The following is a 115,343-nucleotide window of genomic DNA, read 5'->3' as shown; positions in this document are numbered from 1 at the left end:
CGCCGTGCCGGTCCCGGCGAAAGCGTTCTCCGGGCGCCTGCTGGCGCTGGCCCTGGTGCTGGTATCAATCACCGTGCTGCTGGCCCCGTCGGTGCGGATCTTCATTGAACAGCGGGCGGAACTCTCCGCGCTGCAGGCGGACATCGCCGCCAAGAAAGACTCCAATGAACAGTTGACCAAGGAACTGGCCCGCTGGGACGATCCCGCCTACATCAAGCAGCAGGCCCGGGATCGCATATTCTATGTAATGCCGGGGGAGAAGCGGTACATGGTCACCGGCGCGGAGGGACTGCGCGAGTCCAACAAACATGCCTCCGCCACCGCACCCGAGGACCTGCCGTGGGTCGACGCCCTGTGGAACTCGGTGACCCGCGCGGCCACAGACTCGCCCGCAGCAGACTGACCTCCCGGCAGAGCCTGCCGAATCACACGGCCCTGCCCCACGGGCCGCAGCGCCAGGAAAGGACTGAGCCATGAACGACGCTCAGCGCACCCCCACCCCCGACGATCTCGACACCCTGAGCCGCCAGCTCGGCAGGCCCGTGCGCGACGTCGTGGAGATCGGCGCACGATGCGTCTGCGGAAACCCGCTGGTCGCCACGACGGCGCCGCGGCTAGGGAACGGAATCCCTTTCCCGACCACGTACTACCTGACCCACCCGGTCATCACGTCGGCGGTATCCCGGCTGGAGGCCGCAGGGGTCATGACGGAGATGACCGAACGGCTGGAGCAGGATCCGGAATTGGCCGCGGCCTACCGCCGCGCGCACGAGGAGTACCTGGCGGCCCGCGACGAGGTCGGCCGCCGGGCCGGCATCGGCGACGTGCCCGAAATCGCGGGAGTCTCCGCCGGCGGCATGCCCACGCGGGTCAAATGCCTGCACGTCCTGGTGGGTCATTCGCTGGCCGCAGGTCCCGGGGTGAATCCGCTGGGCGACGAAGCGATCGAACGTATCGCGGAATGGTGGACCGCGGACCGCTGCTACTGCCCCGGAGCCTGGGACGTGGACGGCATCGCTCCGGCCCGGGATCTAAGCCGGCACACCCGGACGCAGGGACTGACGGCCGAAGAGCTGGCCGCGAAGAAGGCGCAGCGAGCCGGCGGCAGGGAGGCGGCGGACGGCGACGGCGGCACCGTCGATGGTTCCATGTCCGGCCAGGCTGACGGAGGCGAGTCCTAGTGGCACGCGTCGGAGCCATCGATTGCGGAACCAACTCGATCCGCCTGCTGATCGCCGATGTCCAGGACGGCGGGCTCGCCGACGTGGTCCGCGAGATGAGAGTCGTGCGGCTGGGGCAGGGCGTCGACGCCACCGGGGCGCTCGCGCCGGAAGCGTTGGAGCGGACCTTCGCGGCGGCGGAGGACTATGCCGGCCAGCTGCGCAGCCACGGTGCCGAAACCCTGCGCTTTGTCGCCACCTCCGCCACGCGCGACGCCGCCAACCGCCAGGTCTTCGTCGACGGCATCCGCCAGCGCCTCGGCGTGGAACCAGAAGTGATCAGTGGCCGGGAAGAGGCTGAGCTGTCCTTCACGGGCGCCGCCAACGTCCTGGCGCCGCAACCGGGGGAGAAGGTGCTGGTGGTGGACCTGGGCGGCGGCAGCACCGAGTTCGTGCTGGGAACCGCCGACGGGGTGCTGGCCGCGGTCAGCACCGACATGGGCTGCGTCCGCTTTACCGAGCGGCACCTGCTCTCGGATCCGCCAACCGCCGCCGAGATCGCCCACGCCGTGGCGGGCGCCGAAGAACACCTGGCGCGCGTGCTCGACGAGGTGCCGCTGGCCGACGTCGACCGCTTGGTCGGAGTGGCGGGGTCCGTCACCACGGTCACCGCCCACGCCTTGCAGCTGGCCGAGTATCGTCCGGAAACCATCCACGGGGCGCATCTGGACGGTGCCCGGCTGGATGCTGCGTGCACCTCCCTCCTGGAGATGACGCGGCAACAGCGGGCCGCGTTGCCCTACATGCATCCTGGACGGGTCGATGTCATCGGCGCCGGCGCGCTCATCTGGCGGACCGTTTCCCGACGGCTGGCCGCACTGACCGGCGGCCGCGTGGACGGTGCGACCGCCAGCGAACACGATATTCTTGACGGAATCGCCCTGAGTGCGGCCACCCGGCTGCCGCACTGAGCTTCCCGGGTTCCGGGGACCAAACCGCTTTGCCAACGAAGGGACATCCATGCGCCAGCGCGACAGTGAACGGCCGGCCAGACGCGCGGCCGCGTCGAAGGCCTTCTCGCTGGGAACGGCGATCGCGGTGCTCGCCTCGTTGGTGCTTGCCGGCCCGGCCCAGGCGGACGACACCCGCGACAAGGAATACTGGCTGGACGCCTATGGGATTCGCGCCGCCTGGGACGAATCGCAGGGCGAAGGCGTCAAGGTAGCAGTGATCGACAGCGGCGTTGACGCGACGCACCCGGACCTCAAGGGTGCCGTGGTGGGCGGTACCGACGTATCCGGCTCCGGTGATCCCGATGGCCAGCGGGGCATCGGGCAAACGCCGGAGCACGGCACCTTGGTTGCCACCCTGCTGGCCGGACGCGGCCATGCACCGGAAAAAGACAAGAAGGACGACAAAAAGAAGAACGACAAAGAGTCCAAGTCCAAGTCCAAGCACAAGGACGAGGGGATCGGCGCCGGCACGGACGGCGTGATCGGGGTGGCACCGAAGGCACAGATCCTGACGGCGTCGACCTGGCTCGGCACGCCCAACCCCTCGGGCATCGGCGTCGACGAGCAGATCCCGGCGGCCGTCCGCTGGGCCGTGGACAATGGCGCGCAGGTCATCAACATGTCACTGACCAGCTCCAGCACCTCCTGGCCGGAGAGCTGGGACGCGGCGTTCCTCTACGCCGAACAGCATGACGTGGTGGTCGTCGCCGCCGCGGGCAACCGCGCGGGCGGCACGGAACAGTCCGGCGCCCCGGCTACCATCCCCGGCGTGCTGACCGTGGCCGGATTGAACCGCGACGGCGAGGCGAGCCAGGAGGCCTCGGCCCAGAGCATCGTCATCGGTGTTGCGGCACCGGCCGAAAACCTGGTCGGCGGACTGCCCGGCGGCCTCTATGCCGACTGGTCCGGCACCTCCGGTGCCACGCCGCTGGTCTCGGGTGTGGCCGCACTGATCCGCTCCAAATACCCGGACATGAGCGCGGCCCAGGTGATCAACCGCATCGTCAGCACGGCCAAGGACGCAGGTGTTCCGGGCCATGATCCGATCTACGGCTACGGCGTACTCGACGCGGAGGCAGCCCTGAACGCGGACGTGCCGGAGGTCGCCGGCAACCCGCTCGGCTCCATCGCACATTGGATTACGGTGCACCGCCGCGGCGAAGCCGCCGCCCCCCAGTCGGAGGCTCCGGTGCAGTCCAAGGCCGAGGCGCCGGATATTCCGGAACCGCCTACGCCCGTGGCGGTTCCCCCGAACAGCGAAGACTCGGTGCTGCCGGCCGTCCTCGTGTTTTCGTTCGGCGGACTGATCGCCGCCGTCCTGGTATTGGGCGCCGTCCAGACCCTGCGCACGCGCAAGGCCGTGCGGCAGGGCACGTCGGCGGTCGAGGAAGCAAACACGGACTTCATCCCGCCGATCCGGGAAGAGATCCGGAAGCCGGCCAAGCGCTGATTCTGCCGGGCCCCAGTGCTGTCATGCCCGCCGTCCGTACTTCGTGAAAAGTTTCACAAAAGCGGCTATACTGAGGGCATGGCACTCACTCCTGCTCTGTCCGATCGTCCGCGCGTCCTGGTGGTCGGCGGCGGTTACGTTGGTCTTTACGTCGCGCTGAACCTCCAGAAGAAGGTCAAGCGGCACGGCGGCATCGTTACCCTGGTGGACCCGCTGCCGTACATGACCTACCAGCCGTTCCTGCCCGAGGTCGCCTCCGGCAGCATCGAAGCCCGCCATGTGGTGGTCAACCACCGGCAGCACCTGCGGGACACCGAACTCATCACCGGCAAGGTGACGTCGATCGACCATGCCGCGAAGAAGGCCGTGATCACCCCCGCCGTCGGCGAGGCCTTCGAACTGGACTACCGCGACGTCGTCGTTGCCGCCGGTGCCATTACCCGCACCTTCCCGATCCCGGGACTGGCCGAAGCCGGCATCGGCCTGAAGACGGTCGAAGAAGCCGTGGAACTGCGCAACAAGGTCCTCGAGCGGATCGAAACCGGTTCGTTGCTCCCGGAGGGGCCGGAGCGGACCCGCGCGCTGACCTTCGTCGGGGTCGGCGGAGGCTTCGCCGGCATTGAAGCCATGACCGAGATCGAGGACCTGGCCCGCGCCGCCGTCAAGAAGAACGGGCGGCTGCGCCAGGAAGACCTGCGCTTCGTCCTGGTCGAGGCGATGGGCCGGATCATGCCCGAGGTCACCGAAGACCAGGCCGAATGGGTCGTGGAGCACATGCGCTCGCGCGGCATCGAGGTCATGCTCAACACCTCACTGGCCAAGGCAGAAGGCGGCGTGCTGGAGCTGATCAACATGCCGGACAAGACTCCCGCCGAAACCTTCGAGGCCGATACCCTGCTGTGGACCGCCGGAGTCCAGGCGAACCCGGTGGCGCGCAACTTCGGCTTCCCGCAGGACGAGCGCGGCCGGATCAAGGCCGACGCCACGCTCCAGATCATCGACGAGAACGGCCCGATCGACGGAGCCTGGACCGCCGGCGACGTCGCCGCCGTGCCGGACCTGACCGGCGGCGGAGTGGGAGGGTTCTGCGTTCCCAACGCCCAGCACGCCATCCGCCAGGCGAAGCGTCTCGCCAAGAACATCTACGCCGCCCGCTGGGGCGTGGGCACCATCACCGAGTACAAGCACAAGAATCTGGGCGCAGTCGCCGGCTTCGGCTTGAACAAGGGCGTCGCCAAGATTATGGGCATCAAGCTCAAGGGCTGGCCGGCATGGATGGCCCACCGCGGCTATCACGGGATGGCCATGCCGACGGTGGAGCGCAAGATCCGCGTGGTCTCGAACTGGTTCTGGACGATCTTCCTGGGCCGCGACACCACGCGCCTTGCCGACCTGCAGACTCCGTACCGCCAGTTCCGCGAGGCGGCTTCCCCCAAACCGCGCCCGCAGGCCGCCGACGCCCCCAAGCCGGCAGGGGCTGCCAAGGGCACCGAGGCGGACAAGGAACTCGCCTCCACCGGCCGCTAGGCGCACCAGCATCAGGCCCGGGTACCGCTGTGGCGGTGCCCGGGCCTCACTGCATTTAAGGAGCTCCCGGCGGGGCGGGGCCGCATAGAATGCTGCGGTGAGGATCAGGACGGAACAGCGGGACGACCGGTCGGCCGTGCTCCGGCTGGTGGCACGCGCCTTCGCCACCGACGACGGCGATGAACCGGTGGAAGCCCGGCTGCTGGCCGAGTTGTACGGCTGCGACGGCTTCCTGCCGGAGTTTTCGCTCGTCGCCGAAGAAGGGGGCGCCGTCGTTGGCCATGTCATCAGCACCCGCGGCTGGATTGGCGATGAGCCCGCGCTGGGGTTGGGGCCCCTTGCCGTGGAGCCGAACCATCAGCGTGCAGGGATCGGGGCGGCCCTGCTGCAGGAAACGCGGCATCGCGCCGAGGCGGCCGGGGAGAGCGTGATCGTGCTGCTGGGAAGCACCGGCTACTATCCGCGGTTTGGTTATCGGCCAGCCAGCGAACTGGGCATCGGTGCCCCGGATCCATCGTGGGGCGCCAACTTCATGGCCCTCCCGCTGGCCGGCCGGCCGGTGCCGGCGGGTGTTTTCCGCTACGCCGAACCCTTCGGGAGATTGTGAACCGGGTACAGGCCCATCAAGTACCCTAGGTAGGTGCCGGAGTGCTGGCCCCCGTAGTCCAATGGCAGAGACAACCGACTTAAAATCGGTCCAGTGTGGGTTCGAGTCCCACCGGGGGTACGGATTAAGTGTGACGAGCGTTACAAGGATGTAACCCAAAACGCTTATTTTCAACAACGAATTGGACTAGTTTTCTCTGTAATCAGGAATACCTGGTGATCGCATCAAAGGTTCGCGGACCTTTCGATCGAGGAGAAAACATACATGACTGCAACACGCAATGCAGTGCTTTTCGGCACCGGCGGCAACTCCGCACGCGCGGGAAGGGTGGCCGCGCTCGGTTTGGGGATCGCTTTGTTTGCCTCGGCTTGCGGCGGGGGCACGTCAACGCCCTCGGAGACCGGCGGGGGAGCCGGGACATCGGCACCGGCGGGGGCATCCGGTTTGGTGTGTCCCGACGCGGGGGAGGGGGGGGGTCCCACGGCAGGCGCGACGGGTGACCCCTCCGCCGTTCCGGAGACGAAGGGCTCCACTGATACCCCGCTGAAAATCGGTACGCTGCTGCCCGCCACCGGCTCGCTGGCCTTCCTGGGCCCGCCGGAAGTTGCGGGCGTCGAGCTGGCCGTTGAGCGGATCAACGAGGCCGGCGGCGTACTGGGCAAGGACGTGGAAACCATCCAGCGAGACTCCGGCGATACCACCACCGACATCGCTACCCAGTCCGTGACCGAACTGCTGAGCGAGGATGTCAGCGCCGTCGTTGGCGCAGCGTCCTCGGGCGTATCCAAGACCGTGATCAACCAGATTACGGGCGCAGGGGTGGTGCAGATTTCCCCTGCGAACACCTCGCCGGATTTCACCACCTGGGACGACAACAACCTCTACTGGCGCACCGCGCCGTCGGATGTGCTGCAGGGCCGCACGCTGGGCAGCTACATGGTGTCCTGCGGCGCCCAGACGCTAGGCATGATCGTGCTGAACGACGCCTATGGCACCGGCCTGGCGGAGAACGTCAAGCAGGCGTTTGAAGGCGCCGGCGGCCAAGTTGTGGCCACCGAGATGTTCAACGAGGGCGACTCCCAGTTCAGCTCGCAGGTGGACGCCGTGGTCAACGCCAAGCCCGACGCGATCGCGCTGATCACCTTCGACCAGATCAAGTCGATCGCGCCGCTGCTGCTGTCCAAGGGAGTCACCCCCGACCAGATGTTCCTGGTGGACGGCAACACCTCGGACCTGAGCGCGGACCTCGATCCGGGTGCCATGGCCGGAGCCCAGGGCACGATCCCCGGAACGTTCGCCAAGGAAGATTTCCAGGCGGCGCTGGCGAAAATGGACGACAACCTCAATTCCTACTCCTACGCAGGTGAGTCCTACGATGCGGTGAACCTGGTGGCCCTGGCAGCCGAGGCTGCCGGAAGCACCAAGGGCGAGGACATCGCCAAGGAAATGCAGGGCGTGTCCGCGGACGGCGAAAAGTGCTTCGACTTCGCCGGCTGTGTCACGCTGCTGCGCGACGGCAAGGACATCGATTACGACGGCATCTCCGGCCCGATCTCGTTCGACGAGAACGGTGATCCGACCGAGGCCTACATCGGCATCTACGAGTACGACGACACCAACGTACCGCAGCCGAAGCGCGAGGAGTTCGGCCAGCTGTAAGGCTGATCCAGCACCACGGGTAGCACTGCAGAGGGTCCCGGCCGCCGGTCGGGGCCCTCTGCCGTGCTCCCGGGCCGGACGTTCCGGAGCGGGATGCGAAGGCGGTGCCGGCATGAGAGGTCCGCTGGGACCGGGCCGGGCGGGGCGTTGGGGGACGAGCATGCCGCCTGGGCCCGCCAGGGGGCAGCACACGCGGCGCGGACACCCGGCTTGGGCGCAGCGGGCGGCGCCCTGAGGGGAGTGGGCAAACACGAAGGCGGCGCCCGCCCCTGGGGTCAGGCGCCGCCGTCGCGGTGAGGCTGGGTCTCAGGCGGTGTCCGCCAGCGTGCCAAGGTAGAGCTGGATGACCTTCGGATCCTTCAGCAGTTCGCGGCCGGTTCCGGTGTAGGCGTCCTTGCCCTGGTCCAGGACGTAACCGCGGTCGCAGATCTGCAGGCAGCGGCGCGCGTTCTGTTCCACCATGATCACGGAAACACCGGCCCGGTTGATTTCGTGCACCCGCAGGAACGTCTCGTCCTGCTTGACCGGAGAGAGGCCGGCGGAAGGCTCGTCCAGGAGCAGCACCGCCGGGTCCATCATCAGGGCCCGTCCCATCGCCACCATTTGGCGTTCACCGCCGGAGAGCGAGCCCGCCCGCTGCGCACGGCGCTTGGCCAGTTCCGGGAAGATACCCGCCACGAAATCGAAGCGTTTCCTGAAGTCTTTGGGCCGTTGGAACATGCCCATTTCCATGTTTTCTTCGATGGTCAGCGTCGAGAAGACGTTGTTGTTCTGCGGGACGAACCCGATGCCGCGGCTGACGAGCTTGTTCGCTTTCAGCCCGGTCAGGTCCTGGCCGCGCACCACTACGGTGCCGGAATGGACCTTGACCAGGCCGAACATCGCCTTGAGCAGGGTTGACTTGCCGGCACCGTTCGGGCCGATGATGCCGATCAATTCGCCCTGGCGGGCCTCGATGCTGCAGCCGTTGAGGATATTGACGCCGGGCAGATAGCCGGCCACCAAATCCGTCACGGTGACCACCGGTTCCCCCGGCGCCACGGCTTTCGGGGTCGTTTCCATGCGGCGCGCATTCATGGCCGGTCCTTCCTTCTGGTTCCGCGGTCGGCGTTGCCTGCTTCTTCCGCGCTGGAATCCTGCTCGCTGATGTGGCGGCCCAGGACGCCCTCGGCATCCGTGCCTACGACCGACTCCGCGTCCTGCGCCAGCTCTTCCTCCAGCGCTTCGACGCCTTCGGCGTCGCCCAGATCGACGTCGTGATGGGCGCCCAGGTACGCGTCGATCACAGCGGGATCCTTCATGACGACGCCGGGCGGACCTTCCGCCACAATCCGGCCTTCGGCCATGACCACCACCCAGTCGGCAATGTGGCGGACCATGTGCATGTCGTGTTCGACGAACAGCACGGTCATGCCCTCGGCCTTCAGGTTTCTGACATGCTCCAGCAGCGACTGCGTCAGGGCGGGATTGACGCCGGCCATCGGCTCATCGAGCATGACCAGCTTGGGCCGGACCATCAGGGCGCGGGCCATTTCCAGCAGCTTGCGCTGGCCACCCGAGAGCGATGCTGCGTAGTCGTCCCGTTTGGTGTCGAGCTTGAACTTGGCCAGCAAGACGTCGGCCTGATCCGTGATCTCCCGTTCCTTGGGCCCCCAGATGTTCTTGAAGAGGGCCTTGAAGAGGTTCTCGCCGGACTGCCCGGTGGCACCCAAGCGCATGTTCTCCATGACGGAGAGCTTTCCCATAACCTTGGTCAACTGGAATGTGCGCACCATGCCCATGCGGGCCACCTTGTAGGACGGCACACCGGCGAGGGAATGCCCCTCGAAGGACCACTCGCCGCTCTGGGGGATATCGAACCCGGTGAGCAAATTGAACAGGGTGGTCTTGCCCGCCCCGTTGGGTCCGATCAGCGCCGTAATTTGGTGCCGCGGGATCTCGAGATATTCCACGTCCACGGCGTTGACGCCGCCGAATTGCCGGGTCACGTTTTTGGCGACGAGGATGGGATCCCGTTTCCGGCAGCCCGGGCCCGGTTCGTCGGCAGCAATGGGACGCGTGTCCGTCATGTAGTCCGTGACCGGCTGGTCTGCCTGTTCCGGGACGGCGGTGGCCCCGGCAGCGGTGGTGCGGTCTTGTTCGCTCATGTGAATGCCAGTTCTTTCTTATTGCCCAGCACGCCTTGGGGCCTGAAGATCATCAGCAGCATCAAGGCGATGCCAACAAGGATGTAGCGGAGCTGTCCTGCCTGCGTGGTTGTCAGGAAGGTGATGTAGTCCGCCTCGATGGCACCGTAGAGCAGTCCCTGGGTCAGCGAGAGGACTACCCAAAAGAGCATGGCGCCGATAACCGGGCCGAGGACGGTGGCCATGCCGCCCAGCAGCACGCAGGTCCAGAGGAAAAACGTCAGCTCCGTCTGGTAGTTGGCTGGTTGCACCGCTCCGCGGGGAAGCGTGAACACCATGCCGGCCATTGTTCCGAACAGGCCTCCGATGATGAGGGCCTGCATCTTGTACGAGTACACGTTCTTGCCCAACGCCCGCACCGCGTTCTCGTCCTCGCGGATGCCTTTCAGGATCCGGCCCCACGGGCTGCGCATCAGCAGGAACACCAGCAGGCAGCAGATGACCACCAGGCCCCAGCCGACGACGCGGATCCAGAGGCCGCGTTCGTTCAGGGTCACCAGGCCGAAATTGTAGGCGCCCTGCGGGAACGGGTTCAGGGCGAAGAACCCGCCTTCGAAGGCAGCCAGGCCGTTGGCCGAACCGGTGATGTCCGTCAGGTCGTTGGTGGTGACCACGTACCGGATGATCTCCGCCGCGGCGATCGTGACGATGGCCAGATAATCCGCCCGGAGCCGAAGCGTGGGGATGCCCAGCAGGAGCGCAAAAATCACCGAGCCGATCAGGGCTATCAAGACGCCGACAAAGAACGGCACGCCCCATTCGAGCGTGGGGATGGCGAAGCCGTAGGCACCGATAGCCATGAAACCGGCTTGGCCGAAGTTCAGCAGGCCGGAATAGCCGAAGTGGACGGCCAGCCCGAGTGCCGCCAGGGCGTAGGCGGCCGTCGTCGGGCTGATGATTTCGCCCAGGGCGTTGGTGAATATATTCAGGAAATCCATGGTGTTGCCTCCTAACCCACGCGCTCTCGACGGCCCAGGATGCCCTGTGGCCGGAACAGCAGGACGACGATCATGATCAGCAGGGCGCCCACGTATTTCAGGTCCGCTTCCAGCCAGAGCGTCGACAGTTCGACGAACATGCCGACGATCACCGAGCCGACCAGGGCGCCGAACACGGTGCCCAGGCCGCCGAGGATGACGCCGGCAAAGACGAGCAGCAGGATCTGCTGGCCCATGTTGAACGTGACGCCGGGGCGGTAATACGCCCAGAGGATGCCGCCCAGCGCGGCCAGCACCCCGCCGACCGTCCAGACGATGCGGATGACGCCGTCAACATCGATACCGGAGGCCGCCGCCAGCGCGGGGTTGTCCGCGACCGCCCGGGTGGCCTTGCCCAGCCGGGTCTTCAGCAGCAGCATGGCAATCAGGATGATCACTATCAGGCTGACGATCAACGAGAGCAGCGTGTTGCGGCTGATCGAAATCTCGCCAAATTCCAGGATGGGGCTTCGGGCCTGCGGCAGCTGCTGCGTGGCGCCGCCGAAGTTGAACTGGATGACATAGCGGGCAGCCAGGGCCAGGCCGATGCTGATGATCATCATGGGGATCAGCCCGGTACCCCGATGACGCAGCGGCTTCCACAGCCAGGCGTCCTGTGCCCAGCCGAACGCGCCGCCCAGGACAATGGCCAACAGCATGGCCAGCCACACCGGAAGGCCGACAAGCGCGAAGCCGAACATCAGCACCGCGCCGGCGGTGACCATCTCGCCGTGCGCGAAGTTGGTGAGGCCGGTGGTGCCGTAGATAAGGGACAACCCCACCGAGGCCAGGGCAAGCAGCAGGCCGAAGCTCAGGCCCGCAATGAGACGCTCGACGAAGATCTCCCCGAAACCGGCGCCCTGGAGCACAATGCCTTCACCGAGCGGAAAGATGGCCGCGGCATTGGAAGTGTTCGTGAAGGTGACTTTCCGCGGATTCGGCGTGCCTTCGGCGAGCTCCACTCCCTCCGGGAAGGTCGAGACGTCCACTTCGACTTGGTAAGTTCCACGTTTCGGAACACCGATCGACCAAGACCCGTTTTCGCCGGTGGTCGCCTCGCCGGTGAATCCTTCGCCCGTCGCCGTGATCCGCACCCCCACGACGGGGCCGTCGGCATTGCGCAGGACGCCGCTGATCGTGTCGCGGAAGGGTTCCGCCGGCGCGGTCCCCGTCGTCGTCGCGCCGGGGGTGGGCTCAGGTGAGGTGGTCGAAGCCAGTGAGGGTGGCGCGGACAAGATAATGCCCGCGATGATCGCCAGTAAGGCGAGCAATGTCCCCAATGGCCGAACGAGCTTCGGCATCGCGATCAAGATATGAACCTCCACAGTGGGGGGTGTGGTCCGCCGGATCACCGGCAGGCGCTGACAGCGTCTGTGACGAAAATCACGGACGTGTCGTTTATGTTACCTGCGTCACGGGCGGCGGGAAGGTGCGTTCTGTCGCGATCAGGTAACAACTGTGAAGCCGTCGTTTAGCATCGATGAAACGTATCGGCCTCTGGGAACAGGCGGGCTACCGTATGCCGGCAACCCCGCGGAAAACCAGAGGGGTCCCTGCGGGAAGCTTCAGGCAGGGCGCCCGGGAACGGCAGGAAGGGCCCCGAATTTACAGGTAGAGATCTACAGGTAGAGCCCCGTGCCGCTGTCCGCTTCCTCGGGCTGTGAGACGGCATGGACGTCGCGCTCGCGGAGCAGGGTGTAGTCGGCGGCGTTGACTTCGACTTCCGCGCGGTCCTCGGGGTCGAAGAGCACGCGATCGCCGACCGCTACCTGGCGCACGTGCGGGCCGGCGGCGACTACCTCGGCCCACGCGAGGCGCTTGCCCATGACGGCGGTGGCCGGAATGACGATTCCCGAGGACGAACGGCGCTCGCTGCTGTCCTGGTCCGGAGCCACGAGGATGCGGTCATGGAGCATGCGCAGGGGCAGCTTGGCGCGGGCGGAGGAGCGGGGTGCGTTGGAAGGACTGCGGGACGTCACTCCAGCATTCTACCCGGGCAGGCGGGCCCGGCCGCGGGGCTGCAGGCGCGTCGGCCGCGATGCTGCCGCAGGGCGGCGCTGCTGCCGACGCAGGTTTACTGCCCAGGAAGGCCGCCGGAGGGCGGCGCCGGGGCCCGACCCGGGTTCACCTGCCGGTCAAGGAATTTTCTGCCGTGTTGTTCGTTGGGATTGGTAGTCTAAGCAATAGCTCGCCCCCTGACGATGGAGGACAACAAGATGGCAATCGGAGGAAATCCGGTTTTCAACAACCCGAAGGCGTTCCGCGGCTCGCCCGCGGGCCCTGCCGGAGCCGGCTCCGCCGTGCTCGCCGGCCAGACCCAGCTTTCCAGCCAGCAGCTGCAGGATCTGTACAACCAGCCGTCGGCGGGCCCCGCCCAGACCGGCCGGATGACCTATGACGACGTCATCCTCAAGACCCTGGCATGCCTGTCCCTGGTAGTCGTTGGCGGTGCGATCGGCTGGATGTTCCCGATCCTGCTGATTCCGGGCATGATCGCCGGCCTGGTGCTCGGGCTGGTCAACGCCTTCAAGCGGGAACCGTCCAAGGGCCTTATCCTGGCCTACGCCGCCGCCGAGGGCCTGTTCGTCGGCGCCCTGTCCATGGTCATCGACTCGATGTACCCCGGCGTGGCCCCGCAGGCCGTGCTGGGCACCGTGTGCGTCTTCGCCGTCACGCTGGCCCTGTTCAAGAGCGGCAAGGTGCGCGCCACCCCCAAGGCCATGCGCTTCTTCATGATCGCGCTGATCGGCTACGCGCTCTTCTCCTTGGTCAACCTGGGCCTGATGTGGTTCGGCGTGCTGGACAACCAGTGGGGCATGCGCGGCGTTGAGATCATGGGCATCCCGCTGGGTGTCATCATCGGCCTGCTGGCCATCGGCCTGGCCGCGTTCTCCCTGATCGTGGACTTCACCTCGATCGAGCAGGGCGTCCGGCAGGGCGTGGACCGCAAGTACTCCTGGACGGCCGCCTTCGGCCTGACCGTGACCCTGGTCTGGCTCTATGTGGAGATCCTCCGCCTGCTCGCCATCCTCCGCGGCGACGAGTAACCAGTGGTTCTCCTGACCAACCAACCGACCCCGGCCCCTGCGCCGGGGTCGGCTGTTTAAGCGGCGACCCGCTACGGTTGAACCATGACGGGCCATCGCAGCCGGGCAGCGACCGGCGAGCAGTTTGAACTGCGGCGCGCCGGGTCGCGGGCCGTGGTCACCGAACTGGCGGGCTGCCTGCGGCTCTTCGAAAAACAGGGCGTGCAGCTGACCGAGACCTTCGGCGACGACCGCATCCCACCCTCGGCCTCGGGCATCCTGCTGGCGCCCTGGCCCAACCGGGTGGACGGAGGCCGTTGGGAACTCGACGGCGCCGTCCAGCAACTGGACATCACCGAACCGGGCCGCGGCCATGCCATCCACGGGCTGCTGCGCAACACCGGCTACCGGTTGGTCGACCGCAACGGGTCAGCGGTGGTGCTTCAGGCAGAGATCTTTCCCCAGCACGGCTACCCCTTCCGGCTCACCCATGTTGTCGAATACTCCCTGGACCAGGCCGGCGACCTGACCGTCCGGCAGGAACTGCAAAACCTGTCCGCGGCCGCCGCACCGGTCGCACTGGGCGCGCATCCCTTCATCCGGCTCGGAGACGAACCCGCCGACCGGCTGACCTTGACCGTGCCGGCGGCGCGGTACTTTCCGACGGACCGGCAGACCATGATTCCGACGGCGGATGTGCCGGTCACCGGCCAGTGCGACCTGCGCGGCGGAAGCCGGCTGGCGGAGCTGGACCTCGATCACGGCTACACCGCCCTGTCCGCCGGCCCGGGTGGCCGCGCGGTGACCACGCTCGCCTCGGAGAGCGGGTCGGCGGTCGCGCTGTGGCAGGACGAAACCTTCCCCTACGTCCATGTCCTCGTGACCACAAAATATCCGGGCCGGGACCGCGCCGTCGCGGTGGAACCGATGACGGCACCCGCCAACAGCTTCAATTCCGGCTTAGGGCTTCAATGGCTGGAGCCCGGTGCAACGTTCGGCGGGAGCTGGGGCATTACGGCGCAGCTTCACTGAACGCACGGCTGGGTCACAGTATGAAACTATTGGGTGTATGAACCGGTCCTTCCCCGAAAACCGTCCGCTGCCGGCCGGACGTTTGGCCGGAGTTGACGGCCAACACCACGTCCGCGAGGACGTTCCCTATGCGCTGCGGATCAGTGCGGCCTGGGCGTGGCGGGTGGGATTGATCCTGGTAGTGGGCGGACTGTTGGTCTGGCTGCTCAGTTTCGTCTCGCTGCTGATCATCCCGTTGATGGTCGCGGCCCTGATCGCCGCCTTGATTTCCCCCGTCGTCCGGTTCCTGCTCAAGGCCAAGGTTCCCAAGAGCCTGGCCGTCGTCATCACCATCCTGGGCTTCCTGGGGCTGATTGGCGGGGCGCTCTCCCTGGTCGGCCGGCAGCTCTACATCGGCTTCAGCGAGCTGTGGGACCAGGTGATGCAAGGCATCGGCCAGGTCCAGGGCTGGCTGACGGACGGGCCGCTCCGCCTGACCAACGAACAACTCAACGACTACCTGAACGAAGGCCTGGACCAGCTGCAGAACAACAGCAGCGCGATCTTCTCCAGCGCCCTGAGCGTCGGGTCCACCGCCGGGCACCTGGTCACCGGACTGCTGCTGACCATCTTCGCGCTGATTTTCTTCCTTTACGACGGCGACCGGATCTGGCGTTTCATGGTCGGCCTGCTGCCCAAAAAGGCGAGGGCGGCCGGCTACGGCGCCGGCCGCCAGGGGTGGACCTCCATGGTCCACTACATCCGGGTCCAGATGTTCGTCGCTTTCGTTGACGCCGTCGGCATCGGCGCGGGCGCGGCCATCATCGGCGTGCCACTGGCACTTCCGCTGGGCGTCCTGGTATTCCTTGGTTCCTTCGTCCCGATCGTCGGCGCCCTGCTCACCGGGTTCGTCGCCGTCCTCCTGGCACTGGTGGCCAACGGCTGGGTCAACGCGCTGATCATGCTCGCCATCGTGCTGGGTGTCCAGCAGCTGGAGGGCCATGTGCTCCAGCCGCTGATCATGGGCAAGGCAGTCTCGCTGCACCCCCTGGCCGTCGTGCTGGCCGTGGCCGGCGGCTCGATGGTCGCGGGCGTCGCCGGCGCACTCTTTGCCGTCCCCCTGCTGGCGATCCTCAACGCGGTCGTGAAGTACATCGCCGCCCGCGGGTGGGAAACAGACCCGGCCCTGGGCGCGCCGCCACCGGCGGAAGAGCCCTACCGGGCGCCGGAACCGGCACTGGCTTCGCCGGGTCCCGGAAATCCGCCCGAGCCCTCAGACCGGGAACCCTCCCGCCGACGCCGCGTCCTGCTGCACAGAAAAGAGACCGACAAGTGACAGTCACCGCCCAGCTTCCCGTCACGCTCGACGATATCCAGGCCGCCCGGAAAACCCTCGACGGCATCATCGCCAAGACGCCGATCGAACAGTCCCGCGCCCTGGGCCGGATGGTCGGCTCCGACGTGTTCTTCAAATGCGAGAACCTGCAGCGGGCCGGGTCGTTCAAGGTCCGGGGTGCCTACGTCCGGATGGCCGGGCTGTCCGATGCGGAGAAGGCACGCGGCGTCGTGGCTGCCTCCGCCGGCAACCACGCGCAAGGCGTGGCGGTGGCGGCGGCCCGCCTGGGCATCAAGGCCCGCATTTTCATGCCGCTCGGTGTCGCCCTGCCGAAGCTGGCGGCCACCCGGGGCCACGGCGCCGAAGTCGTGTTGCACGGCCACAATGTGGACGAGGCACTCGCCGAGGCGCAGCGCTACGCGGACGAGACCGGAGCGGTCTTCGTGCATCCGTTCGACAACCCGGACATCATCGCCGGGCAGGGCACGCTGGGGCTCGAGATCCTGGAGCAGGTCCCCAACGTCGAGACCATCGTCATGGGCGTCGGCGGCGGGGGACTGCTGGCCGGCGTCGCCACGGCCGTCAAGGCCAGGGCGAAGGAGCTGGGCCGCGAAATCAGGGTAATCGGCGTGCAGGCGGAGAATGCGGCCGCCTACCCTCCCTCCCTGGCCGCCGATGCGCTGGTGCCGCTGCAGAAGGTCTCCACCATGGCCGACGGCATCGCCGTCGGCCGTCCCGGGCAGTTGCCGTTCTCCATCATCCGGGAACTGGTCGACGACGTGGTCACGGTTAGCGAGGACGCCCTGGCCCGCGCACTGATCTTCCTGGTGGAACGGTCCAAGCTGGTGGTCGAACCCGCCGGTGCCGTCGGCGTCGCCGCGCTCATGGAGGGTGTCATCCCGGACCCTGGCACTACGGCGGTGATCCTCTCCGGCGGAAACATAGATCCCATGCTGATGCTGAAGGTGATCCAGCGGGGACTATACGCTTCCGGCCGGTTCATGTCCGTGCGGATCATGCTCGACGACCGACCCGGCTCGCTGGCCACGATCTCGCGCATCATCGCCGAATCGGACGCCAACGTCACGCGCGTGGACCATACCCGCATCGGCGGGTCCATCAGCATGGGCGATGTTGCCATCACCATCGACATCGAGACAAAGGGCCACGAGCATTGCGAACTGGTGCTCGGCAGCCTCCGCGCCGCTGGCTTCCAGCCCATCGTCGTCCACTGACCGTGGCCGCCGGAAGCCGTGGACTGCGCCCCGCCCCGGCGCTGGCCGGTGCCGGGGCACTGGCGGCATTGCTCTGGGTGGTCTTCCTGGTCAACATCCTCGCCGGCGGGTACTTCAGCCTGCTGCTGGGCATCGCGCCACGGCGGCTCGACGGGCTTGACGGTGTGGTGTTCGCGCCGCTGCTGCACGCCGACACCGGCCACCTGTTGAGCAACACGGTCCCGCTGCTGGTACTCGCGTTCCTGACGCTGCTGGAGGGAATCCGGCGGTTTTGCGTGGTGCTCGCCTGCAGTTGGCTGGCCTCCGGGCTGGGGGTCTGGCTGACCGGTGCGGGCCTGACCATCGGCGCCTCGGGTCTGGTCTTCGGGCTGTTGGCCTACTTGTTGGTGCGTGGCTTCTACAATCACAGCTGGCGCCAGATCCTGCTGGCCGCGGTCATCTTTCTTTTCTACGGTTCGGTGTTGTGGGGAGTGCTGCCGACGGCGCTGCCCGGGATTTCCTGGCAGGCGCACCTGTTCGGGGCGGCCGGGGGAGTCGCCGCCGCTGTGCTGCTGCGCCGCCGGCGGGGCCTGCGCTGAACCCGTTTCCGGGCGTACGCGGGCCGACGCCTGCTGCCGCATACGCCGAAGGCGGGCTCCCGCAGGAGCCCGCCTTCGACGATGATGGTGCGTAATCAGCCGGCGTACGGCTTGGCGGAAATGATCTCCACGCTGATCTGCTTGCCGTTAGGCGCAGCATAGGTGGTGGATTCTCCCGCCCGCAGGCCGTGGATGGCCGCGCCCAGCGGAGACTTTTCGCTGTACACGTCCAGTTCGGATTCGCCGGCGACCTCGCGGCTGCCCAGCAGGAAGCGCTCGGTGTCGCCTGCGATCTTCGCTTCGATGACCATGCCCGGCTCCACGATGCCGTCGTCGGCGGGTGCCTCGCCCACGTGGGCGTTGCGCAGCAAGTCGGTGAGCTGACGGATCCGGGCTTCGGCCTTGCCCTGTTCTTCCTTGGCGGCGTGGTAACCGCCGTTTTCCTTGAGATCCCCCTCCGAGCGGGCCTGTTCGATGCGGTCGACAATCTCTGCCCGGCCGGGGCCCGAAAGGTGATCCAGTTCAGCCTTCAGGCGGTCGTAGGCTTCCTGAGTGAGCCAGGCGACGGGTGCGCTGGAAGTGGACACGTAGTTCTCCTTAATTGCTGCCGGCACCGCTGGAGGCGGGCCGGCACGGTGGCTCCTTGCACAAAAGGCCGCCAAGGTGGCGGCCACTCCATGCAAAGACCCCGCCGTGAAGGTGAATCATTCGTTCTGGGAGTTCCCAGTTCACCGGGGGGCGGGGCGATGTATTTGCTCAATTGTAGTCAGCCGCCGCCGGTTTTCCCAATAACCCGGTGGCAAAAGAACCGCGGCAGCCTGGAAAGGAACGCCGCGGGCGCGCCCGGCGGGAGGGTCAGCCGCCGGTGCCGGCGGGCCAGCAGCTGTCCACGCCGCCGGAAACGGCCAGGGACTCGGTCCTGAGCTGGACGCGGTGGGCCGTGGTCCGGGGGGCAGCCCCTTCGGCGGCGGGCCCGATGGTGGCGACCTTCCAGCCGACGACGGCGTAGTTCTCACTGAGGGCCTGAACGGCGCACTGGACGGTGGCCTCGGGATCCTTGGTGACTTGGAAGTCCACGGTGATGTGGCCGGCGTCGGCCACGGCAAAGCCGACGTCCTTGCTCTCGATCTGCGGCCCGTCCTGGCCCAGGGCAAAGAAACCGGCTCCGATGATGGCCACGCCCAAAGCCCCGCCGGCCAGTGCCAGTTTGCTGCGGCGGGACAGCGTCCGCCGCGGTGTGCCGTAACGTTCGGAAACAGTTAAGCTGGGGGGAGTCTGAGGAGTTCGGGGGCCGGAGGTGCTCACGCCCTCAAGTTTAGCTTCCCACCCACCCACGCAAGATTTCCCAGGAGCAGCCACGTGAGCTTCGATGCAGCCCAGCCGGCGCAGAGTGAGGGACTGCGCCTGCTGGCGGTCCACGCCCATCCGGACGACGAATCCAGCAAGGGCGCCGCGTCCATGGCGCGTTATGCCGCCGAAGGCGTCCAAGTGCTCGTCGCGACCTGCACCGGCGGCGAACGCGGAGACATCCTCAACGCGGAGGCCGCGTCCGATCCGCAGGCGCACCGGGACCTGGCCGGTTTGCGGCGGGTGGAGATGGCCCGGGCGGCGGCGGAGCTGGGCGTGCAGCATCGCTGGCTGGGGTTCGCAGATTCGGGACTGCCGGAAGGGGATCCGCTGCCGCCGCTGCCGTTCGGCAGCTTCGCCACCCTGCCCCTCGAGCGGGCGGCGGCTCCGCTGGTGAGGCTGGTCCGCGAGTTCCGCCCGCATGTGGTGATCAGCTACGACGAGAACGGCGGCTACCCGCACCCGGACCACATCATGGCCCACAAGGTGGCGGTGGAGGCCTACCACGCTGCCGGTGATCCGGAGCGCTACCCGGACGCGGGCAGTCCCTGGGAGCCGCTCAAGCTTTACTATGACCGCGCGTTCAACCCGGAACGGTTCCGGGCACTGCACTACGCCCTGGAGGAAGCCGGGCTGCAGTCGCCCTACGCCGCACGCCTCGCGGCGTGGCTGGAGGCCGACGCCGAGGGGCATCAGCCGCCGATGCCGAACCACCGCACCACCACGCAGATCGACTGCGGCGACTTTTTCCGCCATCGCGACCGCGCGCTGCTGGCGCATCGAACCCAGGTGGAGCCCACCGGGTTCTTCTTCGCGGTCTCCGAGGAGATGCAGCGGACCGTCTGGCCGTGGGAGGATTTCTCGCTGATCCACGCGCGGGTGGAGACCAGCGTGCCGGAAACGGATTTTTTTGCGGGCATAAGATAGACCTTGCAGCCAACCAGCACCGGAGCCGAATTTTCCGGGACGCAGCCAGAAAGAGACTGAAACTTGCCCCTGATCCAGATCCTTGCCGCCGTCGCCGCCGGTGCCGGCGAACCCAGTCTCCGGCCCGGCCTTGACGCTGACCAGGTTTCGCCCGGCCCCTGGGGCTTCTTCTTCACCTTTGGCCTCGCGGCCGTGGTGGTTTTCCTGATCTGGGACATGAGCCGGCGCATCCGGCGGGTGCGCTACCGGGCCCAGGTGGAGGAGAGCGGCGGCCAGGATTCGCCCGCGGCCGGGCCTGAAGCGTCCGGGCAGGCGGGCCCCGCCGGCGGGGGCGCGGGCGGGTACGCCGACGGCGGCGGCACCGAAACGGGGAGCACGAACGAACGCACCGGCCGCTCGGGCCGCCCGGACCGCCGGGAGTAACCATGGCCGGCAGACTGCGCTCGGAGGCTTCGGCCTACTTGCGCCAGCATGCCGGGAACCCGGTGGACTGGTGGCCGTTCGGTGACCAGGCCTTTGAACAGGCACGTCTGCGCGACGTGCCTGTTTTCATTTCGGTCGGCTATGCGGCGTGCCACTGGTGCCATGTGATGGCCGGTGAGTCCTTCGAGGACGAGGCTACGGCCCGGTACCTGAACGAGCATTTCATTCCGGTCAAGGTGGACCGGGAGGAACGCCCGGACGTGGACAACGTCTACATGGCGGCCACGCAGCTGATGACCGGCCAGGGCGGCTGGCCGATGAGCGTCTTTACCCTGCCCGACGGCCGGGCCTTCTACGCCGGCACCTACTTCCCCCCGCGGCCGCTGCCGAACCAGCCATCCTTCCGCCAGGTGCTCCAGGCGGTCCATGAAGCCTGGGAGCAGCGCCGGGACGCCGTTGAAACCACTGCCGCCTCGCTGGCCGAGGCCCTCGCGCAGGCGGGGGAAGCCAACCGTGAGCTCCTCGGGGACCTCACTCAGGGGCCCGACGACGCCGCCGATCGGTCGCGCGATCCGGGGCAGGGACCCGTGCAGGTGTCCACCGGCGGCTGGGGTGCGGGCCGCCCGGTCCTCGAGCAGGCCGTCGAGGTCCTGGCGCGGCAGGAGGACACCGTCTTCGGCGGGTTTGGCGCGGCACCCAAATTTCCGCCGTCGGCCGTGCTGCACTTCCTGCTCCGGCATGCCGCGGCCTCGCGGTCCGACACTGCGGGCCAGGCCGCCGCGCTATCGTCCCGGACGCTGCAGGCCATGGCCGGGTCCGCGTTGTACGACCAGGTGGAGGGCGGCTTTGCCCGCTACGCGGTGGACCGTCAGTGGTCCGTGCCGCACTTCGAAAAAATGCTCTACGACAATGTCCAGCTGCTGCGCGTGTACGCGCAATGGGCCTTCCAGTCTTCGGTCGGGGCCGAGAGGGACCTGGGGCGCGCGGTCACGGCCGGCACGGCGGACTGGATGGTGGGCCGGCTGCGGTTGGCGCACGGCGGGTTTGCGTCCTCGCTCGACGCCGACACCGTCGTCGACGGTGTCCACCACGAAGGCGCAACCTACCTGTGGTCCCCGGCAGAGCTAAGGGAGCTGCTCGGCGCCGACGACGGCGGCTGGGTTGCCTCCGTGATGGGCGTGCGCGAGCGGGGCAACGTCACCGCCACCGGCTCGACCTTGCACTCGGGACGACTGCTGGAACCGGACGAGCGGCAGCGGTGGGAAGGGCTGCGTCCGGTGCTGCTGGCCGCCCGGCAGGAACGGCCGCAGCCGGAGCGGGATGAAAAAGTCGTCGCCGGCTGGAACGGCCTGGCCGTGGCCGGGCTGGCCGAAGCCGGCGAGCTGCTGGGGCGGCCCGAGCTGACCGCCGCCGCGGTGGCCGCCGCGGACTACCTGCTGGCCGTGCACCTGGACGGCTCCGGCCGGCTTGCCCGGGTGTCGCACAACGGCACTGCCCAGCACTTCGAAGGCTTGCTGGAGGACTACGCCGGCTGCGCGGAGGGGCTGTTCTCGCTGTATGCGGCCACCGGGGAGCCCCGCTGGTATGCCGCCGCGGAAGCGCTGGTGCTGCGCGCGGAGGAGCTGTTCCTGGAGGCGGGACAGCTGAGCGACCAGGCGGCCCCCGCCGCCCAGGTGGCTGCAGCCGCCGGATCCGTTCCGCCCGCGGATCCGCTGGAGAGCGCCACTCCCAGCGGCACCGGCCTGTGGGCCGGCGCGTTGGCCACCTATGCCGCCTACAGCGGCTCCGCCCGGCACCGGGAGTTGGCGGGCCGGCTGCTGGGTTACCTGGAGCGGATTGCCGTGCGCGCACCGCGTGCCGCCGGGTGGGGCCTGGCCGCTGCGCAGGCACTGGCGGCGGGGCCGGTAGAGCTGGCGGTCACGGGGGCTCCGGGCGCGGCCGCCGAACTCATAGCCGCGGCGCGCGCAACCGGCAGCCCGGGCCTGGTTGTCGCGCGTACCGGAGAGGCCCGGCCGCCGGAGGGGACGCCGCCGCTGCTGGCTGATAAGCCCGCCCCGGCTGAAGGTGCGCTGGCTTACGTGTGCCGCGGGATGGTGTGCCGGCGGCCGGTGGCAACCGTCGACGGCCTGCTCGCCGAGCTGGGCGCGGGAGCAGGCTGAGTCCGGCACTTATTCCGGACGCCCGTGGTGAGAGTCAAGCGGAGTTGCCGAGCACCGCGATCATGATGGCGAGGTAATGGCAGGCGAAAGCCACCACGGTGCAGGCATGGAACAGCTCGTGGAAGCCGAACCAGGTGGGAGAGAAATCCGGCCGCTTGATCCCGTACACCACTGCACCGCCGATGTAGAGGACCCCTCCCGCGCAGATCAGGACCGCCGCGGGCACGCTGGCAGCGAAAAAGTCGGGCAGGTAGAACAGCGCGGCCAGCCCGAGTGCGCAATAAACCGGGACGTAGAGCCAGCGCGGGGCGTGGGGCCACAACACCCGGAACCCGACGCCGGCGATGGCGCCGGCCCAGATCAGCCACAGCAGCAACGTGGCCTTCGCCGGTTCCAACAGTGACCAGGCCAGCGGCGTGTACGTTCCGGCGATGACCAGCATGATGTTGGTGTGGTCCAGGCGCTTGAGCACCAGCTTGACGTGCGGGCTCCAGTTGCCGCGGTGGTAGACGGCGCTGACCCCGAAGAGCAGCAGGCCCGTGACGGCGTAGACCGCGCAGGCCCATTTGGCCGCTGCCGTTGGTGCCAGCGCCACGAGGACAATCCCGGCCACCAGGGCCAGAGGGGTGGCTCCTGCATGCAGCCAGCCGCGGAACTTCGGCTTGATGTTGAGCGCGTCGGCTACCTGCTCCACGGCCCGCTCGATGGGGCCGTCAGTCGCCTCCCGCCGGGCGGCGGAATCCTCGTAGCCGCCCCGGTAACCGGATGGCCCGGAGGCGGCGCGGTGTTCACTCATGCGGTTATTCTAGCGGCCGCGCCACCCCTTGTTACTGGCCGGTAACAAGGGTGGCGCGGAACGGGCCGGGCGGGGGGATAGAATTCTAAGTCGTGAACGGGCGATCAGGAAGGCGGGGTGCGGTGTCTCTTCCCGGCGTCCTGTACCGCCTGTATGAGCGGCGGCTGCAGCGTTCGCTGGCGCCCGACCGTATTCCGGGCCACATCGGCGTGGTGGTCGACGGTAATCGGCGCTGGGCCAGGCTGGCCGGGGCGCCCACCCGGGAAGGACACCAGGCCGGAGCCGACAAGATCCTGGAGTTCCTGGGCTGGTGCGGCGACCTGGGCATCAAGGTGGTCACGCTCTACATGCTGTCCACGGACAACATGGGCCGTTCGGAAGACGAGTTGCGCGAACTGCTGGGTGTCATCGGCAACACCTTGGACCGGTTGGGCGAAGGCAAGAACGTGCGCGTCCATCCCGTCGGCGCGCTGGAGACGCTCCCGGCCGACCTGGCGGCCAAACTCAGCGATCTGGGGGAGCAGACCGCGGGGGTTAACGGCGTCCACGTGAACGTGGCCGTGGGCTACGGCGGCCGCCGGGAAATCGTTGACGCGGTCAAAGGCCTGCTCCGCCATGCCGACGCCGAAGGCAAGAGCCTGGCAGACGTCGCGGATACGCTGGCGGTCGAGGACATCTCCGGCTATCTCTACACCAGCGGCCAGCCGGACCCGGACCTGGTCATCAGGACCTCGGGTGAACAGCGGCTCTCCGGCTTCCTGATGTGGCAAAGCGCCTACAGCGAATACTACTTCTGCGAGGCCCTGTGGCCGGATTTCCGGCGTTTGGACTTCCTGCGCGCGCTACGCGACTACGCCAGCCGGCAGCGCCGTTTCGGCGCCTGACGCGGCCGGCGGAGCGGGCGGCGGGCCGGCGTCGTTGCTGTTACGCAAAATTCATTGAAACGATTTCTTCCGCGCCCTTGTCTTAGTGAATTACATCCGCGTAATTTAGGACTATCAGTCGGCAAAACCGCAGATTGATCGGGAGGCCACCAGTTTGATGCGCACAGCGAAAGCCGCATCGGGGGAGGCCGGTTCCGGCCTGGTGGCCCTACCGTCCACGCCCCGCTTCACACAGTCGGAGCCGTCGCGCTCCGGACGGGAGCAAGCATGACCGCCACCAAAAATCCGCACCCAGCCGCCACGACCGGACCCGGGAAGCAGCCCGCCGCTGCCACCTCGTCCGGTCGTTCTGTTTCCGCCGGGGAAGCGGAAACAACCCGGGCGTCGTATGTCCTGGACACTTCCGTGCTGCTGTCCGATCCGCGGGCACTGCTGCGCTTCGCCGAGCACGAGGTGATCCTGCCGGTGGTGGTGATCACCGAGTTGGAAGGCAAGCGGCACGACCCGGAGCTGGGCTACTTCGCCCGCCAGGCACTGCGCCTGCTGGACGACCTGCGCGTACAGCACGGCGGTCTGGACCAGGCCATCCCGCTGGGGGCGGAGGGCGGCACCCTGCGGGTGGAGCTCAACCATGTTTCGTCCGACGTGCTGCCGGCCGGATTCCGCGGCGGCGACAACGACAGCAGAATCCTGGCCGTGGCCAAGAACCTGGCCGTCGAGGGCCGCAACGTCACCGTGGTCTCCAAGGACCTGCCCCTGCGGGTGAAAGCGTCGGCGCTGGGGCTTCGCGCGGACGAGTACCGCAACGAACTGGTCAAAGACTCCGGCTGGACCGGCGTGGCCGAGCTGGACGTGGCCGACGACGACGTGACCGCGCTGTATGGACACGAGCCGGTGTTCATCCCGGAGGCGGCGGAATTGCCCGCCAACACGGGACTGGTGCTGCTGTCCACCCGCGGGTCGGCCCTCGGCCGGGTGGGGGCCGACAAACAGGTGCGCCTGGTCAAGGGCGACCGCGACGTGTTCGGTTTGCACGGACGCTCCGCGGAACAGCGGCTGGCCATCGACCTGCTGATGGACCCGGAGGTAGGGATAGTCTCCCTCGGCGGACGGGCCGGTACCGGCAAGTCCGCCCTGGCGCTGTGCGCCGGGCTGGAGGCGGTGCTGGAGCGGCGCGAGCACCGGAAGGTGGTGGTGTTCCGGCCGCTGTACGCCGTCGGCGGCCAGGAACTCGGGTACCTGCCGGGCTCGGAAGCCGAAAAAATGAATCCGTGGGCCCAAGCGGTGTTCGACACGCTCGGCGCCCTGGTTTCGACCGAGGTGGTCGAGGAAGTCATGGACCGCGGCATGCTGGAAGTGCTGCCGCTGACCCACATCCGCGGACGCTCGCTGCACGACTCGTTCGTGGTGGTGGATGAGGCGCAATCGCTGGAGAAGAACGTGCTGCTGACGGTGATGAGCCGGATCGGCCAGAACTCCAAGATCGTCCTCACCCACGACGTGGCGCAGCGCGACAACCTGCGGGTCGGGCGCCACGATGGCATCGCCGCCGTCGTGGAAACGCTCAAGGGACACCCGCTCTTCGGTCACGTGACGCTGACACGGTCCGAGCGCTCGCCCATCGCGGCCCTTGTCACGGAGCTGCTGGAGGGCGCCGAGATCTAGCCTGCGGCCTTCGCGTCCAGGGGCGGGAAGCGGGCTGCCGCAGCGTGGCCCGCTTTCCGCCGAAGGCAGCCGGCCGATCGTCGCCTCACCGCACCGGGGGTTGCCGCTGGCCGCGCCCCGGCAGGCGCCATGCAACTACTGCCCGGCAGGAAAGGTCATGACGATCCGGGTGCCGGCGCCGGGGGCGGATTCAACCTGCAGCGTACCGTCGGCCTCGCGGACGGTGTCGCGCATGATCCGGAGGCCGAAGTGTTCGGCCCGCCGGGCGGCCTCAGGAGTAAAGCCGACGCCGTCGTCGACGACCTCCAGCACCACTGCAGCGTTGGACTGCCTCAGTGAAACCTTGACCAGCCGGGCGGAAGCATGCTTGGAAGCATTGGTCACGGCTTCACGTGCCGCCCGGTAGAGCAAATCAGGGCAGGCGAGAGCGGCAGGCTCGGGGAAGTCAATTTCCAGTTGCCAGTCCGCTCCCCGTTGGCGGACCAGCACACCCAATCCGTCGAGCGCAGCCGGCAGGCCCTCGGCCGACAGGTCCGGCGGGTACAGCGTCAGCGTGATCCGGCGCAAGTTGTCGATGCTGACCTTCACAATATTCCGTGCCAGCGCATGAAAGTCGCTGTCCGTGGCGGTCTGCTGCTGTTCGCGCGCTTCCAGGCTGTAGGCCAGCCCCGCCAGCTCCTGGATGACGCCGTCGTGGAGGGTCCGGGCCAAACGCCGGCGTTCCTCCTCGGAGGCGGCGATCGATTTCTGCAGCAGTCCACGCCGGATTTCACTGGCCTTCCGCATGCGGCGCGCCATTCGAAGTGCCGGTCCAAGCTGGAGCAACTGCAGCACGGCCAACGCGACGAGGATGACGGGCAGGATGCCCAGCATCTCGTCCTGCATGCGGTTGATTTCGTTCGCCGGGTGAGACAGTTCGAAGATGTAGTCATTTCCATCTCCGGCCTGTGCCCGAACATACACGTTGACCAGCTCGGCGCGGCCCAGCCCGAAGATGTTGCCGCCGGGGGGACCTTCGACGACGCTGACGGGTGCATCCTCCTGCAACCGGGCCAGGAGCTGGGCCGGGAGGTCGATCTGCTGTCCGATCAGTTCATCGACGTCGGAATAGACAATCGAGCCGCCGAGATCCCGGACGGTGACCCGCAAAATGTGGCCGTCGTCGATCATGGGGTCCACTTCGCTGTCCAATTCGGCCACGGCCTCCGGAACCCCGGCCAGCGCATCCGCCGTAAGGTCCTGGGCGAATTGGTGGTCGACGATTTGTGTGGTGCGTTCCGCGGCGTGGAGGAGGGCATGGTCGGCAGCCAGCGAGCGGGCGACCATGATCACCGGCACCGTGACGATGATCAGTGCCGCAAGCCCCGACAGTGCGAAGCGGCGCAGGGCCGCCTGCATTTCCGAGGGCTTCCGGCGGCGGGACCCAGAGGGTGTTTCAGCGAGGATGCTGCGCCGGTCCTGCGCAGCCACGTCAACGACCATGCCCGCCGTCCAGCAGTTCCAGCCGCTGGGCGGTGGCGACGGCTTCCAGCTGTGAATGTGCGCCTAGCTTGGACAGGATCGACTTCACGTAGCCCCGGCACGTGTGCGGGGATATCCCCAGCCTCCGGGAATTCGTGCGGACGTCGTTGCCTGCTGCCATGAGGGCCAATACCTGGTGCTCGCGTTTGGTCAGGGCAGGCCTGTCCACTGCCGTGGCCGGTGGAGCGGTGACGTATCGAGTGAGCGCGGACGGGTTGACCGACATGCTGCCGCTCCTGGCGTTCCGGACCGCCTCAAGCAGCGTTGACAGGGAACCGTCTTTGGGCAGGAAGCCGCAAAGACCCGAGGCGGCGGCGCGCGCCAGTACATTCAGCGACGGGTTACCGGTCAACAAGATGATTCGGGTCTCCGGGGCAGCCTGCAGGATTTGCTCGGCCGCGCCGACCCCGTCACCGTCGGGCAGGTGGTAGTCCATGATGACCACGTCGGGCCGGGCCCGGCGGCACAAGGCAACCGCCTCGCTCATACCGGCGGCGCTGCCCACATTGACCAGATCCGCTTCCCGGTCCAGCGCATCAGACAGCAACTCCGCGAAGGTCGTGTGATCATCCACGACGGCGATGCGTAGTTTTTGCTCCCCCAAAGAGCTCACTCCAGTTCCCCAACTCAAGACACAAAGGACTTGACCCCACCTCGAGTATGCACGGCGCGCGCCGGGAAGTACATATCGGGGCCGGCGGGGTCACCCGGCCTCAGCTGGCTGCGAGCGCCTTGCGCAGGAACGAGCTGACGATGTCTCCCGCCGCCATGTACTGGGGTCCGGCCGTGGCGTCGACTGTTAAGTGTTCCTTCCGGTGCTTTGCTGCGGGCGGGGTCAGCCGTTCGTTGAGCAGCAGCAGCGCCGCCAGGACTTCCGAAAGGCCCGACTGGGCGTCAGCGGTGGCCTTCAGCAGCCGCACGTGGATCTCCTGAAGGGCCGGGCCGGGGGCACAACCGAGGTCGCGGCCGAACAACCGCCGGCACCGTTCGTAGGCCTGCAACCCGTCGGCATGCCGTCCGCAAAGCTCCAGGCCACGGATCAGGACTGTCCACGCCGCTTCATTCAGCGGAGAAGCAGCAACGCACCGCTGGGCCCAGAGCACGGCGTCGTCGGGCCGATGCAAGGCCAGCGCGGCCTCCGCAGCCAATTGTTGGGCGTGCTGCACCGTTTCCGCATGGCCCGAACGGGCCTCTTCCGCCCAATCAGGAGTCAGCTCGTCGCCCAGCAGCGGCTCCGACGCGAGTGACAACGCCTCGGCCAACAAGGGGTAGGCCCTCGGCGGTTCGGCAAACTCGGCGGCCCGCACCAGGGCCTGGAAGCGGTGCAGGTCGACGTCGACCATGTCCCGGTCGATCATGTAACCGCCGTTGGCTGTGCGCAGCGGCCCCGTCTTTGCGCAGCCAGGCTGCAGGTTGCGCCGCAGGATGCTGACATAGCTTTCCAACGTGGCCAGCGCTTCACCCGGGGCGCGGCCGCCCCACAACAGGTGCACCAGTCGGTCCTTCGACATCGGCGAACCGACGTGCAACAGCAAGATTTCCAGCACCTGACGCGGCTTCGGGCCGCCCAGTTTGTCGGCGGTCAACACCGTCCCGCCGCGACGGATCCGTAAGTTTCCGATCATTTGCACGGCCATGGGCATGGCCCATCCACTCAATTGCTCCACGATTCCCCCTCGCAGCACGCACCCCCCAATGAGTGCACTACCATCGTGCGCTGACTCCCCGACGGCGGGACAGCCTCGCCTGAGGGGTGCCGATACCCCTAATGTGAGGGGGACCGGGACGGCACCGGCTTTTTCCAAGGATGAATGGGGATTCTGGACTCGTGACCCCGGTGGCTTCGGCGCTGCACCTCACGGCCGGCCGGGCGCACGCCGCCGGGCCCTGGCCCCACCCCTCAACGCCAGGGCCCGGCCGCGCGCCCTGCACCGTCCGGACGACCGGAGAGCCACCGGGCGCGCTCCGCCGCGCCCTCAGGCGGGATGCGGGCGCACCGGCCAGGGAATGTGCTCCCGCACGTCGGTGAGGTTCATGCTGACCTCGAGGAACAGGTCGTCGAGCATGTATTCGTCCACTCCGAGGATGGTCAACGAATGACCGCCGCCCTGTTGAGGCCCGTCCATGGCCACCGCGGAAACACAGACGCCGGTCCGCCAGTCGACCCGCACCTCGGTGCGGCCCTCGGGAAGCAGCGGATGGCCGGCGTCGTACGGTACATACGTCTGGTTGGGCGAGACGACCGCCTCCAGCGCCTTCCGGCCCTGGTGCTCGACCTCCCGCAGTTCATGGATCTCCACGGGATTGGCGAAGGGCGCCTCATAGGCCACCGGCGCGCTGCCGGCCAGCTCAACCGGATCCAGCATCGCGGACCAGCGCCCGTTGCCGAAGACCGGCTCACCGTAGGCGGCCTCGGGCCGGCGGCGCACCAGATGGATGTCGTTGAATACCGGAGTGACCAGATGCGGAGGCAACAGCCACGACTTGCGTGTCGCGCTGACGTAGAAACCGTCCCGGGAGTCGTTAATGCCGGTGGTGCTGTACAGCAGCCTGCCGTCGGCCGACTCGACCCGAAGCGCTCCGGGGCGCCGGGTCCACGCACGCAGCATGCCGCCAGAAGCGTCCGGCTCCGGCGCATCCGGGTGGACGGCCCGGAGCTCAAACCGCAGCGATTCCCACTTCCACGGGGAAGAACGGCAGAGGCACCTGAAGGTCTCCGCGTTGCCGGCGGCGTCGCCGGCCTTGAGCACGCTCCCGCCGTTCATATGCACAGTGTAGCCGCCGGCTCCTCCGGATCAGGCGAGTGCAGTAGGTTGGGTCCATGGTCGAGCAACTGGCGCTGCTGTGGCCCGGCCATGCATTCGCGTTTTGGATGCTGTTGGCCGCCGGCGGCTATCTGCTGGTAATCGGAACCCGGCTCAGCTGGATCGACCTGAGGACGCACCGGCTGCCGAACCGCATCATTTTCCCGGCCTACGCGGTGTCCGGAGTGCTGCTGCTCGCGGCCTCCCTCGCAGGCTACGAAGCCGGCATGTTCTGGCGGGTGCCGGCCGGCGGCGCACTGCTCTGGGTCTTCTATTTCGCCGTCCGGCTTATTTATCCGGCCGGCATGGGATTCGGCGACGTCAAACTGGCCGGGGTGCTGGGGATGTACCTGGGCTACCTGGGGTTTGAACACCTGCTGCTGGGCACGTTCGCGGCCTTCCTGCTGGGCGGCGCGTACGGGGTGTTGCTGGTAGTACTGCGGCGCGGAACGCTGCACAGCGACATTCCATTCGGGCCGTTCATGATCGCCGGCACGTGGGCGGCGCTGCTGCTGCCGACGTAGCCGCGAAGCGCGGGCCAACGACGCGCGGCGTCCCGGAATTTGTCCGCCGAGCCTATTGGATATCGGAGTCGGGAGGGGGCAGGACGAACTGCCGGTCTTCGTCCACGGACTCGACGCCCTCGATTCCGGCAACAGCGGCACGCTGTCCCTCCGGCAATGAACCCGTAATCATGCCCAGGGATGACAACACGTTTTCCACCCGCATGCCGCCGGCTGCCAACTGCTCGGCAATCCGCCCGGTATCGGAGAGGTAGTCGTGGCGCACCGTCACGGTGATCTGCATACCCCCATGATAGGTCCGGCGGCCCCTCCCGGGGGAAGCGGGTCACTGCGGGGCAAGAACCAGCCCTGCCCCGACGTCGACGGAGGGCACGGGCAGCCGCTCCGCTTCCTGCACCAGCGTGGCCCACAGTTCCAGGCCGCGCCGGCCGGTAGCCTCTGACCACAGGGCCGCCACGCCGGCGGCGTGGGGCGTCGCCATGCTGGTGCCGCTGATGGTGTTGTAACGCTTCGGCATGGGCCAGGACGAATACACCTGGAACCCGGGACCGGCGCAGTCCACCTGCCCGCCGCGCAGGGGGAGGCTGCGGGCGGAAAAGAACGCGACCTCCAGGGCCTGGTCCAGCGCGGCCACCCCCATGATGAACGGGCTGTTCGCAGGGGCGCCGACGAACCCGAACTCGCCCCTCCGGCGGTCGGCATTGTTTCCCGCGGCGGCGATGATCAGGGAACCCTGCTCCAGCGCCCGGCTCCCGGCGGCCGTGTAGGGCGGGTGGATTTGTGCGACGTCGGCTCCCAGGGACATGGAGATGACGGCACAGCCGTTGCCCACGGCCCAGTCGATCCCGGCGAGGATGCCGGCGTCGGTCCCCGAACCGGCGTTGCTGAGGACCTTGCCGGCGAAGATCTCCGCTTCGTGGGCCACGCCGTAGCGCGGGCCGGTGCCGGGGGACTTGGGGCCGCACGCGGTCCCGATGCAGTGCGTGCCGTGGCCGTGTCCGTCCTGCGGCGGCTCGCCCGGGATGAAGGAGGCGCTGGTGATGCTGCGTCCGGCGAAATCCGGATGCGTCTCGTCGAACCCGGTGTCCAGCACGGCTACGCGCACGCCTTGCCCGGAATAGGGCGACGAGACGGCCCTGGTGGCCTGCTGTCCCCAGGTGAAATTGTTGTTGTCGGCGAAGCCCGCCGGTGCGGGGCCCGCTTCGTAGCGTTCGTGCCGTCGCGCAGCGAGCCTGCCGGACAGGTCGGTCACGCCGTCGCGGTAGCCGGCGGCGTAGTCATCGGCCGGACCGAGCACGTCGTGGATGAGTTCCGGCGAGACCGAAAGGACACGGTGCCGGGCAGCGGTACTGACTTGGAGCGAGCTGATTTGGTCCGGGCCGGCGGCGACGACGGCGATGCCCAGGTTTGCGAAGACCGTTGCGTCGGCGCCGGAGGCCGCGTCCGGGTCCACCCCGCGGGTGCCGAAATCGCGGCTGTCCGCGACATTCGACAGGCCGGCGGCGTCGGCCAGGAGGCCGGCACACTCGTCGGATGGGCCGTAAAAGACGACGATAAAGCGTCCGGTGGTCTTCGGCTGCCCGGGCACGGAATAGTCGGCCGTCGCCAGGGACGGGGGCTGCGAATCGCCAATCACGGAGACCTCCTGGACACTCTTCCACCGTGTCCCCGACGGGCCGGCCGGCGGCCCTGGATGGCCGTTCACCCGCCGCCCACGGGGACGTGTGCGCCTCATCCTAGTCCCGGAGGCCGACGGTTCAAGGTTCAGGCAATCGTTTCAGCCGGTCGGGGCCAAAAAAGGCTGCAGGGCCCCGTCCCGACGCCGATCCGGCCCGGGTGAGCGGCGGCCGGCGGCGCCGTGCACGCTGAAGGGCGCCCCCGCCGAAGCAAGAGCGCCCTTCAGGATCCGCGATGGACCCGCCTGCTACTTGGCCTGCGGCGGGACGGTCATCGAGAGCACGTCCAGGGCAGAATCCAGCTGCTCTTCGGTCAGTTCGCCGCGCTCCAGGAAGCCGAGCGCGATGACGGACTCGCGCACGGTCAGGCCTTCCTGCACCGAGTGCTTGGCGATCTTGGCGGCGTTTTCGTAGCCGATGAACTTGTTCAGCGGGGTCACGATCGAGGGTGAGGCCTCGGCCAGGAAGCGGGCGCGCTCCACGTTGGCGGTCAGCCCGTCGATCATCTTGTCCGCCATGACGCGCGAGGTGTTCGCCAGCAGGCGGATGGACTCGAGCAGGTTGGCGGCCATCACGGGGATGCCCACGTTCAGCTCAAAGGCGCCGTTGGTGGAGGACAGGGCGATGGTGGTGTCGTTGCCCACGACCTGGGCGGCAACCATGATCGCCGCCTCGCAGATCACCGGGTTGACCTTGCCGGGCATGATCGAAGAACCCGGCTGCAGGTCGGGGATGGCGATCTCGCCCAGGCCGGTGTTCGGGCCCGAACCCATCCAGCGCAGGTCGTTGTTGATCTTCATGAACGCGTAGGCAATGTTGCGCAGCTGCCCGGAGGCCTCGATCAGGCCGTCGCGGTTGGCCTGGGCCTCGAAGTGGTTGCGGGCCTCCGTCAGCGGCAGGCCGGTGTCGGCGGCCAGCAGTTCGATCACGCGCTGCGGGAAGCCGGCCGGGGTGTTGATGCCGGTGCCGACGGCGGTGCCGCCCAGCGGAACCTCGGCCACGCGCGGCAGTGATGCCTCGATGCGTTCGATGCCGTAGCGCACCTGGGCGGCGTAGCCGCCGAATTCCTGCCCGAGGGTGACCGGCGTCGCGTCCATCAGGTGGGTGCGGCCGGACTTCACCACATCCTTGAACTCCTCGGCCTTGCGCTCCAGGGACGCGGCCAGGTAGTCCAGCGCGGGGATCAGCTCGTTGATCAGGGCGGAGGTGGCGGCCACGTGCACCGAGGTCGGGAAGACGTCATTGGAGGACTGCGAGGCGTTGACGTGGTCGTTCGGGTGAACCGTCTTGTCGCTGCCGGCGTCGCGCAGCGCACGGGTGGCCAGTTCGGCCAGGACCTCGTTCGTGTTCATGTTCGACGAGGTGCCGGAACCGGTCTGGAAAACGTCGATCGGGAAGTCGCCGTCGTACTTGCCCGTGGCTACTTCGTCCGCCGCCGCGGCGATGGCCTTGGCCAGCTCGCCGTCCAGCACGCCCAGTTCGGCGTTCGCGGTGGCCGCAGCCTTCTTGATCCGGGCCAGGGCCTCGATGTGGGCGCGCTCCAGCGTCTTGCCGGAGATCGGGAAGTTCTCGACGGCGCGCTGGGTCTGCGCACGGTAGAGGGCGTTGACCGGAACGCGGACCTCGCCCATGGTGTCGTGTTCGATGCGGTATTCAGCAGAATCAGCAGAAGTCATGGCTCCAAGCTTATGCCTGCGGCGCACCGGTTCCGAATTGTGTTGCGGCACGGCGGCGGCTTGGTTGAGGCGGCGCCGAGCGGGCCTGCGGCCCCCGGGGCGGGGCGTCCCCGCCCCCGGTGCGCGGCTAGAGGGCCCCGTGCCCTGCGACGAGCTCGGCGCGGCCGTCCGCGAGCCGGTAGGCCACGCCGACGACGGCCGTGCGGCCGGCCTCGACCGCCTCGGAGATGGCCCGCGAACTGTCCAGCAGGCGTTCGGAGGACTGCCGGACGTTTTCGATCACCATGTCGTTGAGGTCCTCGAGGCCGGCACGCCGGGCGGCCAGCACCGACGGGGTGATCCGTTCCACGAGGTCCCGCAGGCCGCCGCGCGGCATTTCGCCGGTGTCAATCGTGTTCTTTGCCGCCGTCACGGCGCCGCAGCTGTCATGGCCCAGGATGACAATCAACGGAACGTTGAGCACATCCACGCCGTACTCAAGCGATCCGATCACCGCGTCACCGAGGACGTGGCCGGCGGTGCGGACCACGAAGGCATCGCCGAGTCCCAGGTCGAAAATGATTTCGGCGGCCAGCCGGGAGTCGGAACAGCCGAAGATGATGGCGAACGGATGCTGCTCGTTGACCAGCGAACTGCGCCGGGCGGCGTCCTGGTTCGGGTGGACTGACGTGCCTGCCACAAAGCGGGCGTTGCCGTCGATGAGTTTTTGCCAGGCCTGGGCGGGAGTCAATGAGGTGGGCACGAAGCAACCTTACTGCTTCGTGCGTCCCTGCCCGTGCACCGGTTTCCGTGTCGGGGCGGGATTACTTGCTGTCCAGGTCTTCCGCGATCGCGGTGGCCAGGACATCGAATTCGTCCAGCTCCGCGGTGCCGGTCAGGATGACGGTGAATCCGCCGTGCTCCAGCACGAGGCTGCGCTCGCCCGCGCCTGCGTCGCGCAGTTCCCAGGTGGCACCCGCTTCGCGGTCGCCGGTGACCGGCGCGTTGTCGGTTGCCTGGCCGACCCAGGTGGGGTTGGCTTTGTCGGTCTGGATCAGTCCGATGTACTCCTCGCCCGGCGTGATGTAGCCGACCTCCCACGCCGCCACCTGCGCGGTTCCCCCGGTATTCCACCGGGCGTAGTTGGATGTCCAGCCCGCCGGGAGGTCGACGGCGAGCGGCAGGTAACCGGCCGTGGACTCCGCCTGCAGGGCGACCCCCGGGACGTCAATATTACGTTCGTAGACTCCGGGCTTGCTGCCCGGATTCAGGAACATCACCGGCAGCAGCACGGCGAGGGAGAGCCCCACGGCCATCAGCATGCCGACCACCGGAGCCTTCGCGCGGTTGGCCTGCTTGGCCGTCAGCACTGGCTTGACGGGCAACTCGGTCGATTCTTCGGGACGCGCTTCACTCACGGTTCCATGATCTCAGATGCCCGCCCCTGCGCGCACACGCCCGCGACGCCGGAACGAAGGGCGGGTCGGCCGGTCCGCGCGCTGGCCCCCGGGGCGGCGACGACTATGATCGAAAGCAATGGAAGATGTCCGCACCGCAGATGCATCCATCACGGCACCGCAGCCGGTGCTGTCTGAAGAGCTACTCGAAGATGAGGTCGAAGTGTCCCACGAAGCCCAGGCTGACCCCTTTTCCAACTTTCCGCCATCCATGCGCGTCGGCGACAACGAGCCGGACCGAAACCTGGCGCTGGAACTGGTGCGCGTCACCGAAGCCGCGGCGATCGCCGGCGGCCACTGGGTCGGCTACGGGGACAAGAACGGTGCCGACGGCGCCGCCGTGGACGCCATGCGCGCGTTCCTGTCCACCGTCAGCTTCAACGGGGTGGTCGTCATCGGTGAGGGCGAAAAGGACGAGGCCCCGATGCTGTTCAACGGCGAAAAGGTCGGCGACGGCACCGGCGCCGAGTGCGACGTCGCCGTGGATCCGATCGACGGCACCCGGCTGACGGCGCTGGGCATCAACAACGCGCTCTCCGTGCTCGCGGTCTCCGAGCGCGGCACCATGTTCGACCCCTCGGCCGTGTTCTACATGGAGAAGCTGGTCACCGGCCCCGAAGCGGCGGATTTGGTGGACCTGCGGCTGCCCATCAAGCAGAACCTGCACCTGATCGCGAAGGCCAAGAACAAGAAGATCAACCAGATCAACGTGATGATCCTGGACCGCGACCGGCACAAGCCGTATGTCGAGGAGATCCGCGCCGCCGGCGCACGCACCAAGTTCATCATGGACGGCGACGTCGCCGGCGGCATCGCGGCCGCCCGCGAGGGCACCGACGTCGACGTCCTGATGGGCATCGGCGGCACCCCGGAGGGCATCGTGACGGCCTGCGCCATCAAGTCCTTGGGCGGCGTGATCCAGGGCCGGCTCTGGCCCACCACCGACGATGAAAAGCAGAAGGCCATCGACGCCGGCCACGACCTGGACCGGGTGCTGACCACCGATGACCTGGTCACCAGCGACAACTGCTTCTTCGTGGCCACCGGCATCACCGACGGTGACCTGCTGCGCGGCGTCCGCTACAAGAACCACAAGGTCCTCACGCAGTCGATCGTGATGCGCTCCAAGTCCGGCACCATCCGCTTCGTCGAGGGCGAGCACCAGGAATACAAGTGGGACCGCTTCGAGCGCAAGCTCTAGCCAGCCGCAGCGAAAGAAAACCCCGCACCGGCCCGAGCCGGTGCGGGGTTTTCCTCTGGTCGTTCCGGGACGGACCCGGGGGCGGTCAGCGGGGGAGCGTGCCGCGCAGCTTGCGCACGGCCGGCACGACGGCGGCGCGCGCCTTGCGGGCGGCCGGCAGCACCGCGGCGCGGACCTTGTGCACGGCGGGGGTTACGGCCTCGCGGCCCGTGCGCGAGAGCAGGTAGGCCCGGTACATGAGCTGGTTGACGGGCAGGTCCCAGCTGCCCGGATAGCTGACCTCGTAGCCGCCGAAGGAACGCTTGAACCGGGAGAAACCGGCCCACGGGTGGTCGGGCTCGTCCTCGGGACTGACGCCCCACATATCGAAGTGGCGGATGCCGGCGGCGCGGGCGTCCATCATCATGGTCACCACCAGCGGAATCCCGGCGTTGAGCTTGCGGTGGGCGTCGTCCGCCGCGGCGTGCGCGTACACCCGGGTGGCCTCCGTGTCGTAGGACAGCGCGGCCGCGATCGGCTGCCCGTCCAACCGGGCGATGAACAGTTTGGCCGCGCCGGCCGGGACCAGGGTCCGGGCTGCGTTCCGCAGGTAATCGTCGGACTGGGCCTTGAACTCCGCGCGCTCGGAGACGTCGTGCAGGAAACCCAGCAGGATTTCGATGTCCGCCGGGTCGGTGGAGACATCGAAGGTGACGCCCTTCTTGTGGATATTGCGGTACAGGTTGCGGCTGGTGCTGCGCATGGCGGCCAGCAGGTCCTCTTCCGGCTGGCTCAGGTCCAGCATCCAGGTCAGTTTCGGCTGGACGTCCACCGGTGCCTTGACCAGGCCCAGCGACTGCAGCGCCGCCTGCGGCCGCTGGCCGAGGTCGGTGCCGACGGGTTCGATCCGCACGTAATGGGCGCGTTGTTCCGCGGCCAGGGACTGCAGGGCGGCCAGCGCGCGGATCAGGGCGGCGTTGTCTGCCGCGGCCGGGCCGTACGGGACGTACAGGAACCGGCCCAGGGGCGTCTTTTCCGCGATGGCCAGGAAGTTCCAGCCGTCGCCGCTGCGTTCGAAGACCTGTTTGCCCAGGCTGCGTTGAAAGTCGGCCCAAGGCGCAGACTGCAGGATCGAAGCGGTCAAAGTGTTGCTCCCGTTCGTTGTTGATCGAATTCATGTGTGCCGCCCGAGGTGGTCACCGCGAACAGCACCGCGCCGGTTCCGGTGTCTCCGGCCGGGTGCACGTTCACCGGTTGTTCCGTGTCGGGGATGAACGCGGCATCGCCGCGGCCAAGCATCAGGTCGGACTTCGGGGAGTCCAGCAGCACGCTGCCGGACACGGCCAGCACGATCGCGGGGCCGTGCTGGGCCAGCGGCACCGGGCTGCCGCCGTCGGCCAGTTCGATGCGCTGGAGCTGGAACTCGGCAAAGGGCGGGCAGTACAGTTCCTGGCCGGCATCGGTGATGGTCGGTTTCACCATGGGCGGGGCGATAGGCCGGAAGTTCGTAATCTTCAGCAGTTCGGGCATGTTGACGAACTTCGGGGTGAGGCCGCCGCGCAGCACGTTGTCCGAGGCCGCCATGACCTCCACCCCGAGGCCCTGCAGGTAGGCGTGGATGTTTCCGGCGGGCAGGCACAGTGCCTGGCCGGGGGAGAGTTCGACCAGGTTCAGCAGCAGCGAGATTAACGCGCCGGGGTCGCCCGGATACAGTTCGCCCAGGCGGGCGACCGCTGCATATTCGGTGCCCAGGCTGCCGGCCGGTGTGGCCGCCAGCAGGCGGGCCGTGTCCGCCGCGAGCCGGGTGGAGCGCTCCCCGCCGTCCAGCAGCGCCACGAAGGCACCGCGGAGGGCCGCTTCCTCGTCGCCGCCACCCAACAGTTCCAGCACCTCGTCCAGGAGATCCAGGGCCGCGCCGGCGTCCGCCAGCCGTGGTTTCAGCCCGGCCAGCAGCCGCGCCGCGTCGCGCGGGGGGCGGAAACCGCACAGCGCCTGGAAGTCGCTGAGCGCGAAGATCATCTCCGGCTTGTGGTTGTCGTCCCGGTAGCTGCGCTGCGGGTCGTTGAAGGAGATGCCGGCCGCATTCTCCGCGGCGAACCCTGCGCGGGCCTGCTCGAGCGTGGGATGGACCTGGAGCGACAACGCGGAGTCGGCGGCCAGGACCTTGGTCAGGAACGGCAGCGTGGCGCCGAACAGGCCCAGGACCGTCTCGCCCAGGGCGGCGCCGGGGTTCTCCTTGATGAACTCATCGAGCGGCCGTTCGCCTCCGGCCAGCTGCACCCGTGACGGGGAGTCGGGGTGCGCGCCGATCCAGAGTTCGGCTTCCGGCCCGCCGGACGGTTCCCGCCCGAACAGCTCGGCAATCGCCGTCGTCGAGCCCCAGGCATAGGGACGCACTACATTCGTCAACCGATACATGTAAAGCCTCTTCCTCGTCCTTGTTCCCACGATCCTCTCAGACCCCGCGCCGTTGCAGCATTCCGGCAGCATCCGCCGCGCACCGGGGGGACGCCGCCGGACCGGCGTGGCAGCGGGCCGGGATCAGGGGACCGAGCACTTGCCGTTGTTGGCCACCAGGGCGCCGAGCGTGGCGGTATCGCCGATCTCGGCCAGCTGCTGGAGATACTCCGCGGTGACCTGGGGCTCCGCCGGCGCCTCCGGGGCGTCGGCCGCATCCGGTGCCGCCTCGTCCGCGGGGCCCGCCCCGCCCTCGCCGGCGGTGGTCTCTCCGCCACCGGAGCCGGGGTCGCCACCGGCGCCGCCGCCGTCGTCCTTGGGATCTTTCTGCCGAGTCTGCTCTTCCTGGGTGAACATCTCCTGAACGCGGGGATGAATCGCCGAGAAGTCGGGGTAGGTGACAAAATTCTCCGCGGCGGTGCCGAAGTCCGGCGGTCCGATGGTCAGGCGCTTCACCTTCTGGTCTTTGGCCTTCAGCGCCAGCGAGACGAAGCTGCCCAGCTGCGAACTGGGAATGTCCGTCTCGACGACCTGTTCGCCGGCCTCGGCCAACTGCTGGAAGCGGGTCAGCACCGTTGCCGGGTCCAGCTGCTTGACCATCGCCGACATCACGCACTGCTGGCGCTGGACGCGATCATAGTCGGTGGCGAATTCGCGGGAGCGGGCGTACCAGAGGGCGTGGTAGCCGTCGAGCTCCTGGACGCCCGGGGCGATCCAGCCCTTCGGCGGGTAATGCTGATTGGTGCCGGGGATGGTCCTGTTGGAAATAGGCACCCAGCCGCCGGCCTTGACCGTGATGCCGCCCATCGCGTCCACCAGGGCTTCGAAGCCGTCCATGTCCACGAGGGCATACGCCTGGATCTCGATGCCCAGGATCCCGCTCACGGCGTCCTTCATGGCCTCCGCGCCAGGGTTCTTGGCATCAGGGTAGCGGTCGGCGTGGTTTTGCTCCACGTCGACGTAGAGGGCGTTGATGATGCACTCGTCACCGCAGCTGAAGCCTTCCGGATACACCTCGTGCATCGGGGAGTCCGCCGGGAACGGGGCGTTTTGGAAGTTGCGCGGGATGCCGAACATGACGGTCTGGCCGGTCTTCGCGTCGACGCTGACCACCTGGATGCTGTCCGGGCGCAGCCCCACCCGCCCGGCACCGGCGTCGCCGCCCATGAGCAGAAAATTGTAGCGGCCGTCCACCGGGTCGAACGCGGGCCGGGTTTCGAAGATGGAGCTGAAGGCGTTGCGGCTCACGTTGAGCAGGTAGGCGGCGTAGCCCAGGCTGCCGCTGGTGAGTACCATCAGGGCAACCAGCGTCACCGCCACCGCCGGCTTGGCGCCCGGGGCCAGCAGGTTGGGCCTGATGATGCGCAGCGTGTTCAGGAACAGGAACGCCCAGAACAGCGCCAGCGCCGCCAACACCACAACGAGGGCCAGCGAACCCCAGCGGTCGGTGGCCAGGTTCACCAGCAGCGGCCAGTTCACCAGGGCCATGACGGCCGCGGCCACAACGGCCGCCCAGGCCAGCAGCGTCACGGCCAGGCCGCGCCGGCCCAGCCGGCGGTCCCCTGCCACGATCTGGGCGCTGCCCGGGACGAGCAGGGTCAGCAGCAGCAGGACGAAGGCGCGCTTGGTGCGCACCGGCGCCGGAGCGTGCTGGGGGTAGCGGACCGGATCGGTCACCCCGCGCGCCGAAGACCCCGACGGCTTCCTCGGCGGCTGGGGACCCACCGTCCTAGGCCTCGCCGGAGCCTGCGGCGCGTTCACGCAGCGCGGCTCCCTTGTCGTAGGCGGACCGGCGCAGGCCGGACGCGAACTCGAGCAGGGCCGGCTGCAGCCGCCCGGCCAATTCGTCGCCACCGGCTGCCAGCATCCGCACGGCCAGCAGCCCGGCATTGCGGGCTCCGCCGATGGACACTGTGGCCACCGGCACCCCGGCGGGCATCTGCACGATGGAGAGCAGGGAGTCCATGCCGTCCAGGTACTTCAGGGGCACCGGCACCCCGATCACCGGCAGCGGGGTTACGGAGGCGAGCATGCCGGGCAGGTGCGCGGCACCGCCGGCGCCGGCGATAATGATCCGCAGTCCCCGGGAGTGAGCGTCGCGGCCATAACCGATCATGTCCTCGGGCATGCGGTGCGCGGAGACGACGTCGGCCTCGTAGGGGACGCCGAACTCCTCCAGCGCCCGGGCGGCGGCCTCCATGACGGGCCAGTCGGAATCCGAGCCCATCACCACGCCGACTATCGGCTTGTTGCTCATGGTTTGCCTTCCTGGGGGTCCACGCCGTCGCGGACGATCGCCGCAACGCGGTCCGCGCGCCGGCGCAGTTCCTCCACCTGGGACGCGTCGCGGCCCACCACATTGACGTGGCCGATCTTCCGGCCGGGACGGACAGACTTGCCGTAGCCATGCAGCTTGACGGACGGTTCGGCGGCCAGCGCGCGCGGATAGGCCGAGAACAGGTCGGTATTTGCGCCGCCCAGGTAGTTCTTCATGACGACGGCGCCGCCGAGCAGGGACGTATCGCCCAGCGGCAGATCCAGGATGGCCCGCAGGTGCTGCTCGAACTGGCTGGTGACCGACCCGTCCTGGGTCCAGTGGCCGGTGTTGTGCGGGCGCATGGCCAGTTCGTTGATCACGAAGCCTGCTCCGCGTCCCGGGGTGGCGAACAACTCGGCGGCCATCACGCCGGTGACGCCCAGCTCGTCGGCCAGCCGGAGCGCCGCCTGCTGGGCCGCCTCGGCGACGTCCGCCGGCAGGTCCTGTGCCGGCGCGATCACTTCGTCACAGACGCCGTCCACCTGGATGGTGTGCACCACCGGCCAGGCCCGTGCTTCGCCGGACGGAGTCCTGGCTACCAGCGCGGAGAGCTCCCGGCTGAAATCGACTTTTTCTTCGACCAGCAGCGCGCCGCCGGTGAACCAGTCGGCCGCCTCGGCGGCAGCGTCCGCATCGCGGATGATCCGCACTCCCTTGCCGTCGTAGCCTCCCCGCGGCGTCTTCAGCACCACCGGCCAGCCAATCCTGCCGCCGAAGGCCACCAGCTCGTCGACGCCCGAGACGGGTGCCCACACCGGGTTTGGCAGCCCCAGCCTGTCCACCACCGCGCGCATGACCAGCTTGTCCTGCGCATGGATCAACGCGTCAGGATGCGGCTGCACGTTGACGCCCTCGGCAATCAGGGCCTGCAGATGTTCGGTAGGGACGTGCTCGTGATCGAAGGTCATCACGTCCAGGCCCTTCGCGAACCCCCGCAGCGCCTCCAGGTCGCGGTAGTCGCCCACGGGAGCCGTGGCCACGGCGGGGACCGCGGAAACATCGGCGGCCTCGGCCAGAACACGCAGTTCAAAGCCGAGCTCTACCGCACAGGGTGCCATCATTCGGGCAAGCTGGCCGCCGCCCACTACGCCGATCACTGGAAAACTCACCTAGTCAGGGTACCGAACAGGCTCCGGACGAGTCGCATTGCACTTCGCGCGGCGGGTACGTCCTAGGTAACGCCCAGACTGGCGCAATACAATAGTGCGTCGGCCGGCTCTGCTCCGGCATCCGAGCGAAAGGGATCCACCTTCGATCATGAACCGAACTATTTCCGAGCGCCTGCGCGCCATTGTTTCCCTTTTTTGGCGGGAAGTGGCGAAGTTCGGCACGGTCGGCGGGATCGCCTTCATCGTGGACAACGGCGTGTACTGGTGGCTGATCAACGGGCCCATGGACGACAGCGTGGTGAAGGCGCGGTTCGTTTCCGCCTCCGTGGCAACACTGTTCTCCTGGGTAGCCAACCGCTATTGGACGTTCCGTCATCGCCGCCAGGCGAACGTGTTGCGCGAACTGGTGCTGTTCATCGTCATCAACGTCATCGGCATGGTGGTCTCCGCAGGCTGCGTCTGGATAGCCCGCTACCCGCTGGAGGTGACGGACCGGACCATGCTGCTGTTCGCGGGCATCGTCGGCACGGTGCTGGCCACCGTCATGCGCTTCTTCGCCTACCGGTTCCTGGTGTTCAACGTTGAGCTGGACGCCGAGCCGGAGTTTGCCGAGGACCGCAAGATCTTCGAGCGCCACCCCGAGGACAATGCCGACCAGCCTCCCGCGGACGCCGCGCCGGAGGTCGACGGCCCCCAGGCATCGGGCACGGCGCGCGGCTAGGCGGGGTCCGGGCCGGATCACCGGTTCACAGTTGTACGGTGACCCGTTCGCTGTCCAGCAACCGCTGGGTCACCCCTACCTCCGGGTGCACCAGCACTACCGTGCCGCCGCCCTGCCAGGTTGCCAGGGCTTCGCGAAGCACGTCCGGCCAGGGGGTGTGCGCCGGCACCAGCAGGTTCCTGGCCGCTGTCGGCCGGTCCAAAAGCCGGGCGAAGGTCAGCGCTCCGCCGTCGTCCTCCAGGGCCAAGCCGTTTGCCGCCAGGGAATCGATTCCCAGGTACTCATCCGCGTAGGAGCGGACCTCGGCCGCGTAGTCGAGTACGCCGTCGGGCAGTTCCCCGGGCCAGCGCAACTGGAGCGCGCCCAGGGCGACCAGGACCTGGTGTCCGCTGCCTGCCCGCACCAAAAGGGCCGGATCCGCGGCCACCACCACGTCGGCGCTCCGGGCGGCCTCGCCCAGCCGGACGGTGGCGCCGGCCTGCCACGCGGCCAGCGCCCAGACCAACGACCGCCAGTGCGGGTCCATCAGAAGACCCACGCTCGTACCCTCGGCGGCGTCCAGTTCCTCGGCCAGCAGGTTCGCCGTCTTGGCCACCCAGTTGTCCAGCACGCGCCCGGACAGCTCGATGCGTTCGCCCTCCGGGCCGTACCAGACCAGGCAGGGGGACGAGCCCGGGCGCATCCGGGCCAGCAGGTCGGTGATCGTGGCGGGGGTGCTCACGGTGCTCCTCAATGTCGGGTTCGTGGCCCAGCCGGAGGCCGGCTGACGCCTGCACGCGGTATTTGTGACGCACATCACGGGGGCGGGCCCTCGCGTGGCGTACGCGGATTTCGCTGCCGGGTCTCTAAGATTCCCGCCGGCGCTTGACTTGAACGTATTACACCCATGTAATTAGTTATTAAACGTGTAACAGCATGCTTGTGTCCGGCGCTGAGATCCAGCGCTGCACATGAATCTAGCACCATGCTGGTACAGGAACTCCGGGAGGGCTGATGGGGCAGGCAGAACGTAGTGCGCACCGGCGGGAGCTCGAAGCGCAGGCTTCGGCATCGCACGGATCGCGCGGCGTACCGGCAGACTGGTATGTGGATCCGGCAGATCCGACGGCGGCAGAACGCTTCCGCGAATCCAGCCAACAGACACTCGAGGACGCGGCCACCGCCTTCCTCGCCGCGCACGAAGCGTTGGCGGAGGGACCCGGGGCCGAGGTATTGGAGCTGACTGCTCCGCGCCTGCTCCGGGAACCGGCCGAGGCCGACCCGGCGCCGAAACCGCAGTGGATCGGGCTGCCGGGCTTCGGCGCCGGCTATGAGGACGAGGGAGAACTCGGCTGGCAGGCCGATGCCCTGTGCGCCCAGACGGACCCGGAAGCGTTCTTCCCCGAGAAGGGCGGATCCACCCGCGACGCGAAGAAGGTGTGCGGCGCGTGCACGGTGCGCTCGCAGTGCCTGGAGTACGCGCTGGCCAATGACGAGCGTTTCGGCATTTGGGGAGGCCTGTCGGAGCGCGAGCGCCGCCGGCTGCGGAAAAGAGCGCTCTGATTCAGCAGCAAGTTCGCGTCACCGCCGTTGTGGTAGCCCACGACGGCGCTTCCTGCCTGCCCGAAACCCTGGCAGCCCTGGCCCGGCAGACGAGACCCGCCGATGCCCACGTCGGGGTGGACACCGGATCGTCCGACGGGTCCGCTGACCTGCTGCGCGCGCAGCTGCCCGCCGGCAGCCCGGTGGCCGCGGCTTCCCACCGCGCCGGGTTCGGCGCCGCGGTCCGGGTGGGGCTGGCCGAGCTGCCCAAGCACGCCCCGGACGACGGTCCGGCCCAGGAATGGCTGTGGCTGCTCCACGATGATTCCGCCCCGGAGCCTGATGCGCTCGAGGAACTGCTGCTCGCCGTGGAAACGGCACCGTCGGTAACCATCGCCGGCTGCAAACAGGTGGACTGGGACGACCCGCGCCGACTGGTCGACGTGGGCCTGACCGTGAGCCGCTGGGCCGAACGGCTGACCATGATCGACGTCGACGAGATGGACCAGGGCCAGTACAACGGCCGCAGCGACTTCTTTGCCGTCAACTCCGCCGGCATGCTGGTGCGCCGCGATGTCTTCGACCAGCTGGGCGGGTTCGATCCGGCCCTGCCCGGGACCGGTGACGACGTGGACCTGTGCTGGCGGAACCGGCTGGCCGGCCACCGCGTGGTGGTTGTCCCCACCGCGAGGGTTCGCCACGCCGCCCGGACCGGCGACCACGGCACCGCAAGGGCAGCCCGCAAGGCTCAGATCCACCTCCGGCTCAAGCATGCGGCCTGGTGGCAGGTGCCGTTCCTGTGGATCGGGGCCCTGCTCGGCGGGCTGTACAGCTTCCTGGCCTCGGTGGTGGCCAAGGACCCCATGCACGGGCTGCGGCAGCTGGGCGCCACCCTTGCCGCCTTGTTCCGACCCGCGGGCCTTTTCGCGTCCCGGCGGCAGGCCGCCAAGACGCGCAGGACCTCGCGGGCCATAGTGCGCCCGCTGATGGTCCCGCGGCGCGAGGTCTGGGCCTACCGGCGGTCACTGGCCGAGTCGCTGCGGCCCGAGCTCGCCGTCGGCGTCGTGGGCGACGGCTCCGGATCGGATGCCGGCGGCAGCGACCAGCCCACCGGCGGATCCGACGACTTCGCGGCCCTCGCCGCGCCCGCCCGGACCTGGGTGGGTACGGGACTGGTGGCCGCCGCCGTCGTGCTGGCCCTCGTCTCCACGGTGGGCATGTTTGACTTCTTCGGGGCGCCGGCGCTGGTGGGCGGCGGACTGCTGCCGGTCTCGGCCACCGTCGCCGAAATCTGGCACAACGCTTCGAGTTGGTGGATCTCGCTTGGCTCCGGCGTCCCCGGGCACGGCGACCCCTTTGGCTACGTGCTGGCGGTCCTGGCCGTGCTGGGTCTGGGGAACGGTTCCGCCGCCGTCCTGACGCTGGTGCTGCTGGCCATGCCGTTGGCCGCCGCCGGCGCATGGTTCGCTGCCGGGGCCTTCACACAGCGGCGCGGCCTGCGCTTCTGGGCCGCGATGTTCTGGGCGAGCGTTCCCGCGTTCCAGGTCGCGTTGGGCACGGGCCGCCTGGGCGCGCTGATCGCCCACCTGCTGATCCCGTGGGCCGTGCTCGGCCTGCTGCGCGCCACCGGCTCCGCCGTCCAACGCGCCGACGCCAACCGGCCCCTGCTGCCGCACGAAGCCGTGCACAAGCCCGGGATCAACGGGAATCCCTCCTGGACGGCGGCGGCAGCGGCGGGACTCTGCCTGGCCGGCATCACGGCGTCGGCACCGGCGCTGCTGCCGGTGGTCGTCGTCTTCATCGCCGTCCTGATGCTGGCCTTGCGCCGCCGGGCCAAGACCGTCTGGTGGGCGCTTATCCCGCCGCTGGCACTCGCCCTGCCGATGCTCGTCGCCGGGCTGGACCAGCCGCGCGCGCTGCTGGGCGATCCCGGCCTGCCGCTGGCCTTCCACGCCGCCCCGCTGTGGCAGCAGCTGATGGGCTTCCCGCTCGCCTTCGGCCCCGCCGACGGGCTGGCCGGGGCCGGGATGCTGGAGAAACTGGCCCAGGGTCCGTGGGCGCTCGCCTACGCGCTCGTCGTCGCCGTGCCGGTGCTGGCGCTGGCCGTGGCCGGGGCGGTCACGGGCAAGGGTGCCGGCCGCGCACGGTTGCTCTGGCTCGGCGTGTTCCTGACCCTCGCGGCCTCCTTTGGTTCATCGCTGCTGGCCACCGCCGTCGCACCGGGAGCGGTGGTGACACCGTTCACGGGTCCCTTTGTCTCGCTGGCCCTGTTCCTGCTTTTGGGCGCGGCACTGATCGCCGGGGACCGGCTGCGGCACGACCTTGCCGCAGCCGGGCGCCCGGCCTCGGGCCTGCGGCGCACCGTGGCCGTGGCCGCCGCCGTCCTGATGGCGCTGGGCCCGGCGGCGAGCCTGGCGCACTGGCTGGTGCCCCAGTTCACCGGCTACACACCGTCCAGCGAGGCGCGGACCCTGACGGACTTCGGTACGCAGCTGAAGGTAACGCCCGGGGCCGGCCGCACCCTGCCGGCCACCTCTGCGGACAGCGGGACCGGGCCGGAACAGGCCCGCGCGCTCGTGTTGACGGCGGGAACCGGCGGCGCGGTGACCGCTGCCGTGATGCATGGCAGCGGCACCACCCTGGACCAACTCTCGGCCATTTACTCGGCGCGGGCCCTGGCCGGTCCGCTCACCGAAGCCCAGGTGCGCTCCGACGACGACGCCGACGCAGAATTGCGGAACACCGTGGCGGTCATCGTTGCGGGCACCGGCGTGGATCCGCGGCCGTCCCTGGTGAGGCTCGGCGTGGACTTCGTGGTGCTGCAGGAGTCCGATACGGCGGCCGAACTGCTTGCCGGCCGGATCGACGCCGTGCCCGGACTGACCTCCGTGGGACGCACCGACTCCGGATGGCTCTGGCGGGTGGTCGGAGCGACCGGTAAGGACGGCACCGCGGCAGGCCAACTGACCGCCCGGGTGCGCCTGGTCGATGCCAACGGCGACCTGCTGCAAACCGTGCCGTCCGGCTGGACCGCGGCGGCCGGGGAGATTCCCGCCGGCGAGCCCGGACGTCGGCTGATCCTGGCCGAGCGGACGGACCCGGGCTGGACCGCCACCCTGAACGGCCGGCCGCTGGAATCCTCGCAGGACGGCTGGGCCCAGGCGTTTGAAGTGCCGGCAGCAGCGGGTACCGTAAAGATCGGTTATTCGAGCCCGTGGTCGCCGTGGATCGGCATCCTCCAGGTGCTCGCCATCGGACTGACCGTCCTGCTCGCCATACCGATCCCGGCCCGGCGGCGGTTCGTGCCGCGCCGCATCGACCACATCAAGACCACCGGGGCGGATGCCGGCCCCGCGGAACTGCGCGGGGCGGCAATCGAAGACCCGGCCGACGGCGGCGCAGTTGCCCTGGCCGGAAAAGGACAGCAACTATGACCGAGACGGGTGGCCGCGGCGAGGAGCCGCGGGCGACAGAGGCGGCGATTGGGCCAACGGCCGCTGCCGCATCCGCACCTGATGGCGTGCAGCCGGACCGGGACAGCGCGGCCGAGCCCGTGCAGCCGGACCGGGACAGCGCGGCCGAGCCCGTGCAGCCGGAGCGGGACAGCGCGGCCGGGCCCGTGCAGCCGATCGACCGCAAGGCCGCCAAGCGTGCTGCGCGGCGGGACCGCGCACGCGATGCCGCCGCGGGCAAGCCTGCCGCACGCTCCGGCAGTTCCACCGCCGGCGGCACGCCGAAGCGCGGCGGCCGGCGGATGCTGGGCGCCGTCTCCGGGGCGGGCCTCCTGCTGCTGACCGGAGCCGCGGTAGCCGCCGGCAGCCTGGCGGACGTGCCGGGCGCGGCCGCCGAGCGACCGCCCGTGTCCGCTGCCGTTCCGGCCGGAGACTACACCGCTGTCTGCCCGGAGCCTCTGCGGCTGCTGGACAGCGCCGCCGAAGACACCGATCCGCAGTTCAGCCCGGTCTCCACTACGGCGCAGACCAGGGCGCGGGCCCTGGTGTTCAGCGACCTCGGCGGCAATGTCCCCGGCAGCGAGCTGACGGAACTGGGCGCGGGCACTCCGCTCGCGCGCATCGCGGAACCGACGGAAAAGTCATCCGGCGAGACCAAGATGGTGGCGTCCGTGGTGTCCGGACAGGACCTGTCCGCTCCCACCGTGCTGCGGGCCGCCCCGATGGGGGAGACCACCGCGCTGGCCGGCGCGGCGATGACTTACCGGGCCTCCGACGGCGACCTGCGCGGACTGGCCGCTGCCAACTGCATGGCACCGGCCAATGACTTCTGGCTGCTCGGGGCGTCCACCACCGTGGGAACCACGTCCGTGCTGAAACTGCACAACAGTTCCCAGACACCCTCCTCGGTCGACCTCGAACTGGTCTCGTCCGAGGGGCAGGTCCAGGCTGCCGGCACCCGCGGGCTGCTGGTCGCTCCCGGGGAGTCACGCTCCATCGTGCTGGCGGGAGTGGCCGCAAACCAGGAATCCCTGGCCGTGCGCGTACAGTCCTCCGGCGGCCCGGTGACCGGCTTCATCCAGCAAAGCGTCCTGCGCCAGCTGACCCCCGGCGGCGTCGAGTTGCTGCAGGCGTCGGCCCCGGCCGGCACGCGGCAGGTGGTCACGGGAATTACCGTCCAGGACCAGAAACCGGCACGGGCCATCCGGGACCAGGACGGTTATGAGGACGCGGCGCCGGCGCTGGACGTGGCGGTGCCCGGCGTGACCGACGCGGTCTTGGAAGTGCGCGTCTTCGGTTCCGACGGCCCGGTCAGCCTCCCGGGCGGCGGCGTCGTCACCGCGGCGGCCGGGAGCGTCACCAGGGTGCCGCTGGAGTCGTTGCCGGCCGGCACGTATTCCGTCGAAATCAGCGCCGACGTGTCCATCGCTGCCGCCGCGCGGGTCAGCAGGGGAACCGAGGCGGGCGAACCGGTGGACTTCGGATGGTCACCCGCGACCGGCCGCCTCGGCAGCAATCATCTGGCGGTCGTGCCGGGCGGTGTCAGCTCCCGCATGGCCTTCAGCGCGCCGTCGGGGGACGCCCGGGTGGAAATCACGCCGGTGGATCCGAAGGGCAGACTGGGGGAGAAGCAGGCGGTGACCGTGCCCGCCGGAACCACCGTGACCCTTGATCCCCGGGCAGACGGCGCCGACGCTGCGGCCCTGTTGATCAGCGCGTCCGGCGAAGCCGTCTACGGCGCCCAGGTCCTGACCGACGGCGGTGCTCCCGACGTTGCGGTCCTGCCGGTGCCCGCGGGCACCCAGGCGCAGACCGCGGTGCCGGTCGATATCGGGTACTAGGGAAGAAGCGGCGTCGGGACCGGAACGCCGGTCAGGGGCGGGTCCGGCCGTAGCCGGGGTCAACCGCTTCCGGGGCCATGTTCAGCAGCTGCGCGGTCTGCTCCACTACCACATCGTGGATGAGCTCCGGCAGTTCGGCCCGCAGCCGGGCGGCCGCCTGGACCGGCTGCCGGAAGACGGTCACCACGGCCGGGCGGCCCGGCGCGGCCGGCGTGAAGCTGCCCAGGGGCGCGGCCTGACCGCGGGCAAGCAACTCTTCGAGTCGGGGCGGAATGTCCTCGACCACGAATTGGGCTGCTTCGACCCGCTCCCCCCAGAAGTACGCCAGCCGCTCGGCGGACTCCGCGACCCACGCCTCGAACTGTTCGGACCTGGTCAGATGCCCGGGCAGGTTGGCGGGCAGCAGGTCGCCGCGCAGCCCGCGGCCGCGGCGGTTCCGGCGTCGTGCGGCAAACGGACGGCGCCAGCCACCGCCGTCGCTGTCCAGCGAGAGGGTCAGTGATGGTCCGTTTTCCATATACCGACTTTAAGCCCGGGGACCGGAATAAGGCACCCGGGCCCCGCGGCGGTGCGCCGAAGCGTCCCGCGGCGACCCACCCGGCCCCGGCAGCGTCGCTCCGGAGCACCCGGCAGCGGTGCGCCGTCCGGCGGGCCGCGTCTGCGCGACCCGATTGTGACCTAATCTTCGACCACCGGCCCGCGCCGGTGGTCGGGAAGGAGGGAGGCCCGGAGTAGGATGCATTCTCGTGGGATCCATTCGTCAATGTTCACGCTCGGCCTGTCAGCGGTCGGCCATCGCTACTTTGACGTACGTATATGCCGATTCCACCGCCGTGCTGGGCCCGCTGGCAACCTATGCCGAGCCCCACTGCTACGACCTGTGTGCCGAGCACGCCGAACGGCTGACCGTGCCCCGCGGCTGGGAAGTCATGCGGCTGGCCCTGCCCGAGCAGGCGCCGGTCCCCAACCCCGACGACCTGTTGGCCCTGGCCGACGCCGTGCGGGAGGCGGCCCGCACTCCCGAGGTGCCCGACGAGGCGCCCCAGCCGCGCGGCCAGCGCGAGCCGTTGGAACCGCCCGCGGGCGCCGCGGGCACCCGGCGCGGGCACCTGCGCATTCTGCGCGGACAACCCTAGGGCGATACGCTGGGAGACGGGCAGCGCGCCGTGCCGGCAACCTGCCGTCCGCGGCGAAGCCCCGCGCCGCCGGCCGCCGGAAGCGGACGCAGCCGAAGCTGCTGGAGATCAAAGGACACCATCGCATGGCACATCTGACCCCCGAACTGCTGGCGGTTTTGCGCTGCCCGGCTACCGGTTCATCACTGGTCCAGGAGGGCGACGAACTGCTCTCGACCGGCCGCACCGCCGCCGGAGACCGGCTGCACTACCGGATCGAAGACGGCATCCCGGTGCTGCTGCCGCAGACCGCCCCCGCGGGCGGCGCCCTTGATTCAACCAACGACGGCGCCGCTGCCTCCCCCAACGACGGCCCCGCTGACCACGCTTAGGAGCATTACTGTGACGTTCGATTACAAGGTCAAGGACCTCTCGCTGGCAGCCGCCGGCCGCCACCAGATCCGCCTGGCGGAGCACGAGATGCCGGGCCTGATGGCCCTGCGCGCAGAATTCGGCGAGGCCCAGCCCCTGGCCGGTGCCAGGATTGCCGGTTCCCTGCACATGACGGTGCAGACCGCGGTCCTGATCGAAACGCTGACCGCGCTCGGAGCGGAGGTCCGCTGGGCCTCCTGCAACATCTTCTCCACCCAGGACGAGGCCGCCGCAGCCGTCGTGGTGGGCAACGGCACGCCGGAGGACCCGCAGGGCGTTCCGGTCTTCGCCTGGAAGGGGGAAACGCTCGAAGAGTACTGGTGGACGGCCGAGCAGATCCTGACCTGGCCCGGCGCCGACGAAAATCCCGAGCTGGGACCGAACATGATCCTGGACGACGGCGGCGACGCCACGCTGCTGCTGCACAAGGGCGTGGAATTCGAGGCCGCCGGCGCCGTCCCCTCGGCCACCGCGGAGGACCCGCACGAGTACACGATCATCCTGGACGTGCTGCGCGCCTCGCTGGCCAAGGACCCGCAGAAGTTCACCCGGGTCGCCGCCGGCATCCGCGGCGTCACCGAGGAAACCACCACCGGCGTGCACCGGCTCTACCAGCTGGCGGAGCAGGGCCAGTTGCTGTTCCCGGCGATCAACGTTAACGACGCAGTGACCAAGTCCAAGTTCGACAACAAGTACGGCATCCGCCATTCGCTGCCCGACGGCATCAACCGGGCCACCGACGTTCTGATGGGCGGCAAGACGGCGGTTGTGTGCGGCTACGGCGACGTCGGCAAGGGCGCGGCCGAGGCGCTGCGCGGCCAGGGCGCCCGCGTCGTCGTCACCGAGATCGACCCGATCTGCGCCCTGCAGGCCGCGATGGACGGCTACCAGGTCACCACCCTGGACAAAGTGGTGGGCGAGGGCCACATCTTCATCACCACCACCGGGAACAAGGACGTCATCATGGCGTCCGACATGGTGAAGATGCGCGACAAGGCCATCGTGGGCAACATCGGCCACTTCGACAACGAAATCGACATGGCGGGCCTGGCCGCCGTCGAGGGCGTACAGAAGGTGGAGATCAAGCCGCAGGTGCACGAATGGGTCTTCGATGCCGGGCTGGCGACCGAGCGCTCCATCATCGTGCTCTCCGAGGGACGGCTGCTGAACCTGGGCAACGCCACCGGGCACCCTTCGTTCGTCATGAGCAACTCGTTCGCCAACCAGACCATCGCGCAGATCGAGCTGTTCGCCAAGCACGGCAAGCCGGCCGAGGGTTCGGCCACCGGCGAGCCCGAGTACGCCAACCAGGTCTACGTGCTGCCGAAGGTGCTCGACGAGAAGGTCGCCCGGCTGCACCTGGACGCGCTCGGCGTCGAACTCACCGAACTGACCAAGGAACAGGCCGAGTACCTGGGCGTGGACGCCGCCGGCCCGTACAAGCCGGACCACTACCGCTACTGATCCAGACCGGGAGGGCCGACGGCGGGCGTACGTCCCGCCGTTAGCCGTCCGGTTGAATGGTTACCGGATTGTTGGGCGGGCTCGCCCGCAATAACCCGTCCCTTCGGCGCCGCCCGCCCTACGATGGAGGCAGGGTGCTGTTGTGCCCTGCAGCGGCGGTTACCCGCCGCGGGGGTCTCGTGAGTTGGGTTGGGATGACTGAGGAAAAAAAGAAGCGCAAGGGCCTTAAGATCGCCCTGCTGTGCATCGTCGGAGTGCTGGTGGCAGCCGCCGCGGCCGTCACTGCGGCAACCATGGCGTCGCCCACGTTCGCTGCCCAGTTGGGACGGGTGTTCGCCGCCGCCCCGGCCGAGCGGCAGGGTTTCTCCGAGCCGGTCGTCAAGGCGATGTCGGTCGGTGTCACCCCGGCAGACAAAGCCGTGGAGGTCAATCCCGCCACCGTGGCCACCATCACCGCCAAGAACGCCTCCATCAAGGATGTGGCGTTGGCGCCGGCACAGGGCGGCGAACCGATCGCCGGGGAGCTGTCCGCAGACGGCAGCGTCTGGAAGGCAACGGAACGCCTGGACTTCCTGACCGAATACGAGTTCAGCTACACCCTGGTGGACCGCGCCGGCACCGAGACCGTGAAGCAGCAGACCTTCACCACCGTGCTCGCTCCCAACCAGGCCGACGGCTGGATGTACCCGCTGGACGGGCAAAGCGTGGGCATCGCCCAGCCGCTGGAGTTCAACTTCAGCGAACCCGTGCTCAACAAGGAAGCGGTGGAGGAGGCCATCTCCATCACCACCTCCGCCGGGCAGAAGGGCGAGTTCTACTGGTACTCGGACACGAAGGCCCGCTTCCGCGCGGAAAGATACTGGGAGCCGAACAGCACCGTGACCGTGGACATGAAACTGTTCGGCGTGGAGTTCGGCAACGACATGATCGGCATGAACGACGAGAAGATCACCGTCAACATCCTTGATGACCGCCGGGCGATCGTGGACAACAAGACCAAGACCATGAAGATCTACGTGGGCGGCGACCTGGCCAAGACCTTCCCGGTGACGCTGGGCGACCCGAACTGGCCGTCCAGCAAGGGCATCCACCCGATCATGGACATGCATGAATCGCTGCCGTTCAACCCGCGCAGCATCGGGCTCAAACCGGGAGACCCGGACTGGTACGAGCCGTTCGACGCCAAGTACGCCAGCCGGCTGAGCAACAGCGGCGAGTTCGTCCACACCACCCTGGACCCCTCCGCCCTGGGCGTGCGCAACATTTCCCACGGTTGCGTGGGCATGTCCGAAGCCGGCGCCCGGTACTTCTACGAGACCATGCGGACCGGGGACATCGTGGATATCCGCAATACCGACGGCGGGTTCCTGGACCCGACGGACGGTTTCGGGGACTGGAACGTGGACTGGAAGACCTGGACGTCGCAGGACAAGGGGTAGCTGTCCCGCGGCCGGCGGCTCGGTGGCCACCGGGCGGACCGCGCGGCCGCGCCTAGTCCCGGAAGGGCAGGGAATGCAGCCGGGCGCCACGCCGGGCGGCGCGCTCCTGCTGTCGGGACAGTCGGACGAAGTCGCGTTCGCGCCGTTCGGCCATCACGGCCAGCAGGTACATTTCCGGCGGCGTGCCGGCCGGCGGCGGGGGAGAGACATAGCCGGACGCCTCGTTGGCCAGGGCCGTGGCCAACCGGGCACGGGAGGCCGGAATCATCTTGGGCGCCTGCGAGAGGAACTGGATAATCCGCCGGGCCAGCGGCTCCGGCAGCCGCCCCATGTCGGCGAGCTTCACCCAGGGGGCCAGTTGCGGGGGGATTTCCGGCAGGATCTTCGGTGCGACCGCGACGCGTTCCCGCATGCTGTAGGTGCCCGCCAGCAGGTCGCCGAGCCGCTTGGACCTGTCATTGAACAGGGCCACTATGAAGGCCACCGAACCGAGCAGGATGTACAGTTCGAAGACCGCCACGAGGCCGCGGATGAGCGCATGCCGGAACCGGATGGCACCGCCGTCGTCGCGCACGATCCGCAGGCCCATGACCCAGCGGCCCAGCGACTTGCCGCGGGTAAGGGTCTCGACGGCTATGGGCACCCCGACCAGGAAGAACAGCACCACGGCGATGACCAGCGCGCGGGCGGCCGCGGCGTCGAACCCGACCTCGAGGGTCTCCGCCAGCAGCACGAAGGCGGCGATCAGCAGGATCACGTTGGCCACCACATCGATGATCGAGCTCAGCGCCCGGACGCCGAACGACGCCGGCCGCAGTTCCAGCACTACCGCCTCGCCGGTGATGACGTTGCTCATCGGATCCCTTTCCCGGGCGGTCTGTGCCGCCCGGTTCCACTCTATCGATCCGGGGCGGCGGGCCGGGCGGCGCCCCGGATCTTCCGCGCGCGGCGGCTAGGCTAGGAGCGTGGATATCGATGCCTTCGCCGCGGTGCATGAGCACGATTGGCAGCGGCTGGACGAACTGAGCGCCAAACGCAGGCTCACCGGCCCCGAGGCGGATGAACTGCTCGTGCTCTACCGGCGCACCTCAACCCACCTGTCGATGATCCGGTCGGTGGCCGCCGAGGGCCAACTGTCGGCGGCCCTGTCCACCCGCCTGTCGCGCGCCAGGACGCGGTTCACGGGGGCCCGCTCCAACTTCGCCCGGGACGTGGCGGAGTTCTTCGTGTTGTCGCTGCCGGCCGCGTTCTACCGCCTGCGCTGGCCGACCGTGGTCATCGGTGCCCTCTTCGTCCTGGTCGCCTGGCTGTTCGGCGCCTGGGTGGCGGGAACCCCCGAGGTCATCAAAGCGATGGGCTCCGACGAGGACATCCGGCAGTACGTGGAAGAGGACTTCGTCAATTACTACTCGGAGAATCCCAACGCCTCCTTCGCCGGCATGGTGTGGACCAACAACGCCTGGATTGCGGCGCAGGCGGTGGCCTTCGGAGTGACCGGACTGTGGGTGCCGTACATCCTGTTCATGAACGCCCAGGGGGTGGGCATGGCCGGCGGGATGATGGCCGCCTACGACCGGCTGGACGTCTTCTTCCTCTACATCCTGCCGCACGGGTTGATGGAGATGACCGCCATCTTCATTGCCGGGGCGGCCGGACTGCGGATCTTCTGGTCCTGGGTCTCGCCCGGCCGGCTCACCCGCACCGCCTCGCTGGCCCGGGAAGGCAGGTCGCTGATTACCGTCGCCCTGGGGCTGGTCCTCGTCCTCCTGATCTCCGGCCTGGTCGAGGGCTTCGTGACCCCCAGCCAGTTGCCGGACTGGCTGCGCCTGGGCATCGGTGTGCTGGTGCTGGCCGCCTACTGGATGTACACCCTCGTCGTGGGCCGGCGGGCCTACCTGGCGGGGGAGCGGGGCGACCTGGACCGGTTCGATGCCGGCGAGGCCGCCGCCACCGGGTAGCTGCCGTCCGGGCAGGCGACGGGGTAGGCAGCCGGCGGGGCAGGCAGGCGACGGCCGGGCGGGCCGCCCCCGGGGTGGCAACCGTGAAGCGCCGCCGGCCGGCGGTAGTCTCATAGGCAGAGAGGCCAGCGGCACAGAAAGAGGCGACGGACGTGGCAGTCGAAGACGTGAAATCCGGCGGAGACGAACGCAGGGCACGGACAGCGCCGGGAGAAGCCCCTGGCGCTGAACCGGAGCGCGCCCCCGCGCCTCCGGTCCCTGCCGTCAACGGCCGGTTCCGGGACGGCGCCAACCCGCTGCCCATGCGCCGGCCCAGCCGGCTGCCGGATTTGAGCGCCGTGGCGACCGGCCTCGGCACCGAGCGCGACGGCGGTGCCCCGGACAGCGCCGGAACGCGGCCCCGCAGCGACGGGTCCACGCAGCCCGACGCCGGGGCGCGGGCCGCCGGCGGAGCGGGCGCTGCCGCCGAAGCCGCCCGGGTCGGAGCCCCCGTGCCTGCCGGCCGAGCCGCCGGTGGCCCCGCGGCCGGACTGCCGGATCCGGCCGGAGCAGCAGACGCCGCACCGGGCGACGGCCGCCGGGGGACCGGCACGGCCGCCGCTGCCGACCAGGGCCCGGCGGCCCCGAAGCCGCTGCCGGCGCGCCCGCCCATGCCGCCCGGTGGGACGGCCGCAGCCGCCGCCGGCAGCGACGCCAACCCGGCGACCGGTGCGCTCTCGGTACGCCCGCCGCGCTCCGAGGTGGTCCGGCGCACGACCGAGCGCGACGAGGCAATGAACGCCAAGCCGCTGGCCGGACGGATCCTGCAGGTGGTCCTGGCGGTGCTGTTCCCGCCGCTGCTGATCATCGGTGCCATCCGGCTGGTGGCCACGCCGTTGTTCCTCTGGGCGGAATACCACCGCCCCGGGTTCCCGGCCGACAGCTTCGGCTTCAGCACGGAGGAACGGATGACCTACGGCTCCTATGCGGTGGACTACCTGCTGAATTTCGCCGGCCCGCGATACCTGGGAGACCTCTCCGGACCCCACGGCGGCAGCCTGTTTTTGGACTCCGAGGTCAGCCACATGGCCGACGTGAAGGGCGTGTTCCTCGCGACCATGCTTGCCGGGGCGGTCATGCTGCTGCTGGCCGTCGTCGCAGTGGTCTACCTGGCCCGCCGCTACCACGGGGGGATCCGGCGCGGCCTGTTCGCCGGTTCCGCCGCGACGCTGATCCTGGTCCTGCTGCTGGGCGTCCTGGGGGCGCTCAACTGGCAGCAGTTCTTCACCGAGTTCCACCGGATCTTCTTCGCCGACGGCACCTGGACCTTCTTCGTGGACGACACCCTGATCCGCCTGTTCCCGGCCCAGTTCTGGATGGACGCCGGAATCGTCATTGCCCTGCTGGTGCTGATGGTCTCCTCGCTGGTGCTGGCGCTGACCTGGCCGACCCGCGCCCGGCGGAACCGGAGCGCCGCCGCCGCCGAAGAACAGCGCCGCCGGCACGAACTGCTGCTCGCCCGCGAGCAGGACTAGGCGGGCGGCTGCCGGCCAGGGCCTAGCGGTACAGGGAATCGATCTCGCCGGCGAAGTCTTCCAGCACGGTGACGCGCTTGAGCTTCAGTGACGGCGTCAGGTGCCCGGAGGCCTCGGTGAGGTCCTGTCCCAGGACCGCGAACTTCCGGATCTGCTCGGCCCGCGAAACCAGCTGGTTGGCCTGGTCCACGGCCTGCTGCAGCTCGGCCAGGACCGCCGGGTCTTCGGCGGCCTCGGCCAGGCCGACCGGCCCGCGGCCGGCCGAGGAAAGCCAGCCGGCCAGGCCCTCTTCGTCCAGGGACACCAACGCCCCGACGAACGGGCGTCCCTCGCCGACCACCACCGCCTGGGACACCAGCCGGTGTTCGCGCAGCGCGTCCTCCAGCGGACCCGGAGCGACATTCTTGCCGCCCGCCGTTACCAGCAGCTCCTTTTTCCTGCCGGTGATGGTGAGGTAGCCGTCGTCGTCCAACGTCCCGACGTCCCCCGTGCACAAGAAGCCGTCCCGAAAGTACTCGGCATTGGCGTCGTCGTTATTGTGGTAGCCGCGGGTGATGCCGATGCCCTTGATCAGGACCTCGCCGTCGTCGGCGATTCTGATGGTGGTGCCGGGCAACGGCAGTCCCACGGTGCCGATCCGGTTGGCGCCGGGCAGGTTTACCGCCGCAGGGGCAGTGGATTCGGTGAGCCCGTAGCCTTCCAAGACCGGCACGCCGATGCCGGTGAAGAAGTGCGCGAGCTTTGGATTCAATGCGGAAGCGCCGGAGACGGTGTACTCCACGTGCCCGCCGAACGCCGCGCGCAGCTTTCCGTAGACGAGCCTGTCGAACACGGCATGCCGGGCCTTGAGGGCCAGCCCGGGCCCGGCGCCGGTGCCGCGTGCCTGCGCATCCCGTGCCCGGGAGTAGGCGACCGCTGTCTGCGCCGCGGCGTCGAAGATCCTGCCCTTGCCGCCGTCGTGCGCTTTCTGCCGGGCAGAGGCGTAGACCTTTTCGAACACGCGCGGAACCACCAGCAGGAAGGTGGGCTGGTAGGTGCGCAGGTCCTCGATCAACTCCGCCATGCTCGATGTGTGGCCCATCTTCACTCCGGCGGTCAGGCAGATCACCTGCACGGCCCGGGCCAGCACGTGCGCCAGCGGCAGGAACATCAGCGACTTCGCGTCCGGGCGCTTGAGGATGTCCGCCAGGAACTCCACGGTGTTGACCGCCAGTTCCGCGAAGTTGCCATGCGTGATGATGCAGCCGCGCGGCCGGCCGGTGGTGCCCGAGGTGTAGACCAGCGAGGCCGCGTCCTGCATGCCCCGGGAGGTCCGGCGCAGTTCAAGTTCCTCGTCGGTGACCACGGTTCCGCGGGCCTCCAGCTCAGCCAGCCCCTCGGCCTTCCCATCCAGCTGCCAGACCGGAAGCGCGGCCGGCAGCCCGGACATGGCCTGGCGCACCACGGCGGCCTTGGCGGCGTCCTCGGCGAACACCAGCTTCGCCGCCGAGTCCTGCAGGATCCACTGCACCTGGTGCGGGGACGAGGTTTCGTAGATAGGAACCACCACCGCGCCGGCGAACCAGCCGGCCAAGTCCACCACCGTCCACTCGAACCGGGTCTTGGACATCACGGCAATGGTGTCTCCGGCTTCGATGCCGGAGGCCATCAGGCCCTTCGCCACGGCGCTGACCTGGGCCAGGAGTTCGGCGGCCGGAACATCGGACCAGGCGCCGTTGCGCTTGACCGCATAGAGCGCCCGCTGCGGGTCGCGCTGATGCTGGGCCACCAGGATGTCCGTCAGGTTGGAGCCGGCCGGCATCGCTGCCAGCACTTCGGTTACTGCTTCGCGCACGTCGTGCCCACTTTCTGAATCCGGTAAAAGTCGTGTTGTCCGGCCTGCATCAAATCCAACTTGGCATCCACATCCGCCAGCGCCACTGGTCGTAGCCGATCATCTCTGCGGTCCACACCGGCAGGAAGAATGCCGACACCGCGAGTGCGGCCGCCACGAAGAGCCCGACCACCAGCACGCCTTGGCGCCGGCGCCACGGCGGATCCGTCGCCCGGCCCAGCGCCAGCCCGAGCACGTAGGTCAGGGCCAGGACCAGGAACGGCTGGAAGGCGATCGCGTAGAAGAAGAACGTGGTCCGGTCGGGGTAGAGGAACCAGGGCAGGTAACCGGCCGCGACTCCCGCCAGAATCGCCCCTGCCCGCCAGTCCCGCCGCCCGGCCCAATAGAAGAGCAGCACCAGCAGCGAGGCGGCCGCGGCCCACCAGATGAGCGGGTTGCCGACCACCGTGACCGCCTCGGAACAGCGGGTGGCCGCCTCGCACCCGCCCTGGCCGGCTTCTTCGGCATGGTAGTAGAACGACGTCGGGCGGCCCATGAACAACCAGGTCCAGGCATTGGATTCGTACGGGTGCTCGGAATCCAGTCCGTTGTGAAAGGTGTAGGCGCTGCGGTGATACTCGGCCAGCGAGCGCAGCCAGTCCGGCAGCCACCCCAAGGCCGCGGACGGGTTCGACGCCGCCCAGTTGCGGTCGTAGGCATCATCGGAGCGCAGCCAGCCGGTCCAGGACGCCAGATAGGTCACCGCCGCGGCCGGAATCATGGTGAAGAACGCCGGCACCCCGTCCCTGATCACGCCGGCGGAAAACCACTCCCTGATCCCCGCGGCACGCCGGGCGCCAAGGTCCCAAAACACGCACATCAGGCCAAACACCGCGACGAACGCCAGCGCCGACCACTTGGTGCCCACGGCCAGCCCGAGGCAGACCCCCGCAGCCAGCCGCCACGGCCGCCAGAGCACCCAGGGACCATACAGCAGCCGCGAAGGGGGCGGCACCCCGGAGGGACCAGCCTGCCGGGCGATTTTCGCGGCCAGCCGCCGTCGCCCGTCGAAGCGGTCCAGCAGCAGCGCGCCGAAGGCGGCGACCACCCAGAACATGAGGAAGACGTCCAGCAAAGCCGTCCGGGAGTGGACCAGATGGTGCCCGTCGATGGCCGTCAGCAAACCGGCGACCCCGCCCAGCGCCGGCGACTTGAACAACGACTGCGCGATCAGGGCGATCATCAGGATGGACAGCGTGCCGGTAAGTGCGGCGCCGAAACGCCAGCCAAAACCGTTGTCGGAACCAAAAAGCCACATGCCGGCGGCGATCATCCACTTGCCCACCGGCGGGTGCACCACATATTCGGGGGTATCGAGGAGGACGTCCGGACTGCCCGCGTTGAAGGAGTCGTTGGCGTCCTTGGGCCATTCGCGTTCGTAGCCGGATTGCAGGTAGGAGTAGGCGTCCTTGACGTAGTAGGTTTCGTCGAACACCAGCGAACCCGGTTCACCCAGGCGGTAGAAACGCAAAACCCCGCCGAGGACGGCCGTGAGCACGGGGAGCAGCCACGCCCAGGGCCCGAACCGGGCCGGAAGACCGAGCAGTCGGCGGCGCAGCACTGCCTCGCTGAAGGCCCGTCCCGGCGATTCCAGCCAGCCGTGGCGGGGGACAACCGCCGCCGGCGGAGGTGTGGTTCGGGTCACGGCCATCATGTTACCGGCCGGTAGGTGCAGGGGTGTGCGGCGCCACAGGCCGGGACGTCGGCTGCCGGACGGCGGTCCTCGCTGCAGTGGGGCACATACCGACTCTATATAAGGCGCCGGTGAAAGAGGGCAACGCCGCAGGTAGGGTTGTCCATGTGAATGAGCAGGAACGGGGCGTCCCGGCAGGGGGGCAGCCAGGACAGATCGTGTTGGCCGGAACGCCGATCGGCAACGTCGGGGACGCCTCCCCGCGGCTGGTCGAGCTGCTCCAAACGGCCGATGTAGTCGCTGCCGAAGACACCCGCCGCCTGCACAAACTCCTGCAGCGGCTGGGTATCACGGCCGCCGGCCGGATCATCAGCTACCACGAACACAACGAGGCGACCCGTACCGCAGACCTGCTGGAGCTGGTCCGTGCCGGCAGCACCCTGGTGATGGTGACCGACGCCGGCATGCCGGCCGTCTCGGATCCCGGTTTCCGGCTGGTGGAGGCGGCCGTGGCGGAGGGCCTGCTGGTCACTGCCGTGCCCGGGCCGTCGGCCGTGCTCACGGCGCTGGCGCTGTCCGGCTTGCCCACCGACCGCTTCACCTTCGAGGGCTTCCTGCCCCGCAAGCAGGGGGAGCGCGCCGGGCGGCTGGCGGAGCTCGCCGCCGAGCGCCGGACCATGGTCTTCTTCGAGGCGCCGCATCGGCTGGCGGCCATGCTGCGGGCCCTCGACGCCGGATTCGGCCCGGGCCGGCGGGCGTCGGTCTGCCGGGAGCTGACCAAGCTGCATGAAGAAGTGCTGCGCGGTACGGTCCGGGAACTGCTGGAGTGGGCCGAAAGCCATGAGGTCCGGGGCGAAATCGCCGTGGTGGTTGCCGGCGCGACGGAAACAGCGCCCGAACAGCCCGAAGACCACGTGGACGGCGTCAACGCGCTGGTGACGCAGGGTGCCCGGCTCAAGGACGCCGTCGCCGCCGTCGCGGCCGATGCCCGGGTGAGCAAACGCGAGCTCTACGCCGCGGTCCTGGCCGCCCGTGCTCCCGGCGGGCGCTGACTCTCAGCGAAGCGGGTGCCGCCGGATGTCCTGGATGTCGTCATCTGCACGCTCTGTGACCCTCACCCGGCCGCCGGATTGGTATTGTCGATCTGCACAGTAGGTGCCGTGGAACGTAGTGCACCCTCGCATTTACACCCGTGAAGCGGAGCACCTACCGTGAAGGAAAACGGGCAACTGCGCCCACGGACACAATCCCGAACACTTGGAGGCACCGCCATGGCTGAAACCGCAGCCCGCGAAGCAGAACTGCTCGCCAAAGTACCCACCGGCCTGCTGATCAACGGCGAATGGCGCGACGCATCCGACGGCGGGACCTTTGACGTCCATGACCCCGCCACCGGCAAGGTGCTGGCCACCCTGGCCTCGGCCACCAGCGAGGACGCGCTCGCCGCCCTCGACGCCGCCGACAGCGCGCAGGCCGCCTGGGCCCGCACGGCTCCGCGCCAGCGCGCCGAGATCCTGCGCCGCGCCTTCGAGCTGGTGACCGAGCGCTCGGAGGATTTCGCCCTCCTGATGACCATGGAGATGGGCAAGCCGCTGGCCGAATCCCGCGGCGAAGTGGCCTACGGTGCCGAATTCCTGCGCTGGTTCTCGGAGGAGGCCGTCCGCGACTACGGCCGCTACCTGACCACGCCGGAGGGCAAGAACAAGATCCTGGTCCAGCGCAAGCCGGTCGGCCCCTGCCTGTTGATCACCCCGTGGAACTTCCCGCTCGCCATGGCCACCCGCAAGGTCGGTCCCGCGGTAGCGGCCGGCTGCACCATGGTGCTCAAGCCTGCCAAGCTCACCCCGCTGACCAGCCAGCTCTTCGCCCAGACCATGATCGAGGCCGGCCTCCCGGCAGGCGTGCTGAACGTGGTCTCCTCCAAGAGCGCTTCCGGCATCTCCGGGCCGCTGATGCAGGACTCCCGCCTGCGCAAGGTTTCCTTCACCGGCTCCACGCCGGTGGGCAAGCAGCTGCTCAAGGATGCGGCGGACAACGTCCTGCGGACCTCGATGGAGCTCGGCGGGAACGCCCCGTTCATCGTCTTCGAAGACGCCGACCTGGATAAGGCCGTCGAAGGTGCCATGGCGGCCAAGATGCGCAACATGGGCGAGGCCTGCACGGCCGCCAACCGCTTCCTGGTCCAGGCCTCCGTGGCCGAGGAATTCACCACCAAGTTTGCGAACGCCATGAAGACCCTCAAGCCGGGCCGCGGCACCGAAGCGGACACCACGGTGGGCCCGCTGATCGACGGCGGCGCCCGCGACGACGTGCATGCCCTGGTGACCGCGGCAGTGGAAGCCGGAGCGTCCGTCAGCACCGGCGGCGGGCCCGTGGAAGGCGACGGCTACTTCTACCAGCCGACCGTGCTGTCCAACGTTCCGAACGACGCCGATATCCTGCAGAGCGAGATCTTCGGCCCGGTTGCCCCGGTGACCACGTTCGAAACCGAAGAGCAGGCCATCGCCCTGGCCAATGCCACCGAGTACGGCCTTGCCTCCTACATCTACTCGCGCGATGTGAACCGCATGTTCCGCGTCTCCGAGCAGATCGAGTTCGGCCTGGTCGGCTACAACGCCGGCGTGATCTCCAACGCCGCCGCCCCGTTCGGCGGAGTGAAGCAGTCCGGCATGGGCCGCGAAGGCGGCGCGGAGGGCCTGGACGAGTACACCACGGTCCAGTACATCGGCATCGCGGATCCCTACGCCCGGTAGTTCCGATCCGTCGGCCGGCTGTCCCCCAGGGGCGGCCGGCGGCGGAACAGCGACGCCGGCCACAACAGCCCGGCCAGGCGGCGCCGCCATCCGGCCCGCTCCAGGAGCCTGTCCCTGACGGTTTCCACATCGGACCACCGTGCGGCGCCGGCGCCGCCCGGTGGCGGCGCCTCCGGAGCCGCATACGCGGCCCGCTCATAGCCAGCCCGCAGCCGCGCCAGGGCAACGGAAGACTTCCCGGTGACCACGCCGGCGTCGTCGAGGCGTTGCTGGAAGGCCCGCGGTGTTTCCGTTGCCGCGGCCGGCCAGCCGAGGTCTTCCGCGGTATCCACGGCTTCCGCCCAGGTGACCAGGGCGGCACCCCCGCCGCCCCCGGCCATCGCTGCCCGGCGCCAGCCGGTCCGGCGCCGGCGCAGCACCAGCGGCAACAGGAGGACGGCCAGCACCAGGGCCGCGGCCGCCGCCGACCACAGCCGTTGCGAGAGCATGTCTTCCTCCGCCAGGCCGGAGGAGCCGGAGGCAGTGGAATCCCGGGGAGTGTCGGTGGCGGCCGGCGGCGGCCCCGCGGGCCTGAGCGGGTCGTCGTTGGGAAGCACCGGGCCGCCGGCGGGTCCGGTCTGGGCGTAGGCCGGCAACACTCCCCGCGACGGCGTGGGCTCGAAGGCGACCCAGCCGATTCCATTGAAAAAGAGTTCCGGCCAGGAATGCGCGTCCCGGGAATCGATCTCGAACTCCTCCAGCTCCCTGCCGGTATCGTCTTCAAGGACCGCACCGGTGGGACGCCCGGGCGCATAGCCGACCGCCATCCGGCTGGGAATGCCCGCTATCCGGGCCATGATCGCCATCGTGGCGGCGTAGTGGATGCAGTAGCCGGACTTTTCCTCCAGGAATGAGGCCACGACCTCGAAACCGCTCTGGTCGTAGCCGCCGTCGACCGGAGCCTGTTCCGAGTACACGAATCCGGACGTCCGCAGATACGTCTGGATGGCCATGGCCTGTTCGTACGGATTCTCCAAACCCGCCAGCACGGTCGCCGTGGTGTCTGCAATGATGTCCGGCATGTCCTCCGGTAGCTCGGAGAAGACAGGATCGACGACGGGGTTGTTCGACGGTTCCGATGCCCGCAGCGCTTCCCTGGTCAGCGCCGGCCTGACGCTGCGCACCTCGTACTCCTGGTTGGCGGTGGTGGTGCCGGACTCGCCGCGGATGTTGAGGGTGCGGGGATCCCAGCTCCACGTGCCGCGGACGCCCGTGACCCGCGCCGGAGCGTAGGGGGCCAGCAGCCAGGGGCTGGTGAAGGATGCCGTACTGATCCTCGTGGTGGTCACCTCGCCGTCTGCCAGCAGGTTCCGCACGCTGGGCACCTCGAGTTCATCGATGCCGGTGCGGCGGTGGCCGTCGAAGTCGCTCGGGCTCCAGCGCGCGCCGGTCAGGTTTTCCAGCGTGACCGAGCGCAGATAAAGCGGTTCCCCGGCATCCGTGGCGTAGGTCATCCTCCCGAAGGCCCCGGGCCGCCGGAGGTTGTCGCCCAGGCTCACCACCGGGTTGAGGCCCGTCGGCGCGCCCCAATTGAGCCTCGAGCCCTCCGGGAACAATCCGGACGTGAAGCCCGGGATGGCCAGCGGGAGCACCAGCGAAACCGCGAGACCGGCCGCCGCTATGCTCACGGCGCGGCGGATCTGCTCAACGGAGGCCAGTCGACCCCTGCCGCTGCCGCCGGCGGCAAGCCACTGCGCGCAGCCCAGCACCAGCAGGTAACCCGCCGCGGCGGCCAGGAAACCCGCCGCTCCGATACTGTTCGGCTTGATGATGGCTGGAACGATGGCCAGGCCAAGCAGGCCCAGGCCGCTGATGGCCGGCATCTGCAGCGGAACGGCCAGCGTATCCACGAGCAGGGCGATCAGCCCCACACCAACGCAGGCCGCCAGCGCGATGCCGTCGTTGACCAGCACCGGAGCGACCTGCGACACAACGGTGTCCCGGGCTTCCTCCAACATGGGATCAAGGGCAGCGAACGTGCCGGGCCCGGGGATCACGCCCAGGAGACCGGTCGGCGCCAGGAACATCGCCGTGACCGACATGACCAGGCCTGCCAGTCCCAGCAGCGCCCCGGCCAGCGGCGACCAGTCCAGCCGGCGGGCCAGCCCCGTGCCCGCCTCGGTGCAACAGACAGTCACGGCGGCTTGGAACAGCCAACTCCAGCCCTCCAGGACCCCGTGCAGGCTGGCGGCCGTGAGCAGGACGGCGAGTGCGACGGCGGCGCTCATTAACCATGGCGCGACGCCGGGGGAGGGCGGCCGCCCGCCGCTCCGGCCGGGTGCGTCCGGGCCGCGGAGTTCCGCCTGCTTGTCGACCGTGAGGGTCACGTGACCGCTCCTGTTCCCACCGGATCGATCCGGCCGACCAGGTCGAAGTGCGCCCAGGCCGCCGGCAGCGAGGCCTTGGGGCTGACCGCCACGGTCCGCCAGCCGCCCGCACGCAGCACGTCCATCGTCGCCCGGGCCTGTTGCGGCCGGTCGGTGATGATCAGGGCGAAGGCGTGGGAGCCGAATTCGGCGGCCGGGGCCAGCAGGCGCGCTTCGCCGGCGCTGATCTGGCCCAGGACCGCGACCAACGGCCCCTTGTACTTATGTGCCGCAAGTTTGTCCATCAGCCGGTCCCCGAACGCCGGTTCTCCCGGATGCCGGTCGGACTTCCGGTGGTCTTCGGCCAGCCCCAGCGCGGCCAGCCCCTCGGCGAGGTCCTGGTAGCCCGCGGGCCCGTCGAATTGCTCTTGGCCGGGCGACGGGGCCGAGGGGGACTCCAGGACTGCCGCCCGGGCATGGACGTCCAGGAACCGGACGGTGTAGTTGCGCTGCAGGAAGTCGTTGGCGGCCGAGGCCACGGCAGTCACGGCCCACTCGAAGGAGGGCGAGGTGTGCAGCAGGTCCCCGTGCGGGTCGGTGCCATCGCCGAAGGAGGGCAGCAGTCCCGTGCCGTAGGCCGCGGCCCGGCGGTCCAGCACGATGGTCGCCTGCGGCGTGGTCACCGATTCCTCCTGGCGGACCATGAGCTCGCCGTGACGGGCCGTCGCCGCCCAGTGGACCCGGCGCATCGGATCGCCGTAGCGGTATTCGCGGGTCATCACGTCGTCGTCGCTGGGATTGGCCTGCCGCCGGGTGCTCGCCGTGCCGTCCGAACCCCGGGCGCCGGTCAGCGAGGTGGCCGGCAGTTCCACGGGGGACGGGGTCACCACCAACGCGCTGGTTTCGCCCAGCTGATGCCGGTGGTTGGCCAGCCCAAACGGGTCGGAAAAATCCGCCGTCACCGGCCCGATGGCGAACATCCCGCGCTTGCTGGATCGGAGCTTGTACTCATACACGCTCGCCCCGGAGCGGGACGGGTGCCGCGCCGGGAAGCGGAAGGACGGGGCCTTGCCGAAGCGCAGCGGCAGCTGCTCTTCCATGTACACCAGCCCCGTCAGGCCCCCGTTGCGGCGCACCGACAACCGGACCTGGACCACGAGGCCGGTTTCGACGGCCGCGGGCCGAAACTTCCGCTCCACCGTGAATTGCGGCTTGAGGAGCACCATCGCCGCCGCGGCCAGCAGCGGCAGGCCAATCAGGAACACCGCCAGGGTCAGCAGGTCCCGGCGGCCCAGGATCTGCGCCAGCAGCAGCGCCAGCACGCCGGCCGCCAGCACGCCCCACCCGCGCAGGGTGACATACCTGGTGGGGAGCCAGCCGAACGCGTCCATGGCCGTCAGGAAGAGGCGCGGCGGGATTCGCCGCCCACGGGAACCTTGGCCAGCACGGACGCCACCACGCTGGAGGCGTCTTCGCCGGCCGTCATCGCCTTGCGGTCAAGGATCAAACGATGCGCCAGCACGGCCTCGGCAACGGAGGCCACATCGTCGGGCAGGACGAAGTCGCGGCCGTCCAGGGCCGCCGTCGCCTTCGCCGCGCGCAGCAGCTGGAGCATGGCCCGCGGGCTGGCTCCCAGCCGCAGGTGCGGGTGTTCGCGGGTGCCCCGCCCGATGTTGACCGTGTATTCCTTCACCGCCGGCGAAACGTAGACATCACGGACCATGGCCATCATGCTGCGTACCTCGCCCACCGTGACGACCGGGCGGACGCCCTCCAGCGGCGAGACGGACTGGTGGGTCTCCAGCATTTCCATCTCGGCGCGGGGATCCGGGTAGCCCATCGAGATCCGGGCCATGAAACGGTCGCGCTGGGCCTCCGGCAGCGGGTAGGTGCCCTCCATCTCGATCGGATTCTGGGTGGCGATCACCATGAAAGGCGTATCCAGCGGATAGGTGTTCCCGTCCACCGTGACCTGGTGTTCCTCCATGCACTCGAGCAACGCCGACTGGGTCTTGGCCGAGGCACGGTTGATCTCGTCGCCGATGACGATGTTCGCGAACACCGGTCCGGGGCGGAATTCGAACCGGTGCATGTCCTGGTTGTAGATCGAAACACCGGTGACGTCGGAGGGCAACAGGTCCGGCGTGAATTGGATCCGGTGCACGCTGCAGTCGATGGTCTTGGCCAGCGTCTTCGCCAGCATGGTCTTGCCGACGCCGGGCACATCCTCCAGCAGCAGGTGCCCCTGGGCCAACAGCACCGTCAGCGCCAGCCGTGCCGCCTCCGACTTGCCGTCGATGACGGTCTCGATCACGGCCCTGATCCGGCCGCAGGCGTCGTGGAACTCGGTCAGCGCGAGGCCCTCACCCGGCCCCGAACCCGTTGGATCGGAGTGGACGGTCCCGGCCTCTGCCATGTGCTGCTGCGTGTCCATGAAGTACCTTCCGGTGTGCCTTCCCCGAGGGCCGGTTGATCCAACCCTACTTGCTGGCTGTGTGATGCGGTAGACACGCGGACCCCGCCTGGCGGGCCCGCCTCCCTTCACGGCGGAACCGGACCCGGCGCTTCAGTAGGCTGGAAACATGTCCCATCCTGTAGCCGCCGTTGCCGGCGAAACTCCTCCCGCCTACACCGCTGACAGCACCGCAGCCCGGACGACGGCGGTGCGGAGCCCCACCGAGGGGGACGGCCGGCGTCGTAATCTCAGCTATCCGCCGGCACCCGAGCCGCTGCCCGTGCCGGTGATGGACAACCACACGCACCTGGACTTCCGCGACGGACCGGTGGCGGTCACGGTCCGGCAGGCGATGGACGCCGCCGAGGCGGTCGGCGTTGCCGGTGCCGTCCAGGTGGGCTGCGACCTGGAATCCGCCCGCTTCACGCTGCAGGCCGTCGAGGCCGAGCCGAGGCTGCTGGGAGCGGTGGCCATCCACCCCAACGACGCACCCCCGCTGGCGGACGCGGGGACGCTGGAGGAGGCCCTGGCGGAGATTGAGGCGATAGCCGCGCACCCGAGGATCCGGGCGATCGGGGAGACCGGACTGGACTACTACCGGACCGGCGGCGGAGGCCGGGGCGCCCAGCAGGAATCGTTCCGCCGCCACATCGACATCGCCAAGCGGTTGGGCCTCGCCCTGCAGATCCATGACCGGGACGCGCACGACGACGTGGTCCGCGTCCTGCTCGAGGAGGGAGCCCCCGAGAAAGTTGTCTTCCACTGCTTTTCCGGGGACGCGGCGCTGGCCGGGACCTGCAACGACAACGGCTGGCACATGTCCTTCGCCGGAACCGTCACCTTCAGGAACGCCGACGGCCTGCGTGAGGCCCTGGCGGTTGCGGAACCGGCCCTGGTGCTGGCCGAGACCGACGCGCCCTTCCTGACCCCGCATCCCTACCGGGGCCGGCCGAACGCCAGCTACCTGGTGCCCTACACCATGCGCGCGATGGCCGAGGTCCTCGGGAAGGACCTGGCGGAGTTATGCACGGAGGTGGCGGAAAACACGGAGCGCGTTTACGGCTCCTGGCAGCAGGAATAACACGCGCGTAACTTCCCCCGGCCGGACCGAAAACGAGCATGCAGGGCTGCCCGAACGGGGAAGCGACGCGCAGTGCCCGGTGCCGCCCGCAGCAGGCGCCGCTTGTCGGCATGTCACGTTTCGATTACGGTAGGTAGCTAATGGCCGGGGTCGGGGAAGGCAACCGGACATTGTGACACCTGTGGCGGTAGCCGTTGGACGTTCCGTTCGTACGCCCAAACAGCCGCCGCGGGTGCAGCCTGCACTCGCACCGTGCCGTGAAAACCGGCACGTCCCACGCGCGTGTCTTAATGTCCCCGTGCCCGGAAACTGCAACAGATTCGGGAACCGTGACAAACGCACTGAAGAACCGCTGGGTGAAGATCGCCGGCCAGGTCGTCGTCATGACCGCCTTGGTCCTCGGGCTGGTGGCTTTTGTGGGCAACAACAAGTCGGTCACGCTGACCGTGGACGGGCAGGCCAGCACCGTCACCACGTTCGGTTCCACCGTTGCAGACGTCTTGGCCGAATCCGAGGTGCAGGTCGGCGAGCTCGACGACGTCACCCCTGCGGTGGGCGAAGAGATCGCTGACGGTGCCAGCATCGAAGTGGTCACCGCCAAACCCGTAGACGTGAACGTGGACGGCAAGGCCTCCACCGTGCACACCACCGCCGCCACCGTCGAGGAACTGCTGGACGAACTGGAAGTCAACGAAAAGTCGGCCCTGTCCGCCCCGTTGACTGCCGAGCTGGCCTCGGTGGGCGGCGCGGTGACGATCTCGACGCCGAAGAACGTCACCATCGCTGTCGACGGCAAGACCCGCAAGGAAGTCACCACCGCGACCACCATCGGCGACCTGCTCCAGGAACAGAAGATCAAGCTGGGCAAGGAAGACAAGCTCTCCGTTGCCGAGGCCGAGCCGGTGACCGAAGGCACCAAGGTCAAAGTGACCCGGATCGACCGCGAACGCGTGGAGGAGGCCGAGTCCGTCCCGTTCGAGACGGCCACCACGACCAACTCCGCCATGTACGAAGGCGAAGAGAAGGTCACCCGGGCCGGGGAGCCCGGCGAACGCGTCAAGGTCTACGAGGTCGTCCTCACCGACGGCAAGGAAACCGACCGGAAACTCGTCAGCGATAAGGTCACCCGCGAACCGGTCAGCCAGAAGATCACGGTGGGCACCAAGAAGCGTCCGGCCAAGGTCAACAACGCCAACGTCGGCGGGACCTGGCAGGCGCTCGCCGAATGCGAGTCCGGCGGCAACTGGTCCATCAACACCGGCAACGGCTACTCCGGCGGACTGCAGTTCAGCGCTAGCTCCTGGCTCGGCGCCGGCGGCGGCAAGTACGCGCCCTACGCCTACATGGCCACGCCCTCCGAGCAGATCGCTACCGCCGAAGTGCTGCGCAGCAACGGCGGCTGGGGCCACTGGCCGGCCTGTGCCGCCAAGCTGGGACTGCTGTAAGGCATCCGCCTGCTATCCACCGGGCCCGGGCTTCGCTGCCCGGGCCCGGTGTGCGTTAACCGGGCGGCGCCGCCACGGCCGCTGCCGGCGGCCCGATACGATGGCACAGTGACAGAACCCCAATCCGCCTCCGGTACCGACTCACGGCACGACGCCGGGGGAGCCGCGCCCGCCCCCACCCGGCCCTTGCTCGGAGCGGCCGACGTCCGCCGGCTCGCGGCCGAACTGGACGTGCGTCCCACCAAGACCCTCGGGCAAAACTTCGTGATCGACGGCAACACCATCCGTCGGATCGTGGCTGCCGCCCATGTTGTCCCCGGCGAGACAGTCCTGGAGGTCGGGCCCGGCCTGGGGTCGCTCACGCTCGGGCTGCTGGACGCGGCCGGGCACGTGGTCGCCGTCGAAATCGATCCCAAACTCGCCGTCCGCTTGGAACGCACAGCGGCCGAATGGCGTCCCGATGCCGCCGGGCGCCTGGACGTGGTGCTGGCGGACGCGCTGCGGGTCAGGGAACTGCCCAAGGCCCCGGATGCGCTGGTCGCTAACCTGCCCTATAACGTGGCCGTGCCGGTGGTACTGCACCTGCTGGAGCACTTCCCATCGCTGCGGCACGGACTGGTCATGGTTCAGGATGAGGTGGCCGACCGGCTCGCGGCCAAGCCCGGCTCCAAGATCTACGGTGTGCCCAGCGTCAAGGCCGCGTGGTACGGCACCATGCGCAAGGCAGGGGTGATCGGCATGAACGTGTTCTGGCCCGCACCCAAGATCGCTTCCGGGCTGGTGGAGTTCACCCGCGGGCAGCCGCCCGTGACCCGCGCCCCGCGCCATGAAGTGTTTGCCGTCATCGACGCGGCGTTCGCGCAACGCCGCAAGACGCTGCGCGCCGCGCTGGCCGGCTGGGCCGGCAGCGCCGCCCGGGCCGAGGAAGCGCTGCGGCTGGCAAATGTGGACCCCGGCGCCCGCGGAGAGGTGCTGGACATTGCCGCCTTTGCCCGCATCGCCGAGTTCAACCATCGGCTTGTCGGCTAGGAAGGTGGCGGCATCGATATGACCAGAACACGTCCCGTCCGCGTCATGGCGCCCGGAAAGATCAACGTCTCCTTCCGCGTCGGCGGCCCGCGACCGGATGGCTACCACTCGGTGGCCAGCGTCTATCTGGCGCTCTCGTTGTATGAGGAGGTCACCGCCACCGCGCGTGAGGACGATGCCATCACGGTCAGCGTGCGCAACGGGCCCGGGCTGGACTTCGATCTGGACGGCATCCCGCTGGACGCTTCCAACCTGGCGGTGCAGGCCGCCGACCTGATCCGCGAAACCTCCGGACACGCCCAGGGCGTGCACCTGGACATCACCAAGCGGGTGCCGATTGCCGGCGGCATGGGCGGCGGCTCCGCCGACGCGGCCGCCGCCCTGGTTGCGTGCAGTGCGCTCTGGAACACAGGCTACTCCCGCGACGAGCTGATCGGCCTGGCCGCCGGGCTCGGCGCAGACGTGCCGTTTGCGCTGCACGGCGGAGTGGCCGTCGGCCTGGGCGTCGGCGACCGGCTGACGCCGGCGCTGGCACGCAGCGAAATGCACTGGGTCCTGGTGCCCGCCTCGTTCGGTTTGTCCACGCCCAAGGTCTACGCCGTGGCCGACGACCTGCGCGCCCGCCGCGGCCACGTCCCGGACGAGCCCGAGCAGGTGGACCCGGCGATCCTGCAGGCAATGCAGTCCGGCGACGTCCACCAGCTGGCCGGCTGCCTGCATAACGACCTGCAGGAGGCCGCCATCGAGCTGGCCCCCGAACTGGCCGATATCCTTGAACTGGGCGAGGCCGAAGGCGCGCTGGCGGGCTTGGTTTCCGGGTCCGGGCCGACGGTAGCCTTCCTGACCGCCGGACGGCGCGAGGCGGCCGAGCTGGGGCAGCGGCTCGCGGATGTCGCCGGCGTGGTTGCCCTGCCGGTCCGCGGACCGGTGCACGGCGCCCGCATCATGGCCTGACCGCCCCGCCCCGCCCCTGGAACGACAGCGGCGCGTCCGCCTCCACCAACGCAACAGAAAGCAGCATCCTTGGTCCACCTGCTCGGCGCAGAAAACGTCAGCGTCTCCTTTGCCACCCGCACCATCCTGGACTCGGTGTCCCTCGGCCTGAACGAAGGGGACCGGATCGGCATGGTGGGGCGCAATGGCGACGGCAAGTCCACCCTGATGCGGCTGCTGGCGCACCGCGCCACGCCCGACGACGGCCGGGTCACCAAGCGCGGCGACGTCAACGTGGGCTACCTGGACCAGCAGGACGTGCTGGACGGAGACCTGCCGGTCGGCGTGGCGATCGTCGGCGAAGCGGCCGAGCACGAGTGGGCCTCCAACCCGCAGATCCGCGAAATCATGAACGGCCTCGTCGGCGACGTCGACTGGCACGCGACGGTGTCGTCCTTGTCCGGCGGGCAGCGCCGCCGGGTCGCCCTCGCCAAGCTGCTGATCGAGCCCCATGACGTGATCATGCTCGACGAGCCGACCAACCACCTCGACGTCGAGGGGGTCGCCTGGCTGGCCCGGCACCTGCAGACGCGGTGGCGCCCCACCGAGGGGGCCTTCCTGGTGGTCACCCACGACCGGTGGTTTCTGGACGAAGTGTGTACCCGGACCTGGGAGGTCCACGACGGCACCGTCGACCCGTTCGACGGCGGGTACGCCGCCTACGTGCTGGCCCGTGCGGAACGCGACCGGACGGCGGCCGTCGTCGAAGGCAAGCGGCAGCAGCTGGTGAAAAAGGAGCTCGCCTGGCTGCGCCGCGGTGCTCCCGCCAGGACCGCGAAGCCGAAGTTCCGGATTGAAGCGGCCAACGAGCTGATCGCCGACGTGCCCGAGCCCCGGGACGCGGTGGCCCTGAACAAGATGGCCACCGCCCGGCTCGGCAAGGACGTGCTGGACTTGGAGCAGGTTTCCTACACCCCGCCGGCCCGGCCCACGGACGGCGACGGCGGGCCCGCCGCGCTGTTCGACAACATCACGCTGCGGCTGGCACCGGGGGAACGGCTCGGCCTGGTCGGCGTCAACGGGGCGGGCAAGACCACCCTGCTGCGGTTGCTGAACGGCGAGATCCAGCCCACGGCCGGCAAGGTCAAGCGCGGCAAGACGGTGCAGACGGCCATGCTCACGCAGGAAGTCCGCGAACTCGACGATGTCATGGACCTCCGAGTGGTGGAGGTGATCCAGCGCGAACGCCAGGTCTTCAACATCGGCGGACGCGAGGTTTCCGCCAGCCAGCTGGTGGAACAGCTCGGCTTTTCCAAGGAGAAGCAGTGGACGCCGGTGCGCGACCTGTCCGGCGGGGAGCGGCGGCGGCTGCAGCTGCTGCGGCTGCTGGTCGGGGAACCGAACGTGCTGATGCTGGACGAGCCCACCAACGACCTGGATACGGACACGCTGGCGGCCGTGGAGGATGTGCTCGACGGCTGGCCGGGCACGCTCGTGGTCGTCTCGCACGACCGCTACCTGTTGGAACGGGTGACCGACCATCAGGTGGCGCTGCTGGGCGACGGCAAGCTCCGCGGGCTGCCCGGGGGAGTGGACCAGTACCTTGAGCTCCGCGAAGCGGCGCTCGCCGGCCGGCCCGCGCCGTCCCCGGCCGGCGCAAGCGCCACCGCCGCACCATCCTCCGGCGCCGTGCACAGCGAAGCGGACAAGCGCCAGGCCAAGAAGGACCTCAACCGGATCGAGCGCCAACTGGGCAAACTGGGCCAGCAGGAGGACAAGCTCAAGGAGCAGATGCACGCGGCAGGCGCCAAGTCCGACGTCGACTTCGCCGGGCTGGCGGAGATGAACCGCAAGCTGCAGGAAATCGCCGAGGAGAAGGAAGGCCTGGAGCTGGAGTGGCTGGAGGTCTCCGAAATCCTGGAGTGATCCCTCGGCTCAGGACGACCTGCCGCTGTTCCCCCAGAGGCCCGCGTCGCGGATGGACCGCTGGATCTTGGCGGTTGCCGAGAGCAGCGCCTCGCGCTCCGCGGCCGAGAGTGGATCGAAGACGTTCTCGCGCACGAAGCTGACATGCCCGGGGGCGGCCTGCCGGATGGCCTCCCAGCCGGCTGCGGTCATCGAGATGTTGAAACCCCGCGCATCCGTGGCACAAGCCACCCGCTCCACCAGCCCGCGGGCTTCCATCCGCTTGAGCAGGTGGGACAGTCGGCTGCGCTCCCAGTCCAGCTGCTGCGCGATGTCCCGGGCCCGCATGACGCCCTCGTCCGCCTCCGACAGGGACGCCAGGACCGAATACTCCACGCCGGACAGGTCGGAGTCGCGCAGCAGCTGGCGGTCCATGGCGGACTCGAAGCCCCACAGCAATTCCCGGAAGGCGCGCCAGATCTCTTGCTCGTGATCGTCCAGCCAGCGGGTGTCGGAGTTCACGACTGTCACTTCCTCGCCTTTGGTTGACAATTCAAGTTTCCGCCCTGCATAATTGACGTGTCAACAAAACCATGACGCGTCGACAATGTTGGCACGTCGGGACCAGACCTCGAAGGGGTTATTTATGACCAAGATCGCTATCGTTACCGGCAGCACCCGTCCGGGTCGTGTCAACAAGCAGGTTGCCGATTGGGTTCTCGCCCAGGCCGCCGGCCGCACCGACGCCGAGTTCGAGGTCGTCGACATCGCCGACTTCAACCTGCCCCTGCTGGACGAAGCTTACCCGGCCATGTACCAGAACTACCAGAACGACCACACCAAGGCGTTCTCGGCCAAGATCAGCGAGTTCGACGGCTTCATCTTCGTCACCGGCGAGTACAACCACACCGTCACGCCGGCCCTGACCAACGCCCTGTCCTACCTGAACGTCGAGTTCAACAACAAGGCCGCCGGCATCGTTTCCTACGGTTCCATGGGTGGCGCCCGTGCCGCTGAGCACCTGCGCAACATCCTGTCCGAACTGCAGATCGCCCACGTGCGCAACCAGGTCATGTTCTCGCTGTTCACCGATTTCGAGAACTTCGCCGACTTCAAGCCGACCGAGCAGAACGCCGGCACCCTGGCTCCGATGATCGACCAGCTCATCCCGTGGACCAAGGCCATGGAGTCCGTCCGCGCCGCAGCTGTCGCCGCCAACTAACCTGCGGCCCCCGGCGGCTTCGCGCCGCTTAACGCTCCGCATCGCAGGGCGCTCCGTACCTCCCGTCAGGGAAGCCGGGGCGCCCCGCGCCGTTAAGGCGGGGACGGCCGGAACGATGGCACCGGCGGGTCGGGTTTCGTTGGTACCGGGAGAAGGAGGGACGCGTCCTGGACGCAGGAAACGCTGCGGCCGGCCTGCGGGGGCGGACCCCCAGCCGCCGCGGGATGCTCGACCATCTTGAGCAGGCCGCCTCGGCAGCCGGCTTCCGCCTCGATGAAGACCAGCAAAAGGCCGCCCGCCTGCTCGCCGACGCCGCCGCGCGGCTCCGCGCCGGACTGCCCGCTTTTTCGGGCACGCGCCGCGGGCTGTACCTCTGGGGTCCCGTCGGACGGGGCAAGAGCTGGTTGGCCCGGGCGTTCTTCGAGGCCGTCGACGTGCCGGGCAAGCAGCGCTGGCACTTCCACGACCTGTTCCGACAACTGCACGCCCTCCGCCGCGACGCGCAGGATCCAGAGGCCCGGCCGCCGGGCACCAGCGCCATTGAGGTGGCCATCGACGGCTTGCTGCGCGGCTGCGCCCTGCTGGTCCTGGATGAATTCCACGTCCACGATCCGGGGGACGGCCAGTTGCTGGCCCGGCTGCTGCGCGACATCCACCGCCGCGGCATAGTGCTGGTCACCACCTCGAACTATCCGCCCGAGCAGTTGATGCCCGGCGAGGCTTTCCATGAGCTGTTCGAGCCCACCATCGCCCTGATCCGCCGCACCATGCACGTTGCCCCCGTCGCCGGCCCGGTCGACTACCGCACGCAGCCCGCCGATTGCGCCGACGGCCGGTCGGACGACGGCGGTGCCCGCCCCGGCCGGTTCGGCGACGGCGCCATGGTCGTTGCCCCGGACGGTCCCGGCGACCCGCGGGTTGCCGAGGCGGGCCTAGACTGGCCGTCCGCGGCAGAGGCGCGCGAACTGCGGCCGGGGAGCTGGCCGCTGCCGGTCCTTCGGAGCACGCCGGCCGAATTGTGGTTCGATTTCCGCGACCTGTGCGAAGGGCCCACCGCCGCCTCCGACTATTTGGGCCTGCTGGCGCACGCCGCCCACTGGATCATCTCCGGTGTGCCGCCCCGGGAAGCGATCAGCATGAACGGCTGGCAGCGCTTCAGCAATATTGTGGACATCCTCTATGACACCGACGTGCCGTTGACGGTCATCAGCGCGGAGCCGCTTGACCTGGCCTCGTCAGCCAGCCCGTCCGCCGTCGACATCTCCCGCATTGCCAGCCGGTTGGGCACCCTCGGCCGGGTGGGTGCCGCGCCCTGACTGCCGTTCCCGCCGGTCGCGCCGGCGGGACAGCGCAACGCCCAGCAGGCACACCCCGCCGCCGATGACGGCCAGCAAGGTGGGCGTCTCGCTCAGGAACAGCCACCCCAACACGATGGTGACCGGAGGAACAAGGTAGGACGAAACGCTCAGTTGCCCGGCCGGCATCCGGGCCAGGGCATAGGCCCAGGTGCTGAAAGCCAGGGCCGTGGGCACCAACCCCAGATACACCACGCCCAAGGTCGCCGCGGCCGGGGCGGTGCGCAGTTCCGCCAAAAGGTCACCGGCAAACGGCAGCGATGAGAGTGCACCGATGCTGCAGGCCAACCAGGTGACCTGCCCGGCCGGCACGCTGCCCAGGGCCGGCTTCTGGAGCAGCACCCCGGCGGAGTACGTCAACGCCGCTGCCAGCGCCCAGAGCAGCCCGACGCCGCCGGCCGCGCCGTCACCGGTGCCGAAGCCGATCATGACGACTCCCGAGAAAGCGACTCCGGCGCCGATGGCCAGCCACCTGGGGATGCCTTCGCCCAGGAACAGCCCGGCGCCCAAGGCCGTGAGCACGGGTGCGAGATTGACGATCATGGCGGTGGTGCCGCCGTCGAGCGATTGCTCCGCGGTGTTGAGGGCGAAGTTGTAGACGCCGAACCACGACAGGCCGCAGCCGGCGATCAGCAACCACGCCCGGCGGCCCGGCCTGACCCACGGCCGCCCGACCAACAGCAGTGCCAGTGCGGCCGAGCCGATGGCGAGCCGCATCAGGCTGAGCGGACCGGGCCCGAAATGCGGCAGCACGCCGCGGATCACGACGAAGGCACTCGCCCACGCCAACACCGTCACGATGATGGCCGCAAGGACCGAAAGCGGGACGGCGGCGATCCGCGGGACGTGTGTCATGGTGGCAACGCTAACCCAAGCGGCAGTGCACCGGCCGGGGCCGGACCGGAATGTCTGCTTCCCGCGTCTGGTGCCGGGCCTGCACCGGTCCTGATCGGGGGACGGGTGCGCGCCGGAGGCAGGACGGAACCTCCCGTCGTACCGGTGAGAGCACTGCTACTCTTCATTCATAACGTCGGGGGGCCGGGACGACACCGGGCCGCGTTCAATGCAGGAGGAATGCAGTGCGGACCGTTGCAGGTGAGCCCGGGGCGGCAGCGCGCCCAACCGTCCTGGTCGGCGCCGTGGACCCTGCGACCCGCGGGTTCCTGCGCAGCGTCCTGAGCGATGCCGGCATATCGGTCGCTGCGTTGACTTCCGCGGCCGAGGTGTTGGCCGAGGTGCAGCGCAACCCGCCCGACATCCTTTTGGTGGACGCCGCCGATATGTCCCTGGCCGGGATGGAAGCCGTGCGACGGCTGTCGGACAGCCAGCCGGGCGCGCAGTGGCGGGTGATGCTCATGGCCACCGAGGACGAGCTGCACTTGGTGGAACGCGGCTACGAGCTGGGCGTCTCCGACTACCTGATCAAGCCGCTGACGGCCGCCAGTGTGGTGAACCGTGTCCGCGTGACCCTCGCGAGATCGGAACACCGGCGACGGGAACGCAACGGGGTGGCCGTCCTGCGGGAGCGGATCCGGAATGTGTCCGACGGCATTCGCAGTACGAATGACCCGGACGAAATGATCAACCTCGCGTTGAGTGGCATCGGCGAGGCCTTCGAAGCCGACCACGTCTGGGTGCGTACCCTGGCGGACGAACGAGTGCCGCATACCACCGCTCAATGGATCAGCGAATCCACCCAGGGCTCCATGCCCTACCGCAGCGACGAACAGGTGCTGGAGCTGTCCTCGGCGCTCTGGGCCAAGCACAGCGTGCTCACGTCGGCCGACGACGGCGGCATCGATATCGCCGCATATCCCCATGTGGCCGAATGGCTCGCCACCCCCCGGGGCAAATTGTCCCTGCTCGCGCCCTTGGGGCAGGGCCCGCAGGCTTTCGGCTTGCTGTGCCTGATCCGCACGGGGCAGCCGCGGCCATGGTCGCCTGCCGAGATTTCACTGCTTCAGCACGTAGCCGGCAACCTGGCCCACGGTCTGATTCAGGGGCACCTGATTACAGTTCAACAACAGGTCGTGGAAAAGCTTCGCGAGCTGGACCAAGCCAAGTCGAACTTCGTGGCAACGGTCAACCATGAGCTCCGGACTCCGTTGACCTCTATCGCCGGGTACCTGGAGCTGGTGCTGGACGGAGACGCCGGTGAGGTCCCGGAATCAGTGGCGCGGATGCTGAAGATCGTGGGTCGCAATGCCGCGCGGCTCCGCGAGTTGATCGAAGACATGCTCACCCTGTCCAGGATGGATTTCCAGAGCAGCGGGTTGAAGACGGAACCGGTGGACCTGCCACGCCTCCTGCGCACGGTTTCCACCGCGCTGGAACCGGTGGCGCAGGCCAAGAACGTAAAGCTGGTCAGTGAGGGGCTGGACACCCGGCTCGCCGCCGACGGCGATACAAAGATGTTGGAGCAAGTCTTCACCAACATCCTGTCCAATGCCGTCAAGTTTACGCCGCAGGACGGGGAGGTGCGGGTCACGGTCGGCCTCGGCGGCAAGAACGACGACGGCGTCCCCTGCGCCGTGGTCAAGGTCGCCGACAGCGGGATCGGCATCCCGGAAGAAGACCTGCCCCAGCTCTTCTCGCGTTTCTACCGGGCATCCAACGCCCATGCCATCCAGGGCACCGGTCTGGGCCTGGCCATCGTCAAGGGGATGGTCGACCAGCACCGCGGCGATATCTCCGTGGAGTCGAGGGTCGGCATCGGCACGACCTTCACGATTACACTTCCGCTGGATTCCGGACCGAAACAGCAACCCGCCGACGCCTCCGACGCCGTCGCTGTCTCTTAAGCCACAAAGGCCGTGGCATGCGTCCGAAGATGCATGCCACGGCCTCAGCCGGCGAGCGGGATTCCCGCTCTATTTACTTAGTGCGGCCAGTTGCCGGTCTGAATCGAGAAGCCGCCATCGACAGACTTGACGGTCGTGATGGTGGTGTAGCTGCCGTCGGCGGCTGAGGCAGCCGTCGCGCCGGTGATGGCCAGAACTGCAGCAATGAGTACTGATGCCGAGAACTTTTTCATTGGGTGCTCCCTCGTTTTTTATGCATAGACTCGCAAATCGATGCAGTGGTGATGACACTGTTTAGTGTACAGACAGGTGGGTGTTCCAACTACCGGTTAAACGACACATTCGGGGGTTCCCCAGTTAGCGCGCCGGGCCTAATAGGATGATGCAGATGGGACCACTTGCCTGTCTGAATAAACTTCGATGCATGGAGGATAGGCACCATGGCTCCTGATCCGTCCGGAGATAGTTTCCTAATCGAGCTGCGCGCGCGGGAGGCTTTCGGCCGAAGGGACTTTCTGCACGGGCTGGAGCTGGCACTCCAGGCCGCGCGTCGGGCGAAACAGGCGGGTGATGAAACGGCTTGGTGGCAGATGACTTTGTTTCAAGCCGAATGCCAGCGGGGCATGGGTGACATACGATCTTGCATTGAGACGGCGGAAGTTCTCCGCAAGCATCCCATCACGCTTGGGTCGAGAGAGCTCGAATGCCGTGTTCTCACCCTGCTGTCGGATGTTTGTCAAGCAGCCGGCGAGCTAGACCGAGCTGTTCAGTTCGGGGTCAAAGCGGTTCACATTTCCTCGGACATAGACGTAGGTGAGAACCTGAGAATAGGTTCTTTTCTTGCCTTGATCGCTTCCCTCGCGGAGAGCGACGAATTGGAGCAGGCTTGGCAGGAGTGCCTGAAGCTTGTCGGAATCTTGGGGTCAGGCATCGATTCACAGGCTACAGGCAAGGGCTACTGGGTCATCGGCAATGTGGCCTTCCTGCGGCATGAGGCCGAGGACGGGATTAGGTACCACAAGCTCGCAGCTGAGTACCTGTCGCCCTTGAATGATCTGGCTCTGTGGGCTTGGTTCAATCGCGCTTCTGCGTCAATGCGGTTGTCGGCAGGTGTGGCAGACGCCGAAACAGAACATTGCATGGAGCGTGCTGAGTTGGCCGCGTCGATTATCGGTGAGGATGGCAGCGACCGGTTTAAAAACCGTTTGAACCGCGCCAACTGGCACGTTTTAAACCAGGAATTGGATCAAGCCGTGGCGATACTCGTTGGCATCTGCAGCGAGTCTGAGGCAATGGGCCACCAAACCGCGGGAGAAGCGAATCTTCTCTTGGGGCGGGCCCTGCAGGAGCAGGGCGACTTCATGAATGCGCTGCGTTGCCTTAAGGAGAGCCAAGCCTATTTCAGTCAAGCGGGTGCCAAGGATCGGGCGGCGCAGGTTGCGGCTGCAATCGCCGAGTTTCCGCGGGCTTCGTAACATGCATTCTTCATCGTGTCATTGAGCGTGTCATGAACTCCGTTCGTTTACGCTGTGAACGATTGGCAGTTCTGAAGCAGTAGGTTCTGGATTTGTTGGACGGGAGCGAAAGCTTCCACCGAATCGTTGGGGAGCGGATGCACGTGCTAGGTCATGGCTGGCCCGAGAGGGTTGCAGGAGCGGTATCCAATAACGACGCGGCCGCATGAGGCGCGTGGTTGACCCGGCCGATGCCGTTGCAGCCGACGTGATCAGTGCCGGCGGCGGCATCATCAGCGTCGATCTTCCGAACGGATCAGCCTTCACCGACGAAGTCGCGGCCCACACGTCAACACAGCTTCGCGTTCTTTCCGGCGGCCACCCGTGCCGTGTCTTGATGCGGATGACGGGCATCACATCAATCTCCCGCCTGGCCCGGTCCATGCTGGGCCGGCAGACGAATGCATCCGCCATCGCCCTCGTGGGCGAGTCTCCAGTGGACCGGGTGATCGCCAACTTCGTGCTGGGAGCCGAACCGTCCGAATGCCCTGTCCGCTACTTTGACTCCGAACCACAGGCCCTCGCGTGGCTGGAACGGGACAATGCCGCATAATGCCGATCCTCGGCTCCAGCAGTTGGTCGACGGGATGGTCCGCCTGGCCGGAGGCGATCTGTCCACCAGGATCGACCCCTCGCCGGCACGCGACGATATCGACGCCGTCATCACGGGCGTCAACCTGTTGGCCGAGGAGCTGCAGCTTAGCTACATGGAACTGGAACAGCGCGTCGAGCAACGGACGGCTGAACTGCGCCAGGCACATCGGGACATGAGCCGGATGGCCCTCACAGATGCCTTGACCGGGCTGGCGAACCGCACGGCCTTGGCCAAGGACATGGACGCCGCGCTCGACGATGCGCGGTCCGGCCAGCGGGCCCCGGCATTGCTCCTGCTGGACATGGATTCCTTCAAGCAGGTCAACGACAGTTTTGGCCACGACGCCGGCGACCGCGTACTCACGGTCGTGGCGAACAGGCTGAGGTCCGTCGTGCGCGACGGCGACACGGTGGCACGGCTGGGCGGCGACGAATTTGCGGTCCTGCTTCCGCGCGCGACGACGGACCTCGCGCTCCAGGTGGCCCAGCGGATTCTGGGCGTGCTCAATGACGAAATCCAACTGGACGAAGTCACCGTCTGGCCCCAGGCCAGCATTGGCGTCCGGGTGGCAGATGCGGGACAGACCGCGCAGAGCCTGCTGCTGGACGCGGACACGGCAATGTACGAGGCGAAAAAAGACCCCCAGAACCGCACCAAGGTCTTCCAGTCCCATATGCTTCAGGCGCGCCAACTGCACAACCAGATGGCGTCCGAACTCCGCGGTGCCATCGCGACCGGCGGCTTCGAGCTCGAGTACCAACCGGTGGTGGATCTGTGCACGGGCCTGCCGATCGGGGTGGAAGCGTTGATCCGGTGGAATCACCCGGTGCGGGGACGTGTCATGCCGGCCGACTTCATCCCCATGGCAGAACAGACCGGCCTGATTGTTGACCTGGGGCGGTGGACCTTGTGGGCGGCCGCGCACCAGTTCGCCCAGTGGTCCGCCGAACTGAACCTGGATCCGGCGTTCCAGATCCGCGTTAATCTCTCGGTAGCCGAGCTCCAACGCATCGACCTGGTAGAGCACGTTCGGGGCGTCTTGAGGGATTCCGGAATGCCGGCCGAGTCGCTGGTGCTGGAGATCACGGAGACCGGTCTGGTTACCGGGGGAGAAGTGGAGACCTACTCCTTGCTGGCCCTGCGCAAGCTCGGGATCGGCATCGAAATCGATGACTTCGGAACCGGCTACTCATCGATCAGTTACCTGCGCCGGTTGCCGGTTGACATGGTCAAAGTGGACCGGTCCATCATTGCTACGCATTCTGCCGACGGTTCCCAGCAGGACTTCATCGGTGCCGTCCTTCAGCTCATTCGTGCTGCGGGGCTGGACGCGATCTTCGAGGGCATCGAGACGCGGGAACAGGCGGAACAATTGCGCGATCTTGGCTGTAGCGGTGGCCAAGGGTTCTATTTCAGCAAGCCGGTGTCGGCAGCAGTCATGGCCCGGCTGTTGCGCAGCGGTGCCAGCCTGCCGGCGGCCGTCGAGCCATCCTTTGAGGACGCACCCAGCTTGGCGACCGCGGTGGAGTGACCGGCACGGATGCCATGTGTCGGCGGCCCGTGCCGCCGAGTCGCATCGGGGTTGGCAAACGTGGCAAAATGGACACTTGTGCCGCCGGGTCAGTGTTCTTGGCGGCACGGTCCGCCCTGGTGTAATGGCAGCACCCCGGCCTTTGGAGCCGTGGAGTATAGGTTCGAATCCTATGGGCGGAACGACCACCGGCCGGTAAACCGGAGGTGCTGCGGCAGGTAGGATGCCGTTAACCCAAATGCACCGGCCACACCGGAATCAGCGCAGCGAGGAGTGCCACTTAGTGAGCCCCCAGGACGTCCCTGAACAAAACGTCAAAAACGCTTCAACACCGGCAGCGGTCATCGTCCTGGCCGCGGGGGCGGGCACCCGGATGAAGTCCAAAAAGCCCAAGATCCTGCATGAGATCGGCGGCGTCTCCATGGTGGGCCACGCGCTCGCCGCGGCACGCGGCCTGGCACCCACGGTGCTCGCCGCCGTCGTACGCCATGAGCGTGACCGGGTGGCGGAGCATATCTCTTCGCTGGATCCGGACGTACTGATCGTCGACCAGGACGAGATCCCCGGTACCGGGCGCGCAGTGGAGGTGGCACTGGATGCCCTTCCCGCCCAGCCGGACGGCCCCGTGGTGGTCACCTACGGCGACGTTCCGCTGCTGACCACGGCGCTGCTGAAGGAACTCGTGGCCGAGCACGCCTCCAGCGGGAATGCCGTTACCGTACTGACCGCAGTCCTCGATGACGCCGGCGGATACGGGCGGATCATCCGCGCCGAGGACGGCAGTGTCCAAGGCATCGTCGAGCACAAGGACGCCACGGACGAGCAGCGCGCGATCCGTGAGGTCAACTCCGGAATCTATGCCTTCGATGCCGGAGTCCTTCGCGCCGCCCTGTCCAGGATCACCACGGACAACGCCCAGGGCGAGAAGTACCTGACCGACGTGCTGTCGCTGGCCCGGGCCGACGGCGGCCGGGTGGCCGCCGTCGTCACCACCGACCGCTGGCAGGTGGAGGGGGCCAACGACCGGGTCCAGTTGGCTGCCCTGGGGGCGGAGCACAACCGGCGGGTCTTGGACGCTGCCATGCGGGCCGGCGTCAGCATCGTGGATCCGTCATCCACGTGGATCGACTCGACGGTGACGTTCGGCACCGACGTGACGCTGCTGCCCGGCACCCAGCTGCACGGCGCCACGCATGTCGCCTCCGATGCCGTGGTGGGGCCGGAGACGACCCTGACGAACGTAACCGTGGGCGAGGGCGCCTCGGTCATCAGGACGCACGGCACCGATTCCGAGATCGGGCCCGGCGCCACCGTCGGCCCGTTCACCTACCTTCGCCCCGGCACGGTGCTGGGCGAGAAGGGGAAGATCGGCGCGTTTTACGAAACCAAGAACGTGACCATCGGCAAGGGCGCCAAGCTGTCCCATCTGGGCTATGCCGGGGATGCGGAGATCGGTGAGTATGCCAACATTGGCTGTGGCAATATCACCGCCAATTACGACGGCGAAAAGAAGCACCGTACAGTCATCGGCTCGAACGTGCGCACCGGCTCGAACACCGTCTTTGTGGCTCCCGTGCACGTGGGCGACGGTGCCTACTCCGGCGCAGGCGCGGTGATCCGCAAGGATGTGCCGCCCGGAGCGCTCGCGGTCAGCGTCGCGCCGCAGCGGAACCTTGACGGCTGGGTGCAGAAGAACCGCCCCGGCAGCTCATCTGCAGAAGCTGCCACCCGAACTTCCTCCACGCAATCCCCAACTGCAGAAAGTGATCCTTCATGAGCGGAATCAAGGCACAGGGCGAAAAGAGGCTGGTGCTGGCCTCCGGACGCGCCCATCCCGAGCTGGCGCGGGAGATCGCCAAAGAGTTGGAGATCGACCTCCTGCCGACGTCCGCCTACGACTTCGCAAACGGCGAGATCTACGTCCGGTTCGAGGAAAGCGTGCGCGGCACCGACGCCTTCGTGATCCAGGCGCACCCGGCTCCCATCAACGAATGGCTGATGGAGCACCTGATCATGGTGGACACGCTCAAGCGGGCCTCCGCCAAGCGCATCACCGTGGTCGCTCCGTTCTACCCGTATGCCCGGCAGGACAAGAAGCACCGCGGCCGGGAACCGATCTCGGCCCGCCTGGTGGCCGACATGTACAAGACGGCCGGCGCGGACCGGCTGATGTCCGTCGACCTGCACACGGCGCAGATCCAGGGCTTCTTCGACGGTCCGGTCGACCACCTCATGGCCATCCCGCTCCTGGCCGAGTACGTCCGCACACGGGTCGACCTGGACAACGTGACCGTGGTGTCCCCGGATACCGGCCGCGTCCGCGTTGCCGAACAGTGGGCCGAGCGGCTGGGCGGGGCTCCGCTGGCCTTCGTACACAAGTCCCGCGACGTGAACGCGCCGAACCAGGCCGTGTCGAAGCAGGTCGTCGGCTTGGTTGAGGGCCGCACCTGCGTGCTGATCGACGACATGATCGACACCGGCGGAACGATCTCCGGCGCCGTTCAGGTCCTGAAGAACGCCGGCGCCAAGGACGTCATCATCGCAGCAACGCACGCCGTGTTCTCGGATCCGGCCGCCCGCCGGCTTTCCGAGAGCGGTGCCCGGGAAGTGGTGGTCACCAACACGCTGCCGATCCCGCCGGAGAAAAACTTCAAGGAATTGACCGTCCTGTCGATTGCTCCGCTGGTCGCCCGCGCGGTCCGCGAAGTCTTCGAAGACGGCTCGGTCACGAGCCTCTTCGACGGCAAGGCCTGACAGCGGGGCCTGACACAGTTTCAACCAGTCTCTAGCGGTTCCTGAGCGGAGCCGGCGACGGGTGACGGCCTGACGATGTGGCCGCCCCCTCGCCGGCTCCTTTTCCGTCTCCGGAGGCTTCCCGTCTCAGACCGGGACTGTACCTTGGCCGGCGTGGATCATCTGCCGCAGCCGTTCCCGGCCCACCCGCCTGCTACTCGTGTACAAGGCCGGACTCGCTGGCTATGGTTAATTTCACGTCCGATGGGGGTCGGGCGTTGGGGGCAGGGGAAGAAAGACGGTCTCGCCATGAAGGCTGAGAGTTTATTCAGTCATGCGCTTGTGCCCGGCCCGGACACGGTTCTGATCGGCCGGGTGGAGGTCGCAGGAGCGGTTCTTAAAGCGCTGACGGACAGGGGATCCGCGGGCGCGGTCGTCGTCGCGCCCTCTGGATACGGGAAGACCCTGCTGGCACGGCATGTGGTTAACCATCTTGGGGAACGCGTCCTGGTCGTCCAACTGCGCGGAACCGCGTACGCGCGCAGCCGCTCCTACGGGGCGCTGACATACTTGCTGGCCGAGTTGGATGACTCGCAGCTGGCGCACCCGATGTTGGTTCTGGACGGATTGTCACAACAACTGAGCCAGGCAGCCGGCGGCAGAGACGTCGTCCTGCTGATCGACAACGCGGAGCATATCGACGGCGACTCCGCGACACTGCTCGGCCAACTGGTCACGAGGGGAGATGTACGAAGCATTATTCTCGCCCGGGATTTTTCGGCGGTTCCACCGGCCTTCCTGAGCCTGGGCCACGACCCGCGAATGCGGCGGATCGACCTGCCTCCCCTGAACCAGTCGGAAGTTGGCGAGCTGGCTGCGACCGGGCTGGACGGACGGCTTTCACGCGAAGCGGCGCGGGTGCTGCAGGCACATTCCGGCGGGAATCCAAGGTTGGTTCCGTTGCTGGTCAGGGACTACGTATCCTCAGGTACTCTCCGGGAACGGAACGGCGTATGGGTCCACACCGGCAAACCGGTCCGGCTGGGGCCGCCCACGGTGAGCACTGTGTGCGCGACCCTGAGCGGTTTGGACGACGACGTTCTGGAGCTCGCCCGCCAACTCGCGGAGTCCGGCGGTCTTCCCCTGTCCGATCTGCAGGCGACCGGGCGCGGTGGTGCCTTGGACCAGCTTCAGTATCGCGGGATAGTTGGTATCGGCTACCATCCGGCCCCAGTGGTCAAAATCGCTGACCGGCTCATGGCAGAGGCCCTCCGCGCAACCTCGCCCGACGGCCACTATCGGTCCCGGCCACCGGCCGTGCCCCGGACGACCCTCCGCAGCCGCCCGGAACCGGTCCGGAACGGCTTGGTGCCGCCGCTAAACACGGCCCGGTCCATGGTCTTTCAGGGTGAGTACGCTGGCTCGCTAGACCTGCTTCGGCGCTGTGCAGAGGATCCCTTTGTCCCGACGTGGCAGAGGCTGCTCAGCCGGGCCCTGCTCTGCGAGTCCTTGGCAGTCACCGGGCGCAGTGATGATGCGCTGGCGGTTGCCGACGAGCCGTGGCCCGACCTTGCAACGGTGCCTGAAGAACGCCGCCGGGAGATCCAACAGCACCGGGCCGCAGCCTACTTGCTGTCCGGCTCCTGGTTGGACGGCGCCGGGCGTCTCCGCCAGTGCGGCCGCCGTGGTGATCCCGGCGGTACGTGGGAGGAACTCGTTGACGGCATCGTGCTGGCCTTAACCGGTGATCTGCACCGTGCAGCGGGCCTGCTGCGCTCTGCCCGCGCCCAGTCGTCGGAAGCGGATCCCGACGGATTGGCACCATTGGCCGAAGCGGCCTTGGCTTACTGCCGGGCCATGCTCAATGAAGCCGGCGGAGAGGCAGGAACAGAACCCCCCCGCGGCGGGGCAAGTCCCTGGCTCATCAACCGCCTGGAACGGCACTTTCGCGCCATGGCACGGGCGGCCAGCGGCGACGTCGATGGTGCGCTGCGACTGCTGCGGCAGCAGGCGGCTGCGGACCGGTCGGCGGCGGTCGGCGCAATGGAGATGATGGCGCTGGCGGCCATGGCGCGTCTGTGCGGGGTGGACGAGGATGGCCGACTGCTGGAACTTGCCACCCGGTGCCAAGGACCTTTCGCCGATGTCTGCGAAACGTACGCGAAGGGCCTCGCTTCCGGAAATGCCAGCCTGCTTCTCCAAGCGGCCGAGCAAGCGGCTAGAGCCGGTCAACTGACCTTTGCCCGCGACGTAGCCGGCCAGGCCGAGGCGGCCGCAGACAGATCGGGACGGGCCGATGTACTCCGCAGGGTCAGGCGCAAGGTTCGTACACTCCTTGAGGCCGGGACGGAATCAGGCTACGAGGCCGCCTGGCGCGGGCGCCTCACTGCGCGTGAACAGGCTGTTGCCAGGTCTGTTGCCGAGGGCCGCAGCAATCACGCTGTCGCCCGGGAACTTGGTGTCTCGACCAGAACGGTCGAAGGCCACTTGTACCAGGTGTTTTCCAAACTGCTCATTCGCAGCCGTCAAGAGTTGGCCGAGATGCTGGCTCCGGACTCCCCTGGCCCAACCGCATGAACGTTTCCGGCTCCGGGGGCGGGCGCCGGGACCTCGTCGATGCGGTGACCGCTTGCCTCGCCGGCCAGGCAACCGGCGGAGCGGTGCTTTACGGGGACGCCGGCATAGGGAAGTCCACCGTCGCGGATGGGGTTGTCCGGAACCTTGGGGACACGGTGCGGGTGCAGCGGGTACGAGCCGAACCAACCCTGGCGCACGTGCCCTACGGTGCGCTCTTTCCTTATCTGAGGGGAGTGACCCCCGCGGAGTTGGAATCTCCGCTGGCGGTCCTGCGGACGGTGCGCACCTCCCTTGCCAAGGGCCCCGCGGGCGAGGCCCGTCCCCTGTTGCTGATGGTCGACGATGTCCATGATCTGGACGACGCGAGCAGCCATCTGCTGGCGCAACTGGTCATGGCGCGCTCACTCAAGATCCTTGCGCTCTGTAGAAGCTGGAGCGCGCAGCCGCGGGAGCTCCTGGAATTGTGCCAGGACGGGATCCTGGAAGCCTTCGAAGTGCGCCCGCTCACGACGGGGGAAGTCCGCAACACCCTTGAACAGATGTTTGGAGGGGCCGTAGCCGGCGGGACGGTGCAGATGCTGCAGCACAAGTCTTTGGGGAATCCGTACCTCCTGAAGGCCTTGGCCGCCCACGCTGCTGCAGCGGGCAATGTGGTGCAGCACCACGGAGTGTGGCGGATGATCCAGGAACCCACTGGCCTGGATCCGGGCGCACTTGATCTGTTCAAGGGACTGGTCAATGGGCTGGAGGCACCTCAGCGGCGTGTGGTGGACATCGCCGCACTGGCCGGCTCGGTGTCGGCTGCAGCGGCCGGTGCCCTCTTCGACAGTATGGCGGTCCGATCCTTGGAGGAGATGGGGCTGTTGGCGGACATGCGCACCGGAAACCTCGCCGTGCGGCTTCGGTTCCCGCCGTACGCGGACGTTATCCGATCCATGGTGCCCGCAGGACGCAGCGCGGAACTTCTCAACCAATACCTGGACGTCATGAACCGCCTGGAACCTGCCCCGGAAAGAGCCAGGGTGGAACTGGTGCGCTGGCAGGTTGACGCCGGCCGGCCGCCGTCACCCGAAGAATTACTGCCTGCCGCGTGTGCCGCCAATGACGAGTGTGACCATCAGCTGGCTCTAAGGCTTGCAGATGCCGGCACAAACGGCCAGCCTGCCGCTCTGGTGGAACGAGCGCGCGCCCATTGGGGGCTGGGCGACAGCTCGGAGGCCAAAACGGCGCTGGACCTGATCCATGAGAACGTGGACCATCGGACAATCGCGGCCGCCGCGCTGCTCCGGGCGTCCCTGGTGGAGCCGGAAGCCGGGTACCGGGTTCAGCTTGAAAAGATTTCCTCCGGTTGGATGGAAGCAGCGGCGGCGCAACCCTCGACGGCCCCGGGCGACGCTCCGGTCGCAGCGGCGTGCCTGGATGCAGCAACCGGTGCTTGGTTGCTGCAGGCTTATGCCGACATGTTGGAAGGAAACTTCGGAACGGCCCTCGATCGGCTGGAGAACGCCCCCGCCCCTGGATCTGAGGATGCTGGAGTTACCCGACTGCTTGCCGGTACCGTCAAGGCGCTTTGCCTGGCGGAAACCGGCCGTTTCAGGCAGGCGGCGGAAGCCGGGACAGAGGCCCTGAAGCTGGTCGCGGCAACTCCGTCGCTACGGTCCTTCTATCCCTTTGTCTTCTCCCGGAACGTGGAGTCCTTGTTGATCGCCGGCCGCTACCAGGAGGTAGAACGCGCCCTGGATGAATACAGCAGGACCGCGCCGTGCCGGCACCGTTGGTTTTCAGGTAACGAATCCGCTCTGCGAGGACTGCTTCTCTTTCGAAGGGGCTGGATGAAGCCCGCGGTCCAGTCGTTGGCGGAAGGTATCGGCCCGCTGCGCCACGAGGATCAAGGGATGCTGCTTCCATCCGTGCTCGGAGCCGCAGCAGCCGGAGCGGCTCTGTTGGGCAACGGCGGGCAAGCCAAAGACTTCCGGGTTGGCCTGCAGAAAGAAGCGGGCACCGGGAGCCGCCCGCGCCTGCTTGTAGCCTCTGCCTACGCTGCAGCAGCTGCATCAAGCCGCGCGGGCCCGCCGGGAACAGCACGCGCGAATCCGGTTCTTCTGCTGGACGAACTTGAAGCCTTCGCGGCAACGGCCCGTGCGGCGGGATGGGTCAGCGCAGAGAAAGAGATCTTGGAGCATCAGCTCCTGCTCGGGGACGGTAGCGGGGCGGCACGTCTCGCGGAACTGTGCGCCCCGTTGGATGGGCCCGAAACCCAGGCTTTGGCGGCTGTCGCGTCCAGCAGGGCCTCATCGGATCCGGGGGGTTTGATGGCAGCAGCCGAGATGGCAACGCGTGCGGGCAAAGATTTGCTCGCGGCCACGGCAACGTCCTGGGCATCGGACATCTACCAGCGGCAGGGGCTTCAACGCCAGCACAACGGTGCACTGCACCAATTGCGGGTAACCCTGCGCCGACTCGACGGTGTCACGACTCCTGCAACCGAACGTGCCCGGGGGAGTGCACCGGCACTGACCGCGCGGGAGCAACAAATTGTCCACTTGGTGCGCCGGGGCGCCAGCAACAAGCAGATCGCGGAGTCCTTGACGCTCTCTCCCCGGACCGCCGAGGGACACCTGTACCGGATATACCGAAAACTCGGGGTCGAGAACCGCCAGCAGCTGATCCGGTACGCCGAAGTACTGGATCAGTGAGGGCCAACAGCAAGTATCTGACGCGCAGATCCAAGTACCGCCCGCGAAGCAGCAAGTAGGCCATCGGTCATGCCGCGGCAGGAAACAGCCGAATTGTCGGTCCAAGTCGAGTGTCGGCTACTTGGGCATACATCGTAGCCGCTTCCTAGGCTGAAACTGTCGAAAGCTTCGGTAGAAACCAAGGGGGCGTGAGGCTCTCGACGACTATCGGTTCCGGGACAGTCCGCGGGCATGCGTCGGCGGGCTGTGACATCCATCCCGGCAACCGAATTTGGGGCACGGGCCTCGCCTGGGACACGGGCAGCATCGCGCATCCCCGTAGGAGCACTGCGCGCGCTGGTCGATCGCAGAATCCGTCTGGTGGAACGGATTGGGGACCCGGTTGAACAGATTGGGGAATCGTCATGATCGCAGAACTCGACAAGGTCTCGAGGGCCTGCCACACGCATGTTCACACATGCGGCGGTCCCGCACGGTCCGGCGCAGCAGAACGGGTCACCGGAGCTGTCCAGGCCTGCAGCCCGGGACTCACACGCTCCCCCCGCCCGGAGGAGACGTGCCCGGGGCGGCAGCCAGCGACAGCTAAGGCAGGTTAATGATGGATATTTTTACATCTCTGGAGTCGGAGGTCCGCAGTTACTGCCGGACCTGGGATACCGTTTTCGACTACGCCGCCGGGGACACGCTGCATAGCGAGGACGGCAGGGAGTATCTGGATTTCTTTTCGGGCGCAGGAGCACTCAATTACGGGCACAACAACCCGCTTCTGCTGGAGCCGCTGATTACTTACTTGCGCTCCGGGTCGGTCATCCATTCACTCGATATGAAGACGACGGCGAAGCGACGATTCCTGGAGACGTTCCTGGAACTAATCCTGATCCCTCGCGGTCTCGACTATAAGGTCATGTTCACCGGCCCCACCGGGACGAACAGCGTCGAAGCGGCGCTGAAGCTGGCGCGCAAGGTTACCGGCCGGCACCAAGTGCTGAGCTTCACCAATGCGTTTCACGGGATGACCCTTGGCGCACTGGCGGTAACGGGCAATTCACTAAAACGCCAAGGCGCAGGAGTTCCGCTCAATAACGCCTCTAGCTTCCCTTATGACGGCTACTTCGATCAGCCGGCGGAAGATTTCCTGTGGCTGCAGCATGCGTTGGAGGACAGCGGGTCCGGACTGGACAAACCCGCCGCGGTCATAGTGGAGACGGTTCAGGGCGAGGGAGGGCTCAGAGCGGCCAGTGGAAGTTGGCTGCGGCGACTCTCCGATATCTGTCACCAGCACGGCATGCTTCTGATCGTCGATGATGTCCAGGCCGGGTGTGGACGTACGGGCACGTTCTTCAGCTTTGAGGAAGCAGGTATCCAACCCGATATTGTCTGCCTGTCGAAATCACTGTCCGGTTTCGGACTGCCGCTTGCCGTCATGTTGTTAAAACCCGAACTGGACATCTGGAAGCCGGGAGAGCACAACGGTACCTTCCGCGGCCATAACCCGGCCTTCGTGACCGGGACCGCGGCCCTGGAACACTTCTGGAACGGTCGGGGATTCGAACGAGACATCGCGGCACGGTCCGCACAGTTGCATGCAGCTCTGGCAACGATGGCGGTCGGCATTGAAGGCGCCCTTGTCCGCGGTCGAGGGCTCTTGGCAGGCGTGTATTTCCCGGACCGGACAATGGCACGAAAAGTTGCCGCCGAATCCTTCGCCCGTGGCTTGCTTGTAGAAACCTCCGGGCCGGAGGGAGAAGTGCTCAAAGCCATGCCTGCATTGACTATCAGCGCGGAAAACATGACCCGCGGGCTTGACCTGCTTGCAGAGGCAGTCCGATCGGTTGCCGGTGAATGGCTTGACGGAACGCCGGGCAGCCGCGGTGGGGACGTCCCCAGGCCGCGGGCGTCCAGTTCGGCGCTGCTGCGCGCAGTGAGCACGCCGAGCCGAGCACACATTGGCAAATAGGCGGTTAGCTCTGGACAGGCGCAGCAGGGCAATCCGGAGTGTTTGCGGGGCAGCGACCGCACCCGAGGTGCAGCGGCAGCCCAGCAAGTTTGGGGGTCAGGGTGAAAAACTACAAGCGCATAGATGAGGCCATGGATGAAGCTGCTGTCCGCATGGCACAGGACTCATTCGAGCTGCCGCGCAGCGCCTCGAGGCTCGGCGAGCCGCTGCCGTGGGGCGAACGAGCGGAGGCGGCGGGCACGGCTGGACGCTCAACGAATATCATCGTGCAGAAGTTCGGTGGCTCGTCGGTGGCGAATGCCGACGGCATTCGACGCGCCGCTCACCGAGTGGCTGAGACACAGGCGTCTGGATATCAAGTCGTTGCAGTGGTCTCCGCCATGGGCGACACCACCGACGAGTTGTTGGATCTCGCGGCCAGTGTTTCGCCGCATCCCCCTGCCCGCGAACTCGACACCCTGCTGACGACCGGCGAACTCGTTTCGGCGGCCTTGCTGGCGATCGCCTTGGCCGATTTAGGCGTCGATGTCCGGACCTTCACAGGCAGCGAGGCGGGCCTCATCACCGACGACTGCCACGGCAAAGCTCACATTATCGATGTCGATCCGCGCCAAGTCCGTGCCTGCTTGAAGAACGGTCAGGTCGCCGTCGTGGCAGGGTTTCAGGGCAAAAGCCGTAAAGGGAAGACGGTCACCACTCTGGGGAGGGGTGGTTCGGACTTGACCGCCGTCGCACTCGCCGCAGCACTCGGCGCAGGCGTCTGCGAGATCTATACGGATGTCGACGGTATTTATACGGCAGATCCGCGAATCGTTCCCAACGCGCGCAAGATCGATGTACTCGCCAGCGAGGAAATGCTCGAGTTCGCAGCCGCGGGGGCAAAAGTTCTCCACCTCCGATGCATTGAATACGCTCGCCGCTTCGGTATTCCGATCCATGTCCGTTCTTCGTTCGTGCAAAAGCGGGGCACCATGATCCTGCCCAGTCTCGATCAACCCCGTTCGGATGCGCACGCAGGCGAACAGACTCTGGTTTCGGGCGTGGCAAGCGTCAACTCCGCTGCACAAGTGACCATCGCCGGAATCCCGGCCTGCTCGAGGACTGCCGCGCGACTCCTTCAGGAGCTCGCCGCATCGGGGCTGAACATCGAAATGATCGCCCAGAATTCGCGGGACGCGGGGACCGGAATCGCCGACATCACCTTCACCCTCCCATCTACGGAGGCGTCGGCAGCCATAGCGGCCCTGGACGCGGCCCGGAGCCGCATCGGATTTGAAGCCCTGTACCACAAGGGAGAAGTGGGCAAGGTCTTGCTCACCGGACTCGGGATGCGCTCTTCGCCCACTACCCTCAGCACTTTCTTCAGAGCACTTTCGGACGCCGGGATCAGTCCGGAGATGATCTCGATTTCCGAGCTGTGCATCGCGGCCGTGGCACGGGCCGATGAGCTTGCCGATGCTGTCCGCGCTCTGCAGGACGCCTTTGGTCTCACGCCGCAGGACAAGGAAGCGGCGGGCGACCGTTCGCCGGACACGCTTCCGCAGTTCGAGGTTCAGGCGCTCGCCGCTACCCGGCCGGGATCTTCCGCATGACGTCTGACTGGGGAGGAAGGAGCAGCTTAGGCAATGTGCCGAGCCGGCACAAGGACATCAGCTTTCTGCGCCACGCGAGCAGGGACTGACCCCAGTGACCCATACACCCAAATGCAGTGCAGAAACGGGAGGTACCAATGGCGCCAGCCGAGAACTCGTACCTTGGATCAGAGGACACCACCATGCTGGTCAGGCAGTCCCACGCGCGGACGCCGGCCGGCGCTCATAAAGCGGCGTCCAAAGAATTAGTCGCGCTGGCGGCGCCAACGGACCCCGCCCCGTCAGGAGCCAGCGAACGCACCGGCAGCACAATCCCTCCCGCCTCCGGCGTGTACTCAGGGGGGCCTGCACCGATTCCTCGCACGTTGCTGGACATCCTCTTTCGCTCCGTGGACGAGTACCCGGACGCGCTGGCGTTGGATGACGGCACCACCTCATTGAATTACCTGGCGCTGCTGGAGCGGATCGAGTCCCTGGCCCTGAACCTGCGCGAACGCGGGATCGGTGCCGGAGACCGGGTCGGCATCCTGATGGCCCTTGGTACGGTCGACCTCTACATCGCAGTGCTGGCCGCACTCGTTCGCGGAGCGGCATGCGTCCCTGTCGATCCTGACGAGCTCGGTGACCGAGCCGCTTTGGTATGGGAAGCGGCCGAAGTATGCGCGGTAGTCGGACCCGGGCTTCGGGTCCGTCCCGTCATCGGAGCGCCCGCCCACGGAGAGGCTCGCCCGCCCACCGCCGACGACGATGCATGGATCATCGTCAGCTCAGGCTCGACCGGCCAATACAAGTCAATCGCAGTGTCGCACCGGTCGGCGGCCGCCTTTGTGGACGCTGAAGCGTCGGTCTTCTGCGCCGAGGACCCGCTCGGGCCCCGCGATCGTGTGCTGACCGGTCTCTTCGGCAGGTCCGGCCTGTGCCACGAAATGTGGCTGGCGTGGCGGCACGGCGCCTGCTTGGTGCCGGCACCTCCCGAGGTCATCCGCTCAGGCGAAAACCTGGGCCCGTGGCTGGTGCAACGGGGTATCACCGTGGTCCCAACGGCGTCTGCCCTCGCTGCACTATGGCAGGCGGAATCGCTGCAAGACGTCCGGTTGCTGATCTTCGGCGAGGAATGCCCACCGCATCTTGCGCCGCGGCTGGCCGCCCCCGGCAGGGAAGTATGGCACACGTACCGTCCCATCGAGGCCATCGTCGCCTGTGCTCCAGCCCATGAGTCGACTCCGGCGGGCATCGGCCGGCCGCTGCCCGGCTGGCAACTGGCCGTAGTGGACAGGAACGACCAGCCTGTCGCCTGGGGCGAAGAAGGAGAACTGGTCATCGGCGGGGTTGGCTTAGGCCGCTGCCTCGATCCAGGCGAAGACGTCGAGAAATATGCTCCCCTGGGCGCCCTCGGCTGGCCACGGGCCTACCGCACTGGGGATTTTGTTCGCGCCGATCCTGAAGGCCCGGTGTTTGTCGATCGGGCCGGCGGGCAGGCAGAACCCGCAGGGCGAAGAGTCGAATTGAGCGAGACGGAGCTCAGCGCAGCACCGTACGAGGTGCGCTCGGGCGGTCCGGCAACCGCAACCGACGTAGTTCACGAGCCGATGACGACCGCGATAGACCTGCTGCTGCAGTCCCCGCACCGCCAAGAGGTGCGGTGGTCTCCGGGCGAGCGCCTGGAGGAGCTCTTCGAGAGCCGATGCGACTTGTTGCGCCGCGAAGGCCGGGCAGGCCAGTTGGCGGTCGACTCCGCGGACTCGAGGTTGACCTACGATCAGCTCGACGCGCGGGCCAATCAGCTGGCCCGGCATTTGCTCGATGACGGAGCCCAGGCCGGCGATCGCATTGCGCTGTTGTTCGACCACGCCGTGTGGGCCTATGTCTCAATACTGGCGGTGCTGAAGATCCGGGCGGCGTATGTGCCGCTGGACGCGGGATTTCCGCCGGACCGGATGGGTTACATCATGGAGGACGCCGGGGCCAGCCGCGTGCTGACCTTGAGCCACCTGGCCAGTCTGTTGCCGGAGGACTGCCCGCGCGCCCTGAGTTTGGACACGGCCGCCGCGGACATTGCAGCCATGTCCGGCTCCCGGCTCGCAGACAGCGAGAAGCCCGCCCCTGTCGAGAACCTGGCCTACGTCATCTACACGTCGGGCTCCACGGGCCGTCCCAAAGGGGTGGCCATCGAACACTCCAGCATTTGCAACTTCGTCCGGGTCGCCGCCGAGGTCTACGGATATCAGGGCAACGACCGCGTCTATCAGGGACTGACGATCGCCTTCGACTTTTCTGTCGAGGAGATGTGGGTGCCGTGGATGGTCGGGGCGACGTTGGTGCCCAAGCCGAGTTCGAAGAGCCTGCTCGGGGTTGACCTGGAACGGTTTCTGCTCGACAACCGTATTACCGCGATGTGTTGTGTGCCCACCCTGTTGGCCACACTGGAGCACGAACTCCCTGACCTGCGTTTTCTGCTGGTCTCGGGTGAGGCGTGCCCGCGCGATCTGGCCGAGCGTTGGTACCGGCCCGGCCGGAGATTCCTCAATGTCTACGGGCCCACCGAAGCGACCGTGACCGCCACGTGGGACGTTCTGCATCCCGACAAGCCGATCACCCTCGGCCAGCCGCTGCCGACCTACACGATCATGATCCTGGATCCCGACGAGCCGCGTGCCCTGCCACGGGGAGAGACAGGCGAGATCGGCATCGCCGGGATCGGGCTGGCGGTGGGTTATGTGAATCATCCCGAGAAGACTAATGCGGTCTTTATCCCCGACTTCATGGGCATTTCGAATAACCCATCGGGACGCATCTACCGCAGCGGCGACCTTGGGCGGATCAACGACGACGGGTTGATCGAGTACTACGGCCGAATCGATACCCAGGTCAAAATCCGCGGGTACCGGATCGAGCTGTCAGAAATTGAATCGGTGCTTCTGCAAATCCCTGGGATCGCGCAGGCAGTCGTCGAGACCCATGAGTCGGCACCGGGGATGACAGAGCTTGCCGCGTTCTATACGTTGCGCCAAGGGGTCTCCGAACTCGCGCCCGAGGAGATCAGGGAGGAGCTCCGCGACCGGCTGCCGGGCTACATGATCCCGGCCTTCTATGAGCAGCTTGAGACCATGCCGATGCTGCCCAGCGACAAGGCCGACCGGAAAAACCTGCCGACACCCAGCAACCGGGTGAGCGCTTCAGCCGAGGGCGAGTACTGCGAACCGGCGACGGACGCCGAGGCGGCTCTCGCCGAGCAGCTTGCTGCCGTGTTGGGATTGGAGCGCGTCTCCGTCGAGGCTCACATGTTCGAGAATCTCGGGGCCAACTCCCTGATAGTTGCGCGATTCTCCGCCGCGCTGCGCACGAACACCGACCTGCCGCCGGTTGATCTGCAGGTCATCTACGAGCATCCGACGATCCGAGAGCTCGCCGCTGCTCTTACTTCCCCGACAGCCCCCCACGCTTGGGCAGCACAGGAACCGCACCCCAGGCCCAAACGAGGGCGGGCCGGCACTTTCGACGTCGTGCTCTGCGGTGCCCTGCAAGCCGCACTCGCCATCGGCTACTCCTACACCTTCCTCACGGCGATCACGGCCGGCTTCACCTGGGTCATTGCAGGGGAGGGCGTCCTGGAGACCTGGGGGCGATCGGTCGTCGTCGGATTCAGCTTCTTTCTGGCCCTCAGCATCGTGCCGATCCTGCTGAAATGGCTGCTCCTCGGACGATGGGAAGAGCAGAACATCCGCATCTGGTCCCTGGCCTACGTCAAGTTCTGGTTTGTCCGGGCGCTGGTCAGACTCAACCCGTTGGCCTTCTTCGTCGGGACCCCCATCCTTCCCTTCTACCTGCGGTTGCTGGGAGCCAAGATCGGCTCCAACGTCACCATCCTCACCCCCATCACTCCGGTATGCACCGACCTCTTGACGATCGGCAGCGGGACGGTGATCAACAGGGATGCGTTTTACCTGTGCTACCGGGCCCACGACGGGTGGATCCAGACCGGCCGGGTCACGCTTGGCCAGGACGTCCTGGTGAGCGAGAGGTGCGTGCTGGACATCAACTCCACGATGGGCGACGGAGCTCAATTGGGTCACTCGTCGTCCTTGCAGCGGCTGCAATCCGTACCCGCCGGCGAAAGCTGGCACGGGTCCCCTGCGGTGCCGACCGACGTGAACTACCGGTTCGTCGAGCCGCTGCCGTGCAGCCGGCGGCGGCGGGTCACCTTCAGCGTGCTCCTCCTGCTCAACAACACTGTCCTGTTCGGCCCGTTGCTTCTACTGGCCATTGCGCTGCTCCTGCCGGCCTACGGGGAAACCGGCCATATGGACCACACGAACCCGGGCTTCTACGCGGATCTGGTATTCGCTTCATTCGTCGTGCTGTTTGGTGGCATGTTCCTCGGTCTGGCCGCAATGTTCACGGTTCCCCGGCTGCTCAACCTCCTGATTAAACCGGGGCAGGTTTATCCGATGTACGGGCTGCGCTACGCCGCCCACCGGCTCATCTTCCGGCTGACCAACGTCTTCCAGTTCATGCACATCACCGGGGACAGCTCCCTGGCTGTGCACTACCTTCGTCTGCTGGGTTACAAGCAGCCAAATGTTGAGCAGACAGGATCGAATTTCGGGACGGAACTCGACCATGACAACCCTTACCTGACTACCGTCGGATCCGGAACGATGATCTCCGACGGCGTGTCAATCAGTAACGCCAACTACTCAGGTACGTCCTTCAGCGTCTCCGAGGTGAAAATCGGGGCGAAGAACTTCTTCGGCAACGACATTCCGTATCCGTCCCGCGCCCGTGTCGGCGACAACGTTCTCTTCGGCAGTAAAGTCATGATTCCCATCCATGGCGAGGTTCGGGAAAACGTCGGCCTGCTCGGATCACCGGCGTTCGAGATTCCCCGGTCGGTCAATCGCGACCTCAAAACGGACCGGCGGGAAGAAATGATCCGCCGGCTGCCGGCCAAGAACCGGCACAATGCCGTCTCCCTTGGGCTGTACCTGGCGAGCCGGTGGGTCCTCATCCTCGCCGGCATGCTGGCCTTTTCACTCGCCCTCATACTCTTCCCGGGCGTTCCGGGACTCGGGCTGTACCTGGGCACCGTCAGCTTCGGCGCCTTCATGATCGCCTTCTTCATCGTGCTCGAGCGTGCCGCCCAGGGATTCAAAGCCATGGTCCCGACCGTTTGCTCCATCTACGACGTCAGATTCTGGCGGCACGAACGGTTCTGGAAGTTCATCACGTATCCGCTGTATTTCTTTGACGGCACCCCGTTCAAGCCCCTGTTCTGGCGCCTGCAGGGCGTGCGGATGGGTAAGCGTGTCTTTGACGACGGCTGCGTCATCCCGGAGAAGACGCTGGTGACCATCGGTGACGACGCGACTCTCAATAACTCCAGCGTCGTCCAGTGCCACTCCATGGAGGACGGCGTCTTCAAACTCGACGCGATCGCCCTCGGCCGGGGAGTCACCTTGGGCGTCGGGTCCTACCTGCTCTACGACGTCGTCATGGGCGACGGCTCGGTCCTGGAGGCCGATTCCCTCCTGATGAAGGGTAGCCAAGTGCCGGAGGGCGCGCGGTACGGCGGCAACCCCGCACGAGAGATCGTTTAGACAGCGAAAGAGGAGGACGAACATGAGCCGTATTCCGGACAGGCAGGGACGCGACCCCGGCCCCGCAGACGCTAAATCGATGCAGAAGCGGAGCCGATTGGTCGGCATCGACGCGGCCCGTGGCCTCGCCCTCATCGGGATGATCGCCATTCACATCTTGCCGGACGCGAACCAGGACACCGGCGAGCCCACTTTGGCGTGGATCTTGTTCGCCGGTGACTCCGCTGCGCTGTTCGCCCTCCTTGCCGGAGTGGGTTTGGCCCTGTCCTCCGGGGGGAACAGACCGCACACGGGGCCGAGGATGGCCGGGGACCGACTGGGACTGGCCGTTCGGGCCGTCCTGATCGGAGCCATAGCCCTGGCGATCGCGCCCTTCTTGCAGCAGGAGGATCCTCCTGCCAACGGCATCTTGATCTACTATTCGGTGTTCTTCTTGCTCGCCATTCCTTTCTTGCATCTGCGGCCCAGAACCTTGTTCATCAGCGCGGCCGTCTTCGGCATCGTCTCGCCGATCCTCCTGCAGAAGCTGGATCCATTCCTCCCGACATCGTCGACGTTCAACCCCGCCGTCGGGCATTTCTTCTTCGAACCCGCCGGCGTGGTCTCGGATTTACTGCTGACCGGCTCATATCCGGCGCTGGCCTACATGTGTTACATCCTGACCGGCCTTGGCATCGGACGGCTGGACCTGCGAAGGCCCAGGGTGCAGGGATATATCGCCGGTATCGGTGCAGGCCTGGCGATCTTGTCCAACGCGGCCTCCGCCATCCTGCTGTACGCCATGGGAGGCTTCGAGCAATTGGTGGCCACCAGCGGGATGACGGGGGAAGAGTTGGACAACGGCCTTATCTTCGGGCCCGGGATCATTCCGGACACCTCCGCGTGGTGGCTGGCGATCGCGACGCCGCACTCGAACATGCCCCTGGCCATCGCCAGCAGTCTGGGGCTCGGTCTGTTGGCGGTCGGTGTGTTCCTCCTGATCGAAGGGGCGGCCGCACGCTTGCTGACGCCGCTTGCCGCAATGGGCTCGATGACCCTGACCCTTTACTCCGCACACCTGCTCGCGCTGAGCCCTGAGCTGCACTACGAGGCACCCTTCCTGTGGTTCATCGTGCATTTGACGGTCGCCCTCGCCTTCGCCCTGATCTGGAGACGGTGGATGGGACAAGGCCCATTGGAGAGACCGGTCGCCGCGGGCGCCAAGAACTTCCGGCAAATCGTGGACGACGGATCATCGTCCCCCACGGCTGCTTCAGGAACGGCTTCCCGCTGATTCGGGACCTCCTGGCCCCCGGGGGGAATACTTTGGGCTGCACCGACCATTAGGTAGCCGATTGCTTTTCGGGCCCCGGTTCACTCTGGGGCCCCGTTCATCCCCGCTCATTCTGCCGACTCCAAACCTGCCGTCGGACATTGCCCGGCCCCCGGAGCCGGCAGCTAGAATGCTGTGGTGATGTTGCACTCATGAGGACGACATGAAACTCCACTGGCCCAGGCGCCGGAGATCCCTTGTCCTCGTCGCGGCGCTCGGGCTGGTTGCTCTCCTGGCCGCGCTTGTCTTGGCTTCTGTGCGGGCGGAGCGACCCGGGCCGCAGGCGCAGGCTTCCACAGCGTACGAGCACCTAAAAGAGTTTCAAGCACTCGCCGATGATCACGGCGATCGAGCTATTGGCACCGACGGATATGAGGCAGCGGCTCAGTACGTAGAACGGGAACTCGAGAGTGCGGGTTATCAAAGCACGCGCCAGTACTTTACGTTCGAAACACGTGGCGAAAGCTACGAGTCTTTCAACATCATTGCCGAGACGGCCGGCGGCAGTGACGACAACGTGATAATGCTGGGCGCCCACCTCGACGGGGTGCGGAACAGTCCGGCGATCAATGACAACGCCTCCGGTGCGGCGGCCCTGCTGGAGGCCGCGCAAGAACTCAGCCAACGGGGTGAACCAAATAATAAGGTGCGCTTCGCGTGGTGGGGGGCGGAAGAGTTTCCGGAGGCGTTCGGCTCCAAGCATTATGTCGAAGATCTGGCAGAGCACGACAGCGGCGAACTCGACCACATCGCCGCCTATCTGAACATCGACATGGTAGCCTCGCCCAACTACGTCATCGCGGTCTACGACCCACAGAAATCCGACGACGACTCCGAGTGGGAGGTGCCCGACGGGTCGGAGGAGATCATGCAGTTCTTCACCGACTACTTCGACTCCCGTGCCCAGCCCTGGGTGCCAACGGAATGGAACTTCTATTCCGATCAAGTGGCGTTCATCGAGGAAGATATTGCTGTGGGCGGCCTCTTCACCGGCAGCGACGAGAGAAAAACCGCCCGGGAGAGCATCCTTTTCGGTGGCGCACCAGGGCAGCCACGAGACCCGAACTACCACAAATCGGGCGATGACATTGGCAACGTCGATCTGGAGGCGCTGGGCATTATGACCGACGCGATCACCCATGCCGCCACTAGCCTGGCTGAAGACAGCAGCGCGCTGGAGTAAGCGGGTGCAGGATTCGGGCCAGCGCCTCGACCCTGATAAACTTCTGGCATTGCCTAGGCGAGGGAGAGCCGGAACCGGTTCTCCGTTATCGACGGTGGCTAGCAGCTTCGTTCTCTGCACTGGTATCGGTGCGGCGGGTCGGTCTCTAGGCACCCGCCTCAAAACCACCCAGCACAAGGAGAACGTTATGTCCGACCAGAAGCTTGCAGCTGAAGTCCGCAGCGAATTCGGCAAGGGCGCCGCGCGCCGGGCCCGCCGCAACGCCCAGATCCCCGCCGTTATTTACGGTCACGGGGCAGAGCCGCTGCACGTGCTGCTTCCGCAGAAGGCCACGACGCTGGCGCTGCGTACCTCCAACGCGCTGCTGACCCTGGACATTGACGGGGACGAGCACCTGGCCCTGGCCAAGGACATCCAGCGCGATCCGATCGCCCAGATCATCGAGCACGTTGACCTGCTCACCGTGCGCAAGGGCGAGAAGGTTCACGTCGACGTCAACATCCATGTCGAGGGCGAAGTTGCCCCGGGCGCCATCTTGGATCTGGAAGAGTTCACCGTTCTGGTCGAGGCCGATGCGACCGCTCTGCCGGAGGCGCTGACCATCAACGTTGAGGGCCGTGAGGTTGGCGAGCACGTTCACGCCACCGACATTCAGCTGCCTGCCGGCGTCAGCCTGCTGATCCCCGAGGACACCGTCATCGCCGCGGTTTCCGCTCCGACCGTGGCCGAGCCTGAAGCCGCTGAAGGCGAAGCCGCCGAGCCGGCTGCCGAGACCCCGGCCGAGTAACAACACGGCCTCAAAGCCCCCGGCGACGCGCGTGCGCATTCGCCGGGGGCTTTGGTCTATCCCTAGGATGATCTTGAATCCTTCGCATCTACCGTCCGAGGAGCACCCGTCTACGTGAGCACCGACACCTGGCTGATAATCGGTTTGGGAAACCCGGGCCCCGGCTACAGCGGCAATCGGCACAACGTCGGCCAGATGGCCCTCGACGAGCTGGCCGGCAGGGTCGGCGGTTCGTTCAAGTCGCACAAGGCGCACGCACAGGTTTTGGAAGGGCGCCTGGAAATTGGCGGGCCCAGGGTTGTGCTCGCCAAGCCACTGACGTTCATGAATCTGTCCGGGGGACCGACGTCTGCGCTGTGCCGGTTTTTCTCAATCGAACCGGACCACGTGGTCGCCTTGCACGACGAGATCGACATCCCCTTCAATACGATCAAACTCAAGATCGGCGGGGGAGAGGGCGGGCACAACGGACTCCGCGACATGTCCAAGGCGCTGGCGACCAAGGATTACTACAGGATTCGCATAGGCGTTGGCCGCCCGCCGGGCCGGATGGATACGGCGGACTACGTGCTGCGCGATTTCTCGACGGCGGAAAAGAAAGACCTTCCCTTCCTTTTGGACGATGCAGCAGACGCGGTGGAACTGCTCCTGTCCGACGGGCTTCTCGCCGCGCAGCAAAAGTATCACGCCAACGCCAAGCAGGGGTGAGTGTCAGGAAGACCGCAGGGGTATCCCGCGGGTCATGGGCGCGGCGACCTAACCCAAGAACGAGTGGTGACTACTCGTGTCAGGTCGCCCTCGGCTCTTTACGCTGAGAAGGTGTTGTTGCGCCGTCAAGGGCGGAGTCGCAATACCGTGCGCGTGGAGCTGAAGGGCCCGGGCGCATCCAGCCGACCGGCGGGGTTGGCGAAAGCCAGAGGAACCGCGAAGGCGGAACCTTCCCCCCAGGCCCCGTCGGTCTCTGCTGGATAACGAAGAAATTCGGGCTCGGGAAGAAAGACGGTCCAATGCGGAAGCAACAGGGATCGTCGTAGCGGACGGTCAACTGAGTCGCCGCCTAACGCAGGTCCGCGATGGAGGGCTGGGCGCCGGCGCAAGGCGTCACACAACCGTGGATTGGCACGCCCGCACCAACCGTGCATAAAATCGTTTCAGCCTGAGTGGCTCCCTGAGCGGGGCCGACGATGGGCGGCCTCCGAGACTGGGCCACCCCCATCCCATCGTCGGCCCCTTTTTCATGGCCATTCCGATGCAGGCGTGCCGCGGGCAAACCTCGGGTTGCGCTGCGTCGGGGGCATTTAACGCAGCGCAACCCTTCGGTCAGGGATTCTGCCCGCCTGCGCAGGGCGGGCTCGTCCCCGTCTAGCGGGACTACGGCGGTTCCGGCTCGATCCGGACTGCCGCAGGCCTAGTTTCGAACGACGCGGGGAGCTTTTAACCCCGCGTGCGTGTGGACTTCCCTCTGCCGCAGCGCCAGAAGCTGCCGGATACGGCGAAGCGCAATAGGCCCGGTGGGTGTCTGTTCCAGTTGTTCGACTGCCGCGCCGAGCCGTTCGGCAGCCTCGGCTGCCAAAGAAACGCGCGGCGGCGTACGAACAGACGAGGGGTCGAGCAGCGTCCTCTCGAGTTCGGCGGCCAACGACCGCTGGTCCTGCACGAGGATCGCGTCCCCGTGCTGCGCCATCGTCTCGGTAAACGCAATCTGGTGCCCGTCGACGACCTCCCGCAGTTCCGGCCGCCGGGGCACCGCGATCGGCAGATGGCCGGCCTCACGGGCATCGAGGATGGAGCCTGGCCCGCCCTGGACGACGACGACGGTGGCAGTTCGATACAGTGCCAGCAAGTCCTCGCGCGGCATCCTGGTGACCCCGTCTGCGTGCCGGGGCGGACGGCTGGCTCCGTGCTGCACAAGGCACGACGGTGGGTCGGGCATACCGGCCAGCCAGTCGTCGATCCAGTCGACCAAGCGGTCGAACGTGTGATGGTCGGTTCCCAACGAGACCACGACCTGCGGAGCGGGGTGCGCGCTGTTCACAGTACCGGTCCGATATTCACGGCTTCGGGGTAGAAGCGCCGCTGTTCTTCCCACTGGATGCAGAAGAGCTCGGACAAAGGGTAGCAAACGCGGCCGCTCAGGGTCGGCATGGTAATCCGATCAAAGCACTCTATGTACACCGTGTGGATGCCGAGCAGGCGGGCGACCAGGAAGAACGGGACACTCACGCCGGCGCCAACGGAAACCACCACGTCGGGGCGCTCCCGGCGGAGCGTCGGCCAGGCCAAAAGCAGGTTTCTGATGGCATTGCGGACATTCCTGGTGGTGGGATAAAAGCACCAGGTGACGTTTTCGTTGTGCAAAGCAGCCTCGACCTCGGGCCGCTGGAACGTCACCCAACTGCGGGCGTGCTGGCTCCACCACTTATCCAACGGCAGCAGCTGGGCCAGATGCCCGCCCGCCGACGTCACGAACATGATTTTCATGCGCCGTCCTCCCCCTACCGGGATGCGCCCCAAGGCACCCCGGATCACCGACCTCTGCGGTGATAAAGCGAGCCTATTGACAGGTGGCGGCCGATACACGAGTGGTGCTTACCGGGATCCCGAAGCTGCCCCGGCCTGGGCCGTTTCCGCTACCGGGCTTGCCGGAGAATGCGCGCGAGGATCCAGAATGCTTTCCCGGAGCAGAACAGGAGAACACTCGGCTTTGCGGTGATGGGTACGGGCATTACTTGACCGGGGCGCACGATTGCTACCTGCATGTTGCGCACTTGGAGACACCCCCTCCATAGACGCGGCGCGGAATCGGCTTTAGACTGTGGACCTCACCGGTTGGGGACCGGGCCTTGCGGACCTTGGGGGAACGCAGCCCGTGGCCGGTGCGAACGCGTGGCCGATGCCAATGCATGGCCGCGTCTGAGCGACTTTGGGGGGAGACGCTGATGACTGCTGTTTTTAATGGGCCGTTTAATGGTCCGCTTGCCGACTCTATTTCACCCGGCCGCCGCCGTCTGGCAGAGGACATCTTCGCGGCACTGCAACAAGGCCAGCAGGGGGTGCTGGTGATTGGTGCCGCCGGCATGGGGAAATCCACCATCGCCCAGCAGGTGCTGAAGTGGTTCGGCCCGGAAACACACGTCGAATTTGTCCGGGGAAGCCAGGCCTCGTCCCGCACCAGCTACGCCCCGTTGGGAATCCTGCTCGGGGGAGTGGGCGACGACGGACTGGAGCACCCGGCGCTCGTTCTTGAGGGAATCGCTGCTACGCTGCTGAACCGTGCCAAGGGCAAACGCATTGTCCTGTTCGTGGACAACGCCGAGAATCTCGACGCGTTCACCTCCGCTGCCTTGGCCCAATTGGCGCGCGCCGGAGTCGTTACACTTTTTGTGGCCAGCCAGGACGTTGCGGCCGGCGACCGCGCCTTTATGCAGCTGTGGATCGAGGGAGACCTCCGCCGGTTCGACGTTGCTCCGCTGGATCCGGCAGACAGTGAGGCGCTGCTGACCGAAATTCTCGGGGGCAACATATCTTCCGTCGCTGCACGGTCGCTGTGGCTGAACACCGGTGGAAATCCGCGCTACCTGCGGGTTCTGGCCCGAGACCAGGTGGCAGCACGGACTTTGGTTGAGCAGGGCGGGACGTGGGTGTTGGCGCAGCCGCTCGTCTTCACGGGAGACATTGCAGAGGTGATGCGGCCGCGGTTGCTGCAACTGCCTCCCGGGCATCGGCGCCTCGTCGAGCAACTGGCGCTGGCGGGCGGCGTCACGCTCTCGGCTCTTCAGCGGTTGGCCGACCCGCTGACTCTGGAACACTTGGAGGCCCGCGGTACCATCACGGTCGACCTGGGCGCCGACCCGCTGGTGCGGGTGGGCGGTCACTTCCTGGGCGGAGTCGTCAAGAGCATGCTCACGCCCGGCCGGACGCGTGCACTGTGGGATGAGGTCGCGCACGTGCTGCACCCCGCGGAAGTGCCGGAGCGCTACCTGCCGGATCTCGGCATCTGGGCGTTGGAGGGGGGCGCCGCGCTGAACCCGGAAGAGACCCTGCGGGCTGCTGCCGCCGCCAACGACCAGCTGGAGCCGGGACGCGCGCTGCAGTTGGTCCGGGCGCTGGGCCGGCAACACCGCTGCGCGGCCGGCCTCCGGGAAGAAGCCCGGGCACTGCTGTTGCTGGGAAAGCCGAGCCAGGCCGCAGACCTGCTGGCGGCCCACCTCCCGGAGGACGGCAAGGACCCCATGGCTGCCCTGGTCGCGCTGGCCGGCGAGCGTCTCGCCGTTTCGCGGGCCACGGGCGGAACCATCGACCCCTGCTTGGAGGAGCTGAGGAACCTGCGCGCAAGGCTCGCCGCAGAACTGCAAGCGGTGACGGAGACCAATGAAGGGCACGTTCTCGGTGATGCAGCCCGTGCGAAGGACATACTGGAAACCACGATCGATGAAACCCTGCTGATCGAAGCAGACCAGGCCGCTTTCGACGGCCGGTACGGGCAAGTCTCCAAGCTGGTCAAGCTGCTGCGCGACGACTGGGACAAACCGTCGCAGACCAGGCTCCGCGCCGGAGCCCTTCTCTGCGAAGCATGGGCGGTCATGGGCCGGCAAACGGAAGCGCATAACCTGGGAAACATGCTGCTCGCGGAGCTGGCGGATCGGCGCCTGCCCAAGGTGCTGCGTGACTTCGTGGAAACCCGGATTTTCACGTCCCTCATCGTGGCAGGGCGGCTTGATTCATGCCTCGCCTATTGCCAGACCCCCGCGGCGCAGCGGGGGACGTCCCCGTACAGCAACGGGAACGAGCTTGCCTTGGGGCTGGTCCACGCCCACGCCGGCCGGGCCGAAAAGGCCCTTGCTGCCCTGCTGCCGGCCATCAGCCAACTGAAGGTCGCCGGTAACAGCGGCGGCGCCGGCCTTGCCAACGCCGCTGCCGCCTACGCCTACTCGCTGCTGTCGGATGAGAAGAATGCCCGCCGCCACCTGGCCGCAGCCGCTTCTTCACCGGGACGTCCCCGCCGGGTGACGGCCCGGGCCACGGAATACTTCAGCATCCTTGCGTCCCAGCGGCTGCGGCGGGATGACGACGCAGCAGCGGCGCTGGATCAGACGGGCGCCGAAGAACTGGCCGCCGGGAATTCCGGTGCGGCCATGATTTTTCATGCTGCCGCAGCGCGGGTGGGCGGCAGGTCCTATGCCCGCCAGCTGCAGGCATCGGCTGCCGCCTGCGACGGCGAAACCGCACGGCTCTGCCATGAGTACAGCCAGGGTCTGATGTCCCAAGACCCCGTGATTCTGCTTGAAGCAGCCGAAAGTGCAGCGGCGCTGGGCGACGTCCTGTTCAGCTACGACGCCGCCCGTGCCGCCCAGAGCGCTGCGGTCACAGGAGGCGACCGCGCAGCGGCCCGTAAGGCGCGCGCCTTGGAAAACGCGGGCTACCGCATGCTCCAGGACTCCAGCACCATCGTTGCCATGCTGGAGTCTCTGAGTCCCTTCGAACTGACCTTGGCGCAACTGGCCGCGCAAGGCAGCAGCAGTGCGGCACTGGGCCGAAGGCTGCATCTGTCGCCACGGACCGTTGATTGGCACTTGGGCAAGATGTTCGCCCGGCTCCATGTCTCGGGCCGCGCCGATTTGCGCGAACTGCTGGGAGCGGCGGGGTCGGCGTCATGACTGATACAGGTCAAGGACGCAGGCTGGTGGGGCGGGACGCCGATGTCATAGCTGCCACCGAGAACATCCGCAATGGCAACGGGGCATGGATCGTCGCTGAATCCGGGCTGGGCAAAAGCGCCTTGGCGGCCGCCGTGCTGCAGGAACTGTCGGACGATGTGCGGCCGTTTCGAGTAAATGCGAGCCGCACCTTCTCCTCGGTCCCGTACGGCGCCTTGGCCCCGCTACTCACGAATCTGACCGCACAGCAACTGGGCTCGCATTTTTCCACCATGCGCACGCTGACGGAGCGGCTGCAGGCAGACGCAACCGGCCTGCAGCCGGCCCTGCTCGTGGTCGACGATGCCCACGACCTGGACGCGGGAAGCGCGGAAATTCTTGGCCAACTGGTCGCCTCGATGCAGGTCAAGGCGCTGCTGCTCAGTCGACCCAGCCTGGCCGAACCGCCCACGATCCTGGGAGAGGCGGTCGAGGGGCTGCTGCACCGCCGGTCGCTGGACCCGTTGACCGACAGGCAGGTACACCAACTGTGCAACCAGGTACTCGGTGGGGAAACGGCGGCCAGTGCCAGTGCCGCGCTTGCCCGGGCAAGCGGCGGCAACCCGCTCTTCCTGCTAAGCCTGCTGGAGCAGGCCCGGCAGGCCGGGCGCTTGGTCCGGACCCGCGGCGTATGGCTCATGCGCGATGCGCTGCCGGAGGCGGACGCCCGCCTCTCCGAGCTGATCGAGCGGGAGCTCAGCGAACTAAGCGCCGACGAGCGCGAAGTATTGGATTTCGTGGCTTTGCTCGGGGCAGTCCCCCTAACGGTGATGTTCGAATGCGGGAACGTGCAGGCCATCGACCGGCTGATGGAAAACGGACTCATCGAGATTTCGCCGCCGCCCGAACCGCGTATCTGGTTGCGGAACCCGGTTCACGCACAGGCCCTGCCGACTCTGGTGCCGGTGTTCCGAAGGCTGAGGTTGTACCGGAAATTGGAGGAAGTCCTGCCGGTCAGCGGATCGGGCGAGATGCTGTTCCGGCGTGCAAAATGGGCGCTCGATAGCGGCGTGCAACTGCCGGATGATGAGCTGGTGAAGGCCGCCGCGGCGGCCAACAACGCGGGAGAAACAAGGCTCGCCGTACGGTCAGCCGGCGCCGTTACGACAGGTGGGTTCCGTTGGGCGGCCCAGCTGCAGCGGGCCAGGGCAGTTTGCCCTTCCGATCCCACGTCCGGGCCCCTCATCGAGGGGTTGGTCGCGGCGGCCGGTAATGCGGAACAGGCCCGGGACGCAGCACTGCTGGCAGTACAACGGCCGTATCCCGCCGATATTTGGACGCACCGCAGCCTGGAGGACTGGGCCGCCGAAGCAAAGGGCTTGCCGACGTATTCCGAGTCAAAGCCCGGTATGGACCAGGCTTTGGACCGGAGCCTCCGGCTGCTTGAATTGCGCCATCTTGTTGCCGACGGCGGACACACGGCGGCGAGCGGGCCCCTGACGGTGCTCGTCGCGGAGGCATCATCTGCCCAGGACCTGGATTGCCTGGTGCTGGCGCGCGCGCTGTTGGCACAGGTCTATACGGTCACCGGGCGAGCGGATCACGCGGCAGCGGAAACGACCAAGGCCCTGCAGGCGCTGGAAGTGCACGAGCCGCAGGTAGCAAGCCGGACGTTTGTCGTTGCCCGCCATATCGCGGCGCTGCTGACGGCGGGGCGCTGGGGCGACGCCGCGGAAGCAGTGGATGGATTCCGGGCCGCAAGGCCGAACGAGCTGGTCCATTACGGCGGAGCAGTCGATGTGGCGGCCGGGATCATCCTCGGGCGCCGGGGCGATTATGCCGAGGCTCACCGTATGCTGGCCGGAGCAGCCGGGGAACTGGAGCACCACGACCCGTTGGGCCTGCGCCCAGTGGCGCTCGCTGTCGGTGCGTATGTGGCGATGTTGAACGGGCAGGATGAGCCGGCCGGGCAGTACCTGTCCGATTACGCAATGGCCGGGACCGGAAACGCTACTCCATCCGGCCTTTTCAGCGACGGTTTGGCTGCTGCCGCCCGGCTTCTCCAGTTTCCCGGCACCAAGGCGCTGTCCGAACTGCAATCCCTGGCAGACACCGCGGGGAGTCGGGGGTGGAGCTCCCTCGAACTCGCCTTGAGGTTTCTGGCCATTCAGCTGGGTGACATGGGCAGGATCGGCCAGGTCGGTTCGTTGGCCGCTTCCATTGAGGGAAGGGAGGCCGCGTTGGCAGCCCAATACTGCGAGGCTGCCAATATAGGCGGAATCGAGCAATTAGTGCACACGGCCGAGGAAGTGCACTCATCAGGGCTGGTTTCCCTTGGGCTCCACACCTTGTTTGAGGCGCTCCGGATTGCCAAGGCGGAACGCAACAGGACTGCGCAAAGACGCATTAGCGCACTGCTCGGGCAGTGGCAGGAGGCGGCACCCGTCGCCCGGGAGATCCCGTCCTCGATGTCGCTGACACGCCGGGAACGCGACATCGCGGCGTTGGTCATCGCGGGCAAGCGCAATGCGGAGATCGCGGACGCGCTCTCGTTGTCGGTCCGGACCGTCGAAGGCCACATCTACCGCATGTTCGAGAAGCTGGGCATCAACCGCCGGGAGCAGCTGGGGCGCGAACACCTGTAGGAGCGGCCCGGGGGGACGACCACTGCCAGAGGCGAGTATGCCGCCGGTAGTGGTCGTTCCATGTCCGGGTATCAGGCGTCCCGGAACCGGCAAAGCCCTCCTCTTCGCACCCCGCTGGTAACCCCCTGCGCCGAAAAATTGGAAGCAGAAACCTGAGTAGCGCGCCGGACAGTCCAGTAGCCGGTACGCGCACGCACTCCGGCGCGCCCCCGTAGGCTTCTGAGGGTACGGAAAACACCGGTCCTGCAAGGACGCAGGGAGTCTACGGATCGCTGGGGGCAAGTAACCCGTACATGTATAAAGGACGGCTGCGGCATCCGCTGCCGGACAATAGCGGGAAGTGCATTTCTGGGGGGAGATGTGCAATGGGGGATTCTGTAACTCGTGTGCTGCTGCTGGGGGCAGGGGGACTGGCCAGGGAAGTTTTGGCAGCGATGCGCGCTGCAGGTGGGTGGGACGTAGTCGGCGTGCTCGATGAGGACCCGGATGTCCATGGACGTTACGTAGATGGTGTGCAAGTCCTTGGGCCCGTCGAGGCGGTTTACCGGTACCCGGATTGCAGGCTCTTGGTGTGCCACGAATCCCCGGCCATCCGCCGGCAGTTGGTGGACCGGTTGGCAGAGTACGGAGCCGGGCCGGAACGCTACGCGACATTCGTCGGCCTCCGCGCACCGCTTTCGGCGGGTGTCCGGGTCGGTGCCGGCAGCCTTGTCCTGGCGGAAAGTGTCCTGGCCGCGGGAGTAACCCTGGGGGAACACGTCGTCATCATGCCGCGGGTGTCACTGTCGCACGATGTGGCAGTATCCGCATTTGCCACCGTGGGCGCAGGGGCGGCCCTTGCCGACCACGTGCAGGTGGGGCGTGGAGCTTGGCTACAGATGTGTTGCAGCGTCGCCTCCGGTGTTGGCATCGGACGGGACGCGACGGTGGGCATGGGCTCGGCCGTCCTGGGACACGTGCCGCCGGAAGAATGCTGGGCAGGCGTGCCGGCACGGCCCGTAGCCGGCTCTGCAGACCAACAGGCACCCAATCAACTTTCTGTTGGCGAGGGATCGCAGGAGTTAACGTCCAGCCGGAGCGCGCCGGGAAGCGTCGGCCGCTCGGCTTTCGAGCGACTGGCTGCAGCGGCAGCCCTGCTGAAGACGCCATGAAGGCGGCGAAGACCGCGCGTGTCTCCGAGGCCGCCGGCGCAGCCGATGCCAGCCGCCGGGTCTTTTCGCACAGGTCGACGATCACTACGCCGGACTTTCCGGTTCTTGAAGGGAAGCGCTAGCCATGCATGATGCCCAGGTGTCCACGGACAGCTACCTGCAACGCACGGTCGCCCCGCTGGTGGGTGTCGCCGCGGAAACGTTCGGGTTCGAGACGCCGGCTGCGCCGAAACTTTCCATACCGACGCTCCTGAAACCGGCTGTTCCACGTCCGGGAACGCGCGGCCGCACGTCCAAGCCGTGGGCCCGCCGCTACCAGGCCAAATTGCTCGCTACGGACACTGCCATCCTCGTGCTCTCGGTAGCTGTGGCACTGCTGCTCGTTGGTGATCGGGTAACCGGGGCCGGTGCGACCCTTGCGCTGGTCACGGGCGCTGTCATGGCCTGCGCCCTCGCGGTCGGGAGGACCCGGGACCTGCGGGTGATCGGTGTAGGGGCCGCCGAGTACAAGAAGGTGATCAGGGCAAGCTCCGGCGCCTACGGGATGCTCGCCGTCGTCCTCTTGGCCCTGCAGGCGGAGGAGTTGGCACCTCCATTCGTGGCGGGAGTTCCGGTCGGCATCGTCGCGCTGCTGGCGGGACGCTGGGGCTGGCGGCGGTGGCTGACGAAGCAGCGGGAGAACGGACACTACCTCTCGAAGGTCGTCGTCCTCGGTGCCTATGAAGACGTCGTTTACGTGATAGACCAGATCGCCAAGAAATCCGGCGCCGTGTACCAAGTGGTGGGGGCAGCGCTGGATGGCGTCCCGGCCGACAGCGACGCCCTCGCGGCACGGCAGGTCCCCGTGGTGGCCGGGCTGGACGATGTTGAGCGGGCCGTGGACA

The 115,343-nt window shown here is 67.6% G+C and carries 92 protein-coding genes and 2 tRNA genes (2 of these 94 running past the window's edge); 59 read left to right on the top strand and 35 right to left on the bottom strand.

Annotation, left to right across the window (positions count from 1 at the left end; all coding sequences use genetic code 11):
- The 8 genes from AC5RWG_RS14760 to AC5RWG_RS14725 form a co-directional block, all read left to right on the top strand.
- On the top strand, positions 1 to 403 hold the 3' portion of the coding sequence (locus AC5RWG_RS14760) for an FtsB family cell division protein (RefSeq protein WP_494014400.1). It extends 353 nt beyond the left edge of the window; only the last 403 of its 756 coding nucleotides appear in the window; its start codon lies off the left edge, out of view; it ends in the stop codon at positions 401 to 403.
- A 70-nt stretch (positions 404 to 473) separates the two neighbouring features.
- On the top strand, positions 474 to 1,181 hold the full coding sequence (locus tag AC5RWG_RS14755; protein ID WP_494167230.1) for a DUF501 domain-containing protein: 708 nt from the start codon (positions 474 to 476) through the stop codon (positions 1,179 to 1,181).
- Positions 1,181 to 2,131 (top strand): Ppx/GppA phosphatase family protein, encoded by a 951-nt coding sequence (locus AC5RWG_RS14750; protein WP_494026091.1) that lies wholly within the window; start codon positions 1,181 to 1,183, stop codon positions 2,129 to 2,131. Before AC5RWG_RS14755 ends, AC5RWG_RS14750 begins: the two co-directional genes overlap by 1 nt.
- A gap of 49 nt (positions 2,132 to 2,180) precedes the next feature.
- Positions 2,181 to 3,623, top strand: a complete 1,443-nt coding sequence (locus AC5RWG_RS14745) for a S8 family serine peptidase (RefSeq protein ID WP_494167229.1) — start codon at positions 2,181 to 2,183, stop codon at positions 3,621 to 3,623.
- 78 nt (positions 3,624 to 3,701) lie between these two features.
- Positions 3,702 to 5,150 carry an NAD(P)/FAD-dependent oxidoreductase gene (locus AC5RWG_RS14740; protein WP_494167228.1) on the top strand — a complete coding sequence of 483 codons (1,449 nt, stop codon included), beginning with the start codon at positions 3,702 to 3,704 and terminating at the stop codon, positions 5,148 to 5,150.
- A gap of 97 nt (positions 5,151 to 5,247) precedes the next feature.
- Positions 5,248 to 5,757, top strand: coding sequence for a GNAT family N-acetyltransferase (locus AC5RWG_RS14735; protein ID WP_494001477.1), 510 nt, complete (start codon positions 5,248 to 5,250; stop codon positions 5,755 to 5,757).
- A gap of 47 nt (positions 5,758 to 5,804) precedes the next feature.
- Positions 5,805 to 5,877: transfer RNA gene (locus AC5RWG_RS14730), tRNA-Leu, on the top strand.
- Between the two features lie 144 nt (positions 5,878 to 6,021).
- The gene (locus AC5RWG_RS14725; protein ID WP_494073570.1) at positions 6,022 to 7,416 is read left to right on the top strand and encodes an ABC transporter substrate-binding protein; all 1,395 of its coding nucleotides are present in this window, start codon (positions 6,022 to 6,024) and stop codon (positions 7,414 to 7,416) included.
- A 306-nt stretch (positions 7,417 to 7,722) separates the two neighbouring features.
- On the opposite strand, the gene AC5RWG_RS14720 is transcribed toward AC5RWG_RS14725, so the two are convergent.
- The 5 genes from AC5RWG_RS14720 to AC5RWG_RS14700 all read right to left on the bottom strand — a co-directional run bounded on the left by AC5RWG_RS14720 (position 7,723) and on the right by AC5RWG_RS14700 (position 12,495).
- Positions 7,723 to 8,493: an ABC transporter ATP-binding protein gene (locus tag AC5RWG_RS14720; protein WP_494026087.1), complete on the bottom strand. Its 771-nt coding sequence runs from the start codon at positions 8,491 to 8,493 to the stop codon at positions 7,723 to 7,725.
- A complete protein-coding gene (locus tag AC5RWG_RS14715) occupies positions 8,490 to 9,485 on the bottom strand; it encodes an ABC transporter ATP-binding protein (protein WP_494001870.1) in 996 nt (331 codons plus the stop codon). The genes AC5RWG_RS14720 and AC5RWG_RS14715 overlap by 4 nt, the downstream gene beginning before the upstream one ends.
- 74 nt (positions 9,486 to 9,559) lie before the next feature.
- Positions 9,560 to 10,540, bottom strand: coding sequence for a branched-chain amino acid ABC transporter permease (locus AC5RWG_RS14710; RefSeq protein WP_494001474.1), 981 nt, complete (start codon positions 10,538 to 10,540; stop codon positions 9,560 to 9,562).
- An 11-nt stretch (positions 10,541 to 10,551) separates the two neighbouring features.
- Positions 10,552 to 11,880 carry a branched-chain amino acid ABC transporter permease gene (locus AC5RWG_RS14705; RefSeq protein WP_494001473.1) on the bottom strand — a complete coding sequence of 443 codons (1,329 nt, stop codon included), beginning with the start codon at positions 11,878 to 11,880 and terminating at the stop codon, positions 10,552 to 10,554.
- Between the two features lie 318 nt (positions 11,881 to 12,198).
- Positions 12,199 to 12,495 carry a GroES family chaperonin gene (locus tag AC5RWG_RS14700; protein ID WP_493978707.1) on the bottom strand — a complete coding sequence of 99 codons (297 nt, stop codon included), beginning with the start codon at positions 12,493 to 12,495 and terminating at the stop codon, positions 12,199 to 12,201.
- A 300-nt stretch (positions 12,496 to 12,795) separates the two neighbouring features.
- On the opposite strand from AC5RWG_RS14700, the gene AC5RWG_RS14695 reads away from it, so the two are divergent.
- The 5 genes from AC5RWG_RS14695 to AC5RWG_RS14675 all read left to right on the top strand — a co-directional run bounded on the left by AC5RWG_RS14695 (position 12,796) and on the right by AC5RWG_RS14675 (position 17,765).
- Entirely contained in the window at positions 12,796 to 13,626 is an 831-nt protein-coding gene (locus tag AC5RWG_RS14695) for a Bax inhibitor-1/YccA family protein (protein WP_493978622.1), read from the top strand.
- Positions 13,627 to 13,710: 84 nt separating this feature from the next.
- Positions 13,711 to 14,637, top strand: a complete 927-nt coding sequence (locus AC5RWG_RS14690; RefSeq protein WP_494167227.1) for an aldose 1-epimerase family protein — start codon at positions 13,711 to 13,713, stop codon at positions 14,635 to 14,637.
- Positions 14,638 to 14,674: 37 nt separating this feature from the next.
- The gene (locus tag AC5RWG_RS14685; RefSeq protein WP_494023641.1) at positions 14,675 to 15,952 is read left to right on the top strand and encodes an AI-2E family transporter; all 1,278 of its coding nucleotides are present in this window, start codon (positions 14,675 to 14,677) and stop codon (positions 15,950 to 15,952) included.
- A complete protein-coding gene (gene ilvA, locus AC5RWG_RS14680) occupies positions 15,949 to 17,187 on the top strand; it encodes a threonine ammonia-lyase (RefSeq protein WP_494001470.1) in 1,239 nt (412 codons plus the stop codon). Before AC5RWG_RS14685 ends, ilvA begins: the two co-directional genes overlap by 4 nt.
- Before the next feature lie 2 nt (positions 17,188 to 17,189).
- Positions 17,190 to 17,765, top strand: a complete 576-nt coding sequence (locus AC5RWG_RS14675; RefSeq protein WP_494023642.1) for a rhomboid family intramembrane serine protease — start codon at positions 17,190 to 17,192, stop codon at positions 17,763 to 17,765.
- Positions 17,766 to 17,860: 95 nt separating this feature from the next.
- Here the strand turns inward: AC5RWG_RS14675 and greA are convergent, their stop codons facing one another.
- Together greA and AC5RWG_RS14665 are read right to left on the bottom strand one after the other, a co-directional pair.
- Positions 17,861 to 18,352 carry a transcription elongation factor GreA gene (greA, locus tag AC5RWG_RS14670; protein WP_494001468.1) on the bottom strand — a complete coding sequence of 164 codons (492 nt, stop codon included), beginning with the start codon at positions 18,350 to 18,352 and terminating at the stop codon, positions 17,861 to 17,863.
- 268 nt (positions 18,353 to 18,620) lie between these two features.
- The gene (locus tag AC5RWG_RS14665) at positions 18,621 to 19,070 is read right to left on the bottom strand and encodes a DUF4307 domain-containing protein (RefSeq protein WP_494167226.1); all 450 of its coding nucleotides are present in this window, start codon (positions 19,068 to 19,070) and stop codon (positions 18,621 to 18,623) included.
- 54 nt (positions 19,071 to 19,124) lie between these two features.
- On the opposite strand from AC5RWG_RS14665, the gene mca reads away from it, so the two are divergent.
- From mca to AC5RWG_RS14650, 3 genes are all read left to right on the top strand, one after another.
- Positions 19,125 to 20,039, top strand: a complete 915-nt coding sequence (gene mca, locus AC5RWG_RS14660) for a mycothiol conjugate amidase Mca (RefSeq protein ID WP_494026082.1) — start codon at positions 19,125 to 19,127, stop codon at positions 20,037 to 20,039.
- 63 nt (positions 20,040 to 20,102) lie between these two features.
- Positions 20,103 to 20,462, top strand: a complete 360-nt coding sequence (locus tag AC5RWG_RS14655; protein WP_494167225.1) for a hypothetical protein — start codon at positions 20,103 to 20,105, stop codon at positions 20,460 to 20,462.
- A gap of 2 nt (positions 20,463 to 20,464) precedes the next feature.
- Positions 20,465 to 22,621 carry a thioredoxin domain-containing protein gene (locus AC5RWG_RS14650; protein WP_494167224.1) on the top strand — a complete coding sequence of 719 codons (2,157 nt, stop codon included), beginning with the start codon at positions 20,465 to 20,467 and terminating at the stop codon, positions 22,619 to 22,621.
- 34 nt (positions 22,622 to 22,655) lie between these two features.
- On the opposite strand, the gene trhA is transcribed toward AC5RWG_RS14650, so the two are convergent.
- Positions 22,656 to 23,417: a PAQR family membrane homeostasis protein TrhA gene (trhA, locus tag AC5RWG_RS14645; protein WP_494167223.1), complete on the bottom strand. Its 762-nt coding sequence runs from the start codon at positions 23,415 to 23,417 to the stop codon at positions 22,656 to 22,658.
- A gap of 122 nt (positions 23,418 to 23,539) precedes the next feature.
- Between trhA and AC5RWG_RS14640 the strand changes: the two genes are divergently transcribed.
- Positions 23,540 to 24,301, top strand: a complete 762-nt coding sequence (locus AC5RWG_RS14640; protein ID WP_494001462.1) for an isoprenyl transferase — start codon at positions 23,540 to 23,542, stop codon at positions 24,299 to 24,301.
- 267 nt (positions 24,302 to 24,568) lie between these two features.
- Complete coding sequence (gene phoH2, locus AC5RWG_RS14635; protein ID WP_494050211.1) at positions 24,569 to 25,966, top strand: RNA 5'-3' helicase PhoH2; 1,398 nt, start codon at positions 24,569 to 24,571, stop codon at positions 25,964 to 25,966.
- A 135-nt stretch (positions 25,967 to 26,101) separates the two neighbouring features.
- Here the strand turns inward: phoH2 and AC5RWG_RS14630 are convergent, their stop codons facing one another.
- The 4 genes from AC5RWG_RS14630 to AC5RWG_RS14615 all read right to left on the bottom strand — a co-directional run bounded on the left by AC5RWG_RS14630 (position 26,102) and on the right by AC5RWG_RS14615 (position 30,252).
- On the bottom strand, positions 26,102 to 27,448 hold the full coding sequence (locus tag AC5RWG_RS14630) for a sensor histidine kinase (RefSeq protein WP_494139712.1): 1,347 nt from the start codon (positions 27,446 to 27,448) through the stop codon (positions 26,102 to 26,104).
- Positions 27,438 to 28,100 (bottom strand): response regulator transcription factor, encoded by a 663-nt coding sequence (locus AC5RWG_RS14625; protein ID WP_494167222.1) that lies wholly within the window; start codon positions 28,098 to 28,100, stop codon positions 27,438 to 27,440. The genes AC5RWG_RS14630 and AC5RWG_RS14625 overlap by 11 nt, the downstream gene beginning before the upstream one ends.
- A 100-nt stretch (positions 28,101 to 28,200) precedes the next feature.
- A complete protein-coding gene (locus AC5RWG_RS14620) occupies positions 28,201 to 29,112 on the bottom strand; it encodes an AfsR/SARP family transcriptional regulator (RefSeq protein WP_494167221.1) in 912 nt (303 codons plus the stop codon).
- A 351-nt stretch (positions 29,113 to 29,463) separates the two neighbouring features.
- On the bottom strand, positions 29,464 to 30,252 hold the full coding sequence (locus AC5RWG_RS14615; RefSeq protein ID WP_494014367.1) for a hypothetical protein: 789 nt from the start codon (positions 30,250 to 30,252) through the stop codon (positions 29,464 to 29,466).
- Between the two features lie 56 nt (positions 30,253 to 30,308).
- Here AC5RWG_RS14615 and AC5RWG_RS14610 point away from each other — a divergent pair, with 56 nt between their 5' ends.
- Positions 30,309 to 30,815 (top strand): prepilin peptidase, encoded by a 507-nt coding sequence (locus tag AC5RWG_RS14610; RefSeq protein WP_494023650.1) that lies wholly within the window; start codon positions 30,309 to 30,311, stop codon positions 30,813 to 30,815.
- A 52-nt stretch (positions 30,816 to 30,867) separates the two neighbouring features.
- Here AC5RWG_RS14610 and AC5RWG_RS14605 read toward each other — a convergent pair whose 3' ends face one another.
- The 5 genes from AC5RWG_RS14605 to AC5RWG_RS14585 all read right to left on the bottom strand — a co-directional run bounded on the left by AC5RWG_RS14605 (position 30,868) and on the right by AC5RWG_RS14585 (position 35,564).
- Positions 30,868 to 31,098, bottom strand: a complete 231-nt coding sequence (locus AC5RWG_RS14605) for a hypothetical protein (RefSeq protein WP_494001455.1) — start codon at positions 31,096 to 31,098, stop codon at positions 30,868 to 30,870.
- A gap of 42 nt (positions 31,099 to 31,140) precedes the next feature.
- Positions 31,141 to 32,451 carry a S8 family serine peptidase gene (locus AC5RWG_RS14600; RefSeq protein WP_494026474.1) on the bottom strand — a complete coding sequence of 437 codons (1,311 nt, stop codon included), beginning with the start codon at positions 32,449 to 32,451 and terminating at the stop codon, positions 31,141 to 31,143.
- Between the two features lie 288 nt (positions 32,452 to 32,739).
- Positions 32,740 to 34,167 (bottom strand): class II fumarate hydratase, encoded by a 1,428-nt coding sequence (locus AC5RWG_RS14595; protein ID WP_494001453.1) that lies wholly within the window; start codon positions 34,165 to 34,167, stop codon positions 32,740 to 32,742.
- A gap of 127 nt (positions 34,168 to 34,294) precedes the next feature.
- Positions 34,295 to 34,909, bottom strand: coding sequence for a carbonic anhydrase (locus AC5RWG_RS14590; protein WP_493978642.1), 615 nt, complete (start codon positions 34,907 to 34,909; stop codon positions 34,295 to 34,297).
- A gap of 61 nt (positions 34,910 to 34,970) precedes the next feature.
- Entirely contained in the window at positions 34,971 to 35,564 is a 594-nt protein-coding gene (locus tag AC5RWG_RS14585; protein ID WP_494026473.1) for a DUF4245 domain-containing protein, read from the bottom strand.
- A gap of 250 nt (positions 35,565 to 35,814) precedes the next feature.
- On the opposite strand from AC5RWG_RS14585, the gene glpX reads away from it, so the two are divergent.
- Positions 35,815 to 36,804, top strand: a complete 990-nt coding sequence (glpX, locus tag AC5RWG_RS14580) for a class II fructose-bisphosphatase (RefSeq protein WP_494014393.1) — start codon at positions 35,815 to 35,817, stop codon at positions 36,802 to 36,804.
- An 85-nt stretch (positions 36,805 to 36,889) separates the two neighbouring features.
- On the opposite strand, the gene AC5RWG_RS14575 is transcribed toward glpX, so the two are convergent.
- The 5 genes from AC5RWG_RS14575 to AC5RWG_RS14555 all read right to left on the bottom strand — a co-directional run bounded on the left by AC5RWG_RS14575 (position 36,890) and on the right by AC5RWG_RS14555 (position 42,618).
- Positions 36,890 to 37,927: a lipid II:glycine glycyltransferase FemX gene (locus AC5RWG_RS14575; protein WP_494026472.1), complete on the bottom strand. Its 1,038-nt coding sequence runs from the start codon at positions 37,925 to 37,927 to the stop codon at positions 36,890 to 36,892.
- The gene (gene manA / locus AC5RWG_RS14570) at positions 37,924 to 39,201 is read right to left on the bottom strand and encodes a mannose-6-phosphate isomerase, class I (protein ID WP_494026471.1); all 1,278 of its coding nucleotides are present in this window, start codon (positions 39,199 to 39,201) and stop codon (positions 37,924 to 37,926) included. Before manA ends, AC5RWG_RS14575 begins: the two co-directional genes overlap by 4 nt.
- 123 nt (positions 39,202 to 39,324) lie before the next feature.
- Positions 39,325 to 40,917: an LCP family protein gene (locus AC5RWG_RS14565; RefSeq protein WP_494026470.1), complete on the bottom strand. Its 1,593-nt coding sequence runs from the start codon at positions 40,915 to 40,917 to the stop codon at positions 39,325 to 39,327.
- Between the two features lie 52 nt (positions 40,918 to 40,969).
- The gene (gene purE / locus AC5RWG_RS14560; RefSeq protein ID WP_494001448.1) at positions 40,970 to 41,497 is read right to left on the bottom strand and encodes a 5-(carboxyamino)imidazole ribonucleotide mutase; all 528 of its coding nucleotides are present in this window, start codon (positions 41,495 to 41,497) and stop codon (positions 40,970 to 40,972) included.
- Entirely contained in the window at positions 41,494 to 42,618 is a 1,125-nt protein-coding gene (locus tag AC5RWG_RS14555) for a 5-(carboxyamino)imidazole ribonucleotide synthase (protein ID WP_494001867.1), read from the bottom strand. The genes purE and AC5RWG_RS14555 overlap by 4 nt, the downstream gene beginning before the upstream one ends.
- Positions 42,619 to 42,814: 196 nt before the next feature.
- On the opposite strand from AC5RWG_RS14555, the gene AC5RWG_RS14550 reads away from it, so the two are divergent.
- Positions 42,815 to 43,387 carry a GtrA family protein gene (locus AC5RWG_RS14550; protein WP_494026469.1) on the top strand — a complete coding sequence of 191 codons (573 nt, stop codon included), beginning with the start codon at positions 42,815 to 42,817 and terminating at the stop codon, positions 43,385 to 43,387.
- A 25-nt stretch (positions 43,388 to 43,412) separates the two neighbouring features.
- Here the strand turns inward: AC5RWG_RS14550 and AC5RWG_RS14545 are convergent, their stop codons facing one another.
- Positions 43,413 to 44,108, bottom strand: coding sequence for a TIGR03089 family protein (locus AC5RWG_RS14545; protein WP_494026468.1), 696 nt, complete (start codon positions 44,106 to 44,108; stop codon positions 43,413 to 43,415).
- Between the two features lie 272 nt (positions 44,109 to 44,380).
- On the opposite strand from AC5RWG_RS14545, the gene AC5RWG_RS14540 reads away from it, so the two are divergent.
- From AC5RWG_RS14540 to AC5RWG_RS14530, 3 genes are read left to right on the top strand one after another with little or no spacing between them, the layout of a single operon-like run.
- Positions 44,381 to 44,929 carry a WhiB family transcriptional regulator gene (locus tag AC5RWG_RS14540; RefSeq protein WP_494001445.1) on the top strand — a complete coding sequence of 183 codons (549 nt, stop codon included), beginning with the start codon at positions 44,381 to 44,383 and terminating at the stop codon, positions 44,927 to 44,929.
- A 29-nt stretch (positions 44,930 to 44,958) separates the two neighbouring features.
- The gene (locus tag AC5RWG_RS14535) at positions 44,959 to 48,342 is read left to right on the top strand and encodes a glycosyltransferase (RefSeq protein WP_494026467.1); all 3,384 of its coding nucleotides are present in this window, start codon (positions 44,959 to 44,961) and stop codon (positions 48,340 to 48,342) included.
- Positions 48,339 to 50,201 (top strand): DUF5719 family protein, encoded by a 1,863-nt coding sequence (locus AC5RWG_RS14530; RefSeq protein ID WP_494026466.1) that lies wholly within the window; start codon positions 48,339 to 48,341, stop codon positions 50,199 to 50,201. Before AC5RWG_RS14535 ends, AC5RWG_RS14530 begins: the two co-directional genes overlap by 4 nt.
- A 31-nt stretch (positions 50,202 to 50,232) precedes the next feature.
- On the opposite strand, the gene AC5RWG_RS14525 is transcribed toward AC5RWG_RS14530, so the two are convergent.
- On the bottom strand, positions 50,233 to 50,718 hold the full coding sequence (locus tag AC5RWG_RS14525) for a metallopeptidase family protein (protein ID WP_494014355.1): 486 nt from the start codon (positions 50,716 to 50,718) through the stop codon (positions 50,233 to 50,235).
- Between the two features lie 229 nt (positions 50,719 to 50,947).
- Between AC5RWG_RS14525 and AC5RWG_RS14520 the strand changes: the two genes are divergently transcribed.
- From AC5RWG_RS14520 to AC5RWG_RS14505, 4 genes are all read left to right on the top strand, one after another.
- Positions 50,948 to 51,337, top strand: a complete 390-nt coding sequence (locus AC5RWG_RS14520) for a DUF3499 domain-containing protein (protein WP_494001441.1) — start codon at positions 50,948 to 50,950, stop codon at positions 51,335 to 51,337.
- Between the two features lie 125 nt (positions 51,338 to 51,462).
- Positions 51,463 to 51,708: a Trm112 family protein gene (locus AC5RWG_RS14515; protein WP_494001440.1), complete on the top strand. Its 246-nt coding sequence runs from the start codon at positions 51,463 to 51,465 to the stop codon at positions 51,706 to 51,708.
- Between the two features lie 10 nt (positions 51,709 to 51,718).
- Positions 51,719 to 53,212 carry an adenosylhomocysteinase gene (gene ahcY / locus AC5RWG_RS14510; protein WP_494026465.1) on the top strand — a complete coding sequence of 498 codons (1,494 nt, stop codon included), beginning with the start codon at positions 51,719 to 51,721 and terminating at the stop codon, positions 53,210 to 53,212.
- 194 nt (positions 53,213 to 53,406) lie between these two features.
- On the top strand, positions 53,407 to 54,651 hold the full coding sequence (locus AC5RWG_RS14505) for a L,D-transpeptidase (protein ID WP_494026464.1): 1,245 nt from the start codon (positions 53,407 to 53,409) through the stop codon (positions 54,649 to 54,651).
- 52 nt (positions 54,652 to 54,703) lie between these two features.
- Here the strand turns inward: AC5RWG_RS14505 and AC5RWG_RS14500 are convergent, their stop codons facing one another.
- A complete protein-coding gene (locus tag AC5RWG_RS14500; RefSeq protein ID WP_494026463.1) occupies positions 54,704 to 55,507 on the bottom strand; it encodes an RDD family protein in 804 nt (267 codons plus the stop codon).
- 109 nt (positions 55,508 to 55,616) lie between these two features.
- On the opposite strand from AC5RWG_RS14500, the gene AC5RWG_RS14495 reads away from it, so the two are divergent.
- Both AC5RWG_RS14495 and AC5RWG_RS14490 read left to right on the top strand, forming a co-directional pair.
- The gene (locus AC5RWG_RS14495; RefSeq protein WP_494026462.1) at positions 55,617 to 56,609 is read left to right on the top strand and encodes a stage II sporulation protein M; all 993 of its coding nucleotides are present in this window, start codon (positions 55,617 to 55,619) and stop codon (positions 56,607 to 56,609) included.
- 152 nt (positions 56,610 to 56,761) lie between these two features.
- Positions 56,762 to 58,123, top strand: coding sequence for a TIGR01906 family membrane protein (locus tag AC5RWG_RS14490; protein WP_494026461.1), 1,362 nt, complete (start codon positions 56,762 to 56,764; stop codon positions 58,121 to 58,123).
- 22 nt (positions 58,124 to 58,145) lie between these two features.
- On the opposite strand, the gene AC5RWG_RS14485 is transcribed toward AC5RWG_RS14490, so the two are convergent.
- Together AC5RWG_RS14485 and AC5RWG_RS14480 are read right to left on the bottom strand one after the other, a co-directional pair.
- Entirely contained in the window at positions 58,146 to 59,957 is a 1,812-nt protein-coding gene (locus AC5RWG_RS14485; RefSeq protein WP_494026460.1) for an AMP-dependent synthetase/ligase, read from the bottom strand.
- 49 nt (positions 59,958 to 60,006) lie between these two features.
- Complete coding sequence (locus AC5RWG_RS14480) at positions 60,007 to 61,647, bottom strand: dolichyl-phosphate-mannose--protein mannosyltransferase (RefSeq protein ID WP_494167220.1); 1,641 nt, start codon at positions 61,645 to 61,647, stop codon at positions 60,007 to 60,009.
- Between the two features lie 149 nt (positions 61,648 to 61,796).
- Between AC5RWG_RS14480 and rsmI the strand changes: the two genes are divergently transcribed.
- Both rsmI and AC5RWG_RS14470 read left to right on the top strand, forming a co-directional pair.
- A complete protein-coding gene (gene rsmI, locus AC5RWG_RS14475) occupies positions 61,797 to 62,681 on the top strand; it encodes a 16S rRNA (cytidine(1402)-2'-O)-methyltransferase (protein WP_494014349.1) in 885 nt (294 codons plus the stop codon).
- A gap of 219 nt (positions 62,682 to 62,900) precedes the next feature.
- Positions 62,901 to 64,382: an NAD-dependent succinate-semialdehyde dehydrogenase gene (locus AC5RWG_RS14470; protein WP_494014348.1), complete on the top strand. Its 1,482-nt coding sequence runs from the start codon at positions 62,901 to 62,903 to the stop codon at positions 64,380 to 64,382.
- On the opposite strand, the gene AC5RWG_RS14465 is transcribed toward AC5RWG_RS14470, so the two are convergent.
- The 3 genes from AC5RWG_RS14465 to AC5RWG_RS14455 are packed head-to-tail and all read right to left on the bottom strand — an operon-like array spanning position 64,370 to position 69,161.
- Entirely contained in the window at positions 64,370 to 66,748 is a 2,379-nt protein-coding gene (locus AC5RWG_RS14465) for a transglutaminase TgpA family protein (RefSeq protein WP_494026458.1), read from the bottom strand. The two genes, AC5RWG_RS14470 and AC5RWG_RS14465, sit on opposite strands and share 13 nt — an antisense overlap.
- Positions 66,745 to 68,118 carry a DUF58 domain-containing protein gene (locus tag AC5RWG_RS14460; RefSeq protein ID WP_494014346.1) on the bottom strand — a complete coding sequence of 458 codons (1,374 nt, stop codon included), beginning with the start codon at positions 68,116 to 68,118 and terminating at the stop codon, positions 66,745 to 66,747. The genes AC5RWG_RS14465 and AC5RWG_RS14460 overlap by 4 nt, the downstream gene beginning before the upstream one ends.
- Before the next feature lie 5 nt (positions 68,119 to 68,123).
- A complete protein-coding gene (locus AC5RWG_RS14455) occupies positions 68,124 to 69,161 on the bottom strand; it encodes an AAA family ATPase (protein WP_494014345.1) in 1,038 nt (345 codons plus the stop codon).
- Positions 69,162 to 69,309: 148 nt separating this feature from the next.
- Here AC5RWG_RS14455 and AC5RWG_RS14450 point away from each other — a divergent pair, with 148 nt between their 5' ends.
- The 5 genes from AC5RWG_RS14450 to AC5RWG_RS14430 all read left to right on the top strand — a co-directional run bounded on the left by AC5RWG_RS14450 (position 69,310) and on the right by AC5RWG_RS14430 (position 75,596).
- On the top strand, positions 69,310 to 70,263 hold the full coding sequence (locus AC5RWG_RS14450; protein ID WP_494026456.1) for a TatD family hydrolase: 954 nt from the start codon (positions 69,310 to 69,312) through the stop codon (positions 70,261 to 70,263).
- A gap of 329 nt (positions 70,264 to 70,592) precedes the next feature.
- On the top strand, positions 70,593 to 71,708 hold the full coding sequence (locus tag AC5RWG_RS14445) for a resuscitation-promoting factor (protein WP_494014343.1): 1,116 nt from the start codon (positions 70,593 to 70,595) through the stop codon (positions 71,706 to 71,708).
- Between the two features lie 108 nt (positions 71,709 to 71,816).
- Positions 71,817 to 72,737 carry a 16S rRNA (adenine(1518)-N(6)/adenine(1519)-N(6))-dimethyltransferase RsmA gene (gene rsmA / locus AC5RWG_RS14440; RefSeq protein WP_494014342.1) on the top strand — a complete coding sequence of 307 codons (921 nt, stop codon included), beginning with the start codon at positions 71,817 to 71,819 and terminating at the stop codon, positions 72,735 to 72,737.
- An 18-nt stretch (positions 72,738 to 72,755) separates the two neighbouring features.
- Positions 72,756 to 73,691 (top strand): 4-(cytidine 5'-diphospho)-2-C-methyl-D-erythritol kinase, encoded by a 936-nt coding sequence (locus tag AC5RWG_RS14435; protein ID WP_494001424.1) that lies wholly within the window; start codon positions 72,756 to 72,758, stop codon positions 73,689 to 73,691.
- A 69-nt stretch (positions 73,692 to 73,760) separates the two neighbouring features.
- The gene (locus AC5RWG_RS14430) at positions 73,761 to 75,596 is read left to right on the top strand and encodes an ABC-F family ATP-binding cassette domain-containing protein (RefSeq protein WP_494014341.1); all 1,836 of its coding nucleotides are present in this window, start codon (positions 73,761 to 73,763) and stop codon (positions 75,594 to 75,596) included.
- Positions 75,597 to 75,605: 9 nt separating this feature from the next.
- On the opposite strand, the gene AC5RWG_RS14425 is transcribed toward AC5RWG_RS14430, so the two are convergent.
- The gene (locus AC5RWG_RS14425) at positions 75,606 to 76,106 is read right to left on the bottom strand and encodes a MarR family winged helix-turn-helix transcriptional regulator (RefSeq protein WP_494014340.1); all 501 of its coding nucleotides are present in this window, start codon (positions 76,104 to 76,106) and stop codon (positions 75,606 to 75,608) included.
- Between the two features lie 115 nt (positions 76,107 to 76,221).
- Here AC5RWG_RS14425 and AC5RWG_RS14420 point away from each other — a divergent pair, with 115 nt between their 5' ends.
- A complete protein-coding gene (locus AC5RWG_RS14420; protein ID WP_494001421.1) occupies positions 76,222 to 76,797 on the top strand; it encodes an NADPH-dependent FMN reductase in 576 nt (191 codons plus the stop codon).
- 224 nt (positions 76,798 to 77,021) lie between these two features.
- Positions 77,022 to 78,113: a cell division protein ZapE gene (zapE, locus tag AC5RWG_RS14415; protein WP_494014339.1), complete on the top strand. Its 1,092-nt coding sequence runs from the start codon at positions 77,022 to 77,024 to the stop codon at positions 78,111 to 78,113.
- On the opposite strand, the gene AC5RWG_RS14410 is transcribed toward zapE, so the two are convergent.
- Entirely contained in the window at positions 78,033 to 79,007 is a 975-nt protein-coding gene (locus AC5RWG_RS14410; protein ID WP_494014338.1) for a DMT family transporter, read from the bottom strand. The genes zapE and AC5RWG_RS14410 overlap by 81 nt on opposite strands.
- Positions 79,008 to 79,231: 224 nt before the next feature.
- On the opposite strand from AC5RWG_RS14410, the gene AC5RWG_RS14405 reads away from it, so the two are divergent.
- Entirely contained in the window at positions 79,232 to 80,953 is a 1,722-nt protein-coding gene (locus tag AC5RWG_RS14405) for an ATP-binding response regulator (RefSeq protein ID WP_494014337.1), read from the top strand.
- A 77-nt stretch (positions 80,954 to 81,030) separates the two neighbouring features.
- On the opposite strand, the gene AC5RWG_RS14400 is transcribed toward AC5RWG_RS14405, so the two are convergent.
- Positions 81,031 to 81,186, bottom strand: coding sequence for a hypothetical protein (locus tag AC5RWG_RS14400; protein WP_494073605.1), 156 nt, complete (start codon positions 81,184 to 81,186; stop codon positions 81,031 to 81,033).
- 207 nt (positions 81,187 to 81,393) lie between these two features.
- Between AC5RWG_RS14400 and AC5RWG_RS14395 the strand changes: the two genes are divergently transcribed.
- The 15 genes from AC5RWG_RS14395 (at position 81,394) to pth (ending at position 105,735) form a co-directional block, all read left to right on the top strand.
- Positions 81,394 to 82,428, top strand: a complete 1,035-nt coding sequence (locus AC5RWG_RS14395; protein ID WP_494167219.1) for a hypothetical protein — start codon at positions 81,394 to 81,396, stop codon at positions 82,426 to 82,428.
- 205 nt (positions 82,429 to 82,633) lie between these two features.
- Positions 82,634 to 83,020, top strand: a complete 387-nt coding sequence (locus AC5RWG_RS14390; RefSeq protein ID WP_494073607.1) for a SpoIIAA family protein — start codon at positions 82,634 to 82,636, stop codon at positions 83,018 to 83,020.
- Positions 83,010 to 84,593, top strand: a complete 1,584-nt coding sequence (locus AC5RWG_RS14385) for a putative bifunctional diguanylate cyclase/phosphodiesterase (RefSeq protein ID WP_494001414.1) — start codon at positions 83,010 to 83,012, stop codon at positions 84,591 to 84,593. The genes AC5RWG_RS14390 and AC5RWG_RS14385 overlap by 11 nt, the downstream gene beginning before the upstream one ends.
- 110 nt (positions 84,594 to 84,703) lie before the next feature.
- Positions 84,704 to 84,775, top strand: a tRNA-Gln gene (locus AC5RWG_RS14380).
- A gap of 56 nt (positions 84,776 to 84,831) precedes the next feature.
- Positions 84,832 to 86,370 carry a bifunctional UDP-N-acetylglucosamine diphosphorylase/glucosamine-1-phosphate N-acetyltransferase GlmU gene (gene glmU, locus AC5RWG_RS14375; RefSeq protein ID WP_494167218.1) on the top strand — a complete coding sequence of 513 codons (1,539 nt, stop codon included), beginning with the start codon at positions 84,832 to 84,834 and terminating at the stop codon, positions 86,368 to 86,370.
- Positions 86,367 to 87,347 (top strand): ribose-phosphate diphosphokinase, encoded by a 981-nt coding sequence (locus AC5RWG_RS14370; RefSeq protein ID WP_494001412.1) that lies wholly within the window; start codon positions 86,367 to 86,369, stop codon positions 87,345 to 87,347. Before glmU ends, AC5RWG_RS14370 begins: the two co-directional genes overlap by 4 nt.
- Before the next feature lie 153 nt (positions 87,348 to 87,500).
- Positions 87,501 to 89,903, top strand: coding sequence for a helix-turn-helix transcriptional regulator (locus AC5RWG_RS14365; protein WP_494167409.1), 2,403 nt, complete (start codon positions 87,501 to 87,503; stop codon positions 89,901 to 89,903).
- A complete protein-coding gene (locus tag AC5RWG_RS14360; RefSeq protein WP_494167217.1) occupies positions 89,900 to 92,599 on the top strand; it encodes a helix-turn-helix transcriptional regulator in 2,700 nt (899 codons plus the stop codon). Before AC5RWG_RS14365 ends, AC5RWG_RS14360 begins: the two co-directional genes overlap by 4 nt.
- Positions 92,600 to 93,197: 598 nt before the next feature.
- Positions 93,198 to 94,556, top strand: coding sequence for a diaminobutyrate--2-oxoglutarate transaminase (ectB, locus tag AC5RWG_RS14355; RefSeq protein WP_494167408.1), 1,359 nt, complete (start codon positions 93,198 to 93,200; stop codon positions 94,554 to 94,556).
- A 152-nt stretch (positions 94,557 to 94,708) separates the two neighbouring features.
- Positions 94,709 to 96,148 carry an aspartate kinase gene (locus tag AC5RWG_RS14350; protein ID WP_494073687.1) on the top strand — a complete coding sequence of 480 codons (1,440 nt, stop codon included), beginning with the start codon at positions 94,709 to 94,711 and terminating at the stop codon, positions 96,146 to 96,148.
- Between the two features lie 389 nt (positions 96,149 to 96,537).
- Complete coding sequence (locus AC5RWG_RS14345) at positions 96,538 to 101,745, top strand: Pls/PosA family non-ribosomal peptide synthetase (RefSeq protein WP_494167216.1); 5,208 nt, start codon at positions 96,538 to 96,540, stop codon at positions 101,743 to 101,745.
- 22 nt (positions 101,746 to 101,767) lie between these two features.
- Entirely contained in the window at positions 101,768 to 103,018 is a 1,251-nt protein-coding gene (locus AC5RWG_RS14340; protein WP_494001408.1) for a heparan-alpha-glucosaminide N-acetyltransferase domain-containing protein, read from the top strand.
- 202 nt (positions 103,019 to 103,220) lie between these two features.
- The gene (locus AC5RWG_RS14335; protein ID WP_494023683.1) at positions 103,221 to 104,240 is read left to right on the top strand and encodes a M28 family peptidase; all 1,020 of its coding nucleotides are present in this window, start codon (positions 103,221 to 103,223) and stop codon (positions 104,238 to 104,240) included.
- A gap of 187 nt (positions 104,241 to 104,427) precedes the next feature.
- On the top strand, positions 104,428 to 105,027 hold the full coding sequence (locus AC5RWG_RS14330; RefSeq protein WP_494001406.1) for a 50S ribosomal protein L25/general stress protein Ctc: 600 nt from the start codon (positions 104,428 to 104,430) through the stop codon (positions 105,025 to 105,027).
- 114 nt (positions 105,028 to 105,141) lie between these two features.
- Positions 105,142 to 105,735: an aminoacyl-tRNA hydrolase gene (gene pth / locus AC5RWG_RS14325; RefSeq protein ID WP_494023684.1), complete on the top strand. Its 594-nt coding sequence runs from the start codon at positions 105,142 to 105,144 to the stop codon at positions 105,733 to 105,735.
- 700 nt (positions 105,736 to 106,435) lie between these two features.
- On the opposite strand, the gene AC5RWG_RS14320 is transcribed toward pth, so the two are convergent.
- Positions 106,436 to 107,062, bottom strand: a complete 627-nt coding sequence (locus tag AC5RWG_RS14320) for a glycosyltransferase (RefSeq protein WP_494023685.1) — start codon at positions 107,060 to 107,062, stop codon at positions 106,436 to 106,438.
- On the bottom strand, positions 107,059 to 107,508 hold the full coding sequence (pssD, locus tag AC5RWG_RS14315; protein WP_494167215.1) for a PssD/Cps14F family polysaccharide biosynthesis glycosyltransferase: 450 nt from the start codon (positions 107,506 to 107,508) through the stop codon (positions 107,059 to 107,061). Before pssD ends, AC5RWG_RS14320 begins: the two co-directional genes overlap by 4 nt.
- A 458-nt stretch (positions 107,509 to 107,966) precedes the next feature.
- Between pssD and AC5RWG_RS14310 the strand changes: the two genes are divergently transcribed.
- From AC5RWG_RS14310 to AC5RWG_RS14295, 4 genes are all read left to right on the top strand, one after another.
- Positions 107,967 to 110,684, top strand: a complete 2,718-nt coding sequence (locus AC5RWG_RS14310) for an AAA family ATPase (RefSeq protein WP_494167214.1) — start codon at positions 107,967 to 107,969, stop codon at positions 110,682 to 110,684.
- Positions 110,681 to 113,308: a LuxR C-terminal-related transcriptional regulator gene (locus AC5RWG_RS14305; RefSeq protein ID WP_494167213.1), complete on the top strand. Its 2,628-nt coding sequence runs from the start codon at positions 110,681 to 110,683 to the stop codon at positions 113,306 to 113,308. Before AC5RWG_RS14310 ends, AC5RWG_RS14305 begins: the two co-directional genes overlap by 4 nt.
- Positions 113,309 to 113,673: 365 nt before the next feature.
- On the top strand, positions 113,674 to 114,459 hold the full coding sequence (locus AC5RWG_RS14300; protein ID WP_494167212.1) for a PglD-related sugar-binding protein: 786 nt from the start codon (positions 113,674 to 113,676) through the stop codon (positions 114,457 to 114,459).
- A gap of 124 nt (positions 114,460 to 114,583) precedes the next feature.
- Positions 114,584 to 115,343, top strand: the beginning of a protein-coding gene (locus tag AC5RWG_RS14295) for a sugar transferase (protein ID WP_494157762.1). Its footprint extends 803 nt past the window's final position; only the first 760 of its 1,563 coding nucleotides appear in the window; it begins with the start codon at positions 114,584 to 114,586; the stop codon falls past the right edge of the window.

It is taken from the genome of Arthrobacter sp. Y3221160 (genome assembly GCF_059092585.1).
Note: the sequence above shows the minus strand (reverse complement) of the source record. Positions and strands in the feature narration are given on the sequence as shown.

What these genes read in the sequence shown, in the direction of transcription:
- AC5RWG_RS14755 (WP_494167230.1), top strand. Translation starts at nt 474, where the DNA reads ATGAACGACGCTCAGCGCACCCCCACCCCCGACGATCTCGACACCCTG.
- AC5RWG_RS14745 (WP_494167229.1), top strand. Translation starts at nt 2,181, where the DNA reads ATGCGCCAGCGCGACAGTGAACGGCCGGCCAGACGCGCGGCCGCGTCG.
- AC5RWG_RS14740 (WP_494167228.1), top strand. Translation starts at nt 3,702, where the DNA reads ATGGCACTCACTCCTGCTCTGTCCGATCGTCCGCGCGTCCTGGTGGTC.
- AC5RWG_RS14725 (WP_494073570.1), top strand. Translation starts at nt 6,022, where the DNA reads ATGACTGCAACACGCAATGCAGTGCTTTTCGGCACCGGCGGCAACTCC.
- AC5RWG_RS14720 (WP_494026087.1), bottom strand. Translation starts at nt 8,493, where the DNA reads ATGAATGCGCGCCGCATGGAAACGACCCCGAAAGCCGTGGCGCCGGGG.
- AC5RWG_RS14715 (WP_494001870.1), bottom strand. Translation starts at nt 9,485, where the DNA reads ATGACGGACACGCGTCCCATTGCTGCCGACGAACCGGGCCCGGGCTGC.
- AC5RWG_RS14710 (WP_494001474.1), bottom strand. Translation starts at nt 10,540, where the DNA reads ATGGATTTCCTGAATATATTCACCAACGCCCTGGGCGAAATCATCAGC.
- AC5RWG_RS14705 (WP_494001473.1), bottom strand. Translation starts at nt 11,880, where the DNA reads ATGCCGAAGCTCGTTCGGCCATTGGGGACATTGCTCGCCTTACTGGCG.
- AC5RWG_RS14700 (WP_493978707.1), bottom strand. Translation starts at nt 12,495, where the DNA reads ATGCTCCATGACCGCATCCTCGTGGCTCCGGACCAGGACAGCAGCGAG.
- AC5RWG_RS14695 (WP_493978622.1), top strand. Translation starts at nt 12,796, where the DNA reads ATGGCAATCGGAGGAAATCCGGTTTTCAACAACCCGAAGGCGTTCCGC.
- AC5RWG_RS14690 (WP_494167227.1), top strand. Translation starts at nt 13,711, where the DNA reads ATGACGGGCCATCGCAGCCGGGCAGCGACCGGCGAGCAGTTTGAACTG.
- AC5RWG_RS14685 (WP_494023641.1), top strand. Translation starts at nt 14,675, where the DNA reads ATGAACCGGTCCTTCCCCGAAAACCGTCCGCTGCCGGCCGGACGTTTG.
- AC5RWG_RS14650 (WP_494167224.1), top strand. Translation starts at nt 20,465, where the DNA reads ATGGCCGGCAGACTGCGCTCGGAGGCTTCGGCCTACTTGCGCCAGCAT.
- trhA (WP_494167223.1), bottom strand. Translation starts at nt 23,417, where the DNA reads ATGAGTGAACACCGCGCCGCCTCCGGGCCATCCGGTTACCGGGGCGGC.
- phoH2 (WP_494050211.1), top strand. Translation starts at nt 24,569, where the DNA reads ATGACCGCCACCAAAAATCCGCACCCAGCCGCCACGACCGGACCCGGG.
- AC5RWG_RS14630 (WP_494139712.1), bottom strand. Translation starts at nt 27,448, where the DNA reads ATGGTCGTTGACGTGGCTGCGCAGGACCGGCGCAGCATCCTCGCTGAA.
- AC5RWG_RS14620 (WP_494167221.1), bottom strand. Translation starts at nt 29,112, where the DNA reads ATGATCGGAAACTTACGGATCCGTCGCGGCGGGACGGTGTTGACCGCC.
- AC5RWG_RS14615 (WP_494014367.1), bottom strand. Translation starts at nt 30,252, where the DNA reads ATGAACGGCGGGAGCGTGCTCAAGGCCGGCGACGCCGCCGGCAACGCG.
- AC5RWG_RS14610 (WP_494023650.1), top strand. Translation starts at nt 30,309, where the DNA reads ATGGTCGAGCAACTGGCGCTGCTGTGGCCCGGCCATGCATTCGCGTTT.
- AC5RWG_RS14605 (WP_494001455.1), bottom strand. Translation starts at nt 31,098, where the DNA reads ATGCAGATCACCGTGACGGTGCGCCACGACTACCTCTCCGATACCGGG.
- AC5RWG_RS14595 (WP_494001453.1), bottom strand. Translation starts at nt 34,167, where the DNA reads ATGACTTCTGCTGATTCTGCTGAATACCGCATCGAACACGACACCATG.
- glpX (WP_494014393.1), top strand. Translation starts at nt 35,815, where the DNA reads ATGCGCGTCGGCGACAACGAGCCGGACCGAAACCTGGCGCTGGAACTG.
- manA (WP_494026471.1), bottom strand. Translation starts at nt 39,201, where the DNA reads ATGTATCGGTTGACGAATGTAGTGCGTCCCTATGCCTGGGGCTCGACG.
- purE (WP_494001448.1), bottom strand. Translation starts at nt 41,497, where the DNA reads ATGAGCAACAAGCCGATAGTCGGCGTGGTGATGGGCTCGGATTCCGAC.
- AC5RWG_RS14555 (WP_494001867.1), bottom strand. Translation starts at nt 42,618, where the DNA reads ATGATGGCACCCTGTGCGGTAGAGCTCGGCTTTGAACTGCGTGTTCTG.
- AC5RWG_RS14550 (WP_494026469.1), top strand. Translation starts at nt 42,815, where the DNA reads ATGAACCGAACTATTTCCGAGCGCCTGCGCGCCATTGTTTCCCTTTTT.
- AC5RWG_RS14540 (WP_494001445.1), top strand. Translation starts at nt 44,381, where the DNA reads ATGGGGCAGGCAGAACGTAGTGCGCACCGGCGGGAGCTCGAAGCGCAG.
- AC5RWG_RS14530 (WP_494026466.1), top strand. Translation starts at nt 48,339, where the DNA reads ATGACCGAGACGGGTGGCCGCGGCGAGGAGCCGCGGGCGACAGAGGCG.
- AC5RWG_RS14525 (WP_494014355.1), bottom strand. Translation starts at nt 50,718, where the DNA reads ATGGAAAACGGACCATCACTGACCCTCTCGCTGGACAGCGACGGCGGT.
- AC5RWG_RS14515 (WP_494001440.1), top strand. Translation starts at nt 51,463, where the DNA reads ATGGCACATCTGACCCCCGAACTGCTGGCGGTTTTGCGCTGCCCGGCT.
- AC5RWG_RS14505 (WP_494026464.1), top strand. Translation starts at nt 53,407, where the DNA reads ATGACTGAGGAAAAAAAGAAGCGCAAGGGCCTTAAGATCGCCCTGCTG.
- AC5RWG_RS14500 (WP_494026463.1), bottom strand. Translation starts at nt 55,507, where the DNA reads ATGAGCAACGTCATCACCGGCGAGGCGGTAGTGCTGGAACTGCGGCCG.
- AC5RWG_RS14480 (WP_494167220.1), bottom strand. Translation starts at nt 61,647, where the DNA reads ATGGCCGTGACCCGAACCACACCTCCGCCGGCGGCGGTTGTCCCCCGC.
- AC5RWG_RS14470 (WP_494014348.1), top strand. Translation starts at nt 62,901, where the DNA reads ATGGCTGAAACCGCAGCCCGCGAAGCAGAACTGCTCGCCAAAGTACCC.
- AC5RWG_RS14460 (WP_494014346.1), bottom strand. Translation starts at nt 68,118, where the DNA reads ATGGACGCGTTCGGCTGGCTCCCCACCAGGTATGTCACCCTGCGCGGG.
- AC5RWG_RS14455 (WP_494014345.1), bottom strand. Translation starts at nt 69,161, where the DNA reads ATGGACACGCAGCAGCACATGGCAGAGGCCGGGACCGTCCACTCCGAT.
- AC5RWG_RS14450 (WP_494026456.1), top strand. Translation starts at nt 69,310, where the DNA reads ATGTCCCATCCTGTAGCCGCCGTTGCCGGCGAAACTCCTCCCGCCTAC.
- AC5RWG_RS14435 (WP_494001424.1), top strand. Translation starts at nt 72,756, where the DNA reads ATGACCAGAACACGTCCCGTCCGCGTCATGGCGCCCGGAAAGATCAAC.
- AC5RWG_RS14420 (WP_494001421.1), top strand. Translation starts at nt 76,222, where the DNA reads ATGACCAAGATCGCTATCGTTACCGGCAGCACCCGTCCGGGTCGTGTC.
- zapE (WP_494014339.1), top strand. Translation starts at nt 77,022, where the DNA reads ATGCTCGACCATCTTGAGCAGGCCGCCTCGGCAGCCGGCTTCCGCCTC.
- AC5RWG_RS14410 (WP_494014338.1), bottom strand. Translation starts at nt 79,007, where the DNA reads ATGACACACGTCCCGCGGATCGCCGCCGTCCCGCTTTCGGTCCTTGCG.
- AC5RWG_RS14400 (WP_494073605.1), bottom strand. Translation starts at nt 81,186, where the DNA reads ATGAAAAAGTTCTCGGCATCAGTACTCATTGCTGCAGTTCTGGCCATC.
- AC5RWG_RS14395 (WP_494167219.1), top strand. Translation starts at nt 81,394, where the DNA reads ATGGCTCCTGATCCGTCCGGAGATAGTTTCCTAATCGAGCTGCGCGCG.
- AC5RWG_RS14390 (WP_494073607.1), top strand. Translation starts at nt 82,634, where the DNA reads ATGAGGCGCGTGGTTGACCCGGCCGATGCCGTTGCAGCCGACGTGATC.
- AC5RWG_RS14385 (WP_494001414.1), top strand. Translation starts at nt 83,010, where the DNA reads ATGCCGCATAATGCCGATCCTCGGCTCCAGCAGTTGGTCGACGGGATG.
- glmU (WP_494167218.1), top strand. Translation starts at nt 84,832, where the DNA reads ATGCACCGGCCACACCGGAATCAGCGCAGCGAGGAGTGCCACTTAGTG.
- AC5RWG_RS14370 (WP_494001412.1), top strand. Translation starts at nt 86,367, where the DNA reads ATGAGCGGAATCAAGGCACAGGGCGAAAAGAGGCTGGTGCTGGCCTCC.
- AC5RWG_RS14360 (WP_494167217.1), top strand. Translation starts at nt 89,900, where the DNA reads ATGAACGTTTCCGGCTCCGGGGGCGGGCGCCGGGACCTCGTCGATGCG.
- ectB (WP_494167408.1), top strand. Translation starts at nt 93,198, where the DNA reads ATGGATATTTTTACATCTCTGGAGTCGGAGGTCCGCAGTTACTGCCGG.
- AC5RWG_RS14350 (WP_494073687.1), top strand. Translation starts at nt 94,709, where the DNA reads ATGGCACAGGACTCATTCGAGCTGCCGCGCAGCGCCTCGAGGCTCGGC.
- AC5RWG_RS14340 (WP_494001408.1), top strand. Translation starts at nt 101,768, where the DNA reads ATGAGCCGTATTCCGGACAGGCAGGGACGCGACCCCGGCCCCGCAGAC.
- AC5RWG_RS14335 (WP_494023683.1), top strand. Translation starts at nt 103,221, where the DNA reads ATGAAACTCCACTGGCCCAGGCGCCGGAGATCCCTTGTCCTCGTCGCG.
- AC5RWG_RS14330 (WP_494001406.1), top strand. Translation starts at nt 104,428, where the DNA reads ATGTCCGACCAGAAGCTTGCAGCTGAAGTCCGCAGCGAATTCGGCAAG.
- pssD (WP_494167215.1), bottom strand. Translation starts at nt 107,508, where the DNA reads ATGAAAATCATGTTCGTGACGTCGGCGGGCGGGCATCTGGCCCAGCTG.
- AC5RWG_RS14310 (WP_494167214.1), top strand. Translation starts at nt 107,967, where the DNA reads ATGACTGCTGTTTTTAATGGGCCGTTTAATGGTCCGCTTGCCGACTCT.
- AC5RWG_RS14305 (WP_494167213.1), top strand. Translation starts at nt 110,681, where the DNA reads ATGACTGATACAGGTCAAGGACGCAGGCTGGTGGGGCGGGACGCCGAT.
- AC5RWG_RS14300 (WP_494167212.1), top strand. Translation starts at nt 113,674, where the DNA reads ATGGGGGATTCTGTAACTCGTGTGCTGCTGCTGGGGGCAGGGGGACTG.